95 protein-coding genes, 2 tRNA genes, 2 pseudogenes and 1 riboswitch (1 of these 100 running past the window's edge) are annotated in these 115,343 nt (G+C 38.6%); of the genes and pseudogenes, 47 read left to right on the forward strand and 52 right to left on the reverse strand.

Features of this window, described 5'->3' with window-relative positions; translation table 11 throughout:
• The 7 genes from F8B77_RS07160 to F8B77_RS07190 form a co-directional block, all read left to right on the forward strand.
• A partial coding sequence (locus F8B77_RS07160; RefSeq protein ID WP_208846107.1) for a YadA C-terminal domain-containing protein occupies positions 1–680 on the forward strand: 680 nt, incomplete at its 5' end.
• Between the two features lie 115 nt (positions 681–795).
• Positions 796–1,047, forward strand: coding sequence for a hypothetical protein (locus F8B77_RS07165; RefSeq protein ID WP_151654783.1), 252 nt, complete (start codon positions 796–798; stop codon positions 1,045–1,047).
• A gap of 493 nt (positions 1,048–1,540) precedes the next feature.
• Entirely contained in the window at positions 1,541–2,395 is an 855-nt protein-coding gene (locus F8B77_RS07170) for an MIP/aquaporin family protein (protein ID WP_151654784.1), read from the forward strand.
• Between the two features lie 71 nt (positions 2,396–2,466).
• The gene (gene glpK, locus F8B77_RS07175; RefSeq protein WP_151654785.1) at positions 2,467–3,981 is read left to right on the forward strand and encodes a glycerol kinase GlpK; all 1,515 of its coding nucleotides are present in this window, start codon (positions 2,467–2,469) and stop codon (positions 3,979–3,981) included.
• 189 nt (positions 3,982–4,170) lie between these two features.
• The gene (locus tag F8B77_RS07180) at positions 4,171–4,938 is read left to right on the forward strand and encodes a DeoR/GlpR family transcriptional regulator (protein ID WP_065593347.1); all 768 of its coding nucleotides are present in this window, start codon (positions 4,171–4,173) and stop codon (positions 4,936–4,938) included.
• A gap of 181 nt (positions 4,939–5,119) precedes the next feature.
• Complete coding sequence (gene glpD / locus F8B77_RS07185; RefSeq protein WP_151654786.1) at positions 5,120–6,667, forward strand: glycerol-3-phosphate dehydrogenase; 1,548 nt, start codon at positions 5,120–5,122, stop codon at positions 6,665–6,667.
• 124 nt (positions 6,668–6,791) lie between these two features.
• Complete coding sequence (locus F8B77_RS07190) at positions 6,792–7,880, forward strand: linear amide C-N hydrolase (protein WP_151654787.1); 1,089 nt, start codon at positions 6,792–6,794, stop codon at positions 7,878–7,880.
• A gap of 41 nt (positions 7,881–7,921) precedes the next feature.
• Here F8B77_RS07190 and F8B77_RS07195 read toward each other — a convergent pair whose 3' ends face one another.
• From F8B77_RS07195 to glpA, 4 genes are all read right to left on the reverse strand, one after another.
• Positions 7,922–9,607, reverse strand: coding sequence for a GGDEF domain-containing protein (locus F8B77_RS07195; RefSeq protein ID WP_151654788.1), 1,686 nt, complete (start codon positions 9,605–9,607; stop codon positions 7,922–7,924).
• A gap of 225 nt (positions 9,608–9,832) precedes the next feature.
• Positions 9,833–11,104 (reverse strand): anaerobic glycerol-3-phosphate dehydrogenase subunit GlpC, encoded by a 1,272-nt coding sequence (gene glpC, locus F8B77_RS07200; protein ID WP_151654789.1) that lies wholly within the window; start codon positions 11,102–11,104, stop codon positions 9,833–9,835.
• Positions 11,101–12,468 carry a glycerol-3-phosphate dehydrogenase subunit GlpB gene (glpB, locus tag F8B77_RS07205; protein ID WP_151654790.1) on the reverse strand — a complete coding sequence of 456 codons (1,368 nt, stop codon included), beginning with the start codon at positions 12,466–12,468 and terminating at the stop codon, positions 11,101–11,103. Before glpB ends, glpC begins: the two co-directional genes overlap by 4 nt.
• Complete coding sequence (gene glpA, locus F8B77_RS07210) at positions 12,465–14,162, reverse strand: anaerobic glycerol-3-phosphate dehydrogenase subunit A (protein ID WP_151654791.1); 1,698 nt, start codon at positions 14,160–14,162, stop codon at positions 12,465–12,467. The genes glpB and glpA overlap by 4 nt, the downstream gene beginning before the upstream one ends.
• 218 nt (positions 14,163–14,380) lie before the next feature.
• Between glpA and F8B77_RS07215 the strand changes: the two are divergent.
• Positions 14,381–14,848: pseudogene (locus tag F8B77_RS07215) on the forward strand (molybdopterin-dependent oxidoreductase); the annotation flags it as partial.
• Between the two features lie 243 nt (positions 14,849–15,091).
• On the opposite strand, the gene pepT reads toward F8B77_RS07215, so the two are convergent.
• The gene (gene pepT, locus F8B77_RS07220; protein WP_151654792.1) at positions 15,092–16,321 is read right to left on the reverse strand and encodes a peptidase T; all 1,230 of its coding nucleotides are present in this window, start codon (positions 16,319–16,321) and stop codon (positions 15,092–15,094) included.
• A gap of 126 nt (positions 16,322–16,447) precedes the next feature.
• Positions 16,448–16,828: a helix-turn-helix domain-containing protein gene (locus tag F8B77_RS07225; RefSeq protein ID WP_151654793.1), complete on the reverse strand. Its 381-nt coding sequence runs from the start codon at positions 16,826–16,828 to the stop codon at positions 16,448–16,450.
• A 495-nt stretch (positions 16,829–17,323) separates the two neighbouring features.
• Here F8B77_RS07225 and F8B77_RS07230 point away from each other — a divergent pair, with 495 nt between their 5' ends.
• Positions 17,324–18,112, forward strand: coding sequence for an AraC family transcriptional regulator (locus F8B77_RS07230; protein WP_151654794.1), 789 nt, complete (start codon positions 17,324–17,326; stop codon positions 18,110–18,112).
• 203 nt (positions 18,113–18,315) lie between these two features.
• Here F8B77_RS07230 and F8B77_RS07235 read toward each other — a convergent pair whose 3' ends face one another.
• A complete protein-coding gene (locus tag F8B77_RS07235; protein ID WP_130045201.1) occupies positions 18,316–18,879 on the reverse strand; it encodes an aldolase/citrate lyase/malate synthase family protein in 564 nt (187 codons plus the stop codon).
• 135 nt (positions 18,880–19,014) lie between these two features.
• Between F8B77_RS07235 and F8B77_RS07240 the strand changes: the two genes are divergently transcribed.
• The gene (locus tag F8B77_RS07240) at positions 19,015–20,529 is read left to right on the forward strand and encodes a DUF3612 domain-containing protein (RefSeq protein ID WP_130045200.1); all 1,515 of its coding nucleotides are present in this window, start codon (positions 19,015–19,017) and stop codon (positions 20,527–20,529) included.
• A gap of 131 nt (positions 20,530–20,660) precedes the next feature.
• Here F8B77_RS07240 and F8B77_RS07245 read toward each other — a convergent pair.
• The 5 genes and pseudogenes from F8B77_RS07245 to F8B77_RS07265 all read right to left on the reverse strand — a co-directional run.
• Positions 20,661–21,440 (reverse strand): annotated as a pseudogene (locus F8B77_RS07245) (NAD-binding protein); the annotation flags it as partial.
• A gap of 272 nt (positions 21,441–21,712) precedes the next feature.
• On the reverse strand, positions 21,713–22,129 hold the full coding sequence (locus F8B77_RS07250; protein WP_151654795.1) for an RNA-binding S4 domain-containing protein: 417 nt from the start codon (positions 22,127–22,129) through the stop codon (positions 21,713–21,715).
• 85 nt (positions 22,130–22,214) lie between these two features.
• Positions 22,215–23,387: a YcbX family protein gene (locus tag F8B77_RS07255; RefSeq protein WP_151654796.1), complete on the reverse strand. Its 1,173-nt coding sequence runs from the start codon at positions 23,385–23,387 to the stop codon at positions 22,215–22,217.
• 67 nt (positions 23,388–23,454) lie between these two features.
• On the reverse strand, positions 23,455–24,717 hold the full coding sequence (locus F8B77_RS07260; protein ID WP_151654797.1) for a sensor histidine kinase: 1,263 nt from the start codon (positions 24,715–24,717) through the stop codon (positions 23,455–23,457).
• Positions 24,692–25,357, reverse strand: coding sequence for a response regulator transcription factor (locus F8B77_RS07265; protein WP_130045194.1), 666 nt, complete (start codon positions 25,355–25,357; stop codon positions 24,692–24,694). The genes F8B77_RS07260 and F8B77_RS07265 overlap by 26 nt, the downstream gene beginning before the upstream one ends.
• An 82-nt stretch (positions 25,358–25,439) precedes the next feature.
• Here F8B77_RS07265 and F8B77_RS07270 point away from each other — a divergent pair, with 82 nt between their 5' ends.
• Together F8B77_RS07270 and F8B77_RS07275 are read left to right on the forward strand one after the other, a co-directional pair.
• The gene (locus tag F8B77_RS07270; RefSeq protein ID WP_151654798.1) at positions 25,440–26,621 is read left to right on the forward strand and encodes a DUF5666 domain-containing protein; all 1,182 of its coding nucleotides are present in this window, start codon (positions 25,440–25,442) and stop codon (positions 26,619–26,621) included.
• A 145-nt stretch (positions 26,622–26,766) separates the two neighbouring features.
• Positions 26,767–27,672 carry a DUF808 domain-containing protein gene (locus F8B77_RS07275; RefSeq protein ID WP_151654799.1) on the forward strand — a complete coding sequence of 302 codons (906 nt, stop codon included), beginning with the start codon at positions 26,767–26,769 and terminating at the stop codon, positions 27,670–27,672.
• Between the two features lie 56 nt (positions 27,673–27,728).
• Here F8B77_RS07275 and F8B77_RS07280 read toward each other — a convergent pair whose 3' ends face one another.
• Positions 27,729–29,780: an alkyl/aryl-sulfatase gene (locus tag F8B77_RS07280; RefSeq protein ID WP_151654800.1), complete on the reverse strand. Its 2,052-nt coding sequence runs from the start codon at positions 29,778–29,780 to the stop codon at positions 27,729–27,731.
• Between the two features lie 187 nt (positions 29,781–29,967).
• Here F8B77_RS07280 and F8B77_RS07285 point away from each other — a divergent pair, with 187 nt between their 5' ends.
• Positions 29,968–30,873 (forward strand): LysR family transcriptional regulator, encoded by a 906-nt coding sequence (locus F8B77_RS07285; protein WP_151654801.1) that lies wholly within the window; start codon positions 29,968–29,970, stop codon positions 30,871–30,873.
• 4 nt (positions 30,874–30,877) lie between these two features.
• Here F8B77_RS07285 and F8B77_RS07290 read toward each other — a convergent pair whose 3' ends face one another.
• Positions 30,878–31,894: an acyltransferase gene (locus F8B77_RS07290; RefSeq protein ID WP_208846109.1), complete on the reverse strand. Its 1,017-nt coding sequence runs from the start codon at positions 31,892–31,894 to the stop codon at positions 30,878–30,880.
• A 194-nt stretch (positions 31,895–32,088) separates the two neighbouring features.
• On the opposite strand from F8B77_RS07290, the gene F8B77_RS07295 reads away from it, so the two are divergent.
• The gene (locus F8B77_RS07295) at positions 32,089–33,054 is read left to right on the forward strand and encodes a trypsin-like serine protease (RefSeq protein ID WP_151654803.1); all 966 of its coding nucleotides are present in this window, start codon (positions 32,089–32,091) and stop codon (positions 33,052–33,054) included.
• Positions 33,055–33,125: 71 nt separating this feature from the next.
• Here F8B77_RS07295 and F8B77_RS07300 read toward each other — a convergent pair whose 3' ends face one another.
• Complete coding sequence (locus F8B77_RS07300) at positions 33,126–34,253, reverse strand: acyl-CoA desaturase (protein WP_151654804.1); 1,128 nt, start codon at positions 34,251–34,253, stop codon at positions 33,126–33,128.
• 202 nt (positions 34,254–34,455) lie between these two features.
• Here F8B77_RS07300 and F8B77_RS07305 point away from each other — a divergent pair, with 202 nt between their 5' ends.
• From F8B77_RS07305 to glsA, 5 genes are all read left to right on the forward strand, one after another.
• Positions 34,456–34,692 carry a DUF3389 domain-containing protein gene (locus tag F8B77_RS07305; protein WP_151654805.1) on the forward strand — a complete coding sequence of 79 codons (237 nt, stop codon included), beginning with the start codon at positions 34,456–34,458 and terminating at the stop codon, positions 34,690–34,692.
• A 788-nt stretch (positions 34,693–35,480) separates the two neighbouring features.
• Positions 35,481–36,602 carry an efflux RND transporter periplasmic adaptor subunit gene (locus F8B77_RS07310; protein WP_151654806.1) on the forward strand — a complete coding sequence of 374 codons (1,122 nt, stop codon included), beginning with the start codon at positions 35,481–35,483 and terminating at the stop codon, positions 36,600–36,602.
• 9 nt (positions 36,603–36,611) lie between these two features.
• Positions 36,612–39,710 (forward strand): efflux RND transporter permease subunit, encoded by a 3,099-nt coding sequence (locus F8B77_RS07315; RefSeq protein WP_151654807.1) that lies wholly within the window; start codon positions 36,612–36,614, stop codon positions 39,708–39,710.
• A gap of 113 nt (positions 39,711–39,823) precedes the next feature.
• Entirely contained in the window at positions 39,824–41,353 is a 1,530-nt protein-coding gene (gene gadC / locus F8B77_RS07320; RefSeq protein ID WP_151654808.1) for a glutamine/gamma-aminobutyrate antiporter GadC, read from the forward strand.
• The gene (glsA, locus tag F8B77_RS07325) at positions 41,353–42,291 is read left to right on the forward strand and encodes a glutaminase A (RefSeq protein WP_151654809.1); all 939 of its coding nucleotides are present in this window, start codon (positions 41,353–41,355) and stop codon (positions 42,289–42,291) included. Before gadC ends, glsA begins: the two co-directional genes overlap by 1 nt.
• 376 nt (positions 42,292–42,667) lie before the next feature.
• Here glsA and F8B77_RS07330 read toward each other — a convergent pair whose 3' ends face one another.
• The 5 genes from F8B77_RS07330 to F8B77_RS07350 form a co-directional block, all read right to left on the reverse strand.
• Complete coding sequence (locus tag F8B77_RS07330; RefSeq protein WP_151654810.1) at positions 42,668–42,967, reverse strand: hypothetical protein; 300 nt, start codon at positions 42,965–42,967, stop codon at positions 42,668–42,670.
• Positions 42,968–43,309: 342 nt separating this feature from the next.
• Positions 43,310–43,386, reverse strand: a tRNA-Asp gene (locus tag F8B77_RS07335).
• Between the two features lie 38 nt (positions 43,387–43,424).
• Positions 43,425–43,515, reverse strand: a tRNA-Ser gene (locus tag F8B77_RS07340).
• Positions 43,516–43,597: 82 nt separating this feature from the next.
• Complete coding sequence (locus tag F8B77_RS07345; protein ID WP_151654811.1) at positions 43,598–44,095, reverse strand: ATP-dependent zinc protease family protein; 498 nt, start codon at positions 44,093–44,095, stop codon at positions 43,598–43,600.
• 162 nt (positions 44,096–44,257) lie between these two features.
• Complete coding sequence (locus F8B77_RS07350) at positions 44,258–45,202, reverse strand: TerC/Alx family metal homeostasis membrane protein (RefSeq protein WP_151654812.1); 945 nt, start codon at positions 45,200–45,202, stop codon at positions 44,258–44,260.
• A gap of 392 nt (positions 45,203–45,594) precedes the next feature.
• Here F8B77_RS07350 and F8B77_RS07355 point away from each other — a divergent pair, with 392 nt between their 5' ends.
• Positions 45,595–46,773: a tetratricopeptide repeat protein gene (locus F8B77_RS07355; RefSeq protein WP_151654813.1), complete on the forward strand. Its 1,179-nt coding sequence runs from the start codon at positions 45,595–45,597 to the stop codon at positions 46,771–46,773.
• A 64-nt stretch (positions 46,774–46,837) separates the two neighbouring features.
• Here F8B77_RS07355 and F8B77_RS07360 read toward each other — a convergent pair whose 3' ends face one another.
• On the reverse strand, positions 46,838–47,722 hold the full coding sequence (locus tag F8B77_RS07360) for an endonuclease/exonuclease/phosphatase family protein (RefSeq protein WP_244298231.1): 885 nt from the start codon (positions 47,720–47,722) through the stop codon (positions 46,838–46,840).
• A gap of 240 nt (positions 47,723–47,962) precedes the next feature.
• On the opposite strand from F8B77_RS07360, the gene nrdD reads away from it, so the two are divergent.
• From nrdD to F8B77_RS07380, 4 genes are all read left to right on the forward strand, one after another.
• Positions 47,963–50,083, forward strand: a complete 2,121-nt coding sequence (gene nrdD, locus F8B77_RS07365) for an anaerobic ribonucleoside-triphosphate reductase (RefSeq protein WP_130047617.1) — start codon at positions 47,963–47,965, stop codon at positions 50,081–50,083.
• Entirely contained in the window at positions 50,083–50,553 is a 471-nt protein-coding gene (nrdG, locus tag F8B77_RS07370; protein ID WP_130047618.1) for an anaerobic ribonucleoside-triphosphate reductase-activating protein, read from the forward strand. Before nrdD ends, nrdG begins: the two co-directional genes overlap by 1 nt.
• Before the next feature lie 90 nt (positions 50,554–50,643).
• The gene (locus tag F8B77_RS07375; RefSeq protein WP_151654814.1) at positions 50,644–51,831 is read left to right on the forward strand and encodes an amino acid aminotransferase; all 1,188 of its coding nucleotides are present in this window, start codon (positions 50,644–50,646) and stop codon (positions 51,829–51,831) included.
• Between the two features lie 67 nt (positions 51,832–51,898).
• On the forward strand, positions 51,899–52,552 hold the full coding sequence (locus F8B77_RS07380) for a putative ATP-dependent zinc protease (protein ID WP_151654815.1): 654 nt from the start codon (positions 51,899–51,901) through the stop codon (positions 52,550–52,552).
• A gap of 78 nt (positions 52,553–52,630) precedes the next feature.
• Here the strand turns inward: F8B77_RS07380 and F8B77_RS07385 are convergent, their stop codons facing one another.
• The 5 genes from F8B77_RS07385 to F8B77_RS07400 form a co-directional block, all read right to left on the reverse strand.
• On the reverse strand, positions 52,631–54,049 hold the full coding sequence (locus tag F8B77_RS07385) for an MltF family protein (RefSeq protein ID WP_151654816.1): 1,419 nt from the start codon (positions 54,047–54,049) through the stop codon (positions 52,631–52,633).
• Positions 54,050–54,208: 159 nt separating this feature from the next.
• Positions 54,209–55,471 (reverse strand): methyl-accepting chemotaxis protein, encoded by a 1,263-nt coding sequence (locus tag F8B77_RS07390; protein WP_244298232.1) that lies wholly within the window; start codon positions 55,469–55,471, stop codon positions 54,209–54,211.
• A gap of 80 nt (positions 55,472–55,551) precedes the next feature.
• Positions 55,552–56,055: a PDC sensor domain-containing protein gene (locus F8B77_RS17940; protein ID WP_244298233.1), complete on the reverse strand. Its 504-nt coding sequence runs from the start codon at positions 56,053–56,055 to the stop codon at positions 55,552–55,554.
• A gap of 170 nt (positions 56,056–56,225) precedes the next feature.
• Positions 56,226–56,765: a hypothetical protein gene (locus F8B77_RS07395; protein ID WP_151654817.1), complete on the reverse strand. Its 540-nt coding sequence runs from the start codon at positions 56,763–56,765 to the stop codon at positions 56,226–56,228.
• An 81-nt stretch (positions 56,766–56,846) separates the two neighbouring features.
• The gene (locus F8B77_RS07400) at positions 56,847–57,227 is read right to left on the reverse strand and encodes a YgiW/YdeI family stress tolerance OB fold protein (protein ID WP_151654818.1); all 381 of its coding nucleotides are present in this window, start codon (positions 57,225–57,227) and stop codon (positions 56,847–56,849) included.
• A gap of 212 nt (positions 57,228–57,439) precedes the next feature.
• On the opposite strand from F8B77_RS07400, the gene F8B77_RS07405 reads away from it, so the two are divergent.
• The 5 genes from F8B77_RS07405 to yjjG are packed head-to-tail and all read left to right on the forward strand — an operon-like array spanning position 57,440 to position 62,198.
• Positions 57,440–58,945, forward strand: coding sequence for a cobyric acid synthase (locus F8B77_RS07405; RefSeq protein ID WP_151654819.1), 1,506 nt, complete (start codon positions 57,440–57,442; stop codon positions 58,943–58,945).
• A 13-nt stretch (positions 58,946–58,958) separates the two neighbouring features.
• Positions 58,959–59,693, forward strand: a complete 735-nt coding sequence (gene modA / locus F8B77_RS07410) for a molybdate ABC transporter substrate-binding protein (protein WP_151654820.1) — start codon at positions 58,959–58,961, stop codon at positions 59,691–59,693.
• Positions 59,693–60,382 (forward strand): molybdate ABC transporter permease subunit, encoded by a 690-nt coding sequence (modB, locus tag F8B77_RS07415; RefSeq protein ID WP_151654821.1) that lies wholly within the window; start codon positions 59,693–59,695, stop codon positions 60,380–60,382. Before modA ends, modB begins: the two co-directional genes overlap by 1 nt.
• 3 nt (positions 60,383–60,385) lie before the next feature.
• A complete protein-coding gene (gene modC, locus F8B77_RS07420) occupies positions 60,386–61,480 on the forward strand; it encodes a molybdenum ABC transporter ATP-binding protein ModC (RefSeq protein ID WP_151654822.1) in 1,095 nt (364 codons plus the stop codon).
• Positions 61,481–61,517: 37 nt separating this feature from the next.
• Positions 61,518–62,198 carry a pyrimidine 5'-nucleotidase gene (gene yjjG, locus F8B77_RS07425; RefSeq protein WP_151654823.1) on the forward strand — a complete coding sequence of 227 codons (681 nt, stop codon included), beginning with the start codon at positions 61,518–61,520 and terminating at the stop codon, positions 62,196–62,198.
• 91 nt (positions 62,199–62,289) lie between these two features.
• On the opposite strand, the gene F8B77_RS07430 is transcribed toward yjjG, so the two are convergent.
• Positions 62,290–62,478, reverse strand: coding sequence for a DUF2986 domain-containing protein (locus F8B77_RS07430; protein ID WP_151654824.1), 189 nt, complete (start codon positions 62,476–62,478; stop codon positions 62,290–62,292).
• Positions 62,479–62,482: 4 nt separating this feature from the next.
• Positions 62,483–63,001 carry a DUF2058 domain-containing protein gene (locus F8B77_RS07435; protein ID WP_151654825.1) on the reverse strand — a complete coding sequence of 173 codons (519 nt, stop codon included), beginning with the start codon at positions 62,999–63,001 and terminating at the stop codon, positions 62,483–62,485.
• Positions 63,002–63,087: 86 nt separating this feature from the next.
• Here F8B77_RS07435 and F8B77_RS07440 point away from each other — a divergent pair, with 86 nt between their 5' ends.
• The 6 genes from F8B77_RS07440 (at position 63,088) to F8B77_RS07465 (ending at position 71,790) form a co-directional block, all read left to right on the forward strand.
• On the forward strand, positions 63,088–63,396 hold the full coding sequence (locus F8B77_RS07440; RefSeq protein ID WP_151654826.1) for a cysteine-rich CWC family protein: 309 nt from the start codon (positions 63,088–63,090) through the stop codon (positions 63,394–63,396).
• A 329-nt stretch (positions 63,397–63,725) separates the two neighbouring features.
• The gene (torE, locus tag F8B77_RS07445; protein WP_130045382.1) at positions 63,726–63,902 is read left to right on the forward strand and encodes a trimethylamine N-oxide reductase system protein TorE; all 177 of its coding nucleotides are present in this window, start codon (positions 63,726–63,728) and stop codon (positions 63,900–63,902) included.
• Between the two features lie 57 nt (positions 63,903–63,959).
• Positions 63,960–65,138, forward strand: a complete 1,179-nt coding sequence (torC, locus tag F8B77_RS07450) for a pentaheme c-type cytochrome TorC (RefSeq protein WP_151654827.1) — start codon at positions 63,960–63,962, stop codon at positions 65,136–65,138.
• A 23-nt stretch (positions 65,139–65,161) separates the two neighbouring features.
• Positions 65,162–67,624 carry a trimethylamine-N-oxide reductase TorA gene (gene torA, locus F8B77_RS07455; RefSeq protein WP_151654828.1) on the forward strand — a complete coding sequence of 821 codons (2,463 nt, stop codon included), beginning with the start codon at positions 65,162–65,164 and terminating at the stop codon, positions 67,622–67,624.
• A 259-nt stretch (positions 67,625–67,883) separates the two neighbouring features.
• Positions 67,884–69,869, forward strand: coding sequence for a methyl-accepting chemotaxis protein (locus tag F8B77_RS07460; RefSeq protein ID WP_151654829.1), 1,986 nt, complete (start codon positions 67,884–67,886; stop codon positions 69,867–69,869).
• A 181-nt stretch (positions 69,870–70,050) separates the two neighbouring features.
• Positions 70,051–71,790, forward strand: coding sequence for a glycoside hydrolase family 36 protein (locus tag F8B77_RS07465; protein WP_151654830.1), 1,740 nt, complete (start codon positions 70,051–70,053; stop codon positions 71,788–71,790).
• Between the two features lie 132 nt (positions 71,791–71,922).
• Here F8B77_RS07465 and F8B77_RS07470 read toward each other — a convergent pair whose 3' ends face one another.
• From F8B77_RS07470 to pspF, 6 genes are all read right to left on the reverse strand, one after another.
• Entirely contained in the window at positions 71,923–72,747 is an 825-nt protein-coding gene (locus tag F8B77_RS07470) for a peptide ABC transporter ATP-binding protein (protein ID WP_151654831.1), read from the reverse strand.
• Positions 72,731–73,744 carry a peptide ABC transporter ATP-binding protein gene (locus F8B77_RS07475; RefSeq protein ID WP_151654832.1) on the reverse strand — a complete coding sequence of 338 codons (1,014 nt, stop codon included), beginning with the start codon at positions 73,742–73,744 and terminating at the stop codon, positions 72,731–72,733. Before F8B77_RS07475 ends, F8B77_RS07470 begins: the two co-directional genes overlap by 17 nt.
• Positions 73,744–74,631: a putrescine export ABC transporter permease SapC gene (sapC, locus tag F8B77_RS07480; protein ID WP_151654833.1), complete on the reverse strand. Its 888-nt coding sequence runs from the start codon at positions 74,629–74,631 to the stop codon at positions 73,744–73,746. The genes F8B77_RS07475 and sapC overlap by 1 nt, the downstream gene beginning before the upstream one ends.
• Complete coding sequence (locus F8B77_RS07485) at positions 74,618–75,580, reverse strand: ABC transporter permease (protein WP_151654834.1); 963 nt, start codon at positions 75,578–75,580, stop codon at positions 74,618–74,620. The genes sapC and F8B77_RS07485 overlap by 14 nt, the downstream gene beginning before the upstream one ends.
• Positions 75,580–77,205 carry an ABC transporter substrate-binding protein SapA gene (gene sapA, locus F8B77_RS07490; RefSeq protein ID WP_151654835.1) on the reverse strand — a complete coding sequence of 542 codons (1,626 nt, stop codon included), beginning with the start codon at positions 77,203–77,205 and terminating at the stop codon, positions 75,580–75,582. The genes F8B77_RS07485 and sapA overlap by 1 nt, the downstream gene beginning before the upstream one ends.
• Positions 77,206–77,290: 85 nt before the next feature.
• On the reverse strand, positions 77,291–78,307 hold the full coding sequence (pspF, locus tag F8B77_RS07495; protein WP_151654836.1) for a phage shock protein operon transcriptional activator: 1,017 nt from the start codon (positions 78,305–78,307) through the stop codon (positions 77,291–77,293).
• Between the two features lie 192 nt (positions 78,308–78,499).
• On the opposite strand from pspF, the gene pspA reads away from it, so the two are divergent.
• The 6 genes from pspA (at position 78,500) to thiD (ending at position 83,474) form a co-directional block, all read left to right on the forward strand.
• Complete coding sequence (gene pspA, locus F8B77_RS07500; protein ID WP_130047640.1) at positions 78,500–79,165, forward strand: phage shock protein PspA; 666 nt, start codon at positions 78,500–78,502, stop codon at positions 79,163–79,165.
• A 45-nt stretch (positions 79,166–79,210) separates the two neighbouring features.
• The gene (pspB, locus tag F8B77_RS07505; RefSeq protein WP_130045394.1) at positions 79,211–79,435 is read left to right on the forward strand and encodes an envelope stress response membrane protein PspB; all 225 of its coding nucleotides are present in this window, start codon (positions 79,211–79,213) and stop codon (positions 79,433–79,435) included.
• Positions 79,435–79,821: an envelope stress response membrane protein PspC gene (gene pspC / locus F8B77_RS07510; protein ID WP_130047641.1), complete on the forward strand. Its 387-nt coding sequence runs from the start codon at positions 79,435–79,437 to the stop codon at positions 79,819–79,821. Before pspB ends, pspC begins: the two co-directional genes overlap by 1 nt.
• Positions 79,822–79,909: 88 nt before the next feature.
• Positions 79,910–81,307: a YcjX family GTP-binding protein gene (locus tag F8B77_RS07515; RefSeq protein WP_151654837.1), complete on the forward strand. Its 1,398-nt coding sequence runs from the start codon at positions 79,910–79,912 to the stop codon at positions 81,305–81,307.
• Positions 81,304–82,341, forward strand: coding sequence for a YcjF family protein (locus tag F8B77_RS07520; protein ID WP_151654838.1), 1,038 nt, complete (start codon positions 81,304–81,306; stop codon positions 82,339–82,341). The genes F8B77_RS07515 and F8B77_RS07520 overlap by 4 nt, the downstream gene beginning before the upstream one ends.
• 62 nt (positions 82,342–82,403) lie before the next feature.
• Positions 82,404–82,501: riboswitch (TPP riboswitch) on the forward strand.
• A gap of 103 nt (positions 82,502–82,604) precedes the next feature.
• A complete protein-coding gene (gene thiD / locus F8B77_RS07525; RefSeq protein WP_151654839.1) occupies positions 82,605–83,474 on the forward strand; it encodes a bifunctional hydroxymethylpyrimidine kinase/phosphomethylpyrimidine kinase in 870 nt (289 codons plus the stop codon).
• Between the two features lie 114 nt (positions 83,475–83,588).
• Here the strand turns inward: thiD and F8B77_RS07530 are convergent, their stop codons facing one another.
• Genes F8B77_RS07530 through F8B77_RS07545 form a run of 4 tightly spaced genes read right to left on the reverse strand, consistent with a single transcriptional unit; the run spans position 83,589 to position 87,420 of the window.
• The gene (locus F8B77_RS07530) at positions 83,589–84,314 is read right to left on the reverse strand and encodes a DsbA family protein (RefSeq protein ID WP_151654840.1); all 726 of its coding nucleotides are present in this window, start codon (positions 84,312–84,314) and stop codon (positions 83,589–83,591) included.
• 13 nt (positions 84,315–84,327) lie between these two features.
• Positions 84,328–84,852: a protein disulfide oxidoreductase gene (locus F8B77_RS07535; protein WP_151654841.1), complete on the reverse strand. Its 525-nt coding sequence runs from the start codon at positions 84,850–84,852 to the stop codon at positions 84,328–84,330.
• Entirely contained in the window at positions 84,852–86,966 is a 2,115-nt protein-coding gene (locus tag F8B77_RS07540) for a protein-disulfide reductase DsbD family protein (protein ID WP_151654842.1), read from the reverse strand. The genes F8B77_RS07535 and F8B77_RS07540 overlap by 1 nt, the downstream gene beginning before the upstream one ends.
• A 55-nt stretch (positions 86,967–87,021) precedes the next feature.
• On the reverse strand, positions 87,022–87,420 hold the full coding sequence (locus tag F8B77_RS07545) for a hypothetical protein (RefSeq protein ID WP_151654843.1): 399 nt from the start codon (positions 87,418–87,420) through the stop codon (positions 87,022–87,024).
• Positions 87,421–87,651: 231 nt separating this feature from the next.
• Between F8B77_RS07545 and F8B77_RS07550 the strand changes: the two genes are divergently transcribed.
• Positions 87,652–89,313: a methyl-accepting chemotaxis protein gene (locus F8B77_RS07550; RefSeq protein WP_167512784.1), complete on the forward strand. Its 1,662-nt coding sequence runs from the start codon at positions 87,652–87,654 to the stop codon at positions 89,311–89,313.
• An 83-nt stretch (positions 89,314–89,396) separates the two neighbouring features.
• Here F8B77_RS07550 and F8B77_RS07555 read toward each other — a convergent pair whose 3' ends face one another.
• On the reverse strand, positions 89,397–90,095 hold the full coding sequence (locus F8B77_RS07555; protein ID WP_151654845.1) for a metal-dependent hydrolase: 699 nt from the start codon (positions 90,093–90,095) through the stop codon (positions 89,397–89,399).
• A gap of 56 nt (positions 90,096–90,151) precedes the next feature.
• On the opposite strand from F8B77_RS07555, the gene F8B77_RS07560 reads away from it, so the two are divergent.
• Complete coding sequence (locus F8B77_RS07560; RefSeq protein ID WP_151654846.1) at positions 90,152–90,322, forward strand: hypothetical protein; 171 nt, start codon at positions 90,152–90,154, stop codon at positions 90,320–90,322.
• Between the two features lie 142 nt (positions 90,323–90,464).
• Here F8B77_RS07560 and F8B77_RS07565 read toward each other — a convergent pair whose 3' ends face one another.
• Together F8B77_RS07565 and ohrR are read right to left on the reverse strand one after the other, a co-directional pair.
• Positions 90,465–91,133, reverse strand: a complete 669-nt coding sequence (locus F8B77_RS07565; protein ID WP_151654847.1) for a YiaD family glycine zipper/OmpA-like lipoprotein — start codon at positions 91,131–91,133, stop codon at positions 90,465–90,467.
• 113 nt (positions 91,134–91,246) lie between these two features.
• On the reverse strand, positions 91,247–91,714 hold the full coding sequence (gene ohrR, locus F8B77_RS07570) for a transcriptional regulator OhrR (RefSeq protein WP_151654848.1): 468 nt from the start codon (positions 91,712–91,714) through the stop codon (positions 91,247–91,249).
• Positions 91,715–91,859: 145 nt separating this feature from the next.
• On the opposite strand from ohrR, the gene ohr reads away from it, so the two are divergent.
• Positions 91,860–92,282: an organic hydroperoxide reductase Ohr gene (gene ohr, locus F8B77_RS07575; protein ID WP_151654849.1), complete on the forward strand. Its 423-nt coding sequence runs from the start codon at positions 91,860–91,862 to the stop codon at positions 92,280–92,282.
• An 18-nt stretch (positions 92,283–92,300) separates the two neighbouring features.
• Positions 92,301–92,696 (forward strand): DoxX family protein, encoded by a 396-nt coding sequence (locus F8B77_RS07580; RefSeq protein ID WP_151654850.1) that lies wholly within the window; start codon positions 92,301–92,303, stop codon positions 92,694–92,696.
• Between the two features lie 91 nt (positions 92,697–92,787).
• On the opposite strand, the gene ygjK is transcribed toward F8B77_RS07580, so the two are convergent.
• The 8 genes from ygjK to F8B77_RS07620 form a co-directional block, all read right to left on the reverse strand.
• Entirely contained in the window at positions 92,788–95,169 is a 2,382-nt protein-coding gene (gene ygjK, locus F8B77_RS07585) for an alpha-glucosidase (protein ID WP_151654851.1), read from the reverse strand.
• A gap of 232 nt (positions 95,170–95,401) precedes the next feature.
• Positions 95,402–96,823: an amino acid permease gene (locus tag F8B77_RS07590; RefSeq protein ID WP_151654852.1), complete on the reverse strand. Its 1,422-nt coding sequence runs from the start codon at positions 96,821–96,823 to the stop codon at positions 95,402–95,404.
• Between the two features lie 238 nt (positions 96,824–97,061).
• Entirely contained in the window at positions 97,062–98,489 is a 1,428-nt protein-coding gene (locus F8B77_RS07595) for an amino acid permease (protein WP_151654853.1), read from the reverse strand.
• A 92-nt stretch (positions 98,490–98,581) separates the two neighbouring features.
• Entirely contained in the window at positions 98,582–99,034 is a 453-nt protein-coding gene (locus F8B77_RS07600; protein ID WP_151654854.1) for a beta-galactosidase subunit beta, read from the reverse strand.
• Complete coding sequence (gene ebgA / locus F8B77_RS07605) at positions 99,034–102,135, reverse strand: beta-galactosidase subunit alpha (protein ID WP_151654855.1); 3,102 nt, start codon at positions 102,133–102,135, stop codon at positions 99,034–99,036. The genes F8B77_RS07600 and ebgA overlap by 1 nt, the downstream gene beginning before the upstream one ends.
• Before the next feature lie 336 nt (positions 102,136–102,471).
• Positions 102,472–103,467 carry a transcriptional regulator EbgR gene (gene ebgR / locus F8B77_RS07610; RefSeq protein ID WP_130086458.1) on the reverse strand — a complete coding sequence of 332 codons (996 nt, stop codon included), beginning with the start codon at positions 103,465–103,467 and terminating at the stop codon, positions 102,472–102,474.
• 164 nt (positions 103,468–103,631) lie between these two features.
• Positions 103,632–104,642, reverse strand: a complete 1,011-nt coding sequence (locus tag F8B77_RS07615) for a substrate-binding domain-containing protein (RefSeq protein ID WP_151654856.1) — start codon at positions 104,640–104,642, stop codon at positions 103,632–103,634.
• 174 nt (positions 104,643–104,816) lie between these two features.
• Entirely contained in the window at positions 104,817–107,909 is a 3,093-nt protein-coding gene (locus tag F8B77_RS07620) for a beta-galactosidase (protein WP_151654857.1), read from the reverse strand.
• 335 nt (positions 107,910–108,244) lie between these two features.
• Here F8B77_RS07620 and F8B77_RS07625 point away from each other — a divergent pair, with 335 nt between their 5' ends.
• Entirely contained in the window at positions 108,245–110,359 is a 2,115-nt protein-coding gene (locus tag F8B77_RS07625; protein ID WP_151654858.1) for an alpha-galactosidase, read from the forward strand.
• A gap of 272 nt (positions 110,360–110,631) precedes the next feature.
• Positions 110,632–112,011 (forward strand): melibiose:sodium transporter MelB, encoded by a 1,380-nt coding sequence (melB, locus tag F8B77_RS07630; protein ID WP_151654859.1) that lies wholly within the window; start codon positions 110,632–110,634, stop codon positions 112,009–112,011.
• A 60-nt stretch (positions 112,012–112,071) separates the two neighbouring features.
• Here melB and F8B77_RS07635 read toward each other — a convergent pair whose 3' ends face one another.
• The 3 genes in view from F8B77_RS07635 to F8B77_RS07645 are tightly spaced (at most 12 nt apart) and all read right to left on the reverse strand, a layout consistent with a single transcriptional unit that may run on beyond the window.
• The gene (locus F8B77_RS07635) at positions 112,072–112,788 is read right to left on the reverse strand and encodes a 3'-5' exonuclease (protein ID WP_151654860.1); all 717 of its coding nucleotides are present in this window, start codon (positions 112,786–112,788) and stop codon (positions 112,072–112,074) included.
• Positions 112,785–114,638 (reverse strand): DUF294 nucleotidyltransferase-like domain-containing protein, encoded by a 1,854-nt coding sequence (locus F8B77_RS07640; protein WP_151654861.1) that lies wholly within the window; start codon positions 114,636–114,638, stop codon positions 112,785–112,787. The genes F8B77_RS07635 and F8B77_RS07640 overlap by 4 nt, the downstream gene beginning before the upstream one ends.
• 12 nt (positions 114,639–114,650) lie before the next feature.
• Positions 114,651–115,343, reverse strand: partial view of a LacI family DNA-binding transcriptional regulator gene (locus F8B77_RS07645; RefSeq protein ID WP_151654862.1) — the 3' portion only. It continues 378 nt past the right edge of the window; only the last 693 of its 1,071 coding nucleotides appear in the window; the start codon falls outside the window, past its right edge; the stop codon is at positions 114,651–114,653.

Here is a 115,343-nt window from a genome sequence, read left to right on the forward strand (position 1 = left end):
CTTACCCAACGGTACCGCAAGAGACACCAGTTAGGATTCCGGCAGCCACCCCAACAGCTTACCCAACGGTACAGCAAGAAACATCAGTTAGGATTCCGACAGCCACCCCAATAGCTTACCCAACAGTACAGCAAGAGACACCTCCTTTGGCATCAAGCGAATCTTCACAATCAGAGGCTCAAATTCAGGATCATGAAGCAATTCAGCATAACTCCGAAGAATTGAATGCAGTCCAGGCGCAAAGTGATCGTAATACAAGCACATTGACGAGCTACAATCGCCTGCTTTCAGATGAGAATGCTAAAATTCATATTATTCAAAATAGATCAATCACCCAAGGAGGAGCTATCACCAAAAATTCGGATAACATCCAACAAAATACAGCTAACATCCAACAAAATACCAATGATATTAAAAGCTTAAGAGATGACTTTAAAAAAATGGGTAAACGTGTAGATGCTACTGCAGCGATGGGAATGGCAACGTCGTCATTATTTCAACCATATGGTGTTGGCAAAGTCAATGTGACTATGGGGCTAGGTAACTATAATGGAGCAAATGCGGTTGCCTTTGGCTCTGGTATACGTATTGATGAACATGTTGCTCTTCGTGCAAACGTGGCTTATGTAGATTCTACAAACGATACTGGCTTTGGTGTTGGTGCTTCTTATGAGTGGTAATAGTTAAAATAAATAATCTTATAAAATAGGGATTATAAAAATACGGACGCAATTTATAGTGATGAATTGTGTCTGTATCTTTAAACAACAGATCAAGTAATTCAAAGGAAAGGAAATGTTACCTACAAAAAAATCGTACTCTATTGCCTTAGTGCTTACGTTATGGTCTGGTCCAATTGGATTGGCCTATTCATCAATTGAATTATCAATAATTTTAACTATTTTCTCACTTGCTTTTCTACCTAAAATTATTGTTCTTGTATGTTGTTGGATCAGCTCAATGCTCTTAAGCTTCCGCTGTATTGATAAATACAATAATGAAATTGACAAGGAACTTTACATGATTGAATTTGATGCTAATTCATAATTACGGTTAAACAAGATTGAATGCTATGTAAAAATGCTCGTTTTAATCCGTTATGTATTAAATCGAGCATTTTTTGTAAATGAAAAAGTAGATAATAGTTTTACTGATTACTAACAATAGGTTGCTAAATAGAGTTCTATTGTTAATCGCTTAAAGCTTGGCTTAACTAGTATATATACTTATTTAGTCTTACTATTTTTATCATGCTAGTAGTAAATAAAGAATTCCGCTCACAATCTGGTTCGAACCTGTTCGTTTGCTTGTTTTATGCTCTAGATCTTCTTTTTGATATTCTAACACGCATTTTTTGTGCTCGAACGCTCTTTTTTGTATTTTCTGGTGTTTAAATTATTAATAAAAGGAGTACATTTCTCGCTGCTTAACGTGAATGCGATATACCTACTAAATAATAATTGAACCGTTTGTCTTATGTAGTAAACCTGCAACGCAGTGTTTGATGAAATGAGTTCATAACGAAACAAAGGAATGAATAATGGCGAATAATAAACAACACACACTTTTTGGCGAATGCCTTGCTGAGTTTATAGGAACGGGGTTATTGATCTTTTTTGGTGTCGGCTGTGTTGCGGCTTTAGTATTAACTGGTGCAGAGTTTGGTCAATGGGAAGTCAGTATTATATGGGGCTTTGGTGTTTCCATTGCCATTTATTGTACAGCAGGGGTTTCGGGAGCGCATATTAACCCCGCTGTGACGATTGCTCTTGCGGCTTTTCATGGCTTCAATAAAGCGAAAGTTGTCCCATACATTATTGCTCAATTGCTTGGGGCTTTCTGCTCGGCGGCATTGGTTTATGCTTTATATAGCAACTTGTTTGCAGATTATGAAATTGCGAACGGTTTTTTACGAAGCAGTGAAGCGGCATTATCAACGGCTGGTATCTTTTCAACCTATCCAAACCCTTCTTTATCGATGCTAGGCGCATTTGCGGTTGAGTTTGTTATTACTGCAGTTCTTATGTTCGGAATTCTAGCTTTAGGTGATGAGCATAATGGCGCTTCTCGTGGTGCAATGAATCCACTGCTTATTGGTATTCTGATTGCAGTTATTGGTGGTTCTCTTGGTCCTCTAACTGGTTTTGCAATGAACCCTGCTCGTGATTTTGGACCAAAACTGTTTGCTTACTTAGCTGGTTGGGATTATGCCCTAACAGGAGCCAAAGAAATTCCATACTTTATCGTTCCAATTCTAGCGCCAATTGCAGGTGCATGTTTCGGTGGCTGGGCTTATCCAAAAATGATTGGTGCCTACCTACCAACAGCAGGCCAAGGTTGTACAATTCCGAATCAATGTGAATCAGAAGAAGAAACAAAAACAGCTGAAGCATAATAAAAAATAGTTACTAACAAATATAGCCCTACGAGCTAATACACTACAACTAATACTAAAAGGATTCCATCATGACTGAGCAAAAATACATTGTTGCACTTGACCAAGGAACTACTAGCTCTCGTGCCGTCATTCTTGACCACGATGCGAATATTGTCAGTGTTTCTCAGCGTGAATTTACCCAGATTTATCCTCAAGCAGGCTGGGTTGAGCATGATCCATTAGAGATCTATGCAACACAAAGTTCGACTCTAGTTGAAACGTTAGCAAAAGCGGGTATTCGCAGTGATCAAATTGCGGGTATTGGTATTACTAACCAACGTGAAACGACGATTGTTTGGAATAAAGAAACCGGTAAACCAGTTTACAACGCTATCGTTTGGCAGTGTCGTCGTACTGCAGATACGTGTGAAAAACTAAAAGAAGCAGGTCTAGAAGAGTACATTCGTGAAAATACAGGTTTAGTTGTTGACCCATACTTCTCAGGTACAAAAATTAAGTGGATTCTTGATAATGTTGAAGGTGCTCGTGAAGACGCTGAAGCAGGTAAGCTGTTGTTTGGTACTGTCGATACCTGGCTTGTGTGGAAGATGACGCAAGGGCGTGTTCATGTGACTGATTACACCAATGCTTCTCGTACCATGGTGTTTAATATCAATACGCTTCAGTGGGATGAAAAACTACTGAAAGAGTTAGATATTCCACTGTCAATGATGCCAGAAGTGAAGTCGTCATCAGAAGTGTACGGTGAAACGAACATTGGTGGTAAGGGTGGTACTCGTATTCCTATCGCTGGTATTGCAGGGGATCAACAAGCGGCACTTTATGGTCAAATGTGTGTTGAACAAGGCCAAGCTAAGAATACCTACGGCACGGGTTGTTTCTTGTTAATGAATACAGGTAAAGAGAAAGTAACGTCTCGCAATGGCCTATTAACAACACTAGCATGTGGCCCACGTGGTGAAGCCTCTTACGCACTTGAAGGTGCGGTATTTATGGGCGGAGCATCAATTCAATGGCTACGTGATGAGATGAAATTACTGGCAGATGCAAAAGATTCAGAATACTTTGCAACTAAAGTCGATTCATCAAATGGTGTGTATGTGGTTCCTGCCTTTACGGGGCTTGGAGCACCATATTGGGACGCGTATGCGCGCGGTACGATTGTTGGCTTAACGCGTGGCTGTGGTTCTAACCATATTATTCGAGCAACACTAGAAAGTATTGCTTACCAAACTCGTGATGTAATTGATGCCATGCAAGCGGATTCAGGTATTAAGTTATCAGCACTTCGAGTTGATGGTGGGGCAGTTGCGAATAACTTCTTAATGCAGTTCCAATCAGACGTACTGGATGTTGCCGTTCACCGCCCACAAGTAACAGAAGTAACGGCGTTAGGTGCTGCTTATCTTGCTGGCTTAGCGGTTGGTTTCTGGGGTAGTCTTGATGAGTTAGCAGATAAAGCCGTCATTGATCGTTCGTTTGAACCTCATCATGATGAAGAGAAGCGTAACCAGCGTTACCGTGGTTGGAAACGCGCAGTAAAATGTGCACAGTCGTGGGCTGAGATGCATGACGAAGAGTAATTAATCTAATTTGATGATTAAATAAACTAAAGGAGCGCATTTAATGTGCTCCTTTTTCTTTTCCGAACTTTGTTTGATATATATCACGCATATTTTCATCAAAAATTTCATTCCTTATATTTTCTTTAGTACACTGATTTAAGTTGAAAAATATAAGTCATTGATTGATCGAAATTAGGGGAGTAATTCGTGAAGCAATTATCAAGACACCAAGAAATCGTAAACCTTGTGCAACAACATGGATATGTCAGCACTGAAGATTTAGTGGAGCAATTCAAAGTTAGCCCACAAACCATTCGCCGTGACTTAAATGAATTGGCTGATGAAAATAAAATACGTCGTCATCATGGTGGAGCTACTATTCCATTAAGCTCGGTAAATACGGCATATACAACGCGTAAAGTGATGCAGTTAAACGAGAAAGATACGATTGCAGAAGCACTTGCGAAACATATCCCAGATGGTGCTACGCTATTTATTGATATTGGTACAACACCAGAATCAGTAGCAAAAGCACTAGTGAAAAACCATAAAGATTTACGAGTAGTAACTAATAACATCAATGTCGCTATGATCTTAATGGCGAACCCTGATTTTAAAGTTATCCTTGCCGGTGGTGAAGTTCGTAACCGAGATGGTGGCATTGTTGGCGAAGCTACGTTAGATTTCATTAAACAGTTCCGCTTAGATTTTGGCATATTGGGGATCAGTGGTATTGATTATGATGGTTCGTTATTGGATTTCGATTATCATGAAGTTCGAGTGAAAAAAGCCATTATTGAAAATAGTCGCAGCGTATATCTTGCGGTTGACCATACTAAATTTGGACGTAATGCGATGGTGAATTTGGGTAGTATTACTGAGCTGCAAATGATCATTACGGATCAAGAGCCACCAGAAGAGATCGTGGCAATTTTAAAAGATAATGAAATCCCTTATGAAGTCATTTCTAAGTAACTCTCATTGTTCATAAATAAAAAATCCTTGTCCTTGATTAAGATCAGGGATTTTTTGTATCTGTATCACAGTAAATGTTCGAAATCGAAAATAAAAAGTGACTCAAAACGAAAGTTAAGATACCGTCTACTTATCGTAATTAATGTTCGTTCGCTCATTGTGAGCATTTGAGGTCACTACTATGAATAATGAAAACCAAACACACACAACCTGCGCTGTTTTAGATTTAATTGTAGTTGGTGGTGGTATTAATGGGGCCGGTGTTGCTGCTGATGCCGCTGGTCGAGGCCTAACTGTTGGCTTATATGAAGCATCTGACTTTGCTTCAGCAACATCATCAGCAAGCTCAAAATTAATTCACGGTGGTTTACGCTACTTAGAACATTATGAGTTTCGTTTAGTGTCTGAAGCGCTTGCCGAGCGTGAAGTGTTATTGGCTAAAGCCCCACATATTGCAAAACCAATGCGTTTTCGTTTACCTCATCGCCCATTTTTACGTCCTGCATGGATGATCCGTGCTGGATTGTTCCTTTATGATAATTTAGGCAAACGAACCACACTTCCTGCAAGTCACTCTGTGAATCTTTCTGCATCGGGTTTACTAAAGCCTGAAATGGCCAAAGGTTTCGAATATTCAGATTGTTGGGTTGATGATGCTCGTTTAGTTATTTTAAATGCGATAGCTGCGGAGAAAAACGGCGCAGAAGTAAAGAATTATTGCCGTGTTGAAAAAGCCACTCGTGTGGATGACATTTGGCATGTCACTATTTTTGATGAGCAAACACATACGCGTTTTGAGCGTAAAGCAAAAGCATTGGTTAATGCTGCAGGTCCATGGGTTAAACAATTTTTTGATGATAGCTTAGAAGAAGAATCACCTCGTAATATTCGTTTGGTGAAAGGCTCGCATATTGTGGTTCCTAGAATACATAATGAAGAGCTGGCGTATATCCTACAAAATAAAGATAACCGAATTGTATTTGTCATTCCTTACATGGAAGATTTTTCAATCATAGGTACTACGGATGTTGAATATAAAGGTGATCCGAGAAAAGTAGAAATATCAGAAGATGAAGTAAATTATTTAATTGATGTAGTAAATCAGCATTTTGTTGATCAACTTCAGCGTGATGATGTTGTGTGGACTTACAGCGGTGTACGACCATTATGTGATGACGAATCAGATTCACCTCAAGCGATTACTCGTGATTACACTCTAGAGTTAGAGCAAGAGTTGGATCAAGCACCATTATTGTCTATTTTTGGTGGAAAGCTAACGACTTATAGAAAGTTGGGTGAAACAGCAATGAAGATTTTAAACCCATATTTTTCTAAAATGGGAAAACCATGGACAAGAAATGTGGCGTTACCCGGTGGCGATTTTGATTATCCTCGATCGCAATTAGTAAGTAATATTTGCAGCCAATATCCATGGTTATCAGAGAAAACAGCCACTCGTTATGTGAACCAGTTTGGCACATTAGTTTGGACGTTATTAGAAAATGTAACTTCAGAAGCAGATATGGGCCGAGTATTTTCTGAAGGTGTGTACCAAGCCGAAATAGATTACTTAATAACACATGAGTTTTCTCAAAAAGTAGAAGATGTGCTATGGCGTCGAACTAAGTTAGGATTGTATTTAACTCAAGACCAGCAAGATGCAGTAGCTCAATATATGAACGAGAAATTAGGAGTAAAGAAGGGAGTTAGACTTGCGCAAGTGAGTTAATGTTAAATTTAAATCTTTTGATTAAGCCTGAAGTATGCTTCAGGATTTTTTTGTTTTTATAGAAATACTTGGATTTATCATCTATAAGAGTACTATCTTAAGGTCATATTAATGGGATCGTAAAATGAAAATTAAACTTCTTTCAGTACTTATTGCGTCTTGTGTCGCGTATTCAGCGAGTGCCTGTACGGGTATTTCTCTTTCAACGGTTAATCATGATTACATTCAGGCTCGAACGATTGAGTGGGGTCAAAATGATCTGAACAGTAAATTAATTGTATCTCCTCGTGATTATTCATACGTATCTACCATGCCAGATCAAAAGCAGGGATTAAAGTGGGATTCTAAGTATGGATTTGTTGGTATCTCGGTCAGCGATGATCGTTTTATTGCTGATGGTGTTAATGAGGAAGGATTAACGGCAGGCCTATTTTATTTTAAAAATTATGGGTCGTTAGAGAAATACAACCCAAATGATACTAAGACAACGATTACAGATATGGACTTTAACCGTTGGATGTTATCGCAGTTTAAAACAGTAGCTGAAGTCGAACAAGCGATTAAGCACATAAAGATAGTACCTGTCTATATTGATGCTAAAGGAGTGCCATCACCAACAGCACATTGGCGTGTAGCCGATAAGAAAGGTAATAATATTGTTATTGAAATCATGAATAATGGTGAAGTAAATATCCATAAAAATGTGGCTAAAGTGCTGACAAATGCTCCTGATTATCAATGGCAAGTAACTAATTTAAACAATTATATCCATTTAACTCCAGGTGCAAGCCTAGGACAAAAGATCAACGATGTAGATGCTTTCTCTTTTGGCGTTGGTTCTAGCTTTTTCGGGTTGCCGGGTGATATTACGCCACCCTCAAGATTTGTGCGTGCTGCCTTTTATGTAAATTCAACGCCTGTAATGAAGGAAGGAGCCGATGCGGTATCTCAGGCATTTCATATTTTAAATAATTTTGATATTCCGATTGGAAGCGAGTTTAATGATAAAGCACATATTCCTGATTTACCAAGTGCGACGCAATGGACTTCAGTCGTAGACCAAACAAATGGATTATTATTTTATAAAACCATGCGTGATAGTACGATAAAAAAAGTGGATTTAAATAAGATCAACTTTACTGGAAAAGTAGAAGAAAAACGGTTGTTAGATTCAGGAACATTCCATGTTCAAGATGTGACTCCAGACATATAGATATGACTCTTTAATCAAGCCTCGTTAATGAGGCTTGATTATTAGGACATTTCCTTGCGTTTTCTTTTATTTATGTACATCAGCTTATCAGCCATCTCTAAGGCGAGTTGAATATCCATATCTAATGGAGCCACGCCAAAAGAGTAGGATAAGTTGATCTCTTTCTGTTGAAAGTGACGCTCAATATTAGTGCGTATTTCTTGCATTTTCACTTCAATATTTTCAATTGAATGAGAATTAAAACACAGTACAAATTCATCTCCACCAAACCGAATAAGAAGATCTTCTTTTCTTAGATTCTGGTTAATGAAAAGTGCGGTTTCTTTCAGTTGCTGATCACCAAATTGATGCCCGTATTGATCATTAATATTCTTAAACCCATCTAAATCAATAAATACCATGGTGTTATAGACGTTTACATCAATATGATTAAGTTTAGCTTTAGTAAAGCATCCTGTTAATGGGTCAATCGGCGATTGTACATCTTGTTTATTTTCATAAACAAATATCATGACAAAGGTTTTATCAAAATACTTTATTTTTTGGCGATAAGTATGGAAATGCGTTGTTGTTGAATCGACCTCTACTGTCTCATTCGACATTAATATATCAGACTCATTGTTGAGCAACTGTTGATCAAGTTGCAGACAAGTTTGATAGTCTGGGAATCGTTCTAATACATCAGATACAGCCATTCCAACTAAATCACAACCAAGATAATCAGTGTGCTTTTTATTATTGTATATTGCTACACCATTTTCATCTCTTAGAATAAAAAGACAATTACAGTGCTTCATTAGATTGGTTGTAAATTGAATCGAAGGACTTTTTATGCCATCGAGTAATTCTTGATATTTTGTATTAAGTGCCTGCAAGTTGAAATTGTTGTAGTCAATACCTAATAAATTAAATGGGTCCTGTGGTTTTAGGGCTTCTAAAGCTTGATTTAATTGGGCATTGTCTTTTGCTACATTGATATTATAAATGAAGCGATCAATTGGTGGCATTGAGTCATTTAGTTGATTATCAATAATAGGAGCATGCGATTTAAGTTTTTGATTTAATTCAGATAGCGAAATAGGATAAGACAGATAATCTCCTTGAGATATTACTGACCCTAAAGATTGAATTAAATTTAATTGATTAACGTTTTCAATTCCCTTAATAATGACGTTATTACCTAAAAATTTATTTAACTTTTGGCACAACGAGCGTAAGAAACAAAATGATAAGTAGTCATCTTCAATTTGGCTAATTAGTGACCGGTCGATCTTTATATAGTCAAAGTTAAGGCTTAATAATGGATCTGAATTTTTACATTCTGTGCCGTAGTCATCAAGCGTAAAAAACAGGTTGAGTTTTTTTAGCCGCTGCATATTTAAACGTATTTTTTCAAGATTCACGTTTTGATGCTTAAAGTTTAACTCAAACGAGAAGTTTTTATGATGTTTGAATACGGATTCACAATATTCAATAAAAGATTCAGACTCTAAATTGCTGACTGATATGTTGATTGAGATATGAACATTATCTTGATTATTTAGACTCAATTTATCGGAAATAATATGAGAAATTACTGCTTTATCAAACTCTTCTTTATTATTAATTGTTGAAATAAAGCTTAGAGGTAAGTCGTCAGAGCCCTTAACTCTTATTAATGCTTCATAAGACACAATGGAGCCTTCGAAGAAATTTGGTTGATAAATGAAGTAGATGTTCTCAAGCATTATTATAATTATATTCCAGATTTAAATTGTGGTTAATCTACCACGCTTAGCTGTTTAGTTACTATGTTAATAGGTATTGAAATCGCGATCTAAATCACATTTACAAAATGAATGTATTTGTGCTAATTATATGGAGTTCTGGTGTGGTTTTTAAGGGTTTGTTTGGTGCTGGATGTATCTAATACAACAGCCTGAACACTTATGAGTCAGGCTGTTGATGTTAATTTACACCAATGCTTCACACAATAAGGAAATAGGGTGAATAGTCGTCACATTGGTATTCTCTTCAATTTGCCATTTACAGGTTTCACAATCAGTAATTGCATAATCTGGTTTAGCCGCTTTTATTTGGTCAAAGATATTTTTACCAATAGCGATAGAGGTATCGTAATTATCTGTTTTAAAACCATAAGTGCCAGCTAAACCACAGCATTCACTGTCTAATACTTGCACTTCTAATCCTGGAATTGCACGTAACAATTCGATGGTGTAAATATTGCCGCCACTGCGTTCTAAATGACAAGGTGTATGGTAGACAATCTTCTTATTTAAGGGCTTCATTTTAGGCCCACGACCGTTCATGATCTCTTTTAATAAAAAGCGAGTAACGTATTCTATTTTCTTCGCTACCTTGCTGTTATCGACATCTAATACGTGTGGATATTCTTGCTGTAAGGTGAACGAACAGGTAGAGGAAGTCGATAAAATCGGAACATCTCTACGTTCAATCGCAGCTTCTAAATTAGCAACATTAAACTCGGCATTTGTCTGTGCTTTTTTATGGAAGCCATTAGCAATAAGAGGAACACCACAACATTTTTCTTTATCTAATAACTGCACGCCAATGTGCATGTTATTCATGACACGGATAAAGTCTTTCCCTAGTTGAGGGTGGTTATAGTTTACAAAGCATCCGTGAAAATAATGAACTTGTTGCTGGTAAATCGATTGATCTGATACTTCTTTTTTATACCAACGGCGGAACGTTCCGTGAGAATACTTAGGCAGTGATTTGTGATCATGGACACCAATGGTTTTGTGCATCACTTTTTTAACTAAGGGTACGCTTGTGACGGCGTTTACAATAGGGGCAACAGGTGTTGCGATTGAGCCAAATAGATCAGTATGACTTAGTACAAAATCACGGATCCCCTTCATGTTATAAGCCGGTTTTCCATGTTTACCACGCGCAACTGCAATCATGTCACCAATTTTAACCCCTGACGGGCAAGCGGTTTCACAGCGCTTGCAGTTGGTGCAGAGTTTTAAGGTTTCGTCATAATATTCTGGGCTTTTAAAGCGTAAACGCTCGCCATCAGGGCCGCATTGTTTTGGCCCAGGATAATCAGGGTTCTCTTTGGCTACTGGACAATACACAGTACATACGGTGCATTTTAAACACTGATCAAAACTCGTGTTTGCAGGTGCTCTGAAGATTAAGTTATCTTTTGCAAAACGATCTTTTAATAGATTTGAATTAAATAGTGGGCTGCTCATAATGCGACCTCTTGTTGTTTTGTTTTATTATTGGATAAACATTCAGGTTTTATCTGCTTGATTATGGATTCTGCAGCATGAAACCCAGAGCTAATTGCAACACCACTGCCGCTGCCTTCTAATACAGGGTTATAACCCGATAAGATCGCTCCGGCGCAATACAGATTATCAATAATATGACCTGATTTTATTGCTTGTAGTTGTGAGGTTGTTGTTACACCCATACTTAAAAATGGATGAGATTGAGGGCTAAAGAAGCTTGGATTATACCAACCAGTTCGAGTGTTACTTTGATTAAGATCTAAACCAAAAATAGGTTCTTCCATTGAACTTGCACTTGCTTTTAAACCTTGGCTAAAGAAGCTGCCGGTTGCTAGTACAAACTGCTTTGCTTGCAGTGGGAAGTCACCATGATTTTTAGTGAATATACGGTTTAATCTGTAGTGCGAATGCTCAGGATCTTCTCTATCAACATATGAAAATTCACCTTGAATAACGTGGTCCCCATTGAGTAGAGTTCCACCTTGTTCAATGAAAGCGTGCTTCATGGTTTCTTCTAATCGAATACCCAATAATGACGGTGGCATAGTTGGAATTTCACATAAGGTCAATTGAGTTAACGCTTCAATCTCCTTTAAAAGCCCCAAACCTTTGCCATTACCAAAAATAGCCGGAATTACGACAAGATCGCCGGGATTCGCGTGTTGCTGCAGTGCATGTGCAAATTCTTGTAGGTTCGCTCGTTTTGCTAATAATCGAGAAAGATCAATAGAGCGTAATTCACAGTGATTACGTTGAATGTCATTAAACGCAGACAAAGAGACGCTTGCTGTTGAAATTTCAACATCAGATAATTGAGTGATTTGCTTTAGGTTATCTTGCGCTAACTTTGGTTGAAAATCACGAAAGCCATCAATCGTCACCAATACTATTTTTTGCACTGTATTGCTTTCTAGTGCCATTGGGAATTGATGAACAAAAGGTTGCGATAACCACGTTGATTTCATTGTGCCTAGTGGCGTTAATCGATAATGATTACGTCCGTTTGTTTGAGAAGTTAGTGGAACACCAATACTAGATAGCGTCGCTTGGTACCAATCAATAGCACGGTTTACCGTTTCTTTTCCTAATGTGGCATAAGGGTGTTCAGGATAATGAGTCGAAAATCCATCAATTGCTGACATAGGGTCGATAACATGCGTGCCGTCAGGTGTTTTTGCTAATACATCAATAGAGCCTGATGAGAAGTGTAGGGCACTTTGACCAGAGGCAATCACTGCTGTTTTTAACCCAGCTTCTAAGCAGCGAAGAGCACAGCTTAATCCTGCCATGCCGCCGCCAATGATAATGGTATCGAAATTCATAATGTTGCCTCTTGTTCTTTTTGTTGTTGAGACGTATCTGTTTGTTCTGACGTTATCGCTGTATCAGTACTGGTGTTCGCGGTTGGGATATCGCTTGCACCAAATAAGCCTTCATAAATCCAATAGCTAAATTCAGCCTCACGCAGAGCATCACCCCAGAAAACGGGCTTGATACCTTTCCAGCGTTCTTCTAAAAAGTGAGTCAATAATTGGCTTGATTGATTGCCAGAGATTTGGCCACACTCTTCAAATAGCCCAGCAGCGCGATACGTACATAACTCGCCTTGGCAAGGCCCCATACCTAAACGGGTACGACGACGTAGATCGACTAAGTTGTGCACATCTAATTGATTGATGGCATAGTTGATTTCACCTTGAGTTACCATTTCACATTCACAGATAACCGCTTGATCTTTGGCATTATCAGTCAAGAAACGTTGTGCTCGTTCACCATGGCGATAAACTGCACTTTGATAAACAGGTTTTGCTAGGCTTGCGGTTTTTTTCGCTGCGATAGAAGCACTGTTTGACCCCGGGAGTGGGCGGCTGTGTGTTGTGCATTGTTGGGTGTTATTCAATTTTTTAGCCACAAGATCGGTGGTCATTTCTGCCATTAAGCGCGATGTCATTAATTTACCGCCGGTAATGGTTGTTAATCCGTTCAATCCATCTTTTTCACTATGGTCAAGCAAGACAATTCCACGGCTTATATTACGGCCAGAACCATCATCATCTACCGCGACTAAAGGACGTACGCCAGCATAAGCACGAAGTACTCGAGTATTCGCCATAATCGGAGCAAGTTTCGCGCCTTCGCTTAACAGGATATCCACTTCTTTAGCGCTAACGTGTAAATCATCTATTTTGTCATAATCAATGTGCTCTGATGTGGTTCCTATCAATGAAATGGTGTCACCCGGAACTAAAATGTCGGCATCAGAAGGCTTACGGCAACGGTTTATTACTAAATTATTAATACGATAATCTAAGATCAGTAATGAGCCTTTAGCTGGAAACATCTTGATACTCAAATCAGCGTATTCACAAATATTTTGCCCCCAAATACCTGCGGCATTAATGACTTCTGATGCGAATATTTCAAATTTTTGATTGGTTCTAACATCAATACACTTAACCCCAAGAACCGTATCTTGGTGGCGAATAAGAGACGTAACATGAGTATGAGTGAGCAAACGCGCACCATTTTCTTTCGCATCAAGCACATTTGCCGCACATAAACGAAAAGGGTCAAGTGTTCCATCCGGCACTTGAACCGCACCAATTAGGTTAGGGTTGACGTTTGGTTCAAGTAGTAAGGCTTCCTTAGGAGTGAGTTGTTTTGCTTCAATACCAGCAATTTGGCATGATTCAATAAACTGCTTTTGAAAATCTAAGTCATCATCAGGAAGAGAGATAAACAGGCCTTGTGTATCTTCAACACAATGCTTTGCGATGTTTTTTAATATTTTATTCTCATGAATGCATTCTTTAGCTGATTCGTTATCCGTAACGGCATAGCGAGCCCCAGAGTGAAGTAAGCCATGATTTCGGCCTGTGGTTCCAGAAGCTAAATCGTCTTTTTCAATTAAAATGCAATCGATACCGCGCAGAGCACAGTCACGCATGATCCCCGTGCCTGTCGCACCACCTCCGATGATGATCACTGACGTTTCTAATCGAGACGTTTTATCCATAATTCACTCTCTTTTTACCACTTATGATGTATGGATCTATGATGATATTTATCTTCTACACTTTCTTTGATTTAGCACAACTATGTTCGTTCGCGCATTCGTGTTATTTTCGTTTTGGTATATAAGTCACATGAATTTCATTAAACGAAGGTGGGCTTAGGGGTTTAACGCGATGGTAAAGAGAATAATTTGCGCGTTTTCGAATTATAGATGGGTAGGTTTGCGATGCACCGTGCCATGAGCAAGTAAAAGGTTTATTCGTCATGGGTGAAAAACCTGTACTGAGTGATCCTGACCAAGCGCATGTAATTCACGGTTTAGAGACGTTAGATTTCTTAGTGGAACAAGATATCTTTATGGCAGAAACTGCGGCTTATGCTGATGTTATTCTGCCATCGTGTTCGTTTGCAGAAAAAGCGGGTCACTTTATCAATACTGAGCGTTTAGGTATCTCAAACAGTGAGATGGTTCGAGTATCAACACGTCGTGGTACGATTGAAGCTCCTACATTTGTGACTAAGCGTATGCAAGAAGGGGTGATATTTGTACCGTTTCACTTTGTAGAAGCGGCGGCGCATACATTGACCACAACAGCACTAGATCCTCATGCAAAGATCCCTGAGTTTAAAGTCGCAGGGGTGAAGGTTGAAAAGGTATTACAACCAGAGCCTGAAGTCTGCGTATAAATAATGTAATAACGTAAAATAAAATGCCCGATGATTTGAGGTAATCATCGGGCATTTTTTATTTGACTAGTAATACCAACCGTAGTAAATAACTGGTCATCCTAACTGGTTAAAATGCTCGATAACTACGTTGAAATTTTTGATTGTAGAATAACTACTTATCGAAAAATTTCGCCTTGTTCTCAAGCATTTTTCCTGAGCTATTTCTGAACACTTACTTATTGTGATTGGTATAAAATGTAATTATTTATTGTTGATAGCGTTTAACTCTGCAATTTTCACAATTACATCAACGGCTTGTTTCATGCCATTAATCGTAATGAATTCATGAATACCGTGGAAGTTATAACCACCCGTAAAGATATTAGGGCAAGGTAAACCCATAAAAGATAAACGAGCACCATCAGTCCCGCCTCGGATTGGTTTAATATCAGGTTGAATGTCGCATGCAGTCATTGCTTCTTTAGCTAGTTCAATCACGTGCGGGTGAGGTTCTACCATTTCACGCATATTGAAGTAGCTGTCGGTTAAGATTAATTCAACACGTCCCTTTTCTAGTTTTGTGTTTAGCTCATCTACTTTTTGCTGCATAAAGGCTTTACGAACAGCCATACCTTCACGGCTAAAGTCACGCACAATGTAGCCAAGTTCTGTTTTTGCTACGCCAGTTTCCATTGATTTTAGATGATAGAAACCTTCATAGCCTTCAGTGCCTTCTGGGGTTTCATCTGCTGGCATCATCATTTGAAATTGAGCCGCGATATTCATGGAGTTAACCATCTTACCTTTAGCTGTACCCGGGTGAACGTTTACACCGTGGCAAATAACATCTGCACTAGTAGCGTTAAAGTTTTCATATTCTAATTCACCCACAGGGCCACCATCGATAGTGTACGCCCACTTAGCATTGAATTTTTCAACATCAAATAGGTTTGCGCCACGGCCAATTTCTTCATCTGGAGTAAAGCCAATGCAGATATCCCCGTGTGGTATTTCTGGATTTGCTTTTAGTACAGCAATTGCTGTTAAAATTTCAGCAATGCCTGCTTTGTTATCGGCACCAAGTAGGGTCGTTCCGTCAGTCGTAATTAGATCATGACTGATAAGATTCTTAAGATCAGGAAATTGAGTTGGGTTCAGCTCTTCACCACTAGTGCCAAGCGCAATAATATTACCTTGATAGTTTTCAATAAGCTGTGGTTTTACATCTTCACCTGATGCATCAGGGGCTGTGTCCATATGTGCAATGAAACCAATCGCTGGCACATCGTAGTCGACGTTTGATGGTAAGCGAGCCATGACATAGCCATTGTCATCAAGAGAGACATCAGAAAGTTCAAGCTCAGTTAATTCAGCGATTAATTGCTTTGCTAAATTAAACTGCTTTTTTGTACTTGGGCATTGAGGTGCTGAAGGATTGGATTGCGTATCGATACTTACATAACGAAGAAAGCGTTCTACGAGATCTTTCATGATAGTCACTCTATATATTTGAAAAAAAGGCAAGAATGAGTATGGATCAAAAAAGAAGATGAATAATTGCGATGGGTCATAAAAAGTAAATTGGAGTAGCGCACATTTGCGCGCTACTCATACAGATTATTTGTTGTCTTTTGTTTTTAAAATAAAGCCGAATTGACTGATTAAGTTACTGATTGATTTAAACAGCATTGTACGTTCTGATTTAGAGTATTTTGATAGTTCTTGATGGAACTCGATCACATCAGACATCGTGACACCTAGCCAATCAGGGATGTTGTCGCTACCTGAAACAATCCAGCCAATCTCTTTTCTCAGAATAAAACTTAATGGAATCAATTTGGATATATGAGGGCTAGAAAGGCCACTTGTCCAGTTAATAACCGTTCTGGTTGACACATCGCATGCGGTAGCAATTTGAGTATTGGAAAGTCCTAGCTCTTTTTTTCTGACCTCGATCCGTCTAGAGATACTTTCCATAGAGGTGCTTTCATCTAACACAATAAACCTCGGAATTGTAAATTTAATAGAATGATAACAATTCAATATATAATTGAAGTTATATTTCCAACTATTTTAGATACAACTGAAATAAACTTCATTAGCTAACTTATAGAGTATAAGTTTTTATTTAATATTCGTTGAATTGTAGATAAACTTATTTAAGTGAGCAGATTTTTAGTAATAATCTGTTTGATGTTGCATGTTAAAATTAAATGTTACCTTGATGTAACTTATTAATTTTATTGATAAGTATCCAATGAGAAGGTATCGGATTGATTTTATGAGTGCATATTAATCATATTGCTCATTTAATGCAAATTGTTTGTTCAAAAAATAATTTAATGGCTTAATGTACGAATTCAATTGTTAATATATATATATTAAAATATAAAAAAATTAGAGGTTTACGTAGATTTATTTGTATTAAAATAACTTGTTCGCTGTAAATAACTATGATTAGATACGCTAACTCTAGTTAATTGAGGTTAAGGAATGGTAGGTCAACGACATATTCAAGCATCCGTTACTTTTGATACGTTGCCTTCAGATATTTATTTGTTGTTTGACGCTTTTCGCTCAAATACCGAAACTCGTGCTCATTCTCACTCATGGGGGCAATTACAAATCATCAGTGGGGGTATTTTAGAACTCAAAGCTGAAGGGCAGCGTTTTCTCGCTCCATCTCATTTTGCTATTTGGGTTCCAGCAGGAGTAAAACATCAAAGCTATAACCGAAAGCCTATTGCTTATTGTTCTGTAAATATTATCCCAGAATTAGCTAAAAAACTTCCTGAGCATACTTGTTTACTAGAAGTGAGTGTGTTAGTTGAGGCATTAATTGAAGAGCTACGAGAGCATAAAATCCAAAAGCCAGAAAATAAACAGCAAGATAGATTAATTAAGGTACTGTTTGACCAACTATTAATTGCTAAACAAAGTGAACGCTTTTTACCTACCTCTACGGATAAATTATTAAAACCAATTCTTGAAACGCTTGAAGCGAATCCCGCAGATGAAACATCGTTATCTGAGTGGGCTGCAAAAAATCATACGACAGAGAGAACGTTATCCCGGCATTGCCAAAGTGAGTTAGGGATGAGTTTTACGGAATGGAGATTAAGGATCCGGTACCTTTACTCTTTAGAGTTACTAAGAAAGAAAATGTCGATTAAAGAAGTCGCGTTTAGCTTAGGCTATAATCAAACTAGCCCGTTTATTACCATGTTTAAGCGTTATTCTGATTGCACACCAGAGCAATATAAACTGAAACATTCAATTTGAGGTGCGTTATCGCAGATCATTTTTTATCGCAAACTTTAAAGTGAAATAAACAATGATAATCATACTTAATAGAATGATTGCAGTGTAAGGTGAGTCGCTGATGTACGACGATAGACATCGTTAGCTTAATTAGCTATTGCACGTTTGTACCAGACACAAGAAAGGCCACTTAGTTGATGTGGCCTTTACTTTTTTTATTTTTATTAAATACTAAAACAGCAAGCTAGTTGATAATCATCCCCATTTTTTGCAGTGTATTCTTTATCTTCTCTATGTGCTTTATGATTTGATTTTTCATCACGCTTCAGTAGGCTAATCCAATGACGCATGGCTGCTAGACCAAAGTCTTGAGTAAAGGTCGTACAAGTTTCCATCTCAATATCTTCAATAGTTACCAATGTGTGTTTTCCCGGTTCATGATGACCAAAAATGATCTCTACATGGCTACCACTGTTGTCTTTTAAAAGAATTGTATCCGGTGATGAGCGATGGCCAGTAAAAGCAACAAATTTTCCTGGGTTACGTAACCCACTGCATCCACCATCTTTAAAGAAAACCACTAAGTGATGGTAATCCAACAGATAATTAGTTACGTCTTTGTGTGAGCCTTTAGTTAAAGGGAATAGTTGATCAAGTAGAGACTTAATTTGATTCTGCTTTTCTTCTCGTTTGCTGGTATCCATCGTTTCTACGGCATAGACAGCTTCAGCCATAAACGGAGTTTCTTGTTGTGCGTTATTCGTGTTGTTTATATTTGTGATAGCCATAGTCTTGCCCTCAATTTTCGTCCTGAAAGATAAGTAAGTCACACTGGTCAGAGTTGTTTGCTTACTTGTATTGAAGCTTAGCTTAATATCTACTACAATTTCACAACAAAAACTTAACAGTGTGAATTTTACAAGATGCGCCAGTCAAAAAGTATTATTAGACAAAGTCATTTTCTTGGAACAAAAATTCGAAATCTGAGAAAACGCAATCACTTAACGATGGAAGATCTCTCCACTCGCTGTATTCGAGTTGATCCTGAGAATTCACCATCGGTTTCTTATCTTTCAATGATAGAGAGAGGAAAGCGGGTTCCCAGCGCTGATATGTTGGAAGTTATCGCTACGGTATTTCAAAAAGAGTCATCGTGGTTCTTAGATAGCGAGCCAGAAGCACAAGCCATTACGCCAGATAAGGGACGTAGAGGTGGGATCAGCGGTATGGCACTTGAACCGAGTTTTTTATTCTCTAATGATATTCTTCAAATAGCGATCCCTGAAATGCTGAACCAAACAGGAGTGACTGGTCGTCAATTCGCACATCTTCTTATTAGAGCCCATCAAGAAAATAATCAAAATCACTTTCCTGATTTAGAACGAGCAGCAGAAGAGGTAGGGCAGAAACAATTACCATTAAGTGTCGAGCAGATGATGGACTTGGCGGCATTTCATGGATTAACTCTGAAATGGGTACAAGATACGCCAAAATCCGTTGTCGATGAGTTTGGTGTTAATGGCAAAGAACTACTGACTTCTTTTTTTGAACCACCTTGTACAGTCTATCTAAATGAAGTCTTAAAGCATCACCCGACACGATTGAAGTACGATTTAGCGGTCTACATTGGTCATTGTGTTTTACATAACAAAGAAGGTTTGAAGAGTTCTTTGTCTGTGGGTAGCCATCGAGTGTTTGATGATGAAATACACCACACAGATAGTTCATTAAACGCGCAAGATATTTTACATGCATGGCGCGATTTTGAGTCTAGCTTTTTTGCGGGCGCTTTATTGTGCCCAAGAGTTCCCTTTAGGCAGTTATTAGACCGTTATGGCTATGAGATTGATGCACATCGTTTAGCTGGGGTTTCTCCTTCTGTGGCGATGAGACGAATGACTGTGGTCTCTCCGTATCCTCATTGGCATTATTTTGATGCGTACGCACCAGGGAAATTGAAAGCGGTTTATCGTGGAAATGGTATTCCTTTACCTTGGGGAAATATGAAACAAGTAAATGATCCTTGTCATCACTGGGCTGTTTTTCGACGATTATCTGAGCCAAAAGAAGGGAGTTCGGCACAAATATCGATTCTTAATGTAAATAACGAACCTCGTATCTATTGTTGTGAATCGGTAAATATGACTGATCCTGCAGGTAATAATCGCGTGTTATGCGCTGGTATTGATTTGAATCCGGCAATTGAAGCTCAGGGAAAAGACGCGGTGTCATTAGCTCGTGATTTACAAAAAGCATGTGTAAAAAATGGTGGTGAGAGCCCTATAGCAAAAGGAATAAAAAGAGAGTTAATTAGTGTCGCTAAGATATTAAATATTAATTGGATTGAGCGTGGGTTAGAAACGGATGCGAGAGTAATTTGTTCTCGTGGTGCTGTTTGCCCAAGAAAACCAAGTTGTTACTCTGAATGTAAAGATTAGAACGTTTTTTTTAAAATAAAATGCCCTAGTCAGTAATGAGTAGGGCATTTTTATGTATAGATATTTGAGCTATTGATTCATACCAATGTAACTAAATAGATCAGATAATTAATGGAATTGGTATCATTTGATTATTCATCAAGATCATCAGCGTAGCCTTTGGGTGGTGGTGTCCATGCACGCTCTGATTGGTTGTGTTTATCAGAACGATCTTTACTCATGGCATGTTTAATTGTGCTTTCAAGTTCAATAAACAATTTACGATAGTTATTATCAAATCGCTCGCCTTCTGAATCATCTAACCATGCTTGATATAATTTATCAGAGCTTTGATTCTCGACCTTTTTGTACGCTATTTTTTGTTGTTCTACATGGAATGGGTGTTGACCTAATCCACGCATGGCTTCTGCACCCATTTCAAGTGCTGAACGGGTGGTTTCTGATTCAATGAAATCTGCACCAGCACAGCGAAGCATATAAGAATGGCCTCTATCGTAAGCACGAGCGAGTACTTTTACTTTTGGGTAAGTGTGCTTAACATACTTAACCAGTTCAACACTGTTTTCTTGGTTATCGATGGCAACCACCAACATTGCAGCATGTTCAATCCCTGCCGTATGCAGTAGATCAGGACGAGTGGCATCCCCAAAATAACTCTTAGTATTGATTTGACGTAATGAATCAACCTGATCGGCTTGATGGTCAAGCACAACGGTTTTTACATGGTTTGATACTAAAAAGCGATTGACTACTTGACCAAATCGACCGCCGCCAGCGATGATCACTGTGCCTTTTTCATCAATGCTATCCGACTCTCTATCATTCGATTTTTGCTCGAAACGAGGTAAGATCACTTTATCAAAAAGAATGAATAACCCCGGTGTAAAGAACATAGAAAGGGCTACAACTAAGTATATGTGTGGTTAGCTAAGCACTTACTACCAACCAGTAATGTTTTCATCGCTTGGCTAAGAAAGTAAAAAGCCATCCCATTTTATTATTCCTATTTAGAGTCAAGGTGTTATTAAGTTGAGAAAAGTATAGCTATTTCATATTTAATGATAATAGATTAAATAAATAATTACTTTTGCATATTTGTAATAATAAGGAGGAAGGATAAACTATTTGTAGTGGGCATAATAAATAAGCCCCTAAGAGTAAGGGGCTTATAATTGAAACTGGATTAGAAGAAGTTAATTGAACGACGTCCGCTTTCTGGATCAATCGTTGTTGGAATTTCTGATTTTTGCTTCTTCTTCTTTTCTTTTTTAGCTTTTTTAGGTTTAGGCTCTGTATATTCAGGTTCTATTGGAATAAATTGAGGTTTCTCTTCAATTTCTGGCAGCTCACCAACAGGAGTATCACAGATAACAACGTAATATTCCTCATTGAATTCAATAACATCGCCATCGTACATTTTACGACGTTTACGTTGTTCTAATTCGCCATTTACACCTACATAGCCTTCACTAATCATGTGCTTAGCTTCACCACCGCCATTCACAACATTAGCAATTTTTAATACTTTATAGAGTTCGATAGGTTGAACATTTACTTCAACGCCAATCGCTTCTACTTCAAATTCTTCTTGATCTGACATGAGGATCTCTTTAATTACGAATTGTGACTATTGTAACTGAGAGAAAGGCATCGTCCTAGCGCCTTTCTTTGCAATTAAGGTAAAATCAATCAACCACTTCAATGTCAGTTTTAGGGACGGAGCAACAAGCCAGTATCATTCCTGCATCTTTTAATCTTTGGTTAAGAGCAGGGGAATCTTCTTGCTCAACATCGCCTGATTCTAAAGTGACTCGACAAGCACCACATAAACCAGCACGACAACTATTATTAATGCTAAGCCCTGCTGCTTCCGCTTGGTTCAATAATGGGTCTTGTGTATTACCTTTAAACAGGTTTCCATTTAAGCTAATGGTAATTTCTTCTGATTTAGTGTCTTCTGTTACGTTGATTGGATCTACTGTGACTTGTTGAGTTGCAACAGTAGAGATTGAATCTGAATAGTATTCTTTCTCTTTGGTTTCTAATACTTCGATCTTATCTCCGACGTTAATCGTCCCTTCGTTTTTAGCAATGAGGTTTTGACCAAAATACACATTACCAGAATCATCAGCACGGAATGTTGAGAAGGTTTTTAATGGCTCTTTATTTGGGTGATACTGAGCCGTATTTGGATTTACTGTCGTTAAAATGCAGCGTTGGCAAGGTTTAACCACTTCAAACTCAACCTCCCCAATACGAATACGCTTCCAAGAATCTTCAATAAAAGCCTCATTACCTGAAACGACTAAGTTAGTACGAAATTGAGCCATAGTATGATGACTGCTACTGCGTTTATTTAGTTCAGTAAGAGAGGCTTCACTGATCACTAGCAATGGGTAACCGTCGGCAAAACTCACGTTGGTTTGAATTTTTTCACGCATACGATTGGATTGCTCGCCAGAAAATAGCAGTTGTGCTTCAGTGCCTAAAATAGAAGTGAACCACTGATTGGCTTCTTTTGTCGTGGAGTAAGCCGTAAAAGTATCACTCCAAACGGTTGTATCGATCTCTTTCATTTCTAATTCATTAAAGGTGAAATGTAGATCAATCAACCCTGGGTAACAAAGGATTAACCCATCAGGTTCAATAATGGCTTTAATTTTTACCATTTGTGGATGAGTGCGAGCGGTAATCATTTTTCCATCTAATGATGCAACCATGAATCGGCGATCGCATTGTAAGCCTTGCTTTTCAACTTGAGCAGTAGATAGCGAAATCCCTGCGATTGATTTTACAGGGAATACATTGATGTTTGATAAATTTGGCGTTGAATTAATTTGGCTCACGATAGCATCCATTCTTTGTTCAGTTATTTACGTAAAGTGTATCAAAGTCTATTTTATTTTACTGTCTATTATCTATTCATTATGACTCTGAAAGATCATATGAGCTAAAGGTGACGGTAGTAATGAAATCTTTCTCCGTTTTTTGTATATCAAATTCCCAAGTCATTCGTTCACAGATCCGCTCTACAATAACTAAGCCGCAGCCATAACCAGCATTGTAGGTGTCGTTACCATCATGGCAGTTGATAATACATAGTTTATTATTGTCTAGGCTTATCTGTATATCGCCTACACTGTAGCTGAAGGCGTTCTTTATTAAGTTATTAATCACAACCGTAATAAAGCTACTTGGAGCAAGACATGCTTCACCTTTAACTATGTTTAACTGAGCGCCCATTTCTTGTTTGGCAAATAGGGGTTCTAAATGGTTAAGTTGTGTCTGTAAGATCTCTTCCACTTGATAATGATGAAAATGATGCGCTTCTATTTCTTGTTTACCTAATAGCAAAAAGGTTTCAGTAAGCAGAGTCATCTCTTCACTTGCTTGATGTAATCGATTAATTGCTTTGAGTGCGACACGAGGTTGGTCTGGCACCTTTGCAAGTAAATCGGCAGATCCTTGAATGACCATGATAGGAGTGCGTAATTCATGAGAAGCAAAGCGGCTGAACTCTTTCTCACGAGTGAAAAACTGGGCAATATGATGCTTACTTTTTAATAAGGAACGTTCAATATCTTGGGTTTCTTGGTATTTAGTGTCAATAGTAAAGTCTGGGTGTTCTGGTGACATTAAATCTACTTTGTGCTGAATATGTCGTAAAGGTGTTGAAATACTACGAACAAAGTAAATCCCATATAAAACCATTAAAATAGTCGTAATAATGCCTAAACCAACAGTAATGTAATGCAAGTTGGCTTCATAGTCATCGAGATAATCATCGGCATCATCTTGAAAGAGAATATAGAGGAGCCCGTCACCTGATGGGTGGTCGATAACAATAAAGTGCTTATCTTCTGTTCCTAGCAGTTGCTCATATAACCCCGTTTTTTTGTAGTTATTAAGCCAAAGTGGATGTTCTCTTTCACTCCAATACGTAGAAAACTCTTCTTCATTAGGTAATGGGGTATCTTTACCTAATTGAGCGTATTTTCGAGTGTATTGGCTGGCTTCTGTATCTAACCAGTGGTGTAAACTAATGATTTCTAATTGATCTTCTGCAATATAAATAACTGCCCAGAAAAGCCCAAACATTAGAAAGGTTAGAATGGCAAATGTCCAACGGATTTTTTTAAAAAAGCTCGGCTGCTGCGAGTGATTATTTAAGTCGGTAACCTTTTCCATGAATGGTCTCTAGTCGTGGTGTATCAAAGCCTTTGTCTACGGCGTTTCGAATGGTATATAAATGACTTCTTAATGCATCACTTGACGGAGATTCCTCTCCCCAAACGTGCTCTACAAGTTCGTTTTTACTGACAATGTCAGGCGCTTTTTTCATTAATAATGCAATGATTTTTAGCTGAATTGGTGCCAATTTAATGAGTTTTCCTTGGCGATATAGAGTGCCTGCTTTGACGTCCATTTCCATATCTTCAAACGTCAATTTTCCAATATCAGTGCGTCGACCGCGATTAGATAAAGCAAGTAAACGCATATGCAACTCTTCCATTGCAAATGGTTTTACAAGGTAATCATCACCACCAACTTCAAAGGCGTGAATTTTATCTTCTAGGGTGTCTTTTGCGGTTAAGAAAAGAATAGGGGTACTGCAGGCGTGATCATTACGTAATGTTTCAACGGTGCTTATCCCATCTAGTTTTGGCATCATGATATCCATTACAATAACATCGAAGCTTTCTTTCTTTAATATTTCTATCGCAGCGACACCATGGTAAGCGCAATCAATATCGATACCGACCAGTTCTAGGTAGTCAGCGATTGTTTCTGCAACATGATGGTTATCTTCAACAATTAGTACTTTCATTTTTCTTCTTCACGAATCCTTCACACTTATCTCATTATAGTACTCCTATAAAGTACATAATTTATAATAATTAGGTTAAAAAATGAAAAAAGTCGCTGTTTTATTATTAGGAACTGTAATGTTATCTGGCTGTGGGTCGGATGATTCGGGTGATACTGTATCCTCTCATGCTCAAGCAAACGTGATTGAAGGCACTATTGAGTCTATTAATCCTTTAGCTAATGAAGTAACAATGAATGGTGTTGATTATCATGTTACAAGTGTCTCTTTTGGTAATAAAGATGATATTTCATTGAATGATCTTAAAGCTAATATGATGGTGAGATTATCTACAAATGACGAAGCTAACTTACTAACTGTGAGTAATGCTAAATTAACTCTAGAACCAACTATGGTTGGGTTGATTACTGAAATTAACCCACAAACAGGTGATTTCAAAATTAATGGAGTAGCTCTTTCTGCGGATAACGTACTATTAACTGAAATTGATAATGGTGATTGGGTCATGATATCTTCATTACCCACTGCTAACGCTGGTTATCACGTATTATCTATTGTGAAATTTGAACCTGATGATCATGGCAAAGTTGAGATGGAAGGATTGTTAAATCATCTTGAAGATCATCAGTTTATCCTAGGTTCAAATTTAATCGTAAATTATGAGAATGCCCAGATTGAAGACAATGCTCTATTAAGCAATGGCCAGTGGGTTGAGGTTACAGGAACGATCGATGGTTTAATATTCAAAGCCGAAAGCATTGAAGTTGAAGGGTATAATGACTTAGACCAAAATACCGATATTGAAGGTATTATTACCAATGTGGCAAAGGATAAATCTTCATTTATATTAAATTATAAAGGCCGTTTTTTTGTTACAAGTAATACGATATATGAAGACGGTAAGAAAGAAAATCTAGCTGTTGGAACTTATCTTGAAGTGACAGCAAAAGAAGTTAATGGAAAAAACCAAGTGTTAGAAATTGAATTTGAAACACAGGATTCTGACGAGAATGATTGGCCTGATTCGAATGATATTGAATTTATTGGGAAGATAGTATCTGATAATGTTGATATTAATAAAACAAAGTCTTTTATTATGAATACACTTCAAGGTGAGAAAACAATATATATGACAGCAAGTACAGAATTTGATGATAATTTAACGATCTTAAATCTAGACACTGGAATGGATATTGAGGTTGATGCTTATTTAATCAATGGCCAGTACATAGCAAGTGAAATTGAGCGTAAAGATAACGATTAAGTTTTAATCGTATTGGAAACCACTGTCTTTAATAATTCAGTGGTTTTTTTCTTTTATGCCTTATCTAAAAAATAAGTCATCATAATTGATAAATTCGGCTTACTATTTAATGAGAACTCAAAAGAATTATTAAAAAGGAAACAAAATGGCTGGCCTAAGTTTATTAACGTTGTTAGACGATATCGCGACAGTACTTGATGACGTTGCTTTGATGTCTAAAGTGGCAGCAAAGAAAACTGCGGGTGTATTAGGTGATGATTTGGCGCTTAATGCTCAGCAAGTGTCTGGTGTACGAGCAGAACGTGAAATTCCTGTAGTATGGGGTGTAGCAAAAGGTTCATTTCGAAACAAGTTAATTTTGGTTCCTGCAGCGTTGTTAATCAGCTCAATAGCACCTTGGTTAATTACGCCATTATTATTGATTGGTGGCTTGTTCTTGTGCTTTGAAGGTGCAGATAAAGTACATGAAAAATTCTTTCATCATCATGATGCTCAAAAAGCACATAAAAAAGAAGAACAAACGACACCAGAAGATATTGAAGACTACGAAAAGAAGAAAATAAAAGGCGCGATCAGAACTGATTTTATTTTGTCTGCCGAGATTATTGTTATTGCTTTGGGGACGGTACAAGGGCATCCGTTTTTAACTCAAGTGTTAGTGATGAGTTTAATTGCTATTTTAATGACGATTGGTGTTTATGGCTTGGTGGCTGGCATTGTAAAAATGGACGACTTAGGCTTTTATCTTCAACGTAAAAGTGAAGGAAAAGGCGTGATGAGCTCTATTGGGAATAGCTTAGTTGCAATGGCACCAAAGTTAATGAAGTTCTTAACTGTCGTTGGCACCATCGCTATGTTCTTAGTAGGTGGTGGTATTGTGGTGCACAGTCTTCCATTTGTTCACCATGCGTTAGAAATCGTAGTTAGTTTACTTCCTACTATTCCTTATGTTTCCGTGACATTTCCGACGGTTGGAAATGGGGTGGTAGGGTTAGTAAGTGGTTTTATTCTTCTTGCTGTGATGAGTCTGTACCATAAGTTCAGAGCGTAATACCAAACAGCCGATGTGTTATACATCGGCTGTTTAGATCTTACTATGCTTTGTAATTAGTGTTTATGAGTGTTGTCATATAACTCAGCATCTACCTCTTCACCTTTTTCAGGGCGAGGGACAATTTCAAAGCTTTCATCTGCATGAGTTAGTGAACTTGTCAGTTTTTGTAGTACTGACTTATCGCCTTTTATCCCTGCTTTTTCATTTTCAATAAGTTCTACTAATGTTGTTTTCCCTAGTAAAATTTGCGAGATATCGGCATGGTTAATGAATAGCGTCGCATCTGCTTTTATTTCTTTATCTACTACAATATTGTTTAAGTTACCGTTAGACATTTCTACAAAGTAAGTTTCTTTGTTATCAGGCAGAAATACATTTAATGTGAATGGTGTGTGTTGAGCCTTTACTGAATCCACTTGTACTGCTAGGTAATCCAATAAGTTTTCAACCGTCATGTTTGCAAGAACATCTGGAGATGCAGTTTTTGGTGCACCAGGCAGTGTGCCAACACGCAACTCTTGAGCACCCGTTAGGTAAATATTTCTCCAACCAGCTCCTTCTGATTGATAACCTAGTTGCTCGTACGTGTCTGCTAGTAATTCACGAGCATCCTTGTTTTTTGGTTCAACTTGGATAACTTTATTCAAAACAGTGGCAACAAAGCGATATTCGCCTTTTTCAAAATCAGCCTCTGCCTTCTCTAGAATTAATTCACTGCCACCCATGTATTCTACAAACTTTGCAGATTCAGGTTTCACGGGTAGTGGGTTTAAGTTTGCAGGGTTCATGTCAAAGTAGCCTAAGTACATATTGTAAACAGCACGAGCATTATGAGAATAGGTTCCATGGTAACCATTGGTGTGCCACGTTTTTTGGATGCTTTCTGGCATTACTGTGTAAATTTCATCACCCATGTCTTGTAAAACAACACCGTTGTTCGCTAGACGTAGAGTTTGGTTATGCGTAAAACCGTAGGCATCACGCTGCATCTTTAAGAAATCAGAGATCTCTTCTGTTCCCCATACAGGTGCAGAATGTGAAGCAAACAGAACATCGGTGTCTTCTCCCCATGTCACTAGCATTTCATTGATTTTTTTAGACCATTTTAGTCCATCACGTACTTTTGCCCCACGAAGCGTATAAAGGTTATGCATGCCTTGGTAGGTTAGCTCTGCTGACCATAACGCTTTCATACTTGGAATGTAGGTAATCATCTCTGATGCCGCTTCTGTACCTGACGCATCCATAAATTGCATTTCTAACCCATCAATAACTAAGGTTTCAATTTCTTCGTTATGGTTGAGTTCGTAATCTGGCAGTACGTAAGTAATTGCGCCTTTTGATAAGCCTTTAGCTAACGCAGCATCAACTATGCCATGCTCATGACGATTCAGTGTCGCACCGTATTGATAAGCGGTACGGCGAGACATCGCGTTACCTGCTAATACGTTTTCATCAACAATTTCTTTGGTTATGTGTTTTGAACCATACACTTTCACATCAGGAAAGGCCTCTTTAATCGCTGCTGAACCACCGAAATGATCGGCATGTGAGTGAGAGTAGATCATGGCAACAACAGGTAAGTCACCACCTTCTGGTACATTCTCTTGGAAGAATTTTAATGATTGGCTTGCTGATTCTCGTGTTAATAATACGTCATAAGCGATCCAACCACTATCACTTCGGATAAAAGAGATTGAAGCTAAATCAGTGCCACGAACTTGGTATATTTTACCTGGAATTACTTCGTATAACCCTTCAGCTGCTTGGTTTAAAACGGCTTGTCGCCATAGAGATGGGTTTACTGAGTCAGGTGCATTATCAGCGTTAGCTACAGATGGGTCGATAAAGTCAAAGCTATTACGGATAATGTCACCGGTCTTTTTATCGAATGAAGCAATGAGACCTTTGTTATTATTTTCAAAAGCACGAGTATCAGAAAAGTTTAATGTTTTTGCGAAAGCGTCATTTTTCTCAATGGTTGTTTTGGTTGCTGGTTTGCCGCCTTGTTTACCAATTTCACTAAAGTGTTCATGGTTGTGCTCTGCTGCGATTGAACCTAAAGATATTGATGAGATAACAACAGCTAAAATCGTCTTTTTCATAAATCCACCTGTGTAAGTAAATTAGAACTGAATAATAAAATGATATGAGGAATTAATGCTTTGCCTCAGTGCTGGAATCTATATTAGTGATCTCTATATATTTAAAAAATAGAGAGAACTGTATACTTGATATTTATAATATAAATGGATTGATCGGTTTAATTGCAGGAATCGAAGGGAGCAGAAAATGCCAAAGCAAAAAGATTTCGATATGAATTTATTACGAGTTTTTGTTTCTGTATGTCAAACGGGTTCATTCACTAAAGCGGCAGAAGAACTTGATTTAACGCAGTCGTCGGTGAGTAATGCGATTCGTCGTTTAAAGGAATCTTTAGGCAGAGAATTGTTTGTGCGTTCAGGCCGTGGCATAGAGATGACAAATTATGGTGCGAGTTTGTTTAAACAAGTTGAGCCTTCGATTATGGTTTTAACAAATGTCGGTGACGAAGGTGAGGCATTTGATCCTAAGACATCGAGGCGAGCATTTTCTATTTATGCGTTAGAGTCAGTATTACCTCGGTTGCAGATACGATTAAAAGCATTGCTCAAAGAGAGTGATATTACGGTGACATTAAGAGAGTTACCGAGTAATGAAGAAGAGATTATTGATGCCTTGATGTTAGAGAAAGTAGATTTGGCATTGGATGTGATGAAACCAAGACAGTCGTCATTGAGAAGCATGGTGGTATCAGAGGATAAAATATGTTGTATTGCACGGTGCGGTCATCCAAGAATATCAGGAACTATTACTCGGGATCGATTTTTTGCAGAAGATCATGCGTTTTTAAACATTCGTCGCTTTAAACAAACAATAACAGACTACTTAGCTGAAGAGGTATTGCCGAACCGTAAAATGGGCAGTGAACATACTTCTATGATGGGAATGATGGCGTGTGTTGCTCAATCGGATGTTATTGGTATTAATTCGATTCGTTTGATTTCTCAGTATAAAGAGAGTTTTGGCTTGCAACTATTGGATGTCCCTTTTCCTGTACGAGCAACAAAAATCCATATGCTTTGGGCTACGAAATTTGAAAACAACAAAGCGAATCAATGGCTGCGACAACTAATCATCACAGCCGAACAGGGTTAATAAATTAAGGCACAAGCCAGGCTGTTTTCTTGGATTTAGAAAGTAACCAACTTAATCCAAGGGCACCAGCACCACTGAGTATAACCCAAGCAGGGATAACCCACATCGGGTTATGTCCTTGGTACCACACGTAATTTTTCATTGGCCATAAGAATAATGGATGGAGTAAGTAAATACCTAAACTGTAGGTACTGATAAATCCAACAATTTTACGTGAGTTATCTGAAAGTGATTCACCATAATAGCGACAAACAAAAAACAGCATTCCAGCGGCTGCAACGGTATTTATGGTCTTATAAGATAACCATCTACCTACCGTATATTCTCCTAATAGCAGACTTTGGCTTATCACCATATAAACCGTCGTTACTAATGCTGTAATACCAATTAACAGTGCGATTATGGTGTTCGTTTTAGTTAACGAAACTCGTTGGTATAACGCATAGCCTAACAGTAAGTAACCACTATACAACCAGATCTCTGTGCTCCAGAAACCTTTAAATTTGACAAGAAAGAAACAGGTAGTAAGTAACCACACACTAATAAGTGAAAAGAGAGCGGTGTTATCCATTTGTTGAACCATCACTCGAAAAAACGGGATAACAATATAAAGTGGAATAAAGTAATAAAAGAACCCTAAGTGGTAATAGGTGTATTCAAAAGGCAGATCGAACAGTATCGTTTTTGCTGCTTCAAAATCATAACCCTGCGCGGTTAATCCTGACAATAAAGCATAAAATACAGACCAGAAAATAAAAGGAACAAAAACCTTACCGAGTCGTTTTTTTACATAATACGGCGCATCAAACTCTCTCTTATCACTGAGCATTAATGCTCCGGTTATCATAATAAACACCGGCACTGCCCAGCGGCTCACACTGTTTACTGATACGGCTGTTGCCCACTGATCAAAAGGGATTGAATTCAACTCATGTCGGTAGGGAGCCAATACGTGAATCGCGACGACTGCAATAGCGGCGATACATCTTAGTAAATCAAAAAAGAAAACTCTTCCCATTATTTTCCTACTTTTTGTCATTCGTATTCGTTGATAGGTTATATCGCAAAAGAAATTAATAAATGTCTTTATATTGTAAGTATTTCTTCATTTGTGTTTTTCAGTTAAAAGTATGATTAATTGTTAAATATAAGTTAACACATTAACGTATATTTAATGTATTATTAACGCTCTCACTGCGGTATCAAGGGGGAAACATGAACGTACTCAAAGGGTTATTGTTATCAGTACTTCTTTATTCGTCTGCTTTAAAAGCGGAAGAAGTGGTAGTAACACCATATATTGTTGGTGGAAGTACTGCTGATGTAGCACATTACCCATTTATGGCTTCACTAATGTTTGAGTATGAAAGCCAACCGAATACGATTTATCCTTTTTGTGGTGGTTCAGTTTTAGATGCAAGTCATATATTAACTGCGGCACATTGTGTTTATGGTGTTGCTTCTTACCGTATCCGGGATATGAAAGTTGCAATAGATGCTAATAATATGCAGGATATGCTCGCTGCTCAAAGAATCGCAGTGAAAAATATTTATTATCCTAGTAATTATGATAATTCAACACTAATTAATGATGTAGCGGTACTAGAGCTATCTCAGCCTCTGCCGACATATACATCATCACATGCTGCTATATTGGGTGATTTAACGGTTGAGGGGCAGGGATATAGAGCAACTCCAGTGAAAACCTTTAACATTATTGGTTATGGTCAATTAGATTCAAGCACAGAAAATAGCCAAGTTGATTTTATGCAAGCAACGGTTGAATACGTTGCTCCTGATGCATGTGACATATGGGCTAATTTTATTACATCAAATAAGCAGATTTGCACAAAAGGGAACTCTTTTGATAGCAGTAATTTAGTGACAGCAACGTGCCAGGGTGACTCTGGTGGTCCATTAGTCTGGGATAATAATGGTGTAAAAACACAAATAGGTATTGTTAGTTTTGGCCCTAGCGTTTGTGGTGACGGTGCGTTACCTACGCAATCAGTATTTACAGATGTTAGTCAATATGCCGATTGGATACGTAAAGCTCAGAATGGTGAAATAGCAGCAACAAGAACAGCGACAGATTTAAGTGATAGCTCTGGTGGTACTCTTGGCTTTGCTAGCTTACTTTCATTGGCTTTGTTTCGTTTATATCGCCGTAAATATTCTTAATCTTTTATATTCATATCAATAAAATAAAAGGACAGCCAATTATAAGCTGTCCTTTTTACGTCTAAATAAGATTAAACATATTGTAGGACCAAAGAGTTCCACGCTTTCTTCTGCTGCTCAAACTGCAGTTTAATCTGCTTATGCTGCACACGAAGTAATGCTAATTCATATTGTTTTGATAATGCATTCTTTTGGTTTTCAAGCAGTTTCTTTTTAGAATCATAATAGTCAGACATACGCTCAATTAGCGCATCATACTCTGCTTCTAAATGTTCTTTAACGGCATGATAATTATGGTGTGATGCAATTTTATCTTCCGCTTTCTTACGTAACATAAGGGCTTTAGCTTTCTCGATTTTTGCTTGCGGACTTACTCGAAGTTTGTCTGTTAAGCCAAACCATGAACAGCTTTTGATGAACCACTTTGTCGGGTCATACTGCCACCAGTAAATACCATTGCGATAATCGTTCTCAAAAATATGATGATAGTTATGGTATCCCTCACCAAATGTAAATACAGCTAAAATGCCATTATCACGCGCAGTGTTTTTTTCAGTATAAGGCTGAGAGCCCCAAATATGAGCAAGTGAGTTGATAAAGAAAGTTGTGTGATGACTTAATACCAAACGCACAGCACCAACCACAAGTAACATACCGATAATGTCACCATAGATAACGCCAAGAAGCACTGGAATACCAATGTTCATAAGAAGAGCTAACGGTACATAATGATTATGTTGCCACATTACTACAGTATCTTTTTGTAGATCACGGCAATTGGCGTAATCGTTATAAGTTGCAGGTTGGTAGTGACGTAGCATCCACCCTATATGTGAGTACCAAAAACCGCGTTTAGCTGAATAAGGGTCTTTATCGTTATTATCTACATGACGGTGATGAACACGATGATCAGAAGACCAATGAAGTGCACTATTTTGCAGTGCAAAGGCACCACCTAAAGCAAAAATAAAACGTAAGGCAGGATGAGCACTGTAGGCTTTATGCGACCATAAACGATGATAACCTGCTGTGATAGATAGATTACAAAAACTGAAAGCGACTAATAGCCAGATCCAATGTTCACTACCTAAACCATTGTAATAGGCATAAAGAGGAGTCGCGACTAAAGCGAGTAATAAACTTGATGTAAATATAAATACATTTAACCAAATAATAGGCGGTTTTGATCCTTGATGCATAATAAATATCCCATTTAAGCGTACAGTTGTGCGCTAGAATAGTTTGTGCCGATATTATAGTCAAGAAAAGGCTGTGATGAATATGTAACAAATGTGATAGGCAAAAAATATGAGATAACTAGTATGGTGTAAAAGAGCACTTTCTATCAGAGAAAAGAGTATAATTTGAGGCTGTAGGTATTCTAAAATTGGGAAGTAGAGAATGAAAGTAACGTTTTCCGAAGGCGATATAATTGTAAATCCACACGAGATGGTAGTGAGGCTTAATAACACCTCAAGAGTAACCGTGCAGGCTGAAACTGATGCACTTACTTTAATTGGTGGGGCAAACGTAATAAGTGCCGTAGGTAGTGGAATGAAGTGGTCAATTAAACTCGATAATGCTGAGCAACTAGAGACGCTTGCTCAGGAATTAGGTATTGCTATCGAGTTTTATTAACTCGATCTTCTTTTTAGCATAATTTGTGGTTTATATCTGACTAAGGTTCAAACTACCTTGTTAAATGTATCTACGCACCGTTGATGTCTCGGTTAACGGTGAAGCCATTACCTTTATAATCTTTGATGAACCTATTTCCATCAAGAGAACTATCCCAAGAGCGAGTTTTAGATATGTATGATTCATTGTAGACAAAACTAGCTTGCGGTACTTCTTTGAATACCATTTTACACGCAATTTAACCCCGTAGTGGTTTGAATCAAGCATCTGGCGGTAAGTGTTACTGTGGATGCTAGATAACACTTTGAAGGCTGTATTTGCCGAATAGTGCTTCATTGTCCTATACAAAAGAGTTAGAAGCTCTCCTTGATTCTTTTTGCTCTTGCTACCTTTCTTGTAAAAGCACTTTCTATTCTTCTTCTGATTTTTGGGTTGTATGCCTTAATCCCCGCTAGTTTTGTTGCGTTTTTTTTGGTTATTTGTGATTATATGGTTAATTTCCTAGGTGACATTTAAGTTGTTGATTTTTTTGAATATGTAAGGCGATTTTGTTGAAGGAAAAACGTCAGAGATCTTGTGTTGAAGAGTTGTGAGTGATTTTATGTATGGATTATGTAGCAATTTGCTAATTTATTCGTTTTTTTTCTAGTTTAAACTATTATTTATTATTAAAGATAAATTAGGTTTCGATGTGTTTTTTCACATTTAATTTATCAATGATGAGGGCTGGCCGCATTGAAAATTAAGACTACTTGAAGCCGTATTAATAAATTACCGGAGTGAAAAAAATGGACATTAAGAAATCGCGGTTTGCTATTGTTGTTATCGTAGTTTCAATTATCATATTTGGAAGTGTTATTGGTTTTAACTTATTTGTGAAACATAAGATAAGTGTCACCTTAGCTAATCTGCCAACACCTGTTTATCCTGTTTCAGTTGAAAAACTTTCCCCACGCATTTGGCCGCAGCGTATTAGCGCTATTGGATTTATTGAACCTAATCAGGGGGCTAATATTTCGACCGAAATAGCGGGTATAATTAAAAGTATTGATTTTAAAAATGGCGCTAAAGTTGAACGTAATCAAACATTACTAAGCTTAGATTCATCAGTACAACAAGCCCAATTAAAAACTCTTGAGGTGCAATTACTATCGATTAAAGATGATTATTTACGCTTAAAAAAGTTGTACAAAGATCGCTCAGTATCAGAACAAATTTTTGAAACAGCAGAATCTAAATATCAAGCGGCGCTCGCTAATATCGATGAACTAAAAGCAGTGATTAAACAAAGAATTATAAAAGCACCATTTAATGGCGTTCTTGGTATTCGTAACGTTAATTTAGGCGAGTTTATTTCATCTGGAACCAGTATTGTTCGATTAGAAGATCTTTCTGTTATGCGTGTCCGTTTTGGTGTTCCTCAAAGTAAAATTGGAAAAATTAGCGTTGGTCAAAACATATCCCTAACTGTAGAAACATTCCCTGGCGAAGAGTTTAAAGGCCGAATTAATGCTATTGAGCCGACGGTAAGCAGTAATACTGGATTGGTTATGGTTCAAGCTGAATTACCAAATTCTCAAGAGAACTTACGTGGTGGTATGTTCGCTGAGGTTAACATTGCTCTTAATAATTTAGATAAACAATTTGTTGTTCCTCAAACTGCGATTGCTTTTGCTTTATATGGAAACTCGGTGTTTGTTATCCAAAAAGACGACAATGACAAGGTAACTCGGGTTCGACTGGTTAATGTTGAGGTATTACAACGAGATAAAAATAACGCATTAATTAAAGGGGATTTAACGTTTGGTGAAGAGATTGTTACTGTAGGTATTTTGAATTTAGGCAATAACACGGAAGTGAACATTGTACCAAATCAAATTTCTGTTCCAACTTCAATGCCAAAATTATAAGGGGCATCCATGAGTTTTACAGATATATTTATACATCGTCCAGTGATGGCCGCTTCACTAAGCGTGCTATTACTCATTCTTGGCCTCAATGCGATGAAGGATCTGCAAGTTAGGCAGTATCCAGAAATGACCAATACAGTAATCACTGTTAATACTCCCTACCCAGGTGCTGACGCTGAATTAATTGAAGGGTTTATCACTCAACCTCTTGAGCAAGCATTATCACAAGTTGATAATCTTGACTATATGACATCATCAAGTCAATTGGGATCATCAAGTATTGTTTTAAATATGATACTGAATACTAATCCTGAAGAGGCTTTAGCAAATGTTTTATCACAAATTAACTCCGTTTCTAACCAGCTGCCAAGAGAAGCTTATAATCCATCCGTAACTTCTTCTACAGGGTCAAGCACCTCAATCATTTATCTTTCCTTCTACAGTCAGGCCCTCGATTCAAGTCAAATAACAGATTATCTTGAGCGAGTTGTTAATCCACAGTTATCCACGGTTAACGGTGTATCAAACATACAAGTCATTGGCGGTACTCCATTTGCACTGCGTATTTGGCCTTATCCAGAAAAACTGGGTCTGTATGATATTTCGCCTTCAGAGCTTGTTAGTGTTTTACAAACCAATAATTATCAATCCGCAGTAGGTCAATTTAACAGTACTTTGACTATTTTGAACAGCACCATCAACAGTCAAGTTGATACCGTTGACGGACTAAAATCATTAGTGATTAAAAGCTTCAAAGGGCAAACTATTCGATTGCAAGATATCGCTGAAGTTTCCCTGAGTAAAAGTAGTGACTCAACAAGAGCATTAGCAAATGGTAAAGAGGCTGTCATTATTGGCGTCAATGCTACACCATCAGCAAATCCTCTTGATGTTGCCGCTGGAATAAAAGTGCAATATGAAGCAATGAAAAATAGTCTACCGCCGAATATTCAATCTAGTATTTTATACGACTCAACCTTAGCAATCACGGACTCGATTGATGAAGTGATTAAAACAATTGCGGAAGCAGCCATAATTGTTATTGTCGTTATACTCCTTTTCTTAGGTTCTTTCCGTGCAGTAATTATCCCAATTATTACTATACCTCTATCACTAATAGGTGTTATTGCTGTTATGCAGGTATTTGGATTTACAATAAATCTGATGACCCTTCTTGCAATGGTGCTAGCTATTGGATTGGTTGTTGATGATGCCATCGTTGTGGTCGAAAATGTCGATAGACATATCAAAATGGGTGTCAAACCTTTTAAAGCAGCAATTGAAGCAACAAGAGAAATTGCGGTTCCTGTTATTTCTATGACCATTACCCTCGCCGCGGTGTACGCTCCGATTGCTTTAATGGGCGGGGTAACAGGCTCTTTATTTAAAGAGTTTGCTCTTACGCTAGCTGGCTCTGTGGTTATTTCAGGATTTGTAGCACTCACGCTTTCACCGATGATGTGTTCGAAGATGCTGAAATCACACGCTAACCCAAGTAAGTTTGAAAGCACTGTTGATAATACATTAAATAAAGTTACGCGCTCTTATAATAAGCTGCTGCACTCAGTTCTTGCTAATCGAGCTGTGGTTTTATTATTTGCATTTATCGTATTGATCTCTTTACCTGTCATCTTTAGCTTTATCCCTTCACAATTAGCTCCTGAAGAGGATCAAGGAGTGGTTGTGGTTATAGGAACTACGCCATCAACTTCGAACAATGACTATATTCAACAGAATATGGAATTGATTGCTCAAATCATTGGCAAGCAACCACAAGCTGAAGCTTCATTAGCTATGATTGGCGTCCCAACGACAAGTCAGGGTATGGCTATTGGACCGTTAGTACCGTGGGATGAACGAAAATTAAGTCAAAAAGAAATATCTACCAATATAAATAAAGAGGCAAAGAAATTATCGGGGATTAATGCGATCGCCTATCAAATGCCTTCATTGCCTGGTGCTTCTGGTGGTTTACCCATCCAGTTTGTTATTACCAGTCCTGCCAGTTTTGAAACACTATTTTCTATTGGTAACAATGTACTAGAAAAAGCAAAAGCAAGTCCAAACTTTGTTTATACAGATATAAATTTGAAATATGATTCAGGATTAGTAAAGTTAAGTATTGATAGAGAAGCTGCCGGTGCTTATGGAGTAACAATGCAAGCTATTGGTCAAGCGCTAGGTAGCATGATGAGCGGTGGTTATATTAACCGAGTTAATATTGATGGACGCTCTTATGAAGTGATACCACAAGTAGAGCGAATTTATCGTTCAAATCCGGACATGCTCAGCCAGTATTATGTTACAGCTCAAAATGGAACCGCTATTCCACTCTCTAGCTTAGTGAGCTGTGAAGTTGTTGGGCAGGCTAAATCTCTTCCTCACTTTAATCAGATGAATTCAATTTCTATTGATGCAGTTCCTGCACCAGGAGTAGCAATGGGTGATGCTATTTCATTTTTTGAACAATTGGCAAAAACAGATTTGCCTCAAGGATTTAATTACACCTTTATGGGGGAGGCTCGACAATTTGTTGAAGAGGGTAATTCACTTTATATTACCTTTGCTCTGGCTATATCTATCATATTTCTTGTGTTAGCCAGTCAATTTGAAAGTTTACGAGATCCACTGGTAATTTTATTTACAGTACCACTCGCAATCAGTGGTGCCTTAATTGCACTAGGCTGGACTCATGTTAGCGGTAGCACATCATTAAATATATATTCTCAAGTAGGGTTAATTACTTTAGTTGGGTTAATTACCAAGCATGGTATTTTAATTTGCGAAGTGGCAAAAGAGGAGCAAGTTGAAAAAGGAGCTAAAAAACTTGATGCCATCATTGAAGCGGCAACAATTCGTTTGCGCCCTATCTTGATGACAACATCAGCGATGATTGCTGGATTAATGCCATTGCTATTTGCAACGGGGGCGGGTGCCGTATCTCGATATAACATTGGATTAGTTATTATTGCCGGTCTTGCGATAGGCACTCTATTCACATTATTTGTACTGCCAGTGATGTATATATACATTGCGAGTGAACATAACCCCCAGGAAGGAAAAGAAAAAATAAGTAATGAAACCGCGGAAATATCAACAGCAAAATAATTTCATTATCTTTGGCAATAATAAGTAAACGTTTAGTTTGAATTTAATAATGACGCTTTTTATTGAATTTTCTAAATAATTACCAAGTTTGAGTTACTTTTTAGGAGATAAAAATGGAATCAAAAAATGTACAGAATAAGAAAATAAGTGTCTTTGCTTTAGCAATGCTCAATATTGTTGCTGTAGTAAGCTTAAGAGGATTACCTGCAGAAGCTGAATATGGCTTAAGCTCAATTTTTTACTATATATTTGCAGCTATCGTTTTTTTAGTACCCGTTTCACTCGTTGCCGCAGAACTAGCCACAGGCTGGTCTGAAAAAGGTGGTATTTTCAGGTGGGTTGGTGAAGCATTTGGTCCAAAGTTAGCCTTTTTAGCAGTATTTTTACTTTGGATTGAAGTTACGGTTTGGTTCCCAACTGTGCTTACATTTGGTGCAGTATCGCTAGCTTATATTGGGCCAGATCAACCTTGGGACCAAACATTATCCGAAAATAAATTTTTTATTTTAGCTGTTGTACTCGTTATTTATTGGTTTGCTACCTTTGTTGGTTTAAAAGGAACAGAAGCCTTTTCAAAAGTCGCCAAATGGGGTGGTGTAGTTGGTACTATCGTCCCTGGTATCGTATTAATTGTTTTAGGCTTTGCTTACTTAGCAGCAGGCAATGTATCTCAAATACCACTGGCTTTGAGCGATCTCATACCTGATTTCTCTAACTTTAACAATGTCGTATTAGCAGCAAGTATCTTCTTATTCTATGCTGGTATGGAGATGAATGCTATTCACGTTAAAGATGTTGAGAACCCAGGAAAACAATACCCTATTGCTATAGCCATTTCTTCAATTGGTACTGTAGCAATATTTGTACTGGGTACGTTAGCTATTGCTTTTATTGTCCCACAGAAAGATATTAGCTTAACTCAAGGCCTTCTTGTTGCATATAAAGACATGTTTGTATGGGCAGGCATTGGGTGGGCTTCGCCTATTATTGCAATTTGTTTAGCGTTTGGGGTATTAGCTGGTGTTGTAAGCTGGGTCGCTGGTCCTTCAAGTGCATTACTTGTTGTGGCAAAAGGAGGATATTTACCTCGCTTTTGGCAAGAAACTAACTCAAATGGCATGGCAACTAATATTATGCTAGTACAAGCTGTCATTGTCACATTCTTGTCAGTAACATTTGTTGTTCTACCATCCGTTCAAGCAACGTATCAAATACTAAGTCAATTGACGGTTATTCTTTATCTTATTATGTACTTATTAATGTTTGCAACGGCTATTTATTTACGATATAGCCAGCCAAATCGTCCGAGAATATACAAGATCCCTGGAGGTAATCTTGGTATGTGGATTGTTGCAGGACTTGGCTTTATCGGGTCATTAGTTGCGTTTATATTTTCATTTATACCACCTGCACAGATCTCAATAGGTAGCCCTACGATATTTGTTACTATTCTTGTTGTTCTGACGCTGATATTTGTGTCAATTCCATTTATTATCTTTCGTATTCGCAAACCACACTGGAAGGATCCGAAAATTAATGATTTTGCACCATTTACTTGGGAAATAGAAAATACTCACCCAGGCGTTGTTAATGATTCTGATACACACACTCATCATCTTCAACATAATAATGAGGCTAAATAATGGATAAGAATCAATTGATTAATGCCATAAATACAGCTTATGAAAAGTTTAAAGACATCCATGATGGAGATAATGCTTCTTACATTCCCTTCTTGGCACAAGTTCCAGCAGAGTTAACCGGTCTGTGTTTTGTCTCTGTAACTGGAGAAGTTCATACTGTTGGTGATACTGATTATTCGTTCGCTATTGAATCCATTTCAAAAGTGATAACTTTAGCCCTCGCGCTAAAGCAACATGGAGCTAAAGAAGTACACGATAAAATTGGTGCTGATGCTACAGGATTGCCTTTTAATTCTGTCATGGCACTAGAACTGCATAATGACAAGCCACTGAGTCCTTTAGTTAATGCTGGTGCAATGGCGACCACAAGTTTAATTAAAGCTGATGGCGCTGAAGATAGATGGCAACAAATACTCTCTATGCAAAGTGCGATGGCTGGAAGTCAGATTATGCTTTCTAAAGATGTAAATGACTCAGAGCAAATGACTAATACGCATAATAAGGCAATTGCATTATTATTGCAGTCATCTGGATCTATGTACTCTGATCCATTCCAAGCCTGTGACGTTTATACCCGACAGTGCTCTACGCTTTACAATTGTGTTGAACTTGCTACCACTGGTGCATGTTTGGCTAATGGTGGCGTTAACCCTGTTTCTGGTGAAACTATTTTATCAGCCGATCTCGTTCCAAGGTTATTAGCTGAAATGATGACTGAGGGGCTGTATGAGCGAAGTGGTGATTGGGCTTTTGAAGTTGGTTTGCCAGGAAAAAGTGGTGTAGGTGGTGGGCTACTTGCTGTTATTCCGAATGTAGGTGCACTTGCGGCATTCTCGCCTCCTTTGGATGTGGCTGGTAACAGTGTGCGTGGCCAACTAATGATTAAGTCGGTTGCCAACGATATGAATTGGAATTTATTTAATTCGGTTGCTCATTAATAAATGACACGACATAATTAAAAAATCCAGCAATGCTGGATTTTTTTCAAAAAACATAAATAAATTACGTAACTAATTTCATTTTTTAAATTAATAGCATAAACTCAGTCGAAAGGTTTTAAAAATCAACATAATCGTAAGCAATAAATTCCACGAATAATAACTAGGATGGTTAAAAATCACAAAAATAAAGTGGATATAATGTTTGATACCAAATAGCAGTTTAAATTACAGCTATGCTTCATCTTTTGGTTGGGTTTATCACTATTGCCGTTTTAACGTTTTAACGTTTTAAGCTAGAGTTACAATCATATTAAATGAAAGTAACTCTAGTCTATTAAAATAAAGCTACAAATTTTATTTACTACCTAATTACTTAATCGTCTTTCACTTCTTTTTTCGCTACTGCACTTACTTTTTTATTTTTATTCGATGCTTTTTGGCACTCAGCAACGATGTCGTCTATTTCTACAGGCTCTAATGCATCGATTTCTGTAATGTTATGAGCTGATACAATGTAGCCGATAGTAACAGGTACAAGACTATAATCTTGATCGATTAAACCAGCACACGTAATATCTTCGGGTGCTTTCATTTTCGAGCTGTCTGCTGCAACAGTTAGAAAGGAAGTCGCTGCAATCATAGTACCGAGTAAAAGTGATTTTTTTAAGTCCATAAGTAACCTCGTATTAAGATAATTTTTATAATATGGTTTAAAACCATACCATTACCAAGTCTAGGGTACGTTAGCCACATTGCAAATTTAATTATTAAATTGAGTATTTTACTTAAATATCATAAGAGTTGTCGTATGGTTATTAAGTTTTATACTACACCGTATTCCAATACAAAGCCTAGCCAACGGAATTACCGATCAAATGAGGAATATTCAGGTGTTAGTTATCTGTGATAAGTAGTGGGGGTATAGGAATTTAAATTCTAGATCTGCTGTTTGTTTGCGGATCATATTTGGCAGATACAAAAAAGCCTCGTCATTTCTGACAAGGCTTCGTTGTGTTGGCGGAGCGGACGGGACTCGAACCCGCGACCCCCGGCGTGACAGGCCGGTATTCTAACCAACTGAACTACCGCTCCAATTTGTAAAATCCAGACTCTATCTGAATTTTCAAAAGTGGTGGAGGGATAGGGATTTGAACCCTAGAACCGCTATTAACGGTTGCCGGTTTTCAAGACCGGTGCTTTCGACCACTCAGCCATCCCTCCAGTGCGGTGAATAGTAGTCACCTTTGATTTTTATGTAAAGCATTTTTTGAAGAAAACCACTTAACCGTATAAAAAACAAACGTTATTCTGCATTTTTTTCCACATCGACTAAATAATCACCTTCTAACCAGTTACGGCCAATTAAAAGTTTGTAGTCTAATTTGCTTCTATCACGTAGGTTCACCGCTACTTTTTTATCCTTACCATCAAATTCTAAATGCATTCTTACAGCGTATCGACGCTCTACTCCTTGAGCATTACGTATTTTGCTTACTTTAATGATACGACTGGTATGTTGAGTTGCTTCACCATCTTCGTTGTAAGTTGTAAACTTAACCGTATCACCCAAGTGATCTCGCATATTGTCACTCTCTTCATCTTGGCCAATAATTTGGATATTAGTGGCGTGAATTGAGGTGGTTGCGGCTCCTGTATCAATACGAGCTTCATAATTGGTGTTTAATTCTTTTATGTGAATGGTTTCGATTTGGCCAATAATAGTTTTATTTGAGCATGGTTCTGCTGCGAAGCCGGAAGTAGAAAGTAACACTAAGCACGAAGAGAGGATTAGTTTTTTCATGAATGCCTTTAATATTGTAAATTTTATCCAATGAGAAGTATCTATGAATAATAGACGTTTAAATATGAATTGAGTTCAAGGATATGTAAAGAATAAGACAGAATAATGCAAAATTAATAAATGAATCAGCGGTATCCGTATTTAGTTACCGCTGAGTTCGTATTAAGCGTTTTGAGATCGGTTTTTCATCATTGAACCAAGGATCGCTAAGGTAATTATACCGACAATGGTTAATAGTGAAATGATGGTAGGAACTTCATAAGCAGTACCCATCAAGAACATCTTAATACCGATGAAACTTAGGATGAATGCTAATGCTGGTTGTAAATAACAGAACTTGTCTAACATACCTTGAAGTACAAAGTACAAAGAACGCAAGCCTAGCAACGCAAATACATTTGCTGCAAACACTAAGAAAGGTTCTTGAGTGATAGCAAAGATCGCAGGGATTGAGTCTAAAGCAAACATAATGTCAGTAAACATAATAACAATAACAACCAACATTAACGGGGTTGCGATGGTTTTACCATTTACTTTAGCAAGTAGTTTATGACCGTGGTATTTGTCATCAAATGGAATGTATTTCTTTGCGAACTTCACCAATTTTGATGATGAGAAATCACTGCTTTCTTCAGTATTAGCAAACCATAATTTCACACCAGTCATGATTAAGAACACCGCGAAGATGTATAAGATCCAATGGTATTGAGCGAGTAACCCTGCACCAACAAAGATCATTACTGCACGCAGAGCAAGCGCCCCAATAATACCCCATAATAAAATTCGAGGTCGGCTTGATTCAGGTACGGCAAATTGACTAAAGATTAATGCGAAGACAAATAAATTATCGACACTAAGCATTTTCTCAAGTAGGTAACCAGTAATAAAGGCGATACTTGCGTCTTTTGGTGAGTAGTTGCTGTTTGGAGCCATTAACGGCCAGTAAACATAAAGTGCGGCACAGAAGATAAAAGCAAGAATAAACCAGAAAAGTGACCATACAAGCGCTTTTTTTAAGCTAGGGGCTTCTTTTCTTGTTTGAAATAGATCAAGGGCAAATAAAGCGAGAACAACTAAACCAAAAAGTTCCCAAGTTAACGGTGACATAATAATTCCTTACAGGTAGGTGAAAGGAATCCCGCTAAAAATGAGTGAGTAAACCTTTCACCATAAACAATAAAATTAACGTTATGGTTATTGGTCTTGTCAAAGTGATTGGCATTCTTTGCCCACTTACAGATACCGGAAGCCGAAGCTTCGGGATGACGATATCTGAACAAGATTAAGTATTAAATCTTGTGACTACTCCCCAAGATCTGGATAGTAATCTTCATTCTTAAAATATACAAATAAAAAATACGTGAAATGAAATTAATTTATAAACTTATCTTTGTCCTAGGTGAATTTTTTGAATATACATCACGATTTTTTTTTTCATGTTTTGGTCATTAAGGCCGATAATAATGGGTGATATCAAAAATTTAGAATAATGGTGTAGCATGGATTGGATTCAAATCGCTGTCGTTGGGCTTGTTATTTTGCTCGTGTTAGTGTGTATTAATTTCTTTTTTGCGAATGGTAAGCAAAAGAAAAAGCAACAACAAAAAGAACGAGATGAAAGTTCGTACCGTAGAGCTTTAGCAGAGGCTCGAGCAGCAGAGCGCCAAGAACGCGTGTATAAAGCACAAACAGGGCATATATCAACACAATTGTTTTTAGCAAAAGAAGCTGAGATGAACAATTTTGAAGAGGCTTTGCACTGGTATGAGATGGCTGCAAAATTAGATAATAATATAGCAATGCGATCAGTTATACGCTTGTGTGATGATCGTCGTGATAATGTCGAATTACGCGATAAATCAGAGTTTTGGGCTAAAGTTGTTGCTGCTCAAGAAGGGGGAGCAGAAGAGAAACTGGCACTAGGAATTGCGTATCTACAGGGTAATGGGGTAGAGGCAGACATAGAAAAAGGTATTTCTTATATTACTGAAGCTGCGGAGTTAGATCATATTCCAGCCCAATTATTTATTGCGGATTGGTATGTGGCAGAATCAAACCCTCAGCCAAACGCCAAATTTGCCGCTGAATGGAACCTACGAGCAGCAATGCTTGATAATATTGAGGCGCAAATTCGCATCGGTAAACAGTACGCTGAAGGGAGAGGTGTCGAGGTTGATCCTAAAAAAGCCACGTATTGGTTGGAGGTGGCTGCCGAAGCTGGAGACGCTAAAGCACAATATTTTGCTGGTGAGATGGGAGCTGATACCAACGAAAAAGGCAATTCAATTGCATATATCTGGTTATGGTTGGCGGCAAAAAATGGTATTGAAGCTGCTGCTTCCCGACGAGATCATGTCGGACATCTAGTGGGTGTTGATGCTGTGATTGGTCTACAAAGTATGGCAAAACCACTTTTTGAAAAAATGGCAAAAGGTAAAGTAAAAAAACACGTCATTATCAAGTCACTCGATAAATTGTATCAACGTGAGAGTTATTTTCCTGATGGTAATGAGTTTGTCGTTGGCGGCTCAACGTCAGAAAAAGCATCACAAGAGAGTGATGTGAAAAAAACAGACTCACAATCAGAAGAAATGATGCAATCAGTAGAAAGAGAAGACGATAAAAAAGAGAGTGTTAATTTTAGTCAAACAAAGATGGACAGTAATATGAAATTTTAAACTCTTTCTTTTTCAATACAACAAGGGACACTTATTATTAGTGTCCCTTTTTTATTTAGCTCTTTTATTGATAGGTAAACAAGATTGGGCAATGATCGGTTAATTGGTATTTTTTCACATCAGATTGTTTAAAAACTTGCTGTGTTACTGTGAAATTGTTTGGTGCAATATTTGAAATACCATGATCAATTAAACGAGTAAATGTGGTGTATTTAGGCCAGCCTCGTTTCCACTGCTTTGCAGTGCAATTACCTTTTGTGTTTTTTGTTAATAAAATAGGTGTTTTATTTGCCTTTTTATCAATATTTCGCCATAGCCAACTTCTTGGGTGAGCGAGTGTATGATTAAAATCCCCTAAAATTAAATATTTGTCGTTATTCTCTTCTCGTTCATTTATCCAATCGGTGAGTTCTTCTGTTTGCTGCTCTAACGTAGAGCATGAATAGTTATTTTTCTTTTGACCTAGGCAGCCTGATTTTAAGTGTACAGAGAGTAAGTGGACAGGTTGCTCATTAATGGTGGCAATTACATAAGTAGCGTAACGTAATCTGCTGCTTTTTTTATTTGGAAGAAGAGAAAAATCTCTAGGATCAGTGACAGGGATTGAAGAGTGGATCGCAAAACCGGTGTATTGATTAATGTCATTAAATTGCTTTTTAGGGTTTGTTGAGCGATCTGAAATAAAAATTTGATAGTCATTACCAACAACTTTTTGAATCGCTTCGATTGAATCGACTTCTTGAAAGGCTAAAACTTGACTATTGGACAATGAAAAATAGTGATTTAGTTGTTCAAAATCTTGTGGGTGCCTTTCTGAAGATTGAAATTTTTCATTAGAGTTTAGGGTTAACCACTCCATATTCCATGTCGAAATTGTGATCGCATAGCTTGTAAATGAGCTAAAAATAAGAATGAAAAAGCTAAAAAAATGAGTAATTCGTTGATTCATAAGTCCTCCAGAAATCGCAAGCAGTTTAATTAAAAATTACGCATATAGCACATAAAAAAATGTTTCATTTTCATACATTGCAGCAAATTTGAGAACAATCATAAAGCAGTGGTGAAACTAGAATCACCCTCAGGTGTAGCTTGATCTAGATCAAGGTATTTTATTCTCAGATCGAGCTTAATACACCACATCTTGTGTTAGCTGATCTAATACACCCACTATTTAGTATTTGGAGCCACTGTGAATATAACTGTAATAAAGCGAGATGGAAGCCGTGCAACCTATAACAATTCTCGTATTATTGATGCTGTAAAAGGCGCGTCAGAGCAGGTAACTCCTGAGATTGAGAGTTATGCGCAGTTAGTGGCTCATGCAGTAGAAATTGCATTACAGGGACAAAAAGAAGTAGGTATTCGCCAGATCCAAGACTTGGTTGAAAACGAACTAATGCAAGGCCCACACAAAGTATTAGCCCGCGCTTATATTGAATATCGTCACGACCGCGATATCGCTCGTGAAAAAATCAGTGTACTAAATAAAGAGATCAGCGGCCTGATAGAACAAAGCAACGCTGAACTACTTAATGAAAATGCGAATAAAGACGGTAAAGTTATCCCTACTCAGCGTGATTTATTAGCGGGTATTGTCGCTAAGCACTACGCAACGCGTCATATATTACCTCGTGATATTGTACAAGCACACGAGCGTGGTGAGATCCACTACCACGATTTAGATTACGCACCATTTTTCCCAATGTTTAACTGTATGCTGATTGATTTAAAAGGCATGTTAACTGGTGGCTTTAAAATGGGTAATGCAGAAATTGATACACCAAAATCGATTGCAACTGCGACAGCGGTAACCGCACAAATTATCGCGCAAGTAGCAAGTCATATTTACGGTGGCACAACGATTAACCGTATTGATGAAATCCTTGCTCCGTATGTCACTATCAGCTATCAAAAAGCATTAAAACTTGCTGAGAAGTGGGGTATTCCTGATGCAGAAGCGTTTGCTCAAGCACAAACAGAAAAAGAGTGTTATGACGCATTTCAATCGCTTGAATATGAAGTCAATACATTACATACCGCAAACGGCCAGACTCCATTTGTTACCTTTGGTTTTGGCTTAGGTACAAGTTGGGAATCAAAATTGATCCAACGCTCTATTTTAGAAAACCGCATTGCTGGTTTAGGTAAAAATCGTAAAACAGCGGTATTCCCTAAATTAGTGTTCGCAATTCGTGATGGATTGAACCATAAGAAATCTGATCCGCATTATGATATTAAGCAACTTGCTCTTGAGTGTGCTTCTAAGCGTATGTATCCAGATATTCTTAACTATGACAAAGTAGTTGAAGTGACTGGCTCATTTAAAACCCCAATGGGTTGCCGTAGTTTCTTAGACTTATATGAAGAAAACGGCGAGCAAATTCACGATGGTCGTAATAACCTAGGTGTGGTGAGCTTAAATCTTCCTCGTGTTGCTATTGAAGCAAAAGGGGATGTAGATGCATTCTACAAGCTGCTTGATGAGCGTTTAGTGTTATGTCGTCGTGCTTTAGAATCACGTATTTCTCGTTTAGAAGGCGTGAAAGCACGTGTAGCTCCTATTCTTTATATGGAAGGGGCATGTGGTGTTCGTCTAAAACCAGATGACGATATTATTAATATCTTCAAAAACGGGCGAGCTTCGGTATCGCTAGGTTACATTGGTGTGCATGAAACAATCGAAGCGCTATTTGGCAGTGATGATCACCTGTATGACAATGCTGAACTTCAAGTTAAAGCATTAGAGATCATTCAGTATCTAAAAGACGCAGTTCAAGTATGGACCAAAGAAACAGGCTTCGGCTTTAGTTTATACGGTACGCCAAGTGAAAACTTATGCTCTCGCTTCTGTAAACTTGATAACACTCAATTTGGTGTGATTGATAAAGTGACAGATAAAGGATACTACACAAACAGTTTCCATTTAGATGTACAAAAAACAGTCAACCCATACGATAAAATTGATTTTGAAATGCCATACCCTGAGATCTCAAGCGGTGGTTTCATTTGTTATGGTGAATTCCCTAACATGCAGCGCAATATTGAAGCGTTAGAAAATGTATGGGATTACAGTTATAGCCGTGTGCCTTACTACGGAACCAACACACCGATCGATGAGTGCTATGAATGTGGTTACACCGGTGAGTTTGAATGTACAAGTAAAGGTTTCACTTGCCCTAAATGTGGCAACCATGATTCTACAAAAGTATCGGTGACACGTCGTGTTTGTGGTTACTTAGGGAGTCCTGATGCACGTCCATTCAACTTCGGTAAACAAGAAGAAGTTCAACGTCGAGTGAAACATTTATAATGAACTATCACGTCTATCATTCGATTGATGTGATTAACGGGCCGGGTACGCGTTGTACCCTGTTTGTTTCTGGTTGTGAGCACAACTGTAAAGGGTGCTACAACAAATCCACATTGAATCCAAATTCGGGGCATCTTTTCTGTCAGCAGCTAGAAGATAAGATCATTGCTGATTTGAATGATACGCGTATTTATCGCCGAGGATTATCATTATCAGGCGGTGATCCGCTGCACCCAATGAATTGTGAAGCGATACTTAAGCTAGTTAAACGAGTTAAATCTGAATGCGAAAATAAAGACATTTGGATGTGGACGGGTTACGAATTAAACGAGCTTAATGAGACACAAAAAGAGATAGTGGCTCTGATTGATACACTCATTGATGGTCGTTTTGAACAAGACAAAGCCGATCCGTCATTGGAGTGGCGTGGTTCGAGCAATCAAATTATTCACACAATTAATGTGTTGTAAGAAAATTGTAAAAAACTAAACAATAAAACGTGATATTTTCCTATCTGAATGGTAACTTAAATACATTACAGATCATAAGGATATGAAAATATGCTGCAAAATATAGCGACTCCTGCTAAAGATCCTATTCTTTCCCTTTCTATTGAATACCGTGCTGATGATCGTGACAACAAAGTCGATCTCGGCATTGGTGTTTATCGTAATGACAAAGGCCAAACGCCAATCATGAAAGCCGTGAGTGATTCGGCGAAATCCATTGCGGCAGAGCAAACAACAAAAGCTTATGTTGGTCTTGCTGGTTGTGAAGTTTTTAATCAGAGTATGGTTGATTTATTACTACGTGATACCTCTGCGTATGAGCGTGTGTCTGCGATTCAAACTCCTGGTGCGAGTGGTGCTTTACGCATGCTTGCAGACTTAATCAAATCAACTGAGCCTGATGCAACGGTTTGGATAAGTAACCCTAGCTATATTAATCATCAGCCAGTAATGGAAGCGGCTGGCTTAAAGGTTAAGCACTACAATTATTTTAATCCTGCAACAAAACAAGTCGATAGTGCCGCTATGATGGCAGACCTTTCAAAAGCAGGCCCTAAAGATATTATTTTGCTTCACGGTTGCTGTCATAACCCTACCGGTGCTGATATTCGTCTTTCTGACTGGATTGCAATTACAGAATTAGCGCTAAAGAATGGTTTTATCCCGTTTGTAGATATTGCGTATCAAGGGTTTGGTGATGGATTAGAAGCTGATGCTGCAGGTCTGCGTTTTATGGCTGACCGTGTTCCTCAAATGTTTATTGCTACTTCATGCTCGAAAAACTTTGGTTTATATCGTGAGCGTACTGGCGCAGCGATGGTTATTGCTGCCAATATTGAAATAGCCATGAATGCCAAAGCAAAACTTCTGCAAATGGCACGTGCTACTTATACCATGCCGCCCGATCATGGTGCTGCGATTGTTGGACGTATTCTAAATGATGAGGCGCTAACCTTATCATGGCGTACAGAGCTTGATGAGATGCAAAAAAGACTGCTAAGTTTGCGTGCCGATCTGTGTGCAGCGCTACGAGTTGAGACTCAGTCGACAGATTTTGATTTTATTGAGCAGCATAAAGGTATGTTCTCTGTTATCGGTTTTAATCCTAATCAGATGGCAAGTTTAAAATCGGAATATGGTATTTATGCGGTAGGTGATGGACGAATTAATATTGCGGGAATGCAAAAGCAGCATATTGATTATATTGCCAAATCTATTGCTTCTGTTGCAAATACGTAACAGATATTTTTGAGATATTCACTATACTAAAATGAATGATTACAAATGAGACAGTAAAGGAAAGCGCATGAAAATAACAAAAAAATGGTCAACGTTACTTTTACCTATTTTACTTGCTGGTTGTATGTCTACAACAGCAACAACGACACCTGATGAGGCGGTGGAGAAGCCTGCAGTTGAGCAACCAGTTACTCCTGAAAAAAAACCAGAGATAAAACCTGAGCAAAAACCACAAGTTGATCCAAAACCACAAGTTAAGAAACCAGTTGCGACTAATTTAAAAACAGCAGATGGTAAATTAATTCTAGGTGAAGAAGAGTGGATGTACATCAAGGCGATTAATCATAATGCGAAAGCTCGTATTGACACCGGAGCAACCACATCATCAATCTCAGCGATTGATATTGAGATGTTTGAGCGTGATGGAAAAGATTGGGTGAAGTTTAAATTAGCGCATAACGATAAAGAAACAAAAGAGTTTGAATCACCTGTTGTGCGTATTGTAACGATACGCCAGTCAAGTACAGAAGAGCGAGCAGATCGTCCTGTTATCGATGCTTGGGTTCAAATAGGTGATTTAAAGACTAAAACAGAGTTTACATTGAATGATCGTACGCACATGACTTTTCCTGTACTGTTAGGGCGAACTTTCTTCCGTGATGTTGCAGTTGTTGATGTAAGCAAAAAGTTTGTTCAACCAAAAGTAAAATTAGCTAAATAAAGCCTATTTATTCTGGTTTAGGTTATCTAATATAATTAGCAAAAAATGCCCAAATTAGATTTGTGCATTTTTGTATGGCTAAAACAGTTTGTAGTTAGAGGCATTTTGGTGCTCTCTAAGTGATTGCAGTAGCGCAATCTGCTTATAGATAACATAGTAACGGCTAATATTTGCAACATAATGCACAGGCTCTTTGCTGACGTATTTACGGGCCATTATTTCCACATTATTAAACCAAACATTTGGGTCATATCCATGTTTTACTGCCATTCTACGCATTTTTCTTACATTAGCGGGCCCTGCATTATAGGCAGCCAATGAGAAATACATTTGATTCTCTTTGGTTATCTCAGGTTTTAAGAAGTAGCGTTTATGGACAAAATCCATATATTTAACCCCTGCGTGAATATTTTGCTCTAACTCTCTGAAATTTTTAATGTTAATGTAAGGTTCTCTTGCTGTTTTTGGTAGGACTTGCATAATGCCTACGGCCCCCATATGAGAAACCAGTCGATTATTAAATCTTGATTCTTGATAGGCTTGAGCTGAAATCATTAGCCAATCAAATTGGTATTGCTCTGAATATTGTTCAAATAAGAGAGCAAGATTATTAAATTGTTTCACAGTGTTTGGGTTTAATGCATTTTTTAACCACTTGGAATTATCAAGGTACTTATTATAAATAACATTACCTAGAAAAGATCCTTGTTTGATTTTCTTAGCGTATTTATTTACTGCGGATTTTAATTGAGGGCTGTTTTTTCTTATCGCCCAGCCAATATTCGCATCGGTGCGAATCGGAAGAGATTCATGGACCATTATATTATCCATGACTTTTGTCCACAGTTGAGATTTATGGCTATCTATAACCGTCATTGGTAGGATGCCTTGGTTTATCATTTCCATTAATTCGTAATCTTGGAGATTTTCTTCAATAAATTGGACATGAATAGGGGGGATCCCATTGGAAGAGAGCTGTTTATTAATTTTCTGTAGGCTTTCAAAGTAGCTTGAACTTGCTCTAACCCATACTTCTTTACCTGATAACTCTTCAAATGATGCAATTGTAGGTGTTGATTTTGATGTCACAAGCCATTCTTGGCTGTTGCTTATAATGGGATCACTAAAATCCACATATTTAAGACGTTGAGGAGTGATCGTTAGGTTTGCTACAGCGATATCACCAAATCCTGCTTCGAGGGCATTAAGTAAGTCATCTCGTGGAACAGGAATAACTTGAACATTTACATGAATTTTATTTTTACGTAAATGTAGTTCAAAATGATGAAGAAACTCAGCAATAATACCTTTAGGTTGCCCTTTCTCTATGTAGTAAAAGCCGAGATCTGCCGAAACAAGAACTCTAACCGTCCCTTTCTTCTTTAAACTATCAAGATCTCCAGTATACGGAACTTGCGCTAAGGGCGATAACTCAAGAGAAAAACCGATACTTGGTAGTAATATAAGAAACAGTATGAAATTGCGAAATCGATGCATGCCGAAATATCCTTTTTAACAACACCTTAACAAGTTAGGGTTAAAAAGAGATGAAATCAAGCATTTTTGTTAGGATACGGTAAATTCCTATTTTTAAAACAAAAAGCCAGTGTATATTTCGAATATATACACTGGCTTTGTTAGTCACTTACTTAGGTATCAATATTTAAACAAATTAACCTGATTATTTAATTGCTTAGCAATGCTACGTAGTTCTTCTGATAACTTTTGTGAATTATCAGCTTGATGTGACATTTGGTCAGACACATCGTTAGCTGATTGGATATTCTTACTTACTTCATCAGTCACGGTTCTTTGCTCAGCAGCAGCACTTGATATTTGAGTTGCCATGTCTGAGATTTGGGTAATAGAAATTGAAATCTCTTCTAATGCTTGAGTGGCATTATTTGCGTCATCAACACTTGATTGAGCAAAGGTCTTGCTTTCGTCCATACTTTGAACTGCATTTGCCGTATTGCGTTGTAGTGTTTCGATCATATTGCGAATCTCATCTGTTGAACTATGAGTTCGTTGGGATAAAACACGAACCTCATCAGCAACAACAGCAAAACCACGACCTTGTTCACCTGCTCGTGCGGCTTCAATCGCTGCATTTAGTGCAAGTAGGTTTGTTTGTTCAGCGATGTCACGAATGGTTGAAAGTATAGTATTGATATCTTGTGCGTTTTTATCTAACTCTTGAATAATACCTGAAGCATTATCCACTTGATTTGCAAGGTTCGTGATTGATTCTTGGTTACGCATGATAACTTGCTTTCCGTGCTCACAGTTTTCTGTTGAGCTAACCGCTGAATCTGCCGTCATCTGTGCATTGTTAGCAACTTCTTGAGCTGTTGCTGACATTTCATGAACAGCAGTAGCAATTTGTGAAATTTCATTTAGCTGAATGGTTAAGCCATCACTAGTCTGACGGGCTACTGCTGTACTCACTTTTGATTGTGAATCCAGCTCCGACGAGGAAGTTGCAATATCTTTCACTATGGATTGAAGTTTTTCTACAAATCCATTGACGTGGCCAGCTAATATACCAATCTCGTCTTTAGAATTGACTTTAATACGTTGTGTTAAATCGCCATTCCCATTTGATAGGTCTTTCATTGCTTCACTTAATGTATTTAGAGGAGCTAATGCGTGCTTAATTAAGAACATAGCGAGAGCGGCAATGATAGCGATTTGAACTAACGTCATAATAGCTGAGTCACGTAATACGCTACGAACCGACGCGAATGCCTGTTTTTTATCAACCACAACAATGAAATACCAATCGGTTTGAGGAACTTTTTCGGCGGTTAAGAAAGCATCGTTACCGTAAACATTAACTTCAGTTTGAGAGTGACTTGTTGCGAGTTGCTGAATTCGGTTTAGTGAGAAATCATGCCCAAGTGCTGAGATAGACTTCATTGTCATGTTTTTATCAGGATGTGCGACAAAGTTACCGTTACCATCAATAAGGAATGCAGAAACACCATCTTGGTTGATAGCTAGAATATCATCAACAATAGATTGAATACTAACGTCGGCACCAATAACGCCACGATAACCATTGTATTGAACGCTTTAGCAATAGTAATGACTAATCCGCCATTACCTGCATCTAAATAAGGACTTGTTACTATGGTTGATGTTTTTGATAATGCCTCTTGATACCAACCTCGTTGTCTAGGGTCGTAGTCAGCGGGCACTGGATTATCAGTATTACTTTGAAAAAACTCACCAGTATCAAGGCCTGCATAAGTAATTATGAAATGTCCAGCACGTTGAGACTGATTGAAGTAGCTAATAGGGACATCAGAATGAACAAATGCGTTCGTTGATGCCTCAACAATATTAGTTCGGCCACTTATCCATTTATCAAGGCCAGATACACTTGCTTTAGTGATAGCTGCTGAAAATTGATTTACCGAACGATAGGTTTCATCGAGTAATTGACGTCCTGTCATTACTGTTTGAATGGAAGCCATCACTAAGATGACTACAACAAACATGAGTGTGAGCTTATTTTTTATGGATATATTACTTAACATTGGTTTCCCCCGAATCCTTTGTTTTATAGTGCATCGTACCATACAACGAATGTGGGTAAATTATTTGTTATAATTGTTATAATTGTTATTATCAATAGATATATGTGCCGGGTTTGTCGCTTTTTTTGAGTTTAAAATGTAAATCTTGCTGTCATCATTACCTGATTACCATAAATACCACTGAATTTTGCTTCAGCGCCGACAGAAAGTTGCTCGGTAGAGTGGAAGCGAAAATGCACGCTACCAATATCTTTGTTTGTGTTGCTATTAAAGAGTTGGCCATATTTTGCACCAACTTCAATTTGTTGCACTAACCAAGCACGAAAACCAAAATTGACTTCAGTGAGCATTTGATCACCAAATTTATCACTTGATTTGTCTTTTACGTTATGAAGTAGCAATTGACCATAAATATCTGCAAATTCATTAATAGGACCGTTAAAACCAATACCACCATTGATATCCCAATCACCTTCAAATTTACTTTCAATTTGTCCAACTAAGTGCGAATTTTCTGTAAATTGTTGGTTAATTTGGGCTCCAAATGTACCAGGACTCGTTCCTACTCGAGCTTCAAAAAAGCTATAAGGGAAGTTATTGGCCACCGCTGTTGAAGAACTCAATGCTGTTGCCAATATAAGTGCCTTTTTAATGTGTTTTGTTGATTCCATACCCTATTAACCTAACATTCATGAATTTTATCTATAAAAAAGCCTGCAATATGCAGGCCAAGTTATGATAAGTTGATTTTTTTACAGGATTTGCATTCTATCTACTTCTATTTCAGGTACTTTACCACCTTCATATTCACCAAATAAACGCACCTTCGTGGTTTCATTTATAGCGGATGGTAATGAGATATCATCGTCTAACTCAATTTGGATTTCTGTTGTACCATCAGAGAATAGGTATTTATCTTTACGAATATGACGGATGATTTTTCCATCTACAACGGCATTCTTTTCTGTAAACATACTTGTATCTTTCAGTAATTCAGCAACGGTAATTGTGCTTACAGGGCCCGTATAGTTAAATTGTGCTTGTTTATGGTTGCTGTGATCATCATTACCAGCAAGAGCGATAGTTGGAGATAAGGTTAGAGCTGCGGTAATGGCAATAATTGTCTTTTTCATAATAGATCCTTAAGTGATGCATAAGAGTTAATTTAAGCGGTGTCGCTTCGATTGAGCTATTAAAACAAAACACGCTTGAATCTATCGTGAGTAAATTATTCATATTCCATTCATCTAAACTTAAGAAGTGAAGAAGATAAACAGATCCTCCCTCTTAACAGAGAATAATGATAATATCAGTGGCTTAATATCTAACGTAAATAGATGGAACTATGAATAAAATTTCTCCACTGATGGTTCAAGGAACCACCTCTGATGCTGGTAAAACGGTGCTGGTGGCAGGCTTATGCCGAGTTCTTGTCAATAAAGGGATCCAAGTTGCCCCTTTTAAACCACAGAATATGGCACTTAACAGTGCAGTAACCGAAGAGGGAGGGGAAATTGGTCGTGCTCAAGCTCTTCAAGCTGATGCCGCAAGAGTTAAGCCTCATGTTCATATGAATCCTATTTTATTAAAACCTAACACAGATATTGGTGCTCAAGTAATTGTTCAAGGTAAAGCCATTGAAACAATGGATGCTTGGGGCTTTCAAGATTACAAAAAATTAGCCATGCCTTATGTATTGGAATCGTTTTCTTATCTTACTGAACATTATCAATGTGTTGTTATTGAAGGGGCAGGAAGCCCTGCTGAAATCAACTTACGTGAAAACGACATAGCCAATATGGGGTTTGCTGAAGCGGCTGATGTTCCGGTTATTATTGTTGCCGATATCGATCGTGGCGGTGTCTTTGCTCATCTCTATGGCACATTAGCTCTTCTCTCAGAATCAGAACAAGCGCGAGTAAAAGGATTTGTTATTAACCGCTTTCGTGGTGATATCTCTTTACTTGTTCCCGGTCTCGAGTGGTTAGAAGAAAAAACAGGTAAACCAGTATTAGGCGTTATTCCTTATTTGCATGGATTAAATTTAGAAGCGGAAGATGCGATTAAGAGCGAGCAGCAGGAGAAAGGGAAGTTTATAGTTAAAGTACCTGTTGTTACACGCATAAGTAATCATACCGATTTTGATCCTTTGCGCTTACATCCTGAAATAGATCTTCAGTTTGTTGGCAAAGGACAATCATTATCAGGTGCTGATTTCATTATTCTTCCTGGGAGTAAGTCTGTGCAAGTCGATTTACATTATCTAAAATCGCAAGGTTGGGATAAAGACATTGAAAGGCATCTTCGTTTTGGTGGCAAAATCATGGGCATTTGTGGTGGTTATCAAATGTTAGGTGAAAGCCTTTCCGATCCACTTGGTCTTGAAGGAAAAGCCTCATCGATTGCAGGCTTAGGGTATTTATCTATTACTACGGAACTTAAAAAACAAAAACAATTAACGTTAGTCGAAGGAGATCTTAAGTTACCAAACCAAGAGACAGTAAAAGTCAAAGGATACGAAATTCATGCAGGAGTTAGTACTTACATAAAAGAAGAGGAAAAAGGGGGGGATAATCATTTCCCTATCTCAATTACAAATGAAAGTATGGTAAGGCATGATGGTACACTTAATGACGAAAGCACCATTTTTGGTACTTATTTACATGGTATTTTTGATGAACCAAGCGCGTTTGAAGCAATCCTGTTTTGGGCTGGGTTAAAAGAAAATAAAGCGATAGATATGGATGCGATTCAAGAAGAAGCGATTGAGCGCATTGCTGAGTCTATAGAAGAGAGTTTAGATCTATCGCAGATCTGGCCAAATGAATTTGAAAAAAAAGCGGCTTATTAAGGAAGGTATAAGTATGTCTCAATTGGCATTATTTTTAGTATTGGTGTTTAGTGCTTTATCGGTATCAGCAAATGTTACTGTTTATGCTGCTTCGTCCTTAACCAATGTAATGAATGACATTGTTGATGATTATCAAGATAAAACGGGTGATCGAGTCCGTGTTAGCTATGCCGGTTCATCGTCACTGGCTCGACAAATAGCCAATGGTGCACCAGCAGATATTTACCTTTCCGCCAACACTAAATGGATGGAATACTTGGTAGAGCAAGATCAAATTGATACTGCAAGCAAAGTTGATTTATTACGAAATAGCTTGGTTCTTATTGCCTCTAAGACAACACCAAAAGAAAATACATGGCACTGGTTTATTGGGCAAAAAGGCTTTCGTATTGCAATGGCTGATCCAAGGCATGTTCCTGCTGGAATCTATGGAAAACAAAGTCTTACAAAACAGTATCGTTGGCCAGAAGTAAAAGATCATATAGCATCAGGTAACAATGTTCGATCGGCTTTATTGTTTGTTGAGCGTGATGAAGCGCCTGTCGGAATTGTGTATAAAACAGATGCATTGTTATCGAAAGGCGTTACGATTGTTGAAGAGTTTCCTGCAGATTCACATGATCCGATTGTCTATCCAATGGCTATCATAAAAAATAAAAACTCAGATAAGGTGACTCGCTTTTACCAATACCTATTGTCTGATGAAGCAAAAAATACATTCATCTCTTATGGATTTTCGACTATCTAATGATATTAACGGATTACGAAGTAGAGGCTTTACTATTAAGTTTAAAAATTGCAGGTATTGCCGTTAGCTTTTCTTTGCCTATTGGCATTCTTTTGGCTTGGGTGTTAGCTCGCTGTGAATTTAAAGGAAAGGGCTTACTTGATGGTTTAATTCATTTACCTTTAGTGTTGCCACCGGTAGTGATTGGTTACTTACTGTTAATTTCAATGGGGCGACAAGGTGTTATTGGTAAATGGTTATATGAGCTATTTGGTTTAACGTTTAGTTTTAATTGGAAAGGTGCTGCACTTGCCTCCGCTATCGTTGCATTACCTTTAATGGTACGTGCAATTCGCTTAGCTCTAGAATCCGTCGATCAAAAGTTAGAGCAAGCCGCAAGAACATTAGGCGCTTCACGCTCCAAAGTATTTACTACGATTACCTTACCGTTAATGTTACCGGGAATTTTAACTGGTGCAGTATTGGCTTTTGCACGAAGTTTAGGTGAGTTTGGTGCAACGATCAGTTTCGTCTCGAATATAGAGGGTGAGACTCGAACGCTCCCTCTTGCTATGTTCAGTTATATTGAAACCCCAGGAGCCGAAATGGAGGCAGCACGCCTATGTGTGATTTCTATTATTGTTGCTTTAATCTCATTATTACTCTCAGAATGGTTAGCACGTGCCAGCAAAAAAAGGTTAATGGGTTAATTCATGTTAGTCATTGATATAAAAAAACAATTAGGTGATTTGAATCTTGATATTCAGTTAACGTTACCCTCATCTGGGATCTGTGCCGTTTTCGGGCGTTCGGGCGCAGGTAAGTCCTCACTTGCTAATATAGTTAGTGGACTTAGCTCACCAGATTCAGGGCGAATCACTCTTAATAACTCCGTATTATTTGATTCTGAGAAGAAAGTATCTATACCACCAGAGCAGCGTCATGTTGGTTATGTTTTTCAAGATGCGCGCTTATTCCCCCACTATAAAGTAGAAGGAAATTTGCTGTATGGATGCAATGGAAAAAGAACGCATTTATTTGATGATGTCGTAAAGCTGTTAGACATTGAATCTCTGCTGCAACGTTATCCGCATTCATTGTCTGGTGGTGAGAAACAAAGAGTGGCGATTGGCCGAGCTATCTTATCAGAGCCTGCATTACTTATTATGGATGAGCCATTAGCCTCTTTAGATCTACCAAGAAAACATGAAGTAATGCCTTATTTAGAAAGGTTAGCAAAAGAAATCCAAACCCCAATTATTTATGTCACCCACAGTTTAGATGAAATTTTACGTTTAGCCGATCACATGGTTTTATTGAACCAAGGTAAAGTGAGTCTATCTGGAGACATTACTGATGTATGGGGATCGCCATTAATGCGCCCTTGGTTAAATGCATCAGAACATTCTGCATTATTAGAAGGATTTATTACTGAGTTACATTCAGATCACCCTATGACATTAGTCACCTTAAATAATTCTCAGCAGGGTATCTGGGTTAAGGCGCCTTGCAAGTGTACGGAAGAAGGGCAAAAAATTCGATTACGTATTCGAGCTAATGATGTTTCTTTAATTAAACAGCAACCAGAACAAAGCTCTATTCGTAATATTCTTCCAGTAATCATCGACAGTTTAACGGAAGATAAAGAAAACGATGTAGTGGCAGTTAAATTGAATTTATCTGGACATATACTGTGGGCCAATATTACACGTTGGGCACAAGAAGAACTGGCATTAGACGTTGGGCAACACTGGTTTGCACAAATTAAAGGTGTAAGTGTGACTCAATCAGACTTATGCTCAAAATAAAGATCTTGAAAATATAAGCCTCATAAAGGAAGTAAATATGAAGTACCAATGGATATTATTTGATGCCGATGAAACACTCTTTCATTTCGATGCGTTTGCAGGTTTGCAACGTATGTTTGAAGGATACGGCATTCATTTCAGTAAAGAACAATTCATTGAATATCAATTGGTAAATAAACCATTGTGGGTGCAATACCAAGATAATGAAATTACCGCTCAGCAGCTACAAGAAACGCGATTTGAAGAGTGGGCAAAGAAAGTCGGCGTTACACCAAAAGCGATGAACAGTGCTTTTATGATGGCAATGGCAGATATTTGTACACCACTAGATGGCGCAAGAGAATTACTTGATTCATTATTAGCAAGCAATGTGAAAATGGGAATTATCACTAATGGCTTTACTGAACTGCAAAAGAGCCGTTTGGAAAAAACAGAATTCAGTCATTACTTTGAATTGATTACGATTTCAGAGCAAGTTGGTGTAGCTAAACCGAATAAACGTATTTTTGAACATACTTTTTCTATGATGGGTGAGGTTGAATTATCAAACATATTAATGGTTGGTGATAACCCTGATTCAGATGTTCTTGGTGGAATGAATGCAGGTGTTGATACATGCTGGTTAAATGCAAGCCAACAAGCATGCCCTGAAGGTGTTGAACCAATCTATACAGTTAAGAACCTGAATGAGTTACAAGTACTGTTACATAATGCTTAGAAGGCTTTTGATGCAGTAAACTGTATTATTATAAAGCACCTCATTGTTTATTATAACAATGAGGTATTTTTGTATCATTTGACCAGAAATATTACTTTTCTGATGGTGTTACTTGTTCTGTGTTTTCAGACTCTACTGTTGCTTGCTCTGCTTCAAGAGCCATTTTTTCACGATCAGCTTTACTGATGTATTTTGGCTTATTATGCGAACGGCTATTTTTTGTTTGGGTTCTGCGGTGTTTCTTTAAAAGAGTCTCTTTAACTTTGTTTTTACGGCTCATTGTATTACCACATTAAATCATCAGGAATAACGAATTCCGCATACGGGTCGTCTTCATCCTGTGCATCTTCCGCTATTACGTTGTTAAGCACAACAACTGATTCATCACGCAAGGTAATCTTATCAGCCACACCTGCAGGGACAATTTCATAATCGTCATTAAAGTGCACGATAGCAAGACGGCCAGCAACTAATTGCGTTTGCATTGTTTTATCAACATACATTTTTTTGACTAGTGTACCGTCAGTAAAGTTATAACCAATGTCACCGTGAGAGCGATCTAGTTTATTTGCAGTGATCAATTGTTTGATTTGAGCGGTTAATTCTTTCTGAACTTTCTCGGCTTTGTGTTTCAAGCTTAGTTCTTTGTCTTTTTCAGCTTGAGCTGCTTTGTTCAATTCTACAGCCGCTTTTGCTTCACGATTTTGAACGCGTGATTTTTTTGAAGCTTTTTTTGCTTTTGCTACTTTCTTTTGGTTCACTAACCCAGCTTTTAGCATTTGCTCTTGTAAGCTTAGTGCCATAAATCATTCCTAATAATAACGATATTGAATTCCAATGATTATCCCATGACTTGTATGGGATTTAAAGGATATAGAGAGAAGTAAAGATGAAAACACCCTGTATTGCAGCTTGCAAAAACGAAGATGGCATTTGTATTGGTTGTAAACGTACCATTACTGAGATCATAGAGTGGAAATCAATGACTGATGAAGAAAGAGACAGAGTGATGGATAGATTATCAGGTAAAACAACAGCACATACTTGTCCTGAATGCACAAAGCCAGCGCAATGTGATATCAAAATGGGTAAAGAAACGTGTTGGTGTTTTGAGGTCGAAACTCGCGATGTAGGTATTGTTTCTGAGAATTCAGAATGTTTATGCCAAGATTGTTTAACAAAGAAACCGATAGCGTGATATTTACGTGCTACCTTATAAATAGGGTCCTAAATTTGATATAGATCAATTGATAAAGTTATCAAAGTTACCCATCCTTTAGAGGTATTTAACATCGTTAACAATATTTACATAAAATTAATTTGTCACAAGTGTTAATATTCCTACATATCACCTCTCAATTAAATACATCTCTGGATGAACGCAAAAAACTAGTCGATAAAGGGACTTATCTGAAAAATTTAATTGAAGCACTATTTGTGAGGGATTAAAATCTATGTCAAATAGGTTCGATAACTTGTTAACATTTTCTATAATTTTAAAGTAGAAAGATAACTAGGAATAAAATTATGAGCAATGCAATAAAGCAAAACGATGGAGCAGAACGTTCTTCTGAATGGAAAGCATTTTTCTTCATTACGGTTGTTCTTTTCCCAATTCTAAGTGTGGGTGTGGTTGGTGCTTACGGTTTCTCTGTATGGTTCATGCAGATGCTGTTTTTTGGTATGCCAGGTCACGGTGGTTGATTCTTTTTTAAGTATCACCAGCTATAACAAATTAGAATTATTTAAAGAGAAGCAATTATGATGTCATTACTTAAAAAAGCTTGGTCGGTTTTTGCCCGCCCGAGTGTTCATATCAGCTTGGGTGTACTTACCCTTGGTGGTTTCATCGCAGGTGTTATTTTTTGGGGTGGCTTTAATGTTGCGTTAGAAGCAACGAACACTGAAGAGTTCTGTGTAAGCTGTCACGCTGATAACATTGTACCTGAATACGCAGGTACTATTCATGATAAAAACCGTTCAGGTGTTCGTGCTACATGTCCTGACTGTCACGTTCCTCACGAATGGACTTCAAAGATTGCTCGTAAAATGCAAGCAAGTAAGGAAGTATATGCACACATATTCGGTTTTATTGATACACCAGAGAAATTTGAAGATCGTCGTATAGTTTTAGCCCAGCACGAATGGGACCGTTTTAGCGCAAACAAATCTCTTGAGTGCCGTAACTGTCATGACTATGACGGCATGGATTTCTCTAAAATGCAACCTACAGCACGTATTCAAATGCAAGGTGCAAAAGAGCGTGATCAAAGTTGTGTAGATTGTCATAAAGGTATTGCACACAGCCTTCCTGCAAATATGGATAGCTCGGGCGGTATGGTTAGTGAGTTAACTCAACTAGCAAGCAACACTAAGTACGAAGATGGTCAAACGTATGTTTCTGTTCGCCATCTTCCTATGTACGAAGATGATAAATTAACGATCGAAGCTGGGCTATTAAATCCTGCATCTCAAGTCACTGTAGTGGAAGAGAAAGGTGATGCAATGAAAGTTGCAATTGAAGGCTGGCGTAAAGTTAAAGGCTTCGGTCGTGTTATCCAGGAAGATTTTGGGTTAAATATCGCTGTAGGTTCACTGCTTAAAGATGCAGCTCAGAACGATAAATTTGTTCAGAAATTTGAAACTAAAGAAGATGATCTAACAGGTCTACCTTGGCAGCGTGTAACTGTAAATCTATGGATGAAGAAAGAAGATTTCTTACCTGACTACACTACAGTTTGGCAGAAAGCGGAAGAGTCATACAAAACAAACTGTTCTGTATGTCACACACAACCAGCTGAAGCGCACTTCGATTCTAACACATGGCCTGGTATGTTTGACGGTATGATGGCATTCGTTAACTTCGATACAGACAGTAAGTCACTTGTATTGAAATACCTACAAAAACACTCTTCAGATTTTTCTGACGAAAAACACTAAGAATTAATGGAGTAGATAGAATTATGTCTATTAGCAGAAGAAGTTTTCTAAAAGGTGTTGCAACAACAAGTGCAGTATCTTTAGTAGGTCCAAGCCTACTAATGTCTTCAAAAGCCAATGCTGCAGAAACAACTGGCACATGGCGTACATCTGGCTCACACTGGGGGGCGTTCCGTGCGCACATCTATGGTGGCAAAGTACAAGAAATTACAGCGCTAGAAATGGATAAGCATCCAACAGATATGTTGAATGGTATCAAAGGGATTATTTATAGCCCAAGCCGTGTACGTTACCCAATGGTACGTTTAGATTGGCTGAAAAAACATAAGTACTCAGCTGAGACTCGTGGTAACAACCGTTTTGTGCGTGTAACTTGGGATGAAGCGTTAGATTTATTCTACCGTGAGCTTGAGCGTGTTCAAAAAGACTACGGTCCATGGGCGCTTCATGCTGGTCAAACTGGTTGGAACCAAACAGGTTCTTTCCACAACTGTACTGCTCAAATGCAACGAGCTGTTGGTATGCATGGTAACTTCATCAAGAAAGTAGGCGACTACTCGACGGGGGCAGGTCAAACAATCATGCCTTATGTTCTTGGTTCTACAGAAGTATATGCACAAGGTACTTCTTGGTCTGAGATCATCGAGCATTCAGATAACATTATTTTATGGGCAACGGATCCAGTTAAAAACCTACAAGTAGGTTGGAACTGTGAGACTCATGAATCTTACGCATACCTTGAAAAGCTAAAAGAAAAAGTAGCTGCGGGTAAAGTAAATGTGCTTTCTGTTGATCCAGTTAAAAACAAAACACAGCGTTACCTACAAAATGACCACATGTACTTAAACCCACAAACTGATGTGGCGTTCATGCTGGCTGTGGCTTACACGCTATATACAGAGAACTTGTACGACAAAGCATTCATTGATACTTACTGCCTAGGCTTTGATGAGTTTATGCAATACGTGCTTGGTGAAACTAAAGATAAAGTAGTTAAAACTCCTGAGTGGGCTTCTGAAATCTGTGGCGTATCACCTGAGCAAATTCGTGATTTTGCAAAAATGATGGCAACTGGTCGTACACAGATCCTATTTGGATGGTGTATCCAGCGTCAGCAGCACGGTGAGCAACCATACTGGATGGGTACCGTTCTATCTGCAATGACTGGTCAAATTGGTCTTGCTGGTGGTGGTGTATCTTACAGTCACCACTACTCAAGTGTTGGTGTTCCTTCTACTGGTTTTGCTGGTCCTGGTGGCTTCCCACGTAACGTAGATCAAGGTCATGAGCCTAAGTGGAATAACAACGACTTCAATGGTTACAGCAATACTATTCCTGTAGCACGTTGGATCGACTGTCTATTAGAACCAGGTAAAGAGATCCGTTATAACGGTTCTAAAGTTGTACTGCCTGATTTCAAAATGATGGTTATTTCTGGTAACAACCCTTGGCATCACCACCAAGATCGTAACCGAATGAAGAGAGCATTCCAAAAACTTCAAACGGTTGTAACGATTGATTTTGCTTGGACGGCAACATGTCGTTTCTCTGATATTGTACTTCCAGCATGTACGCAATGGGAACGTAACGATATTGACCAATACGGTTCATACTCTGCACGTGGCTTGATTGCAATGCATAAGCTTGTAGATCCTTTATATCAATCAAGATCTGACTTTGAGATCATGACTGAACTGACTCGTCGTTTTGGCCGTCATAAAGAATATACTCGTGGTATGGATGAAATGGAGTGGGTTCGTTCACTTTATGCTGATTGTCGCACAGCAAACGAAGGCAAATTTGAGATGCCTGAATTTGATGAGTTCTGGGAAAAAGGTGTTCTAGACTTTGGTGAAGGTAAACCATGGGTTCGTCACGCTGACTTCCGTAAAGACCCTGAGGTTAATGCTCTAGGTACGCCTTCTGGTTTCATTGAAATCACAAGCCGTAAAATTGCACGTTTTGGCTACGAAGAATGTCAAGGTCACCCAATGTGGTTCGAGAAATCTGAACGTTCACATGGTGGTCCAGGTTCTAAAGAGCACCCATTCTGGATGCAATCTTGTCACCCTGACAAGCGTCTGCACTCACAAATGTGTGAATCTGAAGAGTTCCGTGCAACCTACGCTGTTCAAGGTCGTGAGCCGGTATACATTAACCCTCTAGATGCTAAAGAAAAAGGCATTAAAGATGGTGATTTAGTTCGCGTATTTAATGGCCGTGGTCAGCTTCTCGCTGGTGCTGTTCTGACTGATAGTTACCCTCGTGGTGTTATCCGTATTGAAGAAGGTGCATGGTACGGTCCATTAAATGAAAAAGTGGGCGCAATCTGTACTTATGGCGATCCAAATACACTAACACAAGATATTCCATCATCTGAACTTGCTCAGGCAACATCAGCGAATACATGTCTAGTTAACTTTGAGAAATTCAAAGGTAAAGTACCACCAGTAACTTCATTTGGTGGCCCAATTATTGTTGAATAAGACAATAAAAGTAAATTAATTTTAAAAGCACCTATATTTGGGTGCTTTTTTTATATATTCTTATTTTATATATTACAATCTCATATATTTAAAGGTTGCTAATATATAAAAACAATACTATTTTATAACAAGAGTATTCTGTTTTTTATTGATTTTAAATTAATTTAAAATCAATGTGATTTTGCTATGAGAAAATCAAAATATGTATTATCCTCTCGCCGAAAATTCACATAGGTGAAATCATTAGGATAATGCAAGAATGCTGCAAAAGTTACTTTCAAATTTAAAAACAAAATATCAAATATTAGTACCAGTCTTAGCTACTGTCGTAGTAATGATGCTTGCTATCTATTTAGTTAATTCAAAATTAGAATCAACAAACCGTAATGTTCAAATATCAGATTACCGAAGCTATCAACTAAGCAATGTCTCTATTGCTGAAGCGCAATTGTTGTTTCTTCGATTAAATGTATCTGCTACATTTACAAATCTTGAATCATTAAAAACAATCGATTTTGATGGCATTAATTCAGAGCTGAATTCTAATTTTGCTAATATGGTAAACCAACAACGAACGTTGCAAAATATGGGGGCCGCCGTTAAGTCTCCTGAGCAGCTTCAATCTGAATTGAATATATTGATATCTCAACTGAATGATTACAAAAAGCATTCAGATGAGATGATAAAATATAATGATAAAAAGATAAAAGAATGGGGCAATTCACTGTATCTAACGACACCTATTCAACAGGCAAGTGAGCTAATATTCTCACCATCACAAAGTGAAGAATCTCAGCTATATTGGGGAAAGGTACTGCCTGAAGTATACAATAAAGCAGGTAGCATCGAAATTCAGATGACTTCTTTGTTCAATGAAGACTTATATACATCGGTAAGTAAAACACCAAGAATAGACATCGTTAATAGAGACTTTGATACATTAGCTAAACTGATTGAACCATTAGAGAATGAAGAAGCCAAAAATATCCTTGCTTCTGCATTTAAATCTCAATCTGAAATTAATACGGTATTATGGAAGGCTACTGACCAAATAAATAAAAATAAGGAAGCATTAATCGACCTTGGAAATACAATGTATCAAGAATTGAATGATGAAAGAGTTCGTCTAACTAAGATGAATAGCAGTATTTCAGAACATAATATGGTATTAATTTCTGAAAGTCAGACTTTATTGTTAACTGCTCTAACGGTTACTGTAATCATTTCTTTAGTTATTGGTATTGTTATTGCTCAGATCGTAACTAAACCAATTTTAGTACTTCAAGAGCAGATGTCAGATATTTCAAATGGCCGTCTAGATTCATTGAATAATCAATCAAGTGACAATGAAATTGGTGAGCTATGTAAAAATACAGACAGCACAGTAGTTCGCTTACAAGATATGATTAGCAGTTTACGTAACGTTGGTGAAGAAGTGTCTTCATCGTCAACGGAACTCGCTGCAATTATGGTACAAAGTGAAGCGAATGCATCAGACCAAAAATCTCAAGTTGATTTGATTGCAACGGCAATTACTGAATTGGCTGCTTCTGCAAATCAAGTCGATGCATCTGCAAATCAAGCGGATATTAAAGCTAAAGAAGTATTAGGAATGAGCCGAGATGGCGCTCAATCTGCTGCAGAAGGGGTGAAATTAAGTCAAGATCTTGCGATTCAGATGGATGAAACCTCTTCTGAAGTAATGATACTGAAAGATCAAACGGATCGCATTAGTGAAGTGGTTACGGTTATCGATTCTATTTCTGAGCAAACGAATCTACTAGCATTAAACGCAGCGATTGAAGCGGCACGTGCTGGTGAGAGTGGTCGAGGTTTCGCGGTTGTTGCTGATGAAGTTCGCGTACTTGCTGCTAAGACTCAACAGTCAACTCAGAATATTCAAGATATCATTAATAACTTGCAGCAAAAATCATTGACTGTGGTTGATTCAGTTAATCAGTCTATTAATATGATTCATAAAACTGCTCAAATGAGTCTTGATACAAATAATCAATTATTAAGCATTTCTGATTCAATAGAGCTTATCTCTCAAACTAATGCCGAAATGGCAACAGCAGCCAATGAGCAAAGTAGAGCTATAGAGTCTATTAGTGAAAACGTTAATGTGATTACTGAGAGTATTAACCAGAACGTAGAAGGAATTAAAGAATCTGCGCAAGCTAGCCAGCATTTATCTGAACTTTCTGAAAACCAAAGAGAACAATTGTTATTCTTTAAAGTATAAATTTATTGATTAGTTTACCAAGTCAGTATTAATGATACTGGCTTGGTGTTTTTAATATTTAACCCCTCCAAACTCTCGCCCCTCATCTGTTATTGTTGCTTGTATCTTGAATAGTAGTATTCTATGGAATTGACACAGTTATCTGATTAATTTCGTTATAGAAACGAGTAGTAGGAAGTGCATGATGAACCCTTTATTTTTCTTATGCGGACAAGAAACTATTCCTGTTCAAGCTGATTTAGTTTATGAACTGCAAGACGACCAAGTTACTATGCGTTTTGCTGGCATTCATAACCTGCCTATTAATGATCATTATCTTGTTTTACAGTTCCCTACACAATTAGAGCATGATGCTAAGATTTTAGGCGATGGCTTTCAAATGCTATCTCAAACGGGTGGTCAGGTTAGTTCTCCTCAAGATATTGGCCGTTGTCCTGATAATAACGCCAGTTACCGTTTATATTCAGAAAAAGCCAAAAAACGTTTCTATAACTACTTAGTGATCGAGCAGTCAGACGGTTACTCTTTATTTGGGTTTACCTCATGTTATCGCTTTGCTGGATATTTTGAAATTCATCAACACCAAGGTGAAATGAACGTAATGGCATTTCTTGATGGGGAGCATACTCACCCTCAGGATTGGGCTAGCAATAAAATGGAAGCGGTTACTGTTATTCAAGCCGATTCACTTGATGCTTTATATGAACTTTATGCAGTAAAAATACAGCAACAGCACCCGATGAGAGCAGGAGTAAAACAAAGTGCGCCTGTTGGGTGGTGTTCATGGTACGCGTATTACGCTGATGTGACTGAGCAAAATGTTTTAGACAACCTTGAAGTAATGTGTAATGAGCAACCAGAGTTTGAATGGGTTTTACTTGATGATGGCTATCAAGCATTTATGGGGGATTGGTTATCACCGTCAAATAAATTCCCTAATGGCATTGAAAGCTTATTAGCGGCAATAAAAAGTAAAGGCAAAAAGCCAGCTATTTGGATTGCTCCATTTATTGCTCAACCAGAGTCAGAGATCTTTAAAAATCATCCAGATTGGTTTGTACGTCATGGAAACGGTGAGTTATTAAAAGCGGAAGATATCACTTATGGAGGTTGGCGTTGTACACCTTGGTATATTCTTGATACTTCAAAACAAGCCGTGCAGATTCATTTAACTGAAGTTATTCGAACCATGAGAGAGGAATGGGGAGTTGAACTTTTTAAATTGGATGCAAATTACTGGGGCTCATTAAAAGGTGTTCGTGTTCAGTCAGGGATCACAGGAATTGAAGCCTATCGTTTAGGTATGCAAGCCATTATTAATGGTGCTGGAGAGGCGTTAATTCTAGGGTGTAATGCGCCAATGTGGCCATCTTTAGGTCTTGTGGATGCAATGCGCGTCTCTGATGACGTAGAAAGAAAAGCCGAGCGATTTGAACAAATTGCAAAAGAAACATTTTATCGTAGTTGGCAGCATCGTAAATTATGGCAAATTGATCCTGATTGCATCACGTTAATTTCCTTACCTAATCAAGGGGCAGAACGAAAAGATTATGAATTTCACCGCAATGTGATCTTAGCCGCTGGCGGATTAGCCTTATCTGGAGACCCGTTACCTGAGTTGAATAACTTTGCGAAGAAGACATGGAAGAATCTATTGTCACGTCATCGCCTAACACAAGATTCAGCCCAGTTTAAATCATTATCGAATCGTCACTGTACACTTCGACTTAATCATCAGCATGAGCTCCATTGTGTCTTTAACTATGATGATGAGCCAATGGAGCACACGTTAGTGGCTGATCAACCTTCAATTTGGCGTGATTTTTGGACAGGTGAGCAATTGAATGAAGAGCCTGCGCAGATGTTATTGCTGACTTTAGAAAGTGGGTTAAGTAGCCGTGCAATCTTGGTATCTATCTAAATTAACAATACTGACTTATTGGTTTAATTTAAGTACATGAAAGATTTACTACTCGATTTTCTTATCCCGATTTGAGGTTACATAGTCCCATCTTTATTATTGGTAATAGAGATGGGATTTATTTAGTCTAATCTAGCACTCAATTTTAGGTGTCGCTGCACTAATACGCTGCTTTCTATCATGTGTAGGGGCATCAAAATGGCTCGCTAAAAGACGCTGTGTAATAGAGTGTTGAGGGTTTGCAAAGATCTCTTGGGTTGGACCTTTTTCTACCACTTCCCCTTCATGCATCACCATTACTTTGTCAGTAATATGTTTTACTACACCAATATGTTGCGATACGTAGATAAATGAAATAGCCATCTCTTGTTGAAGCTCTAAAAACAAGTTAATGATTTGAGAGCGCATCGCCATATCGAGTCCATTCAAGGCTTCATCTGCCACAATAATAGACGGTTGTAAGATTAAAGCTCGAGCCAAACAGACCCGCTGTTTTTGGCCTGTCGCCAGCATTTGTGGGTAGAAGTAAGCATGTTCAGGTAACAATCCAACACGTTGGAGAGTATCTTTAACTCGGCGCTCTCTTGCTTCTGGAGGCATGCTGGTATTACGCTTCAATGGGCCTTCTAGAATACGGCCTATTTGAATTCGAGGATTTAACGACGAGTTAGGATCCTGAAAAATCATACGTATCAGTTTACAACGAGTTTGAAAATTTTTGTAATCTAAAACCTCACCATTAACTTTAATTGTGCCAGAAGTAGGTTCAACGACACCTGCAAGCATTCTTGCTAATGTTGATTTACCTGAGCCGTTCGCACCAATAAAACCTATTGTTTGTCCCGCTTCTAATGAAAAGCTGACGGGTTTAACCGCTTCTCGTACTTGCTTGCGAAACAACCCAGTACGAAAAACGTAATCTTTTTTAAGATCAGTGACCTCAAGAAGCGCAGTCATTCTTCTTCTCCTCAAAGTTTAATGGGAAATGGCAGCTAAATTTGTGATCTTTCACTTTACGACCTTCTGGGACTTGCACGCATTTTCTTTGAGCATAAGGACAACGAGGACCTAAACGACAGCCGATAGGTAAATGTTGTAATGGTGGAATTGTTCCAGGTAATGATTCTAACTTGGCTTTATGAGGGATCCCATCTTTGCTAAAATCAGGCATGGCCCTTAGAAGTGCATTAGTATAAGGATGTTTTGGCGCTTCCAAAATATCCTTACGACAAGCAGACTCAACCGATTGACCGCAGTACATTACGGTGATTCTATCTACCCATTGGGTTAAGGTGATTAAATCATGACTGATCAAAAGAATCGTGGTGTTATTAACTTGATTCATGCGGCTTAATAAACGGAATATTTGTGACTGGGTTACGGCATCCAATTCATCGGTTGGTTCATCAGCAATTAAGATACGAGGCTTATTGGCAATAGCCATAGCGATCATTACTTTTTGACACTCACCATCTGTTAACTCATATGGATAACATTTCATGATGCGTTTATGATCTTTGATCCCTACTTTATGAAGTAGAGCAATAGCGCCTTTAGTCCGCCAATTCCAACGCTGCCACCAACTACCAGTAAAGTATTTTGATGGGATCGCTTCTTTTAATTGGTTACCGACTTGCTCTGATGGATCTAGACAGGTCGACGGTTCTTGGAAGATCATCGCCATTTCACGCCCAATCACTCGGCGGCGTTCTTTTGGTGACAATGCAAGAAGGTCAATATTACCTAATCGCATTCTATCAGCACTGATCTTCCAGTTATCTTTGGTGATGCCTAAAATTGCTTTAGCGACAAGAGACTTACCTGAACCTGATTCACCTACCAGCCCGCGAATTTCACCTTCATTAAGTGTTAGGCTCATACGCTCGACAGCTTTTACCATACCTTGAGGTGTTTCAAGCTCAATGGTTAAGTGACGAATATCTAATAAAGGCATTACTCTGTCCCCGCATTTAATGCACGCTGAATACCATCACCAACTAAATTAATGATAATAACCGTAAAGGTAATGACGATGCCAGGTAACGTTACTGTCCACGGAGCGGTATAAATTAACTCAATAGAGTCGCCTAACATTGCTCCCCATTCAGGACTTGGTGCTTGTGCGCCTAAACCGAGAAAACCGAGAGCAGTAATATCTAAAATAGCCACTGAAATCGCTAATGTCATTTCTGCGACGATAACAATGAGAATATTTGGTAATACAGAATTCCACAGAAGGTAAAAGTCGTTCGCACCATCAAGTCGAGCTGCAAGGACATAATCTTTTTCTACCTCATTATGAACCGCGGTGTATACAGCGCGAATGAAACGAGGAATGAGAGCTAACCAGATTGCTAATAAAATATTAAATTCTCCAAATCCTAAGAAAGCCACAAAAATAATAGCGAGCAATAGGGAAGGGATAAAGAGAATGATATCTAATAGGTGATTTAAAGCACTCGATAATAGTCCTTTAGTCATACCCGCAAAAATGCCAATGGTGCAACCTACAATACCAGAGAATAGCGCTACAATTACAGCGTAACCAAAAGTTAGTTTTGAGCCCATTAATAAGCGAGAGAGAATATCTCGCCCTAAATCATCGGTACCTAAGAAAAAGGCGACATCTCCTTCTGCACTCCATGATGGAGGCATTAATAGATTATCTGATTGCCACTGAGGATCATAAGGGCTTAACCATGGTGAAGTGATGGTTATTATAATAATTAATAATAAGCACCAAAATCCAAACATAGCTAAGGAATTTGATCGAAAACTTAACCAAAAACGTTCCATTTGCGTTGGAATATGTTCTTCTTGATAAACGCTATTTGAGAGCATAGAACTCTTTCCTTACTAATGGGTTTACTGCTGCACCTAATAAATCAGATAGGACATTTGCGAATAAAATAAATGAAGCAACAGTAATTACCCCTGCTTGAACAGCAACAAAATCTTGATTAATAATAGCATCCAAAAGCCAGCGACCAATACCAGGCCAGTTAAAAATAGATTCAGTTAAAATAGCTGCAGTAAATAGGCCTGATAGCTGTATACCTAGTTTTGGAATGATGGGCGGTAATGCATTACGAATAATGTGTTTAATCATGATTTGAAATTTAGACAGCCCTTTTGTATGAGCGACTTTAATGTAATTTTGAGTAATTACCGTGGAAACAGAAGAGCGCATCAAGCGAATGACTTCTGTCATTGGGGCGATTGAAAGCACCAACGTAGGTAATATTAAGTGCTGAATAATGTTTTCGAGCATTTCGGCACGGTACGGAGAGTTAGAAGCTAATACATCGATAAAGGCAAACCCTGTTTTAGTATCAAATTCATACAGCAAACTGTAACGACCAGAAACAGGAGTAATACCAAGCTGCAAGCTAAAAAACATCAGTAATATTAATGCTATCCAAAACAAAGGCATAGCGTAGCCAAGTAAAGCAATGGATGAAATAAAGGTATCCATTGGTTTACCTTGACGCATACCTGCAATGGTCCCAACAGGGGTCCCTATGATAAGGGCGATAAAAAAGGCAAAGAAGCACAATTCGATGGTAGCAGGGAAAACACGCAAAATTTCATCTAGCATATTTACACCGTATTCATTCACCCCAAGATTTCCGCTAGTTAGCTGACCTAAGTAGTTGAACCACCCAGAGAAGAAAGAGGTTTGTGACCATGCAGAGCTATCGTCAAGACGTAGAATATTGAAACCGATTAAGGTTAGGATCAATAGCGTAACAATGAATAAATTAAAACGTCGTATCGTGTAAATCCACATTATATCTCCTCCTTAATTCTGATAATGTTATGGAATGGATAGGTATTGAATGGACTTAATGTAAAACCGTGTAACGAAGATTGGTTCGCTTGATATTTTACGCCATGTGCTAATGGTATTATTGGCATTTCTTCGCTCAATAGATTTTGGATCTGACGATATAAGTTAATACGATAGCGAGGTTGATTAGTTTCTTTTGCTAAATCAAGCAAGAAATCAAACTCCTCATTACACCAATTGGCAACACCGAATCCCGCTTGTTTTGCGTCACACGAAAGCAATGGGCGAAGCATAGTATCAGGGTCTGAGCTGTTAGCATTCCAGCCAGTTAATACTAAATCGATGTTATTTTCTGCGAGTTCATTACGGTTTAACAAATCGCTAGTAATTAATTTAAGCTTAATCCCGATGTCTGCAAAATTGTTCTGAATGATTTCAGCTGACTTTTTAGGACTTGGATTATAAGAGTTATTATCAAGAGGCACCCACATCGTCAGTTCAATTTCATCTTCTATACCAGCTTCACGTAATAATCCTTTTGCATAATTTAGATTATAGCGAATAAAAGAGCTGTCATTACCATAAGCCCAAGAAGCAGGAGGTAAGATCGACTTTGCCTCAATACCTGAATTATAGTAAACCGAGTTAATTAAGCTTGAACGGTCAATCGCAAAATTGAGGGCTTTACGCACGCGTTGATCTTGTAATAATGGGTTTTCTGTATTGATAGCAATAAAAGCAACGTTAGTTGCTGTTTGTGAATACAAAGTCAATTCGTCATTTTCAATAATAATAGGTAATTGACTGGATATAGGGTTTGCTACCACATCACACTCTTGGCGCAATAGTTTTGCTAATGAACCTGTCCCTCTACTTGATATATCAAATACCACTTGCGACATCTTAGCCTTACCTTGCCAGTAGTTGTCGTGTCGTTTTAAACGCACCATTTCACTTTTTTGAAATTGCGCCAGTTTAAAAGGACCAGTACCGACAGGCAGTGAATCAACTAGGTTTTTATCGTCAGAGGCCGCAAGTTGCTGGGCATATTCTTTGGAGAGAATAACCGCGTAAGAGGTTGCTAAAGAAGATAAAAAGGTATTATCAGGTGAAGAAAGCGTGAATTGAACCTGATGCGGGTTAATGGCTTCTATTGAGGTCACTGTTTGAGGGAAATTGATACTATCAAACCATGGGTAATGCCCTGAATTGACATTGTGATATGAATTATCAGGGTTTATTATGCGCTCAAAACTAAAAACAACGTCATTCGCATTTAAAAAGCGTGTTGGTGTAAATAAGTCAGTAGTATGAAATGCAACGTTAGGTTGTAAAGTAAAAGTGTAAACCGTTCCTGTCTTATCAACTTGCCATTCGCTTGCTAAATTTGGCGATGGCTTTTGCGTAACAGGATCAATAATAAGCAGGCGATCATAGATCTGAGCGCTAACGGCTTCAAGAATGCTGTTTTCATCAGAGATTTGTGGATTAAAAGTATCCAGATTTCCTGACTCACAGTAAACGAACCCTGTTTCATGGATTGTTTGTTTAATCCCCGCATCATAACAACCCACAAGACTAAATAATCCTGTTGCAGTTATGAGTATGCGCGCAATAATTTTCATAATGACCGCAGCTTTTTATCGATTTTAATTAATGAACCTGCCATTTTATACCCAAGTGACTGGTTCTGCACTTAAATATCTAAGATTATCCCTTGATTGTGGTCAAGAGTTGGTGCTTTTTCAATAATCCACGAAATTGATGGTAAGTAATGCCTAATTCTTCAGCGGCTTTTCGTTGATGATGTTGTGATTTTAATAGCGCTTGTTCAAGTAGTGCTTTTTCTTGCTCTATTTGAAATTGTTTTAAATTCAATGGCAGCGATATAGCCTGCTCTTCTCTTTCTTGAACATTGAGTATAGTTGAAGGAGAAGAGGTTAACTGAGAGTCTGCCCATGGAGAAACAAAAGGGTTGAGCTGAATTGACTCGATTTGAGCCTCTTCATGATTATGCTTAAACACGGCTCTTTCAATACAGTTTCTTAACTCACGGACGTTACCGGGCCAGTCATAACCTAAGATTTGATGCTGAGCATAACGTGAAAATCCTGCAAAATACGTTAAGTTCATTTCTTGGCACATCTTTATGGCAAAATGTTCGGCAAGTAACAGTACGTCTTGCTCTCGGTATCGTAGCGGGGGTAAATGAATCACATCAAAAGATAATCGATCTAATAAATCAGCTCTAAATTTATTTTCTGCTATTAAGTCTTGCGGGTTTTGGTTGGTCGCACAAATCAAGCGAACGTCTGCTTTTAAGGTTTGAGATCCACCAACGCGTTCATATTCACCATACTCAATCACTCGAAGCAACTTTTCTTGTACGGTTAAAGGCGCGGTTCCTAGTTCATCTAAAAAGAGGGAACCACCATCAGCACGTTCGAATCGACCTTGATGACGCTGTTTTGCTCCTGTAAATGAGCCTGCGTCATGACCAAAAAGTTCAGAATCTAATGTGCCAGAGCTTAAGGCGGCACAGTTTAAACTCACTAGTGGCTCATCCCATCGCTTTGATAGAAAGTGAAGTCGTTGAGCAATTAACTCTTTCCCGGTTCCGCGTTCACCAAGAATTAGGATTGGTCTATCTATCGTCGCCAATTGAGATGCCTGGTCTAACGCAGATAAAAACGCATCCGATTCGCCGATTAAGCTGTCTTTTCTCATGCTTTACCTTAACTTAACTGGTCAATGTTGCTAAAAAATGGTCATTTTAATCATAGCTTAAAATAGTGCGCCCGTCGATTTATTGTAAGTCATTGACTTTTAATGAGTTAAAACTTGGCATATATTGTGTATTGGTCATAGTAGAGATTAAAAATAGTTATCTAAATTGATATTAATTGAGAGGAATAAATTATGGGTATTTTTTCACGCTTTGCAGACATCGTTAATGCCAATGTAACTTCTTTACTGGATAAAGCCGAAAATCCAGAAAAAATGATCCGTTTAATCATTCAAGAGATGGAAGACACATTAGTTGAAGTTCGAACTGCATCAGCAAAAGCAATCGCAGATAAAAAAGAGCTGACACGCAAAATTGGTTCAATTGAAGCGCAAGTGATCGATTGGCAAGAAAAGGCAAGTTTAGCCTTAGTTAAACAACGTGAAGACTTAGCGCGTTCAGCATTGATTGAAAAACAAAAAGTACAAGACGTACTATCAAGCCTAAAAACAGAATTCATCCTTGTAGAAGAAAGCATTGAGAAGCTGACCACAGAATTAACTGAGTTAGAGACTAAACTGACTGAAACTCGTGCGCGTCAACAAGCCTTAGTGATCCGTCAACAAACAGCGCAGCATCGTAACGACATTAAAGCGCATACGCATTCAGGTAAAACAGAACGTGCAATGGCAAAGTTTGAACAATATGAGCGTCGTATTGACGAATTGGACGCAAAGGCAGACACTTACTCAATGGGTAAAGCAAACTCACTAGAACAAGAATTTGCAGAGCTGCAAGCGCAAGATGAAATTGAAAAAGAATTAGAGCGCCTAAAAGAACAAATGAAGAAAGACGCATAATAGATTACAAGAATTGATCGAATTTGAATTACTAAGGAGAAAACAATGAGCGGCTTTTTTGCTTTCCCATTGGTCATATTTTTTATTTTTGTTGCACCGTTATGGCTGTTTTTACATTACCGAAGTAAAGGAAAAACAGCGCAAGGTTTGTCACAAGAAGATACACAGTTATTAAAAGCGATGACAGAGCGTGCGGATAAAATGCAACGTCGTGTTGAAACATTAGAGAAAATTCTGGATGCAGAATCCCCAAGTTGGAGGGAGCGCTAATGTCAAAAGAACTGTATAGAGATACTCGAAACGGAAAAATTGGTGGTGTTTGTGCAGGTATTGCACAGTACTTTGGTATTGAGCCGTGGATAGTACGTATTTTAGTAGTATCTGCCGCGTTATTCAGTGCGGGTTTTCTTGTTATGCTGGCGTACTTTGCAGCCATGTTGTTTTTAGATAAAGCACCAGTTGAAATGTACTACCGCACAGAAGAAAAACGCGAGCACACAGTAAAAAGTAAACCATGGCAAGCGGGTCAATCAGCATCAGAAGTGATTAAGCGTGTTGATAAAGACATGGCCAGAATGGAAGAGAAGATCCGCCGAATGGAAGGGTATGTTACTTCTTCGGAATACAAGGTTCGCCGCGAATTTCGTAACCTTTAATTAAGCAATAACTAAGACCTTGTTCATGGGGTGTTCAGATTCAGTTCTGTACACTCCATTTGTTGTTTGTAGAAAGAGAGAAATATGAATGAGTAGATTAACCAAAGAAATGAATAAATTAGTTAGCCGAAGCATGGATCGCCACGTCAAATTGGCGGTTACAGGGCTATCGCGCGCAGGTAAGACGGCGTTTATTACCTCTTTGGTTAATCAGTGCTTACATGCCGCTTCAAGCGATAAATTACCTTTATTATCAGTGACTCGTGAAGGGCGAATGATTGGTGCGAAACGCATACCGCAATCAAATCTTTCTATTCCTAGTTTTACATATGATGAAGGGATGGATTCATTACTTGCTGAGCCGCCAACCTGGCCTGAACCTACACGGGATGTGAGTGAATTACGTTTAGCTATTAAATTTAAACCTAAATCGGGTGTGTTAAAACATTTGCAAGACAGCGCGACTTTATACGTTGATATTGTCGATTATCCGGGAGAGTGGCTATTGGATCTTCCATTACTGGATATGGATTATCTTGAATGGTCAAAGCAACAGCAGGTTAACTTAACTGGACATAGAAAAATACTCTCTGAAGCATGGCTAAAAGAGGCGAAAAAGTTAGATCCTTTAGCGCCAGTCGATGAAAAACAAATCAGTCATATTGCAGAGTTATTTACTCAGTATCTTCATAGCTGTAAAGATTCTCAGGGTCTGCACTGGGTACAACCGGGGCGTTTTGTATTACCTGGAGAACTAGCGGGTGCACCGGTCTTGCAGTTTTTCCCATTTATGTTTTTGCATAAATACACAGAAGAAGAGCTAGCAAAAGCGAAGAAAGATTCGAATATTTCGATACTAAAAAAACGCTATAAACATTATCAACAGCACGTTGTGAAGAAGTTTTATAACGACCATTTTAGACATTTTGATCGCCAAATTGTCTTGGTCGACTGTTTACAGCCATTAAATGCAGGTGAACAGTCATTTAATGATATGCGCCAAGCGGTTGATCAACTGATGCACAGCTTTCAATATGGTAAAAGTTCGATGTTAAAACGTCTGTTTTCGCCAAAAATTGATAAGGTACTATTTGCGGCAACCAAGGCTGATCATGTGACACCAGAGCAACACCCAAACATGGTTTTGTTACTGCAACAGATGATCCATCAAACATGGCAAGAAACGGCGTATGAAGGCATCAAGATGGAGTGCATGAGTATTGCGTCTATTCAAGCGACTACGGCGGGAATGATTGATGAAAATGGTGAGCTATTTTCTGCTATTTCAGGAGTAAGCTCTGAGCAGCAGCCATTAATGATGTTTCCGGGCGAAGTGCCAAAACGTATACCAAGTAAAGCCTATTGGGAAACAGAACCGTTTAACTTTATGAGTTTTCAACCGTTGCACAATGAGAATGACAAACCGCTGCAACACATCCGAATGGATAAGGCGATGCAGTTCTTGCTAGGAGATAAATTAGTATGAGTGAGTTAAAAAAACAGCGTATCTTTCAAGCCTCGTCTCAAGAACTGGAGCAAGATAGCGAACCCCTTGATAACCTGCAAACTCAAAAGCTATTTGAAGAGAGTGTTAAATTTGTTCCTCAAGCTATCGAAGAAGAGGAACTTGATGGTGTGGATATTGAAACGCCATTAATCAAAAAGAAAACCCATTGGAGTATTAAAACTCTGATTGGTGGTTTCCTTGGTTTAACGGTGTGGCAAAGTGTTGATCATGTCATTACTGCAATCCAATCGGCTGATTTTCTGTCATTAGGCTGGGCAGGGTTAATTAGCCTTGCAGCAATCATGGGGGTTACTGCTATTGGTCGTGAATTATGGACATTGCGTAAACTTAAAAACCGAGCTGAAATTCAACATCAAGTAACTGAATTGGTTGAAGGCAATGGTATTGGTCAGGCAAAACCGTTCTGTGAAGCATTAGCTAAGAAAGGAGCGACGGCGAATACGGCAGAATATACGCGCTGGAAGAATAGTATCGAATCGCATCATAATAACGCTGAAGTATTTGAAATGTATGACAGCATGGTGGTAGCTGAGCATGATAAACGCGCAAGAGCTTTAATCAGTAAACACGCAGGTGAGTCAGCATTAATGGTGGCATTAAGCCCATTAGCTGTCGTTGATATGTTACTGGTTGCATGGCGTAACATTCGATTAATCGAGCAAGTTTCTCAAGTGTACGGAGTAGAGCTTGGTTACTGGGGACGTTTACGTTTGTTCAAAATGGTTTTGCAAAACATGGCTTTTGCCGGGGCAACAGAAATGGCGACCGATGTTGGTGTGGATATGTTATCAACGGGGTTGGCAGGCAAGCTCTCTACTCGTGCAGCACAAGGATTGGGGATTGGTTTATTAACGGCCCGTTTTGGATTAAGAACAATGAGTCTAATGCGTCCATTACCATGGCAAGTGGGTGAAGCACCAAAGCTGTCGGATATGCGTAAAACCATCATTAGTCAATTAGCGTCTAAATTGGGTTCTCAGCATAAAAATTAATCCATACAGATAACATTCTTATAAAAATTATATTATCTCAAAATTAATTAGTGATAGTATGACTTCATTAGTCGGGGAGCCAATAGGCTGAGATCGCAATAGCGAACCCGTTGAACCTGATTCAGTTAGTACTGACGTAGGGAACTAATGGTCCTCTTGACTCGATCGCCTCTGATCCGTTTCTTTAGGTGAGATCTTGCGTACCAACGTAGAGATATTCTCATTCGACTGTTTTTCCTGAGCGTTAGTTAGGGAAAATAATTATGTCTACATTCGTTACTACAGCACCTTTGGCATCACCTGTTTTAAATAAGTTATCTACTATTACTCCTATTGTATTAACTATTGCAGGGTCTGATAGTGGTGGTGGCGCAGGGATCCAAGCTGATATTAAAGCCATCTCAGCAACTGGAGGCTACGCGTGCTCTGTTATTACCGCATTAACGGCTCAAAACACCCAAGGCGTTACGGGCATTTATTCAATCAGCAGTGAATTTGTAGAACAGCAGCTTGATGCCGTTTTTTCTGATCTAAATGTGATTGCCGTTAAAGTCGGAATGCTAAGTGATTCTGATGTCATTCATTCTGTCGCAAAAAAAATCAAACAATATTCTCCTCAATACGTGGTGGTTGATCCCGTAATGGTAGCCACCAGTGGTGATTTGCTACTTCAGGCATCTGCTATTGATAGCCTTAAATCTGAACTTCTTCCACTTGCTGATGTGATCACGCCAAATCTTCCTGAAGCTTCGGCATTAATTAGTGTTAAAGTTCCCAAAACCGAAGATGAAATGACAGCCATCATTGGTGAACTTCGTCAATTAGGTGCTAAGTCAGTATTGTTAAAAGGTGGGCATTTAGAAAAGGATGAGAACAGTACTGATTTACTGATTTTATCTGATTCCATAGAGCGTTTATCGACACCCCGAATTGAAACTCGCAATACACACGGCACGGGCTGTACGTTATCGTCAGCGATTGCTTCATATTTAGCGCAAGGTCATAAGTTACAGGCGGCTGTAACACTAGGTAAGCATTATATTACTCAAGCGATTATTCATGCGGATGAACTGAATGTTGGTCAGGGGCATGGGCCTGTGAATCACTTCTTTGCTTTACATACTCAAGAGTAATTATGATGAAGAATCGCATTGGTGCTGTCATTTTTAATGAGCGTACAAAAAAGTAACCCCCAATAGTGAGTCATCATTATTGGGGGTATTTTATAGGTAAATATTAATTAGCGTTTAGAGTTGTTTATCAATGATGGCTTTTAAGTCTTCAGTTGGTATAAACCCTGGAATGATTTCGTTACCAATAATCAAACTTGGAGTACCTCTTAAGCCTAGTTGAGTAAAGATCTGTTCACTCTTTTCTACCATTTTTACCTTTTCTTGATTTGGAGTCAGTTCTTGCTGTGTTCCTGTTAACTCCGCTATTTTCATTATGGATTTACTGTCATGACGTGATGGTTTTGCCATCATCAAGCGATGCACTTCTGCGTATTGCTCTGGTTTTTTCTCCCACACATCTAAAGCATACCAAGCTGTATTGGTTTTTAGTCCAGGAACCATACGCTGTTGGAAAGGTAAAAAGACATTAACCACTCGAACTTCTGGGTATGCCTTTAAAACATCAACAAGACCTGACTCTAAACGTTTACAGTAAGGGCAGTTGAAATCAGTGAAATTGATGATGGTTAATTTCGGATTCTCAGCACCAAAATAAGGATGTTTAGGGTTGTTGTATAGATAGTCATGATTTAGCGTCAAGATACTGCTTAGTGACTGTTGGCTATCAATATATTGCAATAAATTAGTATGTAACCCTTCAATGATTTCTGGGTTTTGACGAAGTAAATCAGAGATCTCCGCTAATTGTTTCTCTTGAGCAGAAGAAATAGTTTCTGCAGATACAAGCGGTGATAGAAATAAACTTGCTGCGATTGATACCGATAATAATAATGATTTCATGAGAATAATAACCTTAAGCAAAAAATAAACGTAACCACAGACCAATAGGGGTCGTTACGCCAGTTGTGATAGAAGATATTTCACCGTTTTTAACGATGACTATAGATGGGGTTGCAGTCACTCCCCATTCTCGGCCAATATTTCCCGTAGAATCATTAATAACAGGGAAATCGTAATCTTTGTAATTCATATACTGAGCTAAGCGGTTATTATCGCCAGAGGTAATCGCAACAGAAACGACTTGATGGCCGTTAGCTAACCAGCTCACACTAGGGCTCACCATGGTGCAAACTGGACACCAAGTCGCCCAAAAATAAACTAGAACAGGTTCTTTATAGCTCATTTTTGTAATATCAACCCATTCTCCGTCTATAGTGTTAATGGACAGTTTAGGTGGGGTTTCTGATGGCATATCTTGGCTTCGCCAATAATCTACGGCAACAGAAAACAGTGTTATAAAGACCGTGAATTTTATGATTTCCTTAAACCAGTGAATGGCCTTTTGTTTTTTTCCTGCAGCTATCTTCTTTGTCGTCATTAGTTTGTTCTCCCTGCATATTCGATTGCTTGAATAATATCGTTACTTGTTAAAATAACAGGTAAAGGTAACCCTCGCGGTGCATTCGGCCCATAAACAACATTAAGTGGAACCCCAAAACGTTGATGACTTTTTAGGTAATTGGTCACTTTTTCACTTGGGTGAGTCCAGTCTCCTTTCATAGCAATAACGTTTTCTTGATGCAGTGTTGAATAGACAGGATCTTGTAAAATTACACCTATCTTGTTGGCTTTACAGGTAATGCACCAATCGGCGGTAACATCGACAAAGACTGTTTTTCCTTGAGCTACATATTCATTTATAGAGTGTTGTTCTAAAGATTGCCAAGGGATATCGTCGACAATAGGGGTTACCCAATGCTTTGTTGTCATACTGCCAATAATCAGTAATGCGCTACTAGAGAAAACGATAATAGCTAAGATAGCAATAACGGTATTCTTGCCGTGTTTTTTACCTACTTTATATAATAAGAAAATAATTAGTAATGCAGTAACAATCCAAACAGTAGTGCTACCGAGAAAGGGAGAAAGTAAGCTAAGTAACCATAACGTTGTTACTAGCATCATCAAACCAAAAATAATTTTGATCTTGTTCATCCACATTCCAGGCTTTGGCATAAATGAAACGAGTTCCGGAAATAAAGCGAACAGTAACCAAGGAAGAGCCATTCCAAGCCCTAGCGAAGTAAATATCACCCACATTTCAAAAACATTAGCACCTAATGCGAAAGCAACCGCAGTACCTAAGAAAGGTGCACTACATGGAGTCGCAAGTAGTGTTGCAAACATACCTTGAACGAAGTGTCCAAGTGTTGTGTTATTGCCTTTACTCGCAATAGAGGTTGAGAATCGGCTTGGTAATTGGATCTCGAATATGCCAAATAAATTAGCGGTAAACAAGGCGGTAATGATAACCATAAAGCCAATGAATGTAGGGCTTTGGAACTGGATCCCCCAACCAATGGCATTGCCTGTAAATTTTAAAATAAGCAAACCAGTCGCAAGTAACCAGAAAGAGGTTAAGATCCCTGCAGCAGAAGCAAAAAACTGTAAGCGAATAGATCGTTTACTTGACGCTGATGAAGCAACCATACTGTTGAGTTTCATGCCTAAAACCGGTAATACACATGGCATGATATTAAGAATTAAGCCGCCTAAAAAAGCAAAAGCTATCATGGTAATAATGCTTGTATCTGCGCTTTGGGTTAGTGGTTTTGCATCGACAATTGCTGTTAATTCGTGAGCAAATAACTCATCAGAGGCAGTAATTGAAATTGTTTTACCAACTAAATCAGTATCACCTAACCAATTCGTAACGTTATAGGTTGCGGTAATTAAACTGCCATCAACCTCCACTACCGGTTGAGAGAAGTAATCATCAGTTATCTCTGGACCATCAATCAGAATTTGAGGTGTTTTCCAACCAGCATCATGAGTAAGTTGAACTTGCAGTTTTTGTGATAAAGCATCAAATGAAGCACTAACTAGTGTTGTTGAATCACTTTGTTTTGGAACAGAAGCTAACCCTTGCTGGAATAAGTGCTGAGCGCTTGCTTCGGTTTCTAGCTTATTAAGCTCGACTGGAGGTAGCTCTAAATCGTAATCAGTCAGAACACAGATATTAGTACACGTTGGCAGGGTTAATCTTCCTGAAAAATGTAACGGTTGATTGATATCTTCAAACGTTAATTCCATTGGAAAAACAACATTATGTTTATAGCCAAGGGTCATTAACCCTGATTGCTCATAAAAAGCAGGGGTTGGCCAAAACCATTCTAGATTAGATAGGTTTTGAGATTGGCTCAAATCAAGAACAGGAGATACACCTCCTTCACCAGGTGATCGCCAATAGGTTTTCCACTCATCATCGAGTTTTACCTCTAATAAACCTTGTGCTTTATTATTTGATTTATCTACTTCACCAGTCAGCATAAAACGAACTTGTGCTGGTGGATGATCAGGATGAGTTAACCAACCTGTAGATATTGATTGCTCTGTAGCAGATAAAGAAAAAGCGGACAACAGCAACGCTGATGCCAATATCACCGCTGAACGAAATCGAGCGATGACTTTAATTTGTTGAATTGTAAACACGGTTTTACTCCGAAAATAATTATATTAAATAAAGATATAAGTACTTACGGTGTGATTATTCTTGGAAGGTGCAAAAGGCCAGATGTCGCCGAATACCATAAGAGGTGATCGGTTCTGTAAAAGAGTAAGTTGCTCCAGCTTGTTTAAGGATCGCCGCGACAATAAGAAGGGCTAAGATAAACATTGGGATAGCAAAATCTAGATGAATGGTATGAGCATTGACTAATTGTTCACTGCTACTGCATTGTGGAGCATCAGCATCAGCATCAGCATTCTGTTCTTGTTCTACATTGAAATTATGGGTTTGCCCTACATTGTCAGTTTGAGGAGATAAAGGACAAGCTGTCGATAAACCAAAATTTTGAGAAAAACAAACAAATAGCACAATACACACTAACAATAGTGACCACGAAGCGATGTTTTTACGCTTGTATTGTAATAATGAAAATCTCAAAGAAGTCAGCTTATTTTCAAGTGATAGGTATTCCCCATATTCTATTGATAAAAGTAAAAAGGTCAATGCAGATTTATCTGTGAATCGGCTCTTTGAATGTAAGGAAAAATAAATAGTAGTGATCTTTTTATAAATAATTGGCATAGAAATTGATGTTTAGTAGGAAATAATAATTACATTTTTAGTAAACATCTTAATTCAAGACGTAACTTGAGCCTCAGAGAGAATAAAATGAACCTATCAATAAAAGCGAGATTGTACCTACTTGCGATTCTGCCAATTGTATTAACATCATTGTTGATAATGGCGATGACCTATAAAGAAGCCAGTGCACTAAACCAAGCTCAAATGGATATGACACGTTCGCAGATGATGCAAATGAAGCGAGTCGAGCTGAAATCTTACTTGGATATTGTATCTTCAGAATTAAAGCATTTTGCGGAACAAGATAAGACTAAAGAAGAAGTGTTAGAGTCACTAAAGCCAGTACAATTTGCAGATACAGGTTATTTATTTGGCTTTACTTCTAACGGTGTTCGTATTTTGCAAGGAAATACCAATGATGTTGGTAATAATATGTGGAATATGAAAGACAAAAGAGGTAACTATTTGATTCAAGATATTATTACGGCAGCCAAAAATTCTTCTGGTTACTCTACGTATTATTACCCTAAGTTAAATGAAACAGTGGCATTACCAAAATTGGCTTATAGTGTTTACTTTTCAAAGTGGGATTTAATTGTGGGTACTGGTTTCTATACTGATGATGTTGATGCTGTCATTAATGATATGAAAGCCTTGAGTGATCAACAGTTAGCTAAAAGTATGCAAGTTATTGTTATATTTACATTAGTGATTGTTGTTATTGTTGCATTTATTGGTTCTTTGATTAATAGAAGCATTATGGCGCCGATTCAAAAGTTTGATGAATCGATTAAATCTTTTGCTTCTGGTAATGCAGATTTAACGGCACGTATGCCACATTTTACCGTTCCTGAATTCGATCAATTGAGTACGAATTTTAATTTATTTGTTAAATCGCTGCATGAGATCATCTCGAATGTATCGCATGTTAGTCGTGATGTTGTAGCAGAAACTTCAAATATGTCAGAGCGTTCTGCTCAGGTGAATGCGGTTGTTACTAATCAACGTTCAGAGACAGAACAAATAGCGACAGCGATGACGGAGCTTACCACTTCATCTCATGAGATCTCTTCCAATGCAGAACAAGCGGCAAGTTCAGCTCAAGATGCGGATAACAATGCTCAAGTCGCTATGCAGACAGTAAATGAAGCGTCAGAGTCAGTAAAAACATTGGCAGCAGAGCTTGATGAAGCAAGCAATGTAATTTCTAAGCTTGAAGGTGATGTACAAAATATCGCAAGTACGTTGTCGGTAATTCAAGATATTGCAGAGCAAACTAACTTACTTGCTTTAAATGCGGCAATTGAAGCGGCAAGGGCGGGTGAACAAGGGCGTGGTTTTGCCGTTGTTGCCGACGAAGTACGTAAACTGGCAAGTCGGACTCAAGAGAGTACAGCACAGATCCACCAACGTATTGAAGCATTAAAATCAGGCTCTGATTCAGCGGTTCAAGTTATGGCAGCCAGTAAGAACTTTAGTACATTAACAGTAAATAAAGCGGTAGCTGCTTCTGAATCACTTGGTCAAATCTTAGCGTCTGTAAATACGATTATGGAAATGAACTCGTTAATTGCAACGGCTACTCAAGAGCAAAGTATTGTAGGCCAAGAAATCTCAGAGCGTATTGTTTCTGTATCTGATCAAAGTTCTGAGTCGGCTGAATTAGCAAGCCAAAACCGCGCTGGTGGCGTCTTGCTGAATCAGAAAGCCAATGAACTGTCTGAATTAGTTGAGCGTTTTACTGTGTAATATAGAGATTAATTAGCTAATTAAAGCACAAGAATTAAACGGTTCTTGTGCTTTTTTGTTTCTCGTAACGTATCAATTCGTCGCTACCACAGCTTAAAGAAGCGCCAATCACTCAATGCACTGATTGTTGATTCAATTGGCGGAGCAAACCAAAATAGTATGCCGCTAGCAATAATAAATACAGCAGATAAAGGTAGATTAGAAAAATCGGTTAGTTTTAAGGCTGAGCCGAATGAGCGCTTGATACGAACGTTCGCTAAATCGACACTGTAGAGCTCATCTAAAAGTAAATGAACTATCCCACCTGCGAAAACAAATGCACCAGAAAGCCAAGCAATATGATCCCAGCTTTTAACGTCATCACCAAGAATAAAACACGTAATATTAGTCGTAAGTAGTCCACAAAATAAAAGAAATAATAAAGAGTGACAGATACCACGATGAATAGTTTGCCATTCAAATACATTACGTATGCCGAATTTCATAAACAGATGAATCGCAACAGGTAAGCCAATGAGAAGTAAAAACTGCCTTTCATCAATAGCATCACTGGTTAAATAACGGATACTTAGCAGGACGATACAAATAGTAAATAGGTTAAATATAATGTCTAAAGAGGTCGAGTTATCAGAGTCGATATCCGGTAATAGGCCACCGATAGTACCTAAAAACCATAACCATAGTGCGGTATTAAGTTCGATGTGATTTGCTGACAATAGGGCTGCGGAAGTCACACCGGATGCCAATGCGGCAACATTTAAATGAGTACTGAAATTTGCCATAGGTTTTCTAAGAATTCTTTTGTAAAATGAAGGCTGAATTATTGAGATAAGTGATTATGTTTAAAATATTTGCATTACTGTTCATCGCGTTAGGGATCTACATTGGTATGAACTATGGCGATGAAGTTCAAAATGTTATGGATTTGGATGCCTTTGAGAAAGTACAAGAAACCATCGTTGATGGTAAAGATCTTGTGGTAGATAAAATAGAAGACGCAGTTCAATAATTAAGCTGTTTGTCTAAAATCAAAAATCCCCCTTGATGCTAGCATCTTGGGGGATTTTTGATTCTATAACAGTCAATACTGAAAGCCAACAATTAACTGTTTTTATATACAGTTAATTGTTGGTGAGTTTTATTATCGATGATTATTTAAGCGGTAAAATAGTGATTTCTACACGACGGTTGCACGTACGACCTTGTGATGTTGAGTTATCACAAACAGGGTAGCGCTCACCGTAGCCACGGGCATGAACACGTCCAGCCGCTACTTTTTGTTTGATGAGGTAAGTACGAACAGAATCAGCACGTTGCTCAGACAAGGTTTGGTTTTTAGTCGCGTTACCAGAGCTGTCAGTGTGTCCATCAATTTGAAGTGCAGTATCTGGGTATTCAACTAAAATACGAGCAACCCCATTAAGCGTGTTGTAAATACTTGAATCTAATTGGTAAGAACTAGACTGAAAACCAATACCGTTATCCATAACTAATTTAAGTTCATTATCACCAACACGTTCAACTTGAACACCAGAGCTTTTTAGTTCGTTACGTAAAGCGGCTTCTTGTTGATCGAAGTAGTAACCAGCACCACCACCAACAGCACCACCTGCTGCTGCACCGATAAGTGCATTCTTACGACGCTCTTTTGCGTTATCCCCAGTTGCTAGACCGATAGCTACACCAGCAAGCGCACCAGCAAGAGCGCCTTTTGTTGCAGAGTTAGTCTCTGTTTCACCAGTGGTTGCATTTTGACGTTGAGTTGCCTGACAACCAGTTAAACCAATAAGAAGAGCAAGCGCAATTGTGATTTTTTTCATTTTATTCTCTAATAATATACATCTGTGCCGGCAGTGTACTCATCGAAAATCAAAAATCAATGCTTTAAAAAGATCTTTATTGATAGAAATGCCTAATAAAGGCAAAGACTGATTTATTGCTGTAGATTCGCTAATAATTTTTCACAGGTTTGTTTCAATTGTTGTAACTCTTCAATTTCTAGCTGGCTTTTACAAAATATAGCATTAGGGAGAGAGAGTGCTTGCTTCTTTAATTCTGAGCCTTTAGTTGTGAGAAAAACTTGTCGAATACGCTCATCTTGAGTGCTGCGTTGACGAGTAATGATCTCTTTTACTTCTAGGCGTTTTAATAAAGGCGTTAAGGTTCCGGAGTCTAGGTGTAGCTCTTGACCTAATTCTTTTACATTGATGCCATTGCTTTCCCAAATAACCATCATTGCTAAGTACTGAGAATAAGTAAGGTCCAGTTCGTTTAGTAGCGGGCGGTAAGCTCTGATCATTGCGTTTGAGGCACTATAAAGAGAAAAACAAACTTGATTTTTAAGCAATAGTTGAGGGGAATCACTCTCTTCTTGAGTAGGTAGTTCAAGGTTCTTATTCATATTCACACCAAAAATAAAACTAGATTGTGCACAATATACTTGTTTTTTATCTTTAAATCGACTTATACTTACTGAAATAAAATTGCGCGCAACTTAATTGTGATCAATTAAATATCTCAGTGCTATTCAATCAAAGGACATCATTATGACAACGTTATATACAACAACAGCAACGGCTTCAGCAGGACGTAATGGCCAAGTAACAACTGACGATAATATGCTTGATCTTGCTTTAAGCTATCCAAAAGAGATGGGTGGCACAGGCGAAGCAACGAACCCTGAGCAACTGTTTGCAGCAGGTTATTCTGCGTGTTTCTCAAATGCGATTCTACACGTGGCTCGTGAGATGAAAATCAAGCTGACTCAAGCTCCAGTATCGGCTGAAGTGGGTATCGGCCCAAATACTACAGGTGGCTTTGCGTTAACGGTTGCTTTAGCAGTAACGCTAGAATTAGATGAAGAAAAAGCTCAACAATTAGTGAAAACAGCACACCAAGTCTGTCCATACTCAAATGCCGTGAAAGGCAATATTGATGTGAAATTATCAGTGAATGGTGCTGTACTTTAATTCATAGGGATTGATTAAATGAATACTCTATTACTAACCGTAGGTCGTGTACTTCTGGCACTGTATTTCTTAGTTCCAGGTATCATGAAATTTGTATCGTGGGATATGCATATTCAATTAATGGAAAAGCATGACATGCCATTTGTGCCAGTCCTATTGGGGCTTGCGGGTATCTTCCAAATTGGTGCTGCCGTTTTACTAATAGCAAATCGATTTACATGGATAGTTGCTCTGTTATTGGCAGGGTTAGTGTTGGTTATTAATGTGTCGTTGCATGATTTCTGGAATTATTCAGGATTGGAAGGCGCACATGAGATGCAGAATTTCATTAAGAACTTAGGTATTTTTGCTGGTTTATTGGTACTTTCAGGCCACGCAATGCCTGAGTGTTGCAAAGAAAAAGCCAAATCGTAATAACGATACAAAACATTTTTAAATCGAAAGAGTAAAAAAGGGATACGACGTTAATCATATCCCTTTATTTTATTTGTTAGCCTTTATGTGCTTACTTTTCAGCAGTGAAGAAATCATTATAAAGCATGTAAAGGTGAGCTGAACTCCAAGAGAAGTTTGGTGCACCTTGCTGATCGCCAGTGAGTGGGTTGTAGTTTTCACGGATAGGACCGTCACCAACTAGGCCATCAGCGTGATCAAAGAATGCACCTGCCATTTCAACCGCATCGTCACGATAACCGTAGCTTTCCATGCCTTTTAGGCCAAAGTAGAATTGGTCAACCCAAACACGTCCGCGCCAATAGATATCAGGACCAAATGCAGGGCTAGATAGTGCTGCCGTACCTAGTGGAATATAAGTATTGAATTCAGAGGTATTCTTCATCACTTTAACAACAGCGTCAGCATTTGCTTGGGTTGCTGCTTTATTGAAGAGTGGTGACCAACCTTCAGGGCCTTTGCCACGTTCAACAATTGGCTTACCCGCACAGCCGTTTGCTAATGGTTTGTCTTCAATACGGATATCGTAGAAGAAGCCGGTACCTTCATCAAACATACAAGTGTTGATGTAACTTGCTAACTTATCGGCTTTTTCACGGAACTCTTTTGCATCAGTATCTTTACCTAGGATATCAGCCATTTGAGCTAGATATTGGTTGTCACTGAACATGTAGCTTGCTTGGTCAACAGACTCTTGCAGTAGAGAATAGCCTAAAAGCGTGCCATCTTTATCTCGATTTTGTGCGAACTTCACTTCCCAATCCGAGCGTTTACCACCATTTGCAACATAAGTGTCTAATTGATCTTTATCGATAAAACCAAAGGCTGCGGCATCATCACGACCAGACTCCCAAGACGCTGCCGTTTGTGCAGGGATCTCAATGTGGTCATAGTTACCAGATTTTATGATCTCTTGGTATTTATCTAGGCCAGCAAGTTCTTCTTTCTTATCGCCACGCTCAACCGTAAACAGCATATCGCCATTGTCTGTATTGTGTGCTTTATCGCGTGAAGCGCCATACTCAGGAACACCGTTACCATTGTTATCACGATTACGTAACCACCAATCATGATAAGCAACCAATTTAGGGTACATTTCTTCTAACCACGCTTTATCTTCAGTGGTTTTGTATACTTCCATTACTGCCCATGCAGCAAGACTTGGTTTGGTGTTTCGCTCATTCCAGTTACCACCATCACCACCACGCTCAGGGCTTGTGTTGTAGGCTAATAAATCAGGAATAAAACCAGCATCCCAAGGACGAACGGTATCATCTGCTTGAATTTGATACGCAAACATAGCGCGAATATTATCTTTGGCTACTTCTGGGTTAAAGTGTGCCATTGCATACGCTTGCTTCCATGTATCCCATGGCCATGTTTGGTTACCTGAGAACCAACGGGCGGTTACAGATGGTGTTACAGAGTCAAACTCCATTGCACCAGCCGCACCACGCCAGTTACCATTAAGCGTTTCCATTGCTTTTACTGCAACGCGCTCTTGTTCAGGGGTTGCATTTGGGTTGGTTAAGCCTTTATCAAGGTATTCTTCCCAACGCTTTTCTGTTGCGACTAAGTATTGATTCGGATGTGCTAGAATGTCGATGATTTTAGCTTGTTCTGCTTGGTTTTCTTCAGCGGTTAATACATGAGAATATGTAGTATAAATCGTGGTGGATTGCTCAATGCTTGCTTTAGAGGTAAAGCCCAAACCATCTACTGTAGTCGTTGTAGGAATAGATTTATGAACTTGGTACTCAGAGTCGCCTGATGTTAATAGAGACCAAGTAGCACGAACCTCACCAAAAGTGACTTTTAAGCCATCATCTGTTGCTTCAATGCGACGATCATAATCAGGGTATGCTTCAGCAATGGTTTTATCTGATTGAGATTTTTCTTCTTTTGCGTGATTTCCTTCGATCAGCTCACCATCCCAAACAAGCTCAACAGGTGAGTTGGTTGTGATTTTAGTTTCAACTAAAGAAGTGCGGTTTGTTGCAAAGCGTAGTGTCATTTCGACTTTTACGTCATCAGAGCTTAATACTTGCACTAATGCACCAGGAAGGCTGTATGCTTCCATAGTAAATTCAACTTTCTTGCCATCTTTAAATACACTTAGGCGATCGAAATTGTCTGCCATGAAATTAATGTATTCTTCGGTTAGTAGAGCCGTTCCTGGGAAACCACCCATACCATCATCGTTGTCTGGTAGTAGATGACCGTGCCAAGAGCCCATGTCAAAGAATGGGTTAAAACGTTGGTGATCATCAAAATCGTAATCACGCATATATTCAGGGGAACCCGTGCGATCAATCACGTCTTTAAATTGTGCCGCTTTAAGCTCAGTAGAGTTAAGGTCTGTCGGTGATGTTTGTGCGCAGCCCACAGCGAAAAGGGCAGTAGCAACAGCAAGTGCAGAAATCTTTAAATTCATAATTAAATTCTTATAATTGATTTAGTAAAGTTTTAGTAAATTTGACTCAGTAGATATTATTGATAAATAGAACAGTTGTCCGTGAACTCAGTCTCATTTAATAAGGAGATATAAAGGTGGAGTGTGATTCAGTTAGCATAACGAAAGTAGATATTAAAAAGGCACTGTGAGGGGTTCAGTGCCTTTTGCTTTAGGTATAGTACGGAAAACTAAATGCTAATTTGATTTCTACTTATTTTGCCGATGCTGTTTTTAGTTCAGATGCTTTTTCTTGCTTCTTTTCAAAGCGAGAGATCCACCAGTATGCAAGTGCAGAGAATACCATTGTCATAAATACATTGATGAAGAAGGCTTCTACTAAGTCAACACCCGTTGGGAAAGCCGATGCTGTCATGCTTACCACAAAGATAGTGATAAGTACCGATACCACACCCATGCCTACTTTACGCGAGCCCATACGGAAATTACGAGGAGTATCATCATGCTTCAAGCGAAAAACAAAGTAAGCAACCATAATGAAGATCGGTGGTAGCATTGCCGTACCAGCCGTTAAGTTAATTGCTGTATTCATCATGTCTTGTACAGATTCAGAGCCAAAGCCATTTACAACTAGCATCACAACAACAAAAGCAAACTGCCACCATGCTGCGCGAACAGGAACACCGTGCTCGTTTAGCTCTGTTGTTTTCTCACCGTAAACACCTTGAGGGATTTCAGAGAAGTGAATTTTAACAGGCGCTGCAGTCCACATCATCATAGAGCCGAACATTGCGATGAAAAGAACGATACCCACAAAGCGACCAACTAATGATTCAGAGATATTGAAGTATTGAGCCATACCCGTAAAGATTTCAACCATACCGCCTGCGTAGGTTAGGCTTTCGCGTGGTACGAATACGTTGACAAGTAAAGAGCCAACAGCATACATAGCACCAATTAGGATACCTGCGGCAATGATAACTTTAATAAACGTCTTTTGACCGCCTTTTACATCTTTCAAATAAGCAGCGGCAGTTTCTGCACCACCAGCGGCTTGGAAAATCCAACACATAATACCAAGTGTTGCCCAGTTAATCGTTGGGGTCATGGCTTCCATTGTGATTGGTTGAGCTGGAGTATGATCGCCTCCTAGTGCCATTAGTGCTCCGATAACGTAAATACCAAATAGAGCAAAGACACCATAAGCAACCATTTCAGATATCTTACCTAACCAAGATGCACCTTTGGTTGAAATATGCGTCGCAGCTGCAAATAAAACAATAGAGATAACTGAGGTGACAATAGGAGAGAAGGCGTATTCATAACCTAACATTGCATAAGAAGCATAAGCAATTACGTTAGGAAGTAGAGAGACGAACCAGAATAGATTTACAAACCAGTAAAGGAAAGAACCTAAATAAGCCATCTTAGTGCCAAGAGGTTGTTTTAACCAATCGTACATACCTGATTCTGAGTTTTTGTTTGCTGATACAAATTCAGCAATAATGAATACGAATGGGATGAAGTAGACTAAAGTAGCGAATAAAAAGATGGGTGCAGAACTTAGTCCCAGCTCGATGTTGTTATTAACAATGTTACGAACGTTAAATACCGCCGCCATTGTCATCGACAGTAAGGCAAACTTGCCAATTGTCCCTCGTAAAGAATCAGACATAATAATGTATCCCTATGTGTTTGCGTTTGGATTATGAGTTTATCATTTTAGTTAACAATTTTAGGTAACTTTTAGTGAAATTATAGTAGTAAAATTTACTAAAAGTTACTGTGAGGTATGTCATTAAATAGAGATTAAGGAAACAGCAAACTGTGATGGTGATCTACTCTGGTATTGTTTTTATTTTAGACAAAAAAAAGCGCCCATGACGGGCGCTTCAGTTATGTAGTTTCTTTAATTATTGAACAGCAGGTTTTGCTTCTTCAATTCGTTCTTCTTTAGATAATGATTTTTCGTATTGGCTGTATTTCCACCATGCATAACCAAGGAAGATAACAATACCACCGACGTTGTAGAAGATAATCGTCATGATATCAGCACCTGTAGGGAAGGTTGATGCAAAGAAACCAACTGTGAAGATACCAATCAGAATTGAAACCACAGTGATACCTGTAAGGCGAGAGCCCATTCTAAAGTCACGCTCTAGGTGATCCAATTTTATACGTAAGTTTAAGTACGCAATCATGATGAACAGTGGTGGAAGCATAGAGGCTGCCGCAGTCATGTTAATGATGGTGCTCATTAAATCTTGTACTGTATCAGACGCTAATGTAGGAATGAACATTAGTGGAATAACGATTAAGAACTGAATCCAGGCCGCACGTACCGGAACACCTTGTTTGTTTAGTGCTACTGTTTTTTCACCAAAAATACCTTTTGGAATTTCAGAGAAGAAGATCTTAACCGGTGTTGCTGTCCACATCAGTAATGAACCAAGCATTGCGGTAAACGATACAATACCTACAAAGCGGTTCATGATGATTTCAGAAAGGCCAAAGTGTCTTGCCATACCTTCAAATACTTGAACCGAACCACCGGTAAATTTCAGCTCTTCACGAGAGACAAAGACGTTAGCAACAATTGAACCGACAGAATAAAGCACACCGATAAAGATACCTGCAATGATGATCACTTTTACGAAAGATTTGTGACCGCCTTTGATGTCGTTTACATAAACTGCAACTGATTCTGCACCACCCGCAGCCATGAAGATCCACGTAATTACACCAAGGAACGCCCAGTTAAATGATGGAGTCATTGCTTCAATAGTGATTGGGTCTGCTGGCTCAATACCGCCAATTAACGCGCCGCCTGATAATAAAATGTAAGACAGAGTAAGTAGAAGCATTAATGATGAGGTTAAAGAGGTAATTGGACCTAGTAATTTCGCACCATTGTTTGATACATGAGTCGCTACCGCAAACAGTAGGGTACTTAATACCGCCGTGGTTAATGGTGTAAATATGTACTCGAACCCCAAGAAAGCATAAGACGCATAAGCAATGATTCTTGGTAGTAAAGAGGTGAAGAAGAATAGGTTAACAAACCAATAAGTATACGCGGTAATAAATGCCCAGCGACCACCGAGCGAACTTTTTACCCATGCATAAACACCGGCTTCGGAATTTTTATTAAGAGATACAAATTCGGCAACGATTAAACAAAATGGAACAAAATAGAACAGGGTTGCAAGGAAGAACATAGGTGCAGAGGATAGCCCGATCTCAATATTATTATTGATGATATTATTGAAGCTATAAACTGCAGCAAAAGTCATAGACAGTAAGGCGAACTTGCCTATCGTGCCACGAGTTGATGTAGACATAAGGTACTCCGATGAATCACATATTGTAGGGTAGGAGGGGTTTGGTCGGTTAAGATCCAACCCCTCTCATAGTTTTTTATTTCAGGTATTACTTATTTATTCAGGAAGTAGCCATCTTCGATAGTGACTTTTAGAACCACTTTACGAACACGACTATCGCCATGGAATTTGTAGGTTTTGCTGTTATCAAATACCGCGACTTGACCTTCACATAGTTGGTGTATTTGCCCATTACCGTTTAGATGCTCACGGTCGGTTTCATCTGAATACGCTTGCACGCTTTCTAGTTCAGACTTATTTGCAACCTCTACGGTTTCACGGCCTTCTAGGTAGTAATGAATATCAAAGTATCGGCGGTTACCAACAAAGGTTTCTGTGTTTTTAGCCACGCCATCTTCAATCATGTACACCAGAGAATCACCAATTGAATACATGATCCCATCTCTTAGGTTGCCAATGTTTTCAATCGCTTCAACACAACGGTTCCATTTACGGCCGTCACGATATACCATTTTAAATTGTTCTAGGTTGTCTAAAATGATCATTACTTTTCTCCGCCTTCAATTGTTGTTTTTGAAGTGAATGCTGTGTTTGAGATGAATGTGTGATTCGCCAATGTTTTTGGTGAACAGCCACCTTGTTGAAATGGAACCAAAGTCAGTGCGTATTGGAATTTATCCATGTAAACACGGTATGAATCCAACACCTCAGAGCCCCAAGAGTTTGAGCCTAAGCCCATCAGTTTGTGGTCAAGATTTAGGGTGATGTAACCACTCTTCTCAAGTTCAATCGTGTGCTGTGCTTCATGAATGTTTTGGCTCGTGTAGAACCAAGCGCTAAAGTTAATCTCTTGATCAGGCTTAACAAATAGACCAGAACCGTGACGATTGGCTAGCGATGCCCAACGAACGTGCTGACGGTTACCGTTGTTTTGTGGGAACGGGTAGTTCTCAAACATATTCGCTACCGTTGTTTGGTATACATCAATCATGTTTGCTTGTTGGCTGTCTTGATAGTTCTCTTCTGGGCCACGACCGTAGTATTGAACTTGGTCAAACTCATTATTGATGCCAAGATCTAAACCAATCACAGGGATAACATGAGGGTAATCACCGTAACGCTCCCCAGATAACTGAATGTTTAGCTGACCTTCTTTATTGATTTCATAAACGTAAGTACAACGCATACCAAAATCAAACACAGGTGGCGCAATAATGCTGGTTACCGTGAAAATGGCTTTACCGTTTGAGGCATCAAGGTCGATAGAGCGGAAGTGCTCTTGCATGATTTGAAGGTGTGCAGGCTCCCATAGACCTTCATGCTCTTGCTTATGGTTATCCACCATTGGTTTGAAGAAGTTCAGTTTAGGTGCGCTGGCAATTAACTCATCACCGTTTACAACCCATGAGGTTAATTTACCGTTCACTTTTGAGAAAGTAAGCGCAAAGTTCAACCCTTTTACCACATAATCTAAACGAGATGCTGTGATATCAAGAGCGATTGTATTACTGTTAGAGAACACTGGAAGCTGCTCTGTGTTTTCTTTTAACTGAACTTGATAAACTGCAATATCGTGATTCGCTTCGCTATACAGAGTGCGAGAATCTTTACGTACTGTGAAATTAACGAATGTTTCTCGTCCATCCAATTCTGGTAGTGTGATTTCAATATCACGGCTTGAGTTTTCAGTTAAGCCTTCTACTTTGAATGTTGTGCTTTGCAGTGTTTCGCCTTCTGCACGTATCTCAGCGGTAATGGTGTAGTCATCAAGATTTGAGAACCATAGTTTGTTATCTACCGTGAAAATGCCGTTTGCTGCATCTTTAGCTTGGATCTTAACCGGTGCGATAACTTGCTTGTATTCTTTTAAGCCTGGGCCTGGAGTTTGATCCGAGTAAACCAAACCATCCATACAGAAGTTGTAGTTGTTTGGATAATCGCCGTAATCGCCACCGTACTTTAAGAATTCAGTGCCGTTTTCGTCTTTCGCTAGGATGCCGTGATCACACCATTCCCAAACGTAATGCCCTTGAATTGAGTCATGTTTGTAGAACACGTTTTGGTATTCAGTTAACCCTCCAGGACCATTACCCATTGCGTGTGCGTATTCACAAATGATGCGTGGTTTATTGTGCGGATGCTCACCAAAGGCATTCATTAGTTGAGCACGAGAGTACATAGTACTGATGATATCAACGACTTCAGCATCACGATCTTCTTCATAATGAACCAGACGCGTGTCATCAATTGCTTTTGCTGCATCGTACATTGATTTGATGTTACAGCCGTAGCCTGATTCATTACCTAGCGACCACATGATGATAGAAGAGTGGTTTTTCTGAGCATGAATATGACGCTCAATACGCTCGACAAATACGTGTTCCCATGCAGGATCATTGGTGATGCGGCTTAAATCACCGACGTTAGCAAAGCCGTGCGTTTCTACATCAGTTTCACCCATAACAAACAGACCGTAAACGTCACACAGTTCATAAAAGCGTGGGTCATTAGGGTAGTGAGCAGTACGTACCGAGTTGATGTTGTGTTGCTTCATCAAAACGATGTCTTTCTCAACACGATCCATGCCGACAGCGCGACCCTTTAGGTGATCGTTATCGTGACGGTTCACACCATGAAGCATGACGTATTTGTTATTGATGTAGAACAGACCATCGCGCACTTTAATGTCACGGAAACCAACACGGTTCGGGATGATTTCTAATGTTTTACCATTCTCATCTTTTAGAGTCAGGATAAGTTGGTACAGGTAAGGATTTTCTGCCGTCCAATGCGTTGGGTTTTCCAGATCAATCTTGATCTCTACACTATGGTTTGCATCAAAAGTGAGTGAATTTACGGTACCCTCAGAAACAACAGACTTACCATCAAACAGTGCATATTCAAGTGAATAATTAGATGCTGAGTTATTTGTTAGGTTTTCTAACTCTGCCTTGCAAGACAGTGTCGCGCTTTGGTAATTTGCATCAAAATCAGTGCGAATGGTAATGTCTTGAACATGAACTTGCTCTTTACCAACGAGGTAAACATCCCGGAAGATACCGCCAGTCCACCACATGTCTTGGTCTTCAATGTAAGTGGAGTCAGCCCATTGCATGACACGAACAGAAAGCAGGTTTTCACCTTGTTGTGCAAATTCAGAGATATCAAATTCAGCAGTTAAACGGCTACCTTTACTAAAACCAACGTAGCTACCGTTTACGTACACTTCAAAGTAAGTTTCTACGCCATCAAATTTAATAATGGTTTGTTTGTTGTTCCAAGTTTCGCCTAACGTGAAGGTTCGTTGATAAGCGCCAGTAGGGTTGTCACTTGGTACAAAAGGAACATCGATAGGAAAAGGAAAGCCTTCATCGGTGTATTGAAGATCGCCATGACCTTCCATTTGCCACATGTTTGGAACGGTAATCTTGCCCCAATCGTTCATGTGCTCAGAGTAGAACTCATCAGGTACAAGCAGTGGGTTAGTGAAGAAGTTGAAATTCCATTGGCCACTTAATAACTGGTAGTGGCTGCTTAATTCACGTTGGAATGTCTTTGCAGACTGAACTGAATCGTATGAGAAAAAGTAAGCACGCGGTGCCATTCTGTTTTCATTAAGGCGGAAGAAGTTTTCCCAATTGTTCACGTGTAGCCTCCCGGACGATGCCGATAGTTCTTATAAATAGGTAATTAATAACTCTCTGGTAAAAGATATTAACTAAAGTTTTAGTAAAACAAATCGGTAAATTGTTTTACTTTTAACTTGGTCACATATTGAACTGAGCTTTGTGAGCTTGGTAACGTTAATAAGAGTTGTAGAAACAATTCATTAACCTTAATTGATTAATAAATAGATAAAATAATCGTGAAGTGATGGTGTATTGTGCAGAAATAGAAAAGAGTAGAGTAAATCGTTAAAATTTAGGTGCAAAAAAAGCAGCGTGATAAACGCTGCTTTTATTAAAATAAAAAAAGTTTTTAGTTATTTTTTAGTGGTATCACGCAAGCGTAATTTACTTGGAATATACACACGAACAGGGATCACTCGCTCATCACGACGGCGTTCAAGCAATAAGTTAACACCTTGGCTTCCCATTAGCTCTGAATGAATGCGAACGGTAGAGAGTGACGGGAAGGTAAACTTGGCAGTGGGTATGTCATTGACACTGATTAAAGCTATGTCTTCAGGAATGCGTAACCCTTTTTCATGAATCGCACGCAATACACCAATAGCTATAGAGTCTGAAGCAATAAACAGCGCATTTGCATGGTCGGTTTCTAGCATTGCTTTAGCCAGTTTATAACCTGATGAACTTGAGAAATCACCACGGTAGAGATCGGATTCTGAAACCACGCCTTTTAGTTGGCCGTATTCTGCAAACACTTCTTCACGAATATCAGAACAATCAATATCATCTTGACCACCAATAAAACCAATGCGTTGGTAACCTTGGTTCATGAAGTAGTTGATGACTTCTTTACTGATACGAGCAAGATCAATATCGACAGAATCAAAGTTTTGATCGTGATCGGTATAATCAATATAAACAATGTTTTTGCTGATCTTTTGAATTGCTTTTAGTTGTTCTTTTGTTTGACGACCAACCAGTAAAATACCATCTACCTTTGGGTTCTTTATCTCTAGGCTGCTTTCATAACTGTTGGTTAATGTGATATCAAATTTATCACATTGAGTTTCAATACCATGACGAATCGCAAGGTAGTAAGGATCATTCACTTCAGTTTCTTGTTTGTAATTATATAAAGCAAGGAAGTGCAGTTGTTCTTTTGCTACTTGAGGTAAAGCACTGGCCAGTTTACGGGTCGAGCTGGTTTTGTACTCAAGCTTTTCTGCTATCTCGAAAATACGTCGCTTGGTTTCTTCTTTTACACTTAGTGTTGGATCTTCATTTAATACACGAGATACCGTTGCCAATGAAACTTCAGCTTCGCTGGCTATTTCCTTTAACGTTGCCATTCATCCTCCAGCCAAAACGTCTTGTTATTTGTTCTGTAGTTATAGTACTGAATTAACACTTGCTACGATACTCAAATTATAACTAATTTAGTAAAACTTTTAGTATTTAGAAACAATCGTCGCATTTTATCGAAAATCTTTTGGGTTTGTTGGCTTAATGGTTTTTATTTCGATGAAATACAACCAACAGAAGAGCGACGAACTAAAATTGGAATAAATAATTTATGCTCTGTTTGTTCTTCTGTATCGCGACTGGCTAACTTGAGAGATAAGTTTACCGCTTGGTTTGCCATGATTTGGATAGGATAACGGATAGTCGTTAATCGAGGATAAATATAGCGAGCAATATGACCATCATCAAAACCAATGACTGACATGTCTTCAGGGATACGAATTCCGTTTTCTTGCAATAATGCCATACATCCTGCCGCCATATAATCGTTATAAGTAGCGATAGCTGTAATGGGGGTGTTCTTAGCAATCAAATTGATTACGGCTTGTTCTCCGCCTTCTTCATCGGGTTCGCCATATTCAATATATTCTTCTTTTATTTTAATATCATTATCTTCTAATGCTTGTAAGTAACCGGCTTTACGATCATAAGCATCATCAATCTCATGACTTGAGCAGATATAACCGATGTGTTGGTGCCCTTGGCGGATCAAGTGCTCTGTTGCAAGGTAAGAGCCCTTGTAATTATCAAGTGCAATGCAGCGAGAGGAAATTTCAGGAATAAAGCGATTAATAAGAACCATTCCTGGAACTTCATCCGCTAATTTAATCAGAACGTCATTACTTAACCCTTTACTGTGCACCACTAATGATTCACAACGGCTATTAATTAGTAAATCAATGGCGTTTTTTTCTTTGGTTGCATCATGATACCCATTACCAATAAGAACCTGTTTTCCTTGTTCGTTAGCAACCGTATCAATGGCTTTTACCATAGAGCCAAAGAAAGGAGCAGAAACGTCATTTACTAACACGCCAATGGTATTTGATGTTTTACTTACTAAAGCACGAGCGTTTGAATTTGGGCGATAACCTAAGGTTTCCATGGCTTTTTTGACTGCAACAATCGCTTTCTCACTGGTGTGTGGGGCATTGTTGATGACTCGTGATGTCGTTGCAATCGATACGCCTGCTTCTTTTGCTACGTCTTTAATGGTCGCCATAGAAATCTCTTATTCTTATTTGTGCTGTAGGGGGTATTGGTTTGTTTTGAAGTAACTTGTTTAATATAAAGGATTTTATCTTTAAATAAAGCAATGTAATTAACATCGCGATAAGAAAAACAAAAAAAATCCTCAGAACGGCGATTCTGAGGATTTGATTTGAGAGTAGTGAGTTTACTGCGTTTTAGGTTTAAAACTTAATTGATAACGGTAAGATTTATCGGTCAACTGATATTCCTTATGAACACTTGGGCTCCATGAGTCATCGCCGCCAACGCCCATGTGCTTATGATCGATTCGTAAATAGACCTTATCTTCTTCATACAAATCATTAGTGTGTTTGGCTTTTGTTAGTTGAGCTAAGCTGTATCGACTGACATTGAATTGATAGTCTCCCATAATTTCAATATTACCTGCTTGCAACCACTTAGTATCGCAGCGTAACCCACTGTCTGTCGGGAAAATATACGGTGTATGCATCGTTTCTAATGATTGAGTGTAGTGACCAAAACGGGCAGCGGCTAAGCGGTCAGGGTAGTTCTCAAATGGCCCTAATCCTTTCCATGAAATGTTGGTATTATTATGTTTTAGTGGCAACTCTAGCTCTAGCCCAATACGTGGCATTGGTGGTAAGTGATCTGCCAATGTTACTGAGATATCAAGCGACATTTCACCATCATCACAGAAGGTATAATTCCAAACAGAGAGTGCTTGAATTTGATTGTTGTGTTGGTATGCAAACGTTGAACTCACCAGAACAGAATCAGATGAGACATTGGCATGACTCTTTATACACTCTTGCTTCCAGTGACCTATACCGGCTTCTTCCCAGCGACATACCCACGCATTTGGGTCGACAAAATCGACTTCACTCACACCAATGTCATTATCTAATGGCGCACGGAAAAAGTTATCTTTTGGTGATGCTAAAAACTGAGGCTCACCGTTGACTTGCCAATCAGTTAGAAGACCCGTCGCACGGTTTAATTGCCATTGATGCACTTCGTTATGACTGGTAATAAATATGTGATTGTCATCTTCTGTTAATAAAGGAGCAATAAGAGCATTGGTAGCAGGAAGCATTAACCCATTTGGATTGGTTAATACAAACTGCTCAGTTGTCATCACATGACCTGTGGATGCCCATGGCGTATCGCTGAGTAACGTCACATCGATGGATAAGTGGTACTGCGCTTGTGGTTTTGTGGTGAATGCAAGGTCTAGATTAACGGTTTCGTTATCGTTAGCCTCGATACTTAATACGTGATCACCGGTTAATACAGCAACGCCATTTTCTAATAAACGCCATTGCAATACTTCATTATCAGCCGCACGGAAAAGGTGCTCATTATGAATGCGTAAAGTGCATTGATTTGATGTTTGATTTATCAATTCAATGTTGATCATTCGTTGGCTATATTTTGCTTCTTCTAGCGTGGGGTGTGGTGTTCTGTCTGGGAACATCAATCCATTAATACAGAATTGACGATCATTAATGACATCACCAAAATCACCACCATAAGCCCAGAAGTGTTGTCCATTTTCATCGTGTTGAGTGATCCCTTGATCAACCCAATCCCAAATGAAACCACCTTGAAGGCGAGGGTATTCGCGGAAGGCTTTCCAATAGTCATCAAAACTACCTAGGCTATTTCCCATCGCATGTGCGTATTCACATAAGATCAATGGGCGTTGTTCATTAGGTAATGAAACCCATTTTTTTATAGGCCATTTCGGAACAGCTTCATCTTCAATGGTGGTATCTACACGGGCGTACATTGGGCAAATGATGTCAGTAGCTGTGCTATTTGCGCCACCGCCTTCGTATTGCACAGGACGAGAGGGATCAAACTGTTTTGACCAAGCGTACATCGCATTGTGAGTACTGCCATGGCCTGATTCATTACCCAGCGACCATAAAATAATAGAGGCGTGGTTTTTATCTCGCATCACCATTTGTGTATAACGACTCATGTAGGCGTGGGCCCACTGAGGATCGGTTGATAAGCGGTTCATTGGGATCATGCCATGCGTTTCAATATTGGCTTCATCACACACATACAAACCGTATTGATCACACAGTTCATACCATCGAGGGTGGTTAGGGTAGTGTGCGGTACGTACGGCATTAAAATTGTATTGTTTCATCAAACAGATATCGCGGATCATGTCTTCTTCTGTCATGACATGTCCAAGCTCTGGGTGGTGCTCATGACGGTTTACGCCACGGATCAACAAAGGCTGGCCATTTAGCTTTAGCTGACTATCGTGGATTTCGACTTTACGAAAACCAACGTGATAGGCTTCACTTTCAATATGTTGTCCGTCTTCGTCTAATAATGAAACAACAAGGCGGTATAGATTTGGTGTTTCAGCGGTCCATTTTTTTGGATCACGAACGGACAGTGTTTGAAAAATAACATTATCGTACGAGCCACGCTCATCAATGCGTCGGTTATGTGGCGAAGCGATGATAGGATCAGTAACGGCACCGTTTTCATCAAAAAGCTGAGTTTGAATTTGTGATGTCACTGGAGCATTAATGGTCGTGACAATCGATAAGCTGCCATCACGATAACAGGCATCTAAATCAGGGGTAATAAATACGTCTTCAATGCACTGTTTTGGTTTTGATAATAAAGTGACATCGCGGAATATTCCACTTAGCCACCACATGTCCTGATCTTCTAAATAGCTGCCATCACTCCAACGGATCACCATGACAGATAAGGTATTGCTACCAACATGAAGGTGCTCTGTTAGGTCAAATTCAGTAGGTAAACGGCTGTCTTGGCTATAACCTATCCACACACCATTACACCACAAATGAAAAGCCGAATTAACGCCATCAAAAATAATACGCTGTGTTTCTGTAAGATTTTCTTCTGTTAATGACAGCGTTGTTCGGTAGCAACCTGTTGGGTTCTCTTGTGGAACATAAGGAGGATTGACATCAAATGGGTATTTTACATTGGCATAAATAGGTTTGTCATAACCCTGAAGTTGCCAATTTGAAGGCACGGTAATGTCATTCCATGTCGTATCATCAAATTCAGGTTGAATGAATTCACCATTGACAGTTTCTGGTGCCGAAAATAAGTGAAATTTCCATTGTCCGTTTAATGAAGTGCGTTGAGAACGCTGATTTTCTTGTGCGTCAGCAAGAGAGCGAAAGCTGGCTAATGGACTGTGTGCTTTTAAGCAATGAATATTAACCGACTGTGGGTTTTCCCAATCGCGTCGTTGCAAAATGGCTGAAAATTCCATCGTGATATTCCTACGTACTGATTTAATGAGAGTGCGAAATGAGCAACAAAAGGGGGAAATCGTTACCCTTCGCACTAATATGAAGGCAGTGTAAATAATTTCTGGAAACGTTTACATGATGGAGTCGTCATTTTTAATTTATCTTCCTTTCTATCGTGTTAATTGTGATCTTTGTCACATTTAATGCCTTGTTTTATCTGTTTCTTATCCGATTTACTGGGTTTAAAGTGAAATTTTATTTTCTGTAAACGTTTCCATAATTTGCGGTGATTCACAGAAAGATTCATTTTTTTCTTTATTATAGAGGGCAATTAAAACTGCTTACGGTTTATCTCATGACGCAAAAAGAAATCATTGTATTAACGGGTACAAATAGCCAAGTGATTATTGACGTTGGTGAATGTGCAGAGATCCTACATTGGGGGAAGCCTGTAAGTGGTGATATCACTTCTTTCTGTTCTTCACTTTTGCGTCCAGTTCCTTACGGTCGTTTGGATAATGATGTCGCAATGACGCTGGCGCCAGAGTTAGGCCGAGGCGTATTCAGCAGTCCATGCCTTGAAGGGCATCGCAATGGTGCGGATTGGGCTCCTGTATTTGTCATCACAGAGGTTGAGTCAAATGCACACAGCGTCACTCTAACAAGTGAAGATGCACTTGCTGGATTACGAATGATAACGGAGCTGAGTTTAGATAAACAAGATGTAATCAAAACGCGTCACTCTCTTATTAATATAAAATCAACACCTTACCAAGTTAATCGATTAGCAAATACCTTACCGTTACCCGTTCGTGCTGCGGAGCTAATGACGTATTACGGTCGCTGGATTCATGAATTTCAAACGGTTCGTCAGCCATTACAACAAGGTGGATACCAACAAGAAAACCGTCGTGGACGTACCTCTCATGAGCATTACCCGGCATTAGTTGCAGGCACCCGTCACTTTGATGAAATGCAAGGCGATGTGTATGGATTTCATTTTGCATGGAGTGGTAATCACCGTTTGCGTGTTGATGTAAAAGCCGATGGCCGTCGTTATATGCAGGCCGAAGTGATATATCTTCCGGGTGAAATTAGCTTGCAACAAGGTGAGGAATTAACAACACCGTGGTTATATGCAAGTTACAGTAATCAAGGATTGAATGGCATGAGTCATCAATTTCACTCTCATGTCAGAGAATCAATTCTTGATAAGCAAATCATAAATACGGCACGACCAATTCACCTTAATACGTGGGAAGGGATCTATTTTGAGCATGATCCTGACTACATTATGGAAATGGCAACGCAATCGGCTCAAATGGGCGTCGAGCGTTTCATTATTGATGATGGTTGGTTCAAAGGTCGAAATGGCGATAAAGCCGCGTTGGGAGATTGGTTTTTAGATGCAGATAAATACCCAAATGGATTAGCACCAATTATTGATCATGTACGCGAATTAGGAATGGAGTTTGGTCTCTGGTTTGAACCTGAAATGATCAATAAAGATTCTGATTTATATCGTCAACACCCAGATTGGTTACTGGCAGTTGAAGGTTATGATCAGCCAACAGGACGTAACCAATACGTTATTAACCTGCAAAATGGTGACGCGTTTAACTATCTTTATGAACGATTAGATCATTTCTTAACCCAATATGCCATTGATTATATTAAATGGGACATGAACCGTGAGGTGGTGCAGCCAGCTCATAATGGTCATGCTGCAGGGCATCAACAAGTGGTACGTTACTATCAATTGGTCGATAAGATCCGTACGGCACATCCAAAGGTTGATATTGAATCATGTGCGGCAGGGGGAGGGCGTATTGATTTTGAAGTGTTAAAGCGTACGCATCGTTTTTGGCCATCGGATAATAATGACGCGTTAGAGCGACAACGTATTCAACGAGGCATGAGTTATTTCTTCCCTCCTGAAGTGATGGGCAGTCACATTGGTTCAAGCCATTGTCACAGCACTCGTCGTCGCCATAGCATTGAGTTTAGAGGGTTAACGGCGATATTCGGACACATGGGTATTGAGCTTGATCCGGTTAAAGAGCTGCAAGAGGAAAAACAAGGGTTTGAGCGCTACATTCAATTGCATAAAACATTACGCCCGTTATTGCATACAGGTCGAACATGGCGAATTCCATCGGATGATGAGGCACATCAAATTCATGCGGTAGTGGCGAATGATCACTCTGAAGCCATCGTTTTGTTGGCACAATTAGCAATGCCAACCAATTCGCTAAGTGGACATTTACGTATTCCCGGCTTAGATCGTAGTGCGATATATCAGGTGAGCATTTTAGATAAACCCGCCAATTATAATGAGATTGTAAATTATCAGCCTTTTTGGACAGAATCCGATTGCCAGTTATCAGGTGAATGGTGCGAAGACGTGGGGCTGACTATGCCCATTCTAGATGCTGAAAGTGCTATGTTAATCAAATTAAAAAAACTGTAAACGCTAACAATAAAGCGTCATGTGCTAGGTAAGCCTTTGTTTATTTGTAATTTATTTGCATTTAAATAAAGGCTTTTTTTATCTTTAAAAATAACAAGATGGGGTAGATCAGCGTTAAGATCTCATTTTTGGAATATAACTGGAAACGTTTCCATAAAGTGGTTTTTGGTCACGGAATAATAGTTACGGAGTGGGTAGCATGGCATCATCAATTAAGTAGGAATGAATCTCTAGTTAAAAAGAGAACTTCCACCATCGGAAAGGAATATAAGATGTCTGAAAAAATTACTCTACAAACTAAACTTTCTTACGGTCTTGGTGCATTAGGAAAAGATTTTGCCTGTGCGCCGATTTATATATTTTTAATGTTTTATTTTACCGACGTGGCGGGCTTATCTGCGGCGTTTGTGGGAACGATCTTTTTAGCTGCCCGTATTATTGATGCTATTACTGATCCGATGATGGGCGTTATTGTTGATAATACTCGTTCTAAATTTGGTAAGTTTCGCCCTTGGATTGTGATTGGCACACTCTTAAATGCAATCGTACTTGTTGGTCTTTTTAGTACACACATGTTTGAAGGCACTACGTTATACATTTATGCAGCAGCCGCTTATATCCTTTGGGGTTTAACTTACACCATTATGGATATTCCTTACTGGTCAATGATCCCTGCGCTATCAAACTCTCGTCAAGAGCGTGAAAAACTGGTGGTATGGCCTCGCTTGTTTGCAAGCCTTGCATGGTTTATTACCGGCACTTATGGCCTACATATTGTGGGTGAGTTAGGCAAAGGCAACCAAGGTGATGGTTTCTTCAATGTTGCGATGCTAATTGCGGTTTTATTTGTATTAAGTGCCTTCTTAATTGCTCGTAATGTAAAAGAACCAGTTCGAGAAACAAGCGTTAAAGCAGAGAAATTTAGCTTTAAAGATGTACTGATTATCATTGGTAAAAACGATCAATTAAAAGCGTTGATTGGTACGGTATTATCTTTTCAAATTGCGAATTTATTAGTCGGCGGTTTTGCTATTTACTACTTCACTTACGCGTTGGGTAATCCTGAACTATTTCCGATTTATATGATGGTTGCAGGTATTGCTGAAGTGGCTGGCGTCTTTTTGTTCCCGCGCTTAGCGACACTTTTCCCTCGTAAATATTTATGGTTAATGGCGTGTGGTTTCCCTGTAGTGTCTTGTGTGCTTCTAATTGTTATGGGTATTGTTTCTCCTGGTAATGCTTTATTAATTGGTTGTGCTGGTGCAGCAATTAAGTTTGGTGTGGGCATTGCAAATGCTTTGCAAACCGTAATGCTAGCGGATGTGGTTGATTACGGTGAATATAAAACCGGCCGCCGCAGTGAGAGTGTTATTTTCTCAGTTCAAACAATGCTTGTGAAATTTGCAGGTGCAGCAGGTGGCTTTATCGTTGGTATGGGGTTATCGATTGTAGGTTACATTCCAAACGTAGCGCAATCAGCAGAAACTATCATGGGACTTCACTTTATGATGGCAGGTGTTCCGGCGATACTTATGACAGTGAGTGGATTAATTTACCAACGTTACTATCGATTACATGATGGTTTCAACTCGCAGCATATTCACGCAGACAAAGCAGAAATGATGACAGGCCAAAGAATAGAAGCGTCATAGAAAAATCATCAAATAATGCGTATTCATTGTAGGTCACGTCTGTTGTGGACGTGGCCTTTTTTAGTGTGAATATTGATAAATCTGCTCAATGGTTTGGTTTTCTTGTTTTAAAATTTTCTGTGTTTGAGCTAAAAATAGTTCAGCCGTCGCTAGTGAATCAATAAGGGCATTATGTGCGGCATAGCGCGGCAATTTATAGCGCTCCCTGACGAGGTGCAATTGCTGGCTTTGTGGTGTCATTATTCCTAATTTTCTAGCAATATTAACTTCAATCGAAAGGGTATCGATCCAAACAAAAGGAAGAGGAGGTAATGAAAATTTCATATGGATGTAATGGGCTAAAAAAGCATATTCAATGGATTTGCCATGCACAATAAGACTTCGACCTTTTGCGGCCATCAAAAATTGTAATATGGCTTCACTCAGGGAGATTCCGTCAACCAGCATTGTAGGTACGATATGATTAATGATTGCCGTTTCTTTTTTTATACTGTGCCCATGGTTAATGTAATAATGTCGCGCGGATGACATATCTATCTTGCCTTGATTTATCTCTATCCAACCAATACTCAATATTTGATCATTTTGAGCGTTTATCCCTGTTGTTTCTAAATCAAAAACAAGAAAGGACAATTCTTTAATGAATGATGTTCCCTGTGGTAATGGAAAATTGAGTGCAGTTCTCATCTCTTTTGTTAACGCTTCTGTTTCTAAATAGCGTTGTTTATGCTTAATGAGCTTTTGCCACGTAGTCTGACGTTTAAATAAAGAGATCATGCTAATAGTCCTAAATTTATTTTAGTGACTTTTTGCCAATCATCAATTAGGCGAAATGCGTCTTTAATGTGCTGACGTTCAAAGCTACCAAAATAATTGGGATTGATATGGTGATCTGGTTGTTGACCACGAGCAAGCGTATCTGCTTGATATGAGAAGCGGAAATTACATAAAAAATCGTAAGCACTTAAGATATTTTTTAATGAAGCATCACTGATAAAGCCTTGTTGATTGGCGATCAGTAAACGTTCTCGAGTGTTCGGCTCTGATGTTTTTGCCGCTAAGCTATACAGACGGGCCAAATCGACAATAATATTAATACCATGGCGTTTAATATTCAGTGTCTTTTCATTGTTGTCATTTTTGACCAAGATTAAGTTATTAAAAATGCCTAATGGTGCTCGGTGTTGTAATGAGTCAGTAAATAAGGTCGTAAGTAAATACGTATTGGCGGTACGATCTTGTATTTCATTTTGGATGGAACGAAGAAATAAAGCGTTACCTGCGATGGTTCTTGTATCGAGAAACACACTCAGATTCAGTAGAAAAGCGTATTCAGGATTAGAAATCCATTTTTTATAATACGCCTTCCATGTTGATAATGGTTGGCACCATTTGGGTGTTACAGCCATGAATTTTCCAGGACATAAACTGTAGCCACTGCTATCCATACCTTTTGTTACTATCATAGCAAGGTGTTGAAAATACAATCGATCTTGGGATGTGGCCTCATCCGATAATATCAGAGCGCTGTCTTGATCTGAGGAAATGTGGACTTCATTACGAGCATGTGAGCCCGCAACTACCCATGCATAATCACAGGGTGGTGGGCCTAGGCGCTTAATCGCAATATCAATGAGTCGTTGATTATAAGTATCCATAATAATGGTCATGATTTGACTTATCACTACAGCTGGCACTTTTTCTTTCACTAACTGATTAAAAATGATTTGACGCTGGGGAGCGTATTGAGCCAGTTCTTCTTCGTTGAGTGCTGATTTTATTTTATCTATAAAGAAAATCGCTTGTAGTCGATTGTTTTGTAGTAACAAAGGAAGTGTGACTAAAGCAATAACTTTGTGACTATCCATCACGGGAAGATGCTTAATGTTGGATTGCATCATGGTAATAATGGCTTGATAAATCAAAGAAGAAGAACAAATAGTGATGGGATTTACGGTCATTATATGGTGTATAGGTTGATAGATATTGAAGGCATCAGCGATGACTCTTTCAGTCATGTCAGCATTCGTAACAATGCCGACTAAACGTTCTTTATCGGTAACAATAGCGCAAGAGGCTTTGTTGAGACGCATATGCTGTGCGACCTCATAAATGGATGTATCTTTATCGACTTCAAGGGTGTGTGAGGTAGAGACATCTTGAATGCTATTTAAAAAATGGTTGTTATCATTATTAGACCATACTGCATTTATTGCAGAATTAATGCGCACTTCTGTTTCTGTATCAAATAGATGAGTGTATTCAGGATACGTATGTTGTATGTCATGAATGACGCTAATGGGAATTAAATACAACAATGAGCTTTCAATGGCTTTGATCTGATAGTCATGCGTATTTTTTAATAAGCTAAAGCCAAATACATCTTCTTCACCTAAGCGTGAACGCAATGATCCATCTTGATGAATTTGCTCGATAGCACCTGTGCGGATCAGATACAAATATTGCTGGTGCTCTTGAGTTGATGAATCAAGGTGCTCATTTTCACCTAAATAGATAATACGAATTTTTGAGGAGATACGCTCGACCATCGTTTTAGGCAAACGAGTGAATGGGTCAATACGTGAAATAAAGTCAATGATATTCTGAATTAAAGGATCTTGCTGCATTAGATGCTCACATTATGCGTCAGGTAGTAAATGTTTAATGTCATTTAATAAACGTACAAGATGGTCTTTTTGATACGTTTGTTTTGTTCTTGGTGCGGTACTTTGGCGTTGAACAAAAGCGACATCAAGATTACGCTGAATAAGATCGTAACTGTCTTGCTCATCGGAACGTAAACCAATAATGACGGCTTCTTTCCCTATTTCAAGAAAGTGCTGTTTTACCGTGGTGAGCGGCGGGTTGAAATAGGCACTGTCATTAATATCATCAAAACCAATAACAGATACTTGAGAAGGCACAGTGAGTCCGAGTTCATTTAGGGCTCTTAAAACGCCTAAAGCCATTTGGTCATTGGCCACGAGCACGGCATCAAAGGTAATTTGGTTTGCGACGGTTTCTCGAACAGCAAGATAACCACTGCTTGCTTGCCAGTTTCCTTCTACAGTATTTACTGGCTGTAATTGGTTTTGTTTTAGAACAGACAACCAAGTTTGGTAACGAGACATGGAGGCGCTTGAGGCTTTGGGCCCCGTAATCAATAAAAACTGTTGATGTTGGGTGTCTAGTAGATGTTGAGTCGCTAATTGAGCCCCTGTTTGATGATCACAACATACATAGTGCACTTGGGTCTCTTCTGGAACGTCAATAAACACAAAATGTAAATGAGGGTATTGCTGAACTAATTGTTCCGCAGCGGTTGCTGTTAA

The sequence above is a fragment of the Aliivibrio finisterrensis genome (genome assembly GCF_008933155.1).
GTDB classification, from domain to species: domain Bacteria; phylum Pseudomonadota; class Gammaproteobacteria; order Enterobacterales; family Vibrionaceae; genus Aliivibrio; species Aliivibrio finisterrensis.

What these genes read in the sequence shown, in the direction of transcription:
- F8B77_RS07165 (WP_151654783.1), top strand. Translation starts at nt 796, where the DNA reads ATGTTACCTACAAAAAAATCGTACTCTATTGCCTTAGTGCTTACGTTA.
- F8B77_RS07170 (WP_151654784.1), top strand. Translation starts at nt 1,541, where the DNA reads ATGGCGAATAATAAACAACACACACTTTTTGGCGAATGCCTTGCTGAG.
- glpK (WP_151654785.1), top strand. Translation starts at nt 2,467, where the DNA reads ATGACTGAGCAAAAATACATTGTTGCACTTGACCAAGGAACTACTAGC.
- glpD (WP_151654786.1), top strand. Translation starts at nt 5,120, where the DNA reads ATGAATAATGAAAACCAAACACACACAACCTGCGCTGTTTTAGATTTA.
- F8B77_RS07190 (WP_151654787.1), top strand. Translation starts at nt 6,792, where the DNA reads ATGAAAATTAAACTTCTTTCAGTACTTATTGCGTCTTGTGTCGCGTAT.
- F8B77_RS07195 (WP_151654788.1), bottom strand. Translation starts at nt 9,607, where the DNA reads ATGCTTGAGAACATCTACTTCATTTATCAACCAAATTTCTTCGAAGGC.
- glpC (WP_151654789.1), bottom strand. Translation starts at nt 11,104, where the DNA reads ATGAGCAGCCCACTATTTAATTCAAATCTATTAAAAGATCGTTTTGCA.
- glpB (WP_151654790.1), bottom strand. Translation starts at nt 12,468, where the DNA reads ATGAATTTCGATACCATTATCATTGGCGGCGGCATGGCAGGATTAAGC.
- glpA (WP_151654791.1), bottom strand. Translation starts at nt 14,162, where the DNA reads ATGGATAAAACGTCTCGATTAGAAACGTCAGTGATCATCATCGGAGGT.
- pepT (WP_151654792.1), bottom strand. Translation starts at nt 16,321, where the DNA reads ATGAAAGATCTCGTAGAACGCTTTCTTCGTTATGTAAGTATCGATACG.
- F8B77_RS07230 (WP_151654794.1), top strand. Translation starts at nt 17,324, where the DNA reads ATGGTAGGTCAACGACATATTCAAGCATCCGTTACTTTTGATACGTTG.
- F8B77_RS07235 (WP_130045201.1), bottom strand. Translation starts at nt 18,879, where the DNA reads ATGGCTATCACAAATATAAACAACACGAATAACGCACAACAAGAAACT.
- F8B77_RS07240 (WP_130045200.1), top strand. Translation starts at nt 19,015, where the DNA reads ATGCGCCAGTCAAAAAGTATTATTAGACAAAGTCATTTTCTTGGAACA.
- F8B77_RS07250 (WP_151654795.1), bottom strand. Translation starts at nt 22,129, where the DNA reads ATGTCAGATCAAGAAGAATTTGAAGTAGAAGCGATTGGCGTTGAAGTA.
- F8B77_RS07255 (WP_151654796.1), bottom strand. Translation starts at nt 23,387, where the DNA reads ATGGATGCTATCGTGAGCCAAATTAATTCAACGCCAAATTTATCAAAC.
- F8B77_RS07260 (WP_151654797.1), bottom strand. Translation starts at nt 24,717, where the DNA reads ATGGAAAAGGTTACCGACTTAAATAATCACTCGCAGCAGCCGAGCTTT.
- F8B77_RS07265 (WP_130045194.1), bottom strand. Translation starts at nt 25,357, where the DNA reads ATGAAAGTACTAATTGTTGAAGATAACCATCATGTTGCAGAAACAATC.
- F8B77_RS07270 (WP_151654798.1), top strand. Translation starts at nt 25,440, where the DNA reads ATGAAAAAAGTCGCTGTTTTATTATTAGGAACTGTAATGTTATCTGGC.
- F8B77_RS07275 (WP_151654799.1), top strand. Translation starts at nt 26,767, where the DNA reads ATGGCTGGCCTAAGTTTATTAACGTTGTTAGACGATATCGCGACAGTA.
- F8B77_RS07280 (WP_151654800.1), bottom strand. Translation starts at nt 29,780, where the DNA reads ATGAAAAAGACGATTTTAGCTGTTGTTATCTCATCAATATCTTTAGGT.
- F8B77_RS07285 (WP_151654801.1), top strand. Translation starts at nt 29,968, where the DNA reads ATGCCAAAGCAAAAAGATTTCGATATGAATTTATTACGAGTTTTTGTT.
- F8B77_RS07295 (WP_151654803.1), top strand. Translation starts at nt 32,089, where the DNA reads ATGAACGTACTCAAAGGGTTATTGTTATCAGTACTTCTTTATTCGTCT.
- F8B77_RS07300 (WP_151654804.1), bottom strand. Translation starts at nt 34,253, where the DNA reads ATGCATCAAGGATCAAAACCGCCTATTATTTGGTTAAATGTATTTATA.
- F8B77_RS07305 (WP_151654805.1), top strand. Translation starts at nt 34,456, where the DNA reads ATGAAAGTAACGTTTTCCGAAGGCGATATAATTGTAAATCCACACGAG.
- F8B77_RS07310 (WP_151654806.1), top strand. Translation starts at nt 35,481, where the DNA reads ATGGACATTAAGAAATCGCGGTTTGCTATTGTTGTTATCGTAGTTTCA.
- F8B77_RS07315 (WP_151654807.1), top strand. Translation starts at nt 36,612, where the DNA reads ATGAGTTTTACAGATATATTTATACATCGTCCAGTGATGGCCGCTTCA.
- gadC (WP_151654808.1), top strand. Translation starts at nt 39,824, where the DNA reads ATGGAATCAAAAAATGTACAGAATAAGAAAATAAGTGTCTTTGCTTTA.
- glsA (WP_151654809.1), top strand. Translation starts at nt 41,353, where the DNA reads ATGGATAAGAATCAATTGATTAATGCCATAAATACAGCTTATGAAAAG.
- F8B77_RS07330 (WP_151654810.1), bottom strand. Translation starts at nt 42,967, where the DNA reads ATGGACTTAAAAAAATCACTTTTACTCGGTACTATGATTGCAGCGACT.
- F8B77_RS07345 (WP_151654811.1), bottom strand. Translation starts at nt 44,095, where the DNA reads ATGAAAAAACTAATCCTCTCTTCGTGCTTAGTGTTACTTTCTACTTCC.
- F8B77_RS07350 (WP_151654812.1), bottom strand. Translation starts at nt 45,202, where the DNA reads ATGTCACCGTTAACTTGGGAACTTTTTGGTTTAGTTGTTCTCGCTTTA.
- F8B77_RS07355 (WP_151654813.1), top strand. Translation starts at nt 45,595, where the DNA reads ATGGATTGGATTCAAATCGCTGTCGTTGGGCTTGTTATTTTGCTCGTG.
- F8B77_RS07360 (WP_244298231.1), bottom strand. Translation starts at nt 47,722, where the DNA reads ATGAATCAACGAATTACTCATTTTTTTAGCTTTTTCATTCTTATTTTT.
- nrdG (WP_130047618.1), top strand. Translation starts at nt 50,083, where the DNA reads ATGAACTATCACGTCTATCATTCGATTGATGTGATTAACGGGCCGGGT.
- F8B77_RS07375 (WP_151654814.1), top strand. Translation starts at nt 50,644, where the DNA reads ATGCTGCAAAATATAGCGACTCCTGCTAAAGATCCTATTCTTTCCCTT.
- F8B77_RS07380 (WP_151654815.1), top strand. Translation starts at nt 51,899, where the DNA reads ATGAAAATAACAAAAAAATGGTCAACGTTACTTTTACCTATTTTACTT.
- F8B77_RS07385 (WP_151654816.1), bottom strand. Translation starts at nt 54,049, where the DNA reads ATGCATCGATTTCGCAATTTCATACTGTTTCTTATATTACTACCAAGT.
- F8B77_RS07390 (WP_244298232.1), bottom strand. Translation starts at nt 55,471, where the DNA reads ATGAAGTCTATCTCAGCACTTGGGCATGATTTCTCACTAAACCGAATT.
- F8B77_RS17940 (WP_244298233.1), bottom strand. Translation starts at nt 56,055, where the DNA reads ATGTTTGTTGTAGTCATCTTAGTGATGGCTTCCATTCAAACAGTAATG.
- F8B77_RS07395 (WP_151654817.1), bottom strand. Translation starts at nt 56,765, where the DNA reads ATGGAATCAACAAAACACATTAAAAAGGCACTTATATTGGCAACAGCA.
- F8B77_RS07400 (WP_151654818.1), bottom strand. Translation starts at nt 57,227, where the DNA reads ATGAAAAAGACAATTATTGCCATTACCGCAGCTCTAACCTTATCTCCA.
- F8B77_RS07405 (WP_151654819.1), top strand. Translation starts at nt 57,440, where the DNA reads ATGAATAAAATTTCTCCACTGATGGTTCAAGGAACCACCTCTGATGCT.
- modA (WP_151654820.1), top strand. Translation starts at nt 58,959, where the DNA reads ATGTCTCAATTGGCATTATTTTTAGTATTGGTGTTTAGTGCTTTATCG.
- modB (WP_151654821.1), top strand. Translation starts at nt 59,693, where the DNA reads ATGATATTAACGGATTACGAAGTAGAGGCTTTACTATTAAGTTTAAAA.
- modC (WP_151654822.1), top strand. Translation starts at nt 60,386, where the DNA reads ATGTTAGTCATTGATATAAAAAAACAATTAGGTGATTTGAATCTTGAT.
- yjjG (WP_151654823.1), top strand. Translation starts at nt 61,518, where the DNA reads ATGAAGTACCAATGGATATTATTTGATGCCGATGAAACACTCTTTCAT.
- F8B77_RS07430 (WP_151654824.1), bottom strand. Translation starts at nt 62,478, where the DNA reads ATGAGCCGTAAAAACAAAGTTAAAGAGACTCTTTTAAAGAAACACCGC.
- F8B77_RS07435 (WP_151654825.1), bottom strand. Translation starts at nt 63,001, where the DNA reads ATGGCACTAAGCTTACAAGAGCAAATGCTAAAAGCTGGGTTAGTGAAC.
- F8B77_RS07440 (WP_151654826.1), top strand. Translation starts at nt 63,088, where the DNA reads ATGAAAACACCCTGTATTGCAGCTTGCAAAAACGAAGATGGCATTTGT.
- torE (WP_130045382.1), top strand. Translation starts at nt 63,726, where the DNA reads ATGAGCAATGCAATAAAGCAAAACGATGGAGCAGAACGTTCTTCTGAA.
- torC (WP_151654827.1), top strand. Translation starts at nt 63,960, where the DNA reads ATGATGTCATTACTTAAAAAAGCTTGGTCGGTTTTTGCCCGCCCGAGT.
- torA (WP_151654828.1), top strand. Translation starts at nt 65,162, where the DNA reads ATGTCTATTAGCAGAAGAAGTTTTCTAAAAGGTGTTGCAACAACAAGT.
- F8B77_RS07460 (WP_151654829.1), top strand. Translation starts at nt 67,884, where the DNA reads ATGCTGCAAAAGTTACTTTCAAATTTAAAAACAAAATATCAAATATTA.
- F8B77_RS07465 (WP_151654830.1), top strand. Translation starts at nt 70,051, where the DNA reads ATGATGAACCCTTTATTTTTCTTATGCGGACAAGAAACTATTCCTGTT.
- F8B77_RS07470 (WP_151654831.1), bottom strand. Translation starts at nt 72,747, where the DNA reads ATGACTGCGCTTCTTGAGGTCACTGATCTTAAAAAAGATTACGTTTTT.
- F8B77_RS07475 (WP_151654832.1), bottom strand. Translation starts at nt 73,744, where the DNA reads ATGCCTTTATTAGATATTCGTCACTTAACCATTGAGCTTGAAACACCT.
- sapC (WP_151654833.1), bottom strand. Translation starts at nt 74,631, where the DNA reads ATGCTCTCAAATAGCGTTTATCAAGAAGAACATATTCCAACGCAAATG.
- F8B77_RS07485 (WP_151654834.1), bottom strand. Translation starts at nt 75,580, where the DNA reads ATGTGGATTTACACGATACGACGTTTTAATTTATTCATTGTTACGCTA.
- sapA (WP_151654835.1), bottom strand. Translation starts at nt 77,205, where the DNA reads ATGAAAATTATTGCGCGCATACTCATAACTGCAACAGGATTATTTAGT.
- pspF (WP_151654836.1), bottom strand. Translation starts at nt 78,307, where the DNA reads ATGAGAAAAGACAGCTTAATCGGCGAATCGGATGCGTTTTTATCTGCG.
- pspA (WP_130047640.1), top strand. Translation starts at nt 78,500, where the DNA reads ATGGGTATTTTTTCACGCTTTGCAGACATCGTTAATGCCAATGTAACT.
- pspB (WP_130045394.1), top strand. Translation starts at nt 79,211, where the DNA reads ATGAGCGGCTTTTTTGCTTTCCCATTGGTCATATTTTTTATTTTTGTT.
- pspC (WP_130047641.1), top strand. Translation starts at nt 79,435, where the DNA reads ATGTCAAAAGAACTGTATAGAGATACTCGAAACGGAAAAATTGGTGGT.
- F8B77_RS07515 (WP_151654837.1), top strand. Translation starts at nt 79,910, where the DNA reads ATGAGTAGATTAACCAAAGAAATGAATAAATTAGTTAGCCGAAGCATG.
- F8B77_RS07520 (WP_151654838.1), top strand. Translation starts at nt 81,304, where the DNA reads ATGAGTGAGTTAAAAAAACAGCGTATCTTTCAAGCCTCGTCTCAAGAA.
- thiD (WP_151654839.1), top strand. Translation starts at nt 82,605, where the DNA reads ATGTCTACATTCGTTACTACAGCACCTTTGGCATCACCTGTTTTAAAT.
- F8B77_RS07530 (WP_151654840.1), bottom strand. Translation starts at nt 84,314, where the DNA reads ATGAAATCATTATTATTATCGGTATCAATCGCAGCAAGTTTATTTCTA.
- F8B77_RS07535 (WP_151654841.1), bottom strand. Translation starts at nt 84,852, where the DNA reads ATGACGACAAAGAAGATAGCTGCAGGAAAAAAACAAAAGGCCATTCAC.
- F8B77_RS07550 (WP_167512784.1), top strand. Translation starts at nt 87,652, where the DNA reads ATGAACCTATCAATAAAAGCGAGATTGTACCTACTTGCGATTCTGCCA.
- F8B77_RS07555 (WP_151654845.1), bottom strand. Translation starts at nt 90,095, where the DNA reads ATGGCAAATTTCAGTACTCATTTAAATGTTGCCGCATTGGCATCCGGT.
- F8B77_RS07560 (WP_151654846.1), top strand. Translation starts at nt 90,152, where the DNA reads ATGTTTAAAATATTTGCATTACTGTTCATCGCGTTAGGGATCTACATT.
- F8B77_RS07565 (WP_151654847.1), bottom strand. Translation starts at nt 91,133, where the DNA reads ATGAAAAAAATCACAATTGCGCTTGCTCTTCTTATTGGTTTAACTGGT.
- ohrR (WP_151654848.1), bottom strand. Translation starts at nt 91,714, where the DNA reads ATGAATAAGAACCTTGAACTACCTACTCAAGAAGAGAGTGATTCCCCT.
- ohr (WP_151654849.1), top strand. Translation starts at nt 91,860, where the DNA reads ATGACAACGTTATATACAACAACAGCAACGGCTTCAGCAGGACGTAAT.
- F8B77_RS07580 (WP_151654850.1), top strand. Translation starts at nt 92,301, where the DNA reads ATGAATACTCTATTACTAACCGTAGGTCGTGTACTTCTGGCACTGTAT.
- ygjK (WP_151654851.1), bottom strand. Translation starts at nt 95,169, where the DNA reads ATGAATTTAAAGATTTCTGCACTTGCTGTTGCTACTGCCCTTTTCGCT.
- F8B77_RS07590 (WP_151654852.1), bottom strand. Translation starts at nt 96,823, where the DNA reads ATGTCTGATTCTTTACGAGGGACAATTGGCAAGTTTGCCTTACTGTCG.
- F8B77_RS07595 (WP_151654853.1), bottom strand. Translation starts at nt 98,489, where the DNA reads ATGTCTACATCAACTCGTGGCACGATAGGCAAGTTCGCCTTACTGTCT.
- F8B77_RS07600 (WP_151654854.1), bottom strand. Translation starts at nt 99,034, where the DNA reads ATGATCATTTTAGACAACCTAGAACAATTTAAAATGGTATATCGTGAC.
- ebgR (WP_130086458.1), bottom strand. Translation starts at nt 103,467, where the DNA reads ATGGCAACGTTAAAGGAAATAGCCAGCGAAGCTGAAGTTTCATTGGCA.
- F8B77_RS07615 (WP_151654856.1), bottom strand. Translation starts at nt 104,642, where the DNA reads ATGGCGACCATTAAAGACGTAGCAAAAGAAGCAGGCGTATCGATTGCA.
- F8B77_RS07620 (WP_151654857.1), bottom strand. Translation starts at nt 107,909, where the DNA reads ATGGAATTTTCAGCCATTTTGCAACGACGCGATTGGGAAAACCCACAG.
- F8B77_RS07625 (WP_151654858.1), top strand. Translation starts at nt 108,245, where the DNA reads ATGACGCAAAAAGAAATCATTGTATTAACGGGTACAAATAGCCAAGTG.
- melB (WP_151654859.1), top strand. Translation starts at nt 110,632, where the DNA reads ATGTCTGAAAAAATTACTCTACAAACTAAACTTTCTTACGGTCTTGGT.
- F8B77_RS07635 (WP_151654860.1), bottom strand. Translation starts at nt 112,788, where the DNA reads ATGATCTCTTTATTTAAACGTCAGACTACGTGGCAAAAGCTCATTAAG.
- F8B77_RS07640 (WP_151654861.1), bottom strand. Translation starts at nt 114,638, where the DNA reads ATGCAGCAAGATCCTTTAATTCAGAATATCATTGACTTTATTTCACGT.